General features: G+C 47.4%; 69 protein-coding genes. 49 read left to right on the top strand and 20 right to left on the bottom strand.

The window, feature by feature from the left end; genetic code table 11:
- A partial coding sequence (locus ACFS25_RS14190) for an RICIN domain-containing protein (RefSeq protein WP_381501923.1) occupies nucleotides 1-1,366 on the top strand: 1,366 nt, incomplete at its 5' end.
- Nucleotides 1,367-1,839: 473 nt separating this feature from the next.
- Here ACFS25_RS14190 and ACFS25_RS14195 read toward each other — a convergent pair.
- The 5 genes from ACFS25_RS14195 to ACFS25_RS14215 all read right to left on the bottom strand — a co-directional run bounded on the left by ACFS25_RS14195 (nucleotide 1,840) and on the right by ACFS25_RS14215 (nucleotide 9,520).
- Complete coding sequence (locus ACFS25_RS14195; protein WP_381501927.1) at nucleotides 1,840-3,930, bottom strand: M28 family peptidase; 2,091 nt, start codon at nucleotides 3,928-3,930, stop codon at nucleotides 1,840-1,842.
- Between the two features lie 217 nt (nucleotides 3,931-4,147).
- Nucleotides 4,148-5,566, bottom strand: coding sequence for a hypothetical protein (locus ACFS25_RS14200; RefSeq protein ID WP_381501929.1), 1,419 nt, complete (start codon nucleotides 5,564-5,566; stop codon nucleotides 4,148-4,150).
- 413 nt (nucleotides 5,567-5,979) lie between these two features.
- Nucleotides 5,980-6,852: a hypothetical protein gene (locus ACFS25_RS14205; RefSeq protein WP_381501932.1), complete on the bottom strand. Its 873-nt coding sequence runs from the start codon at nucleotides 6,850-6,852 to the stop codon at nucleotides 5,980-5,982.
- Between the two features lies 1 nt (nucleotide 6,853).
- A complete protein-coding gene (locus tag ACFS25_RS14210) occupies nucleotides 6,854-7,798 on the bottom strand; it encodes a ParA family protein (RefSeq protein ID WP_381501935.1) in 945 nt (314 codons plus the stop codon).
- A gap of 342 nt (nucleotides 7,799-8,140) precedes the next feature.
- The gene (locus tag ACFS25_RS14215) at nucleotides 8,141-9,520 is read right to left on the bottom strand and encodes a replication initiation protein (protein ID WP_381501938.1); all 1,380 of its coding nucleotides are present in this window, start codon (nucleotides 9,518-9,520) and stop codon (nucleotides 8,141-8,143) included.
- A gap of 964 nt (nucleotides 9,521-10,484) precedes the next feature.
- Between ACFS25_RS14215 and ACFS25_RS14220 the strand changes: the two genes are divergently transcribed.
- Nucleotides 10,485-10,901, top strand: a complete 417-nt coding sequence (locus ACFS25_RS14220; protein WP_456243000.1) for an EamA family transporter — start codon at nucleotides 10,485-10,487, stop codon at nucleotides 10,899-10,901.
- A gap of 77 nt (nucleotides 10,902-10,978) precedes the next feature.
- On the opposite strand, the gene ACFS25_RS14225 is transcribed toward ACFS25_RS14220, so the two are convergent.
- The 3 genes from ACFS25_RS14225 to ACFS25_RS14235 are packed head-to-tail and all read right to left on the bottom strand — an operon-like array spanning nucleotide 10,979 to nucleotide 13,445.
- Entirely contained in the window at nucleotides 10,979-12,238 is a 1,260-nt protein-coding gene (locus ACFS25_RS14225; RefSeq protein ID WP_381502114.1) for an outer membrane beta-barrel family protein, read from the bottom strand.
- Entirely contained in the window at nucleotides 12,202-12,768 is a 567-nt protein-coding gene (locus tag ACFS25_RS14230) for a hypothetical protein (RefSeq protein ID WP_381501941.1), read from the bottom strand. Before ACFS25_RS14230 ends, ACFS25_RS14225 begins: the two co-directional genes overlap by 37 nt.
- A complete protein-coding gene (locus ACFS25_RS14235) occupies nucleotides 12,765-13,445 on the bottom strand; it encodes a carboxypeptidase-like regulatory domain-containing protein (RefSeq protein ID WP_381501944.1) in 681 nt (226 codons plus the stop codon). The genes ACFS25_RS14230 and ACFS25_RS14235 overlap by 4 nt, the downstream gene beginning before the upstream one ends.
- Before the next feature lie 477 nt (nucleotides 13,446-13,922).
- Here ACFS25_RS14235 and yiaA point away from each other — a divergent pair, with 477 nt between their 5' ends.
- From yiaA to ACFS25_RS14270, 7 genes are all read left to right on the top strand, one after another.
- Entirely contained in the window at nucleotides 13,923-14,321 is a 399-nt protein-coding gene (gene yiaA / locus ACFS25_RS14240; RefSeq protein WP_381501946.1) for an inner membrane protein YiaA, read from the top strand.
- Nucleotides 14,322-14,830: 509 nt separating this feature from the next.
- Nucleotides 14,831-15,733 (top strand): sugar phosphate isomerase/epimerase family protein, encoded by a 903-nt coding sequence (locus tag ACFS25_RS14245; RefSeq protein ID WP_381501949.1) that lies wholly within the window; start codon nucleotides 14,831-14,833, stop codon nucleotides 15,731-15,733.
- A 77-nt stretch (nucleotides 15,734-15,810) separates the two neighbouring features.
- Nucleotides 15,811-16,692 (top strand): sugar phosphate isomerase/epimerase family protein, encoded by an 882-nt coding sequence (locus tag ACFS25_RS14250; RefSeq protein ID WP_381501951.1) that lies wholly within the window; start codon nucleotides 15,811-15,813, stop codon nucleotides 16,690-16,692.
- Nucleotides 16,693-18,036: 1,344 nt separating this feature from the next.
- Entirely contained in the window at nucleotides 18,037-18,435 is a 399-nt protein-coding gene (locus ACFS25_RS14255; RefSeq protein ID WP_381501954.1) for a LytR/AlgR family response regulator transcription factor, read from the top strand.
- Nucleotides 18,436-18,509: 74 nt separating this feature from the next.
- The gene (locus ACFS25_RS14260) at nucleotides 18,510-18,800 is read left to right on the top strand and encodes a PAAR domain-containing protein (protein ID WP_381501957.1); all 291 of its coding nucleotides are present in this window, start codon (nucleotides 18,510-18,512) and stop codon (nucleotides 18,798-18,800) included.
- 47 nt (nucleotides 18,801-18,847) lie between these two features.
- Nucleotides 18,848-19,726 (top strand): TssN family type VI secretion system protein, encoded by an 879-nt coding sequence (locus tag ACFS25_RS14265; protein WP_381501959.1) that lies wholly within the window; start codon nucleotides 18,848-18,850, stop codon nucleotides 19,724-19,726.
- Between the two features lie 51 nt (nucleotides 19,727-19,777).
- On the top strand, nucleotides 19,778-20,887 hold the full coding sequence (locus ACFS25_RS14270; RefSeq protein ID WP_381501962.1) for a hypothetical protein: 1,110 nt from the start codon (nucleotides 19,778-19,780) through the stop codon (nucleotides 20,885-20,887).
- On the opposite strand, the gene ACFS25_RS14275 is transcribed toward ACFS25_RS14270, so the two are convergent.
- From ACFS25_RS14275 to ACFS25_RS14285, 3 genes are read right to left on the bottom strand one after another with little or no spacing between them, the layout of a single operon-like run.
- Nucleotides 20,781-23,774, bottom strand: a complete 2,994-nt coding sequence (locus tag ACFS25_RS14275; RefSeq protein ID WP_381501964.1) for a DUF6531 domain-containing protein — start codon at nucleotides 23,772-23,774, stop codon at nucleotides 20,781-20,783. The two genes, ACFS25_RS14270 and ACFS25_RS14275, sit on opposite strands and share 107 nt — an antisense overlap.
- Before the next feature lie 37 nt (nucleotides 23,775-23,811).
- The gene (locus tag ACFS25_RS14280; RefSeq protein ID WP_381501967.1) at nucleotides 23,812-25,095 is read right to left on the bottom strand and encodes a tetratricopeptide repeat protein; all 1,284 of its coding nucleotides are present in this window, start codon (nucleotides 25,093-25,095) and stop codon (nucleotides 23,812-23,814) included.
- Between the two features lie 34 nt (nucleotides 25,096-25,129).
- On the bottom strand, nucleotides 25,130-26,860 hold the full coding sequence (locus ACFS25_RS14285) for a type VI secretion system Vgr family protein (protein WP_381501970.1): 1,731 nt from the start codon (nucleotides 26,858-26,860) through the stop codon (nucleotides 25,130-25,132).
- A gap of 186 nt (nucleotides 26,861-27,046) precedes the next feature.
- On the opposite strand from ACFS25_RS14285, the gene ACFS25_RS14290 reads away from it, so the two are divergent.
- Genes ACFS25_RS14290 through ACFS25_RS14300 form a run of 3 tightly spaced genes read left to right on the top strand, consistent with a single transcriptional unit; the run spans nucleotide 27,047 to nucleotide 31,075 of the window.
- The gene (locus tag ACFS25_RS14290; protein ID WP_381501973.1) at nucleotides 27,047-27,478 is read left to right on the top strand and encodes a GPW/gp25 family protein; all 432 of its coding nucleotides are present in this window, start codon (nucleotides 27,047-27,049) and stop codon (nucleotides 27,476-27,478) included.
- Nucleotides 27,479-27,522: 44 nt separating this feature from the next.
- Complete coding sequence (locus ACFS25_RS14295; protein ID WP_381501977.1) at nucleotides 27,523-29,418, top strand: hypothetical protein; 1,896 nt, start codon at nucleotides 27,523-27,525, stop codon at nucleotides 29,416-29,418.
- A gap of 22 nt (nucleotides 29,419-29,440) precedes the next feature.
- Nucleotides 29,441-31,075 (top strand): hypothetical protein, encoded by a 1,635-nt coding sequence (locus ACFS25_RS14300; protein ID WP_381501981.1) that lies wholly within the window; start codon nucleotides 29,441-29,443, stop codon nucleotides 31,073-31,075.
- 10 nt (nucleotides 31,076-31,085) lie between these two features.
- Here ACFS25_RS14300 and ACFS25_RS14305 read toward each other — a convergent pair whose 3' ends face one another.
- Entirely contained in the window at nucleotides 31,086-32,027 is a 942-nt protein-coding gene (locus ACFS25_RS14305) for a type VI secretion system baseplate subunit TssG (RefSeq protein WP_381501984.1), read from the bottom strand.
- 71 nt (nucleotides 32,028-32,098) lie between these two features.
- Between ACFS25_RS14305 and tssO (ACFS25_RS14310) the strand changes: the two genes are divergently transcribed.
- The 14 genes from tssO (ACFS25_RS14310) (at nucleotide 32,099) to ACFS25_RS14375 (ending at nucleotide 46,287) form a co-directional block, all read left to right on the top strand.
- Entirely contained in the window at nucleotides 32,099-32,608 is a 510-nt protein-coding gene (gene tssO, locus ACFS25_RS14310; protein ID WP_381501987.1) for a type VI secretion system TssO, read from the top strand.
- A 10-nt stretch (nucleotides 32,609-32,618) separates the two neighbouring features.
- Entirely contained in the window at nucleotides 32,619-33,137 is a 519-nt protein-coding gene (gene tssO / locus ACFS25_RS14315; RefSeq protein ID WP_381501990.1) for a type VI secretion system TssO, read from the top strand.
- Between the two features lie 5 nt (nucleotides 33,138-33,142).
- On the top strand, nucleotides 33,143-34,030 hold the full coding sequence (locus ACFS25_RS14320; protein ID WP_381501993.1) for a PKD domain-containing protein: 888 nt from the start codon (nucleotides 33,143-33,145) through the stop codon (nucleotides 34,028-34,030).
- Nucleotides 34,027-36,516 carry a type VI secretion system protein TssR domain-containing protein gene (gene tssR / locus ACFS25_RS14325; RefSeq protein WP_381501996.1) on the top strand — a complete coding sequence of 830 codons (2,490 nt, stop codon included), beginning with the start codon at nucleotides 34,027-34,029 and terminating at the stop codon, nucleotides 36,514-36,516. The genes ACFS25_RS14320 and tssR overlap by 4 nt, the downstream gene beginning before the upstream one ends.
- Nucleotides 36,517-36,541: 25 nt before the next feature.
- Nucleotides 36,542-39,028, top strand: coding sequence for an ATP-dependent Clp protease ATP-binding subunit (locus ACFS25_RS14330; RefSeq protein ID WP_381501999.1), 2,487 nt, complete (start codon nucleotides 36,542-36,544; stop codon nucleotides 39,026-39,028).
- 190 nt (nucleotides 39,029-39,218) lie between these two features.
- Entirely contained in the window at nucleotides 39,219-39,677 is a 459-nt protein-coding gene (locus tag ACFS25_RS14335) for a hypothetical protein (protein WP_381502003.1), read from the top strand.
- A 56-nt stretch (nucleotides 39,678-39,733) separates the two neighbouring features.
- Nucleotides 39,734-41,107: a type VI secretion system contractile sheath protein TssC gene (locus ACFS25_RS14340; protein WP_381502005.1), complete on the top strand. Its 1,374-nt coding sequence runs from the start codon at nucleotides 39,734-39,736 to the stop codon at nucleotides 41,105-41,107.
- A 60-nt stretch (nucleotides 41,108-41,167) separates the two neighbouring features.
- Entirely contained in the window at nucleotides 41,168-41,566 is a 399-nt protein-coding gene (tssD, locus tag ACFS25_RS14345) for a type VI secretion system tube protein TssD (RefSeq protein ID WP_381502008.1), read from the top strand.
- Between the two features lie 27 nt (nucleotides 41,567-41,593).
- The gene (gene tssD / locus ACFS25_RS14350; RefSeq protein ID WP_381502013.1) at nucleotides 41,594-42,010 is read left to right on the top strand and encodes a type VI secretion system tube protein TssD; all 417 of its coding nucleotides are present in this window, start codon (nucleotides 41,594-41,596) and stop codon (nucleotides 42,008-42,010) included.
- A 10-nt stretch (nucleotides 42,011-42,020) separates the two neighbouring features.
- Nucleotides 42,021-42,878 (top strand): OmpA family protein, encoded by an 858-nt coding sequence (locus tag ACFS25_RS14355; RefSeq protein WP_381502016.1) that lies wholly within the window; start codon nucleotides 42,021-42,023, stop codon nucleotides 42,876-42,878.
- Between the two features lies 1 nt (nucleotide 42,879).
- Nucleotides 42,880-43,374 (top strand): hypothetical protein, encoded by a 495-nt coding sequence (locus tag ACFS25_RS14360; protein WP_381502019.1) that lies wholly within the window; start codon nucleotides 42,880-42,882, stop codon nucleotides 43,372-43,374.
- The gene (locus ACFS25_RS14365; protein WP_381502021.1) at nucleotides 43,371-43,538 is read left to right on the top strand and encodes a hypothetical protein; all 168 of its coding nucleotides are present in this window, start codon (nucleotides 43,371-43,373) and stop codon (nucleotides 43,536-43,538) included. Before ACFS25_RS14360 ends, ACFS25_RS14365 begins: the two co-directional genes overlap by 4 nt.
- A gap of 4 nt (nucleotides 43,539-43,542) precedes the next feature.
- On the top strand, nucleotides 43,543-44,940 hold the full coding sequence (locus ACFS25_RS14370) for an ATP-binding protein (RefSeq protein ID WP_381502024.1): 1,398 nt from the start codon (nucleotides 43,543-43,545) through the stop codon (nucleotides 44,938-44,940).
- A 102-nt stretch (nucleotides 44,941-45,042) separates the two neighbouring features.
- On the top strand, nucleotides 45,043-46,287 hold the full coding sequence (locus tag ACFS25_RS14375; protein WP_381502027.1) for a hypothetical protein: 1,245 nt from the start codon (nucleotides 45,043-45,045) through the stop codon (nucleotides 46,285-46,287).
- A gap of 46 nt (nucleotides 46,288-46,333) precedes the next feature.
- Here ACFS25_RS14375 and ACFS25_RS14380 read toward each other — a convergent pair whose 3' ends face one another.
- On the bottom strand, nucleotides 46,334-47,677 hold the full coding sequence (locus ACFS25_RS14380; protein ID WP_381502030.1) for a hypothetical protein: 1,344 nt from the start codon (nucleotides 47,675-47,677) through the stop codon (nucleotides 46,334-46,336).
- A gap of 287 nt (nucleotides 47,678-47,964) precedes the next feature.
- Here ACFS25_RS14380 and ACFS25_RS14385 point away from each other — a divergent pair, with 287 nt between their 5' ends.
- Genes ACFS25_RS14385 through ACFS25_RS14400 form a run of 4 tightly spaced genes read left to right on the top strand, consistent with a single transcriptional unit; the run spans nucleotide 47,965 to nucleotide 51,448 of the window.
- Nucleotides 47,965-48,720 carry a J domain-containing protein gene (locus ACFS25_RS14385; RefSeq protein ID WP_381502032.1) on the top strand — a complete coding sequence of 252 codons (756 nt, stop codon included), beginning with the start codon at nucleotides 47,965-47,967 and terminating at the stop codon, nucleotides 48,718-48,720.
- A 16-nt stretch (nucleotides 48,721-48,736) separates the two neighbouring features.
- Nucleotides 48,737-49,729 (top strand): vWA domain-containing protein, encoded by a 993-nt coding sequence (locus tag ACFS25_RS14390; RefSeq protein WP_381502035.1) that lies wholly within the window; start codon nucleotides 48,737-48,739, stop codon nucleotides 49,727-49,729.
- Nucleotides 49,726-50,541 carry a hypothetical protein gene (locus tag ACFS25_RS14395; RefSeq protein ID WP_381502037.1) on the top strand — a complete coding sequence of 272 codons (816 nt, stop codon included), beginning with the start codon at nucleotides 49,726-49,728 and terminating at the stop codon, nucleotides 50,539-50,541. The genes ACFS25_RS14390 and ACFS25_RS14395 overlap by 4 nt, the downstream gene beginning before the upstream one ends.
- Nucleotides 50,542-50,551: 10 nt before the next feature.
- The gene (locus ACFS25_RS14400) at nucleotides 50,552-51,448 is read left to right on the top strand and encodes a protein kinase domain-containing protein (protein WP_381502040.1); all 897 of its coding nucleotides are present in this window, start codon (nucleotides 50,552-50,554) and stop codon (nucleotides 51,446-51,448) included.
- Between the two features lie 106 nt (nucleotides 51,449-51,554).
- On the opposite strand, the gene ACFS25_RS14405 is transcribed toward ACFS25_RS14400, so the two are convergent.
- The gene (locus tag ACFS25_RS14405) at nucleotides 51,555-59,621 is read right to left on the bottom strand and encodes an Ig-like domain-containing protein (RefSeq protein WP_381502042.1); all 8,067 of its coding nucleotides are present in this window, start codon (nucleotides 59,619-59,621) and stop codon (nucleotides 51,555-51,557) included.
- Nucleotides 59,622-60,219: 598 nt separating this feature from the next.
- Between ACFS25_RS14405 and ACFS25_RS14410 the strand changes: the two genes are divergently transcribed.
- The gene (locus tag ACFS25_RS14410; RefSeq protein ID WP_381502045.1) at nucleotides 60,220-61,803 is read left to right on the top strand and encodes a M61 family metallopeptidase; all 1,584 of its coding nucleotides are present in this window, start codon (nucleotides 60,220-60,222) and stop codon (nucleotides 61,801-61,803) included.
- A gap of 13 nt (nucleotides 61,804-61,816) precedes the next feature.
- On the opposite strand, the gene ACFS25_RS14415 is transcribed toward ACFS25_RS14410, so the two are convergent.
- The gene (locus tag ACFS25_RS14415; protein ID WP_381502049.1) at nucleotides 61,817-62,686 is read right to left on the bottom strand and encodes a tetratricopeptide repeat protein; all 870 of its coding nucleotides are present in this window, start codon (nucleotides 62,684-62,686) and stop codon (nucleotides 61,817-61,819) included.
- A 384-nt stretch (nucleotides 62,687-63,070) separates the two neighbouring features.
- On the opposite strand from ACFS25_RS14415, the gene ACFS25_RS14420 reads away from it, so the two are divergent.
- From ACFS25_RS14420 to ACFS25_RS14445, 6 genes are all read left to right on the top strand, one after another.
- The gene (locus tag ACFS25_RS14420; protein WP_381502052.1) at nucleotides 63,071-64,696 is read left to right on the top strand and encodes an amidase; all 1,626 of its coding nucleotides are present in this window, start codon (nucleotides 63,071-63,073) and stop codon (nucleotides 64,694-64,696) included.
- A 908-nt stretch (nucleotides 64,697-65,604) separates the two neighbouring features.
- Nucleotides 65,605-66,459, top strand: a complete 855-nt coding sequence (locus ACFS25_RS14425) for a bestrophin-like domain (protein ID WP_381502054.1) — start codon at nucleotides 65,605-65,607, stop codon at nucleotides 66,457-66,459.
- A gap of 888 nt (nucleotides 66,460-67,347) precedes the next feature.
- A complete protein-coding gene (gene opgC, locus ACFS25_RS14430; protein WP_381502057.1) occupies nucleotides 67,348-68,544 on the top strand; it encodes an OpgC domain-containing protein in 1,197 nt (398 codons plus the stop codon).
- Between the two features lie 298 nt (nucleotides 68,545-68,842).
- Complete coding sequence (locus ACFS25_RS14435; protein ID WP_381502059.1) at nucleotides 68,843-69,259, top strand: hypothetical protein; 417 nt, start codon at nucleotides 68,843-68,845, stop codon at nucleotides 69,257-69,259.
- 726 nt (nucleotides 69,260-69,985) lie between these two features.
- A complete protein-coding gene (locus ACFS25_RS14440; protein ID WP_381502061.1) occupies nucleotides 69,986-71,500 on the top strand; it encodes a DUF4832 domain-containing protein in 1,515 nt (504 codons plus the stop codon).
- Between the two features lie 327 nt (nucleotides 71,501-71,827).
- Nucleotides 71,828-72,040, top strand: a complete 213-nt coding sequence (locus ACFS25_RS14445; protein WP_381502064.1) for a hypothetical protein — start codon at nucleotides 71,828-71,830, stop codon at nucleotides 72,038-72,040.
- A 178-nt stretch (nucleotides 72,041-72,218) separates the two neighbouring features.
- Here the strand turns inward: ACFS25_RS14445 and ACFS25_RS14450 are convergent, their stop codons facing one another.
- Both ACFS25_RS14450 and ACFS25_RS14455 read right to left on the bottom strand, forming a co-directional pair.
- On the bottom strand, nucleotides 72,219-72,890 hold the full coding sequence (locus tag ACFS25_RS14450) for a TetR/AcrR family transcriptional regulator (protein ID WP_381502067.1): 672 nt from the start codon (nucleotides 72,888-72,890) through the stop codon (nucleotides 72,219-72,221).
- 299 nt (nucleotides 72,891-73,189) lie between these two features.
- Nucleotides 73,190-73,357: a hypothetical protein gene (locus ACFS25_RS14455; protein WP_381502070.1), complete on the bottom strand. Its 168-nt coding sequence runs from the start codon at nucleotides 73,355-73,357 to the stop codon at nucleotides 73,190-73,192.
- A gap of 245 nt (nucleotides 73,358-73,602) precedes the next feature.
- Here ACFS25_RS14455 and ACFS25_RS14460 point away from each other — a divergent pair, with 245 nt between their 5' ends.
- The 5 genes from ACFS25_RS14460 (at nucleotide 73,603) to ACFS25_RS14480 (ending at nucleotide 82,409) form a co-directional block, all read left to right on the top strand.
- Nucleotides 73,603-73,752: a hypothetical protein gene (locus ACFS25_RS14460; RefSeq protein ID WP_381502073.1), complete on the top strand. Its 150-nt coding sequence runs from the start codon at nucleotides 73,603-73,605 to the stop codon at nucleotides 73,750-73,752.
- Nucleotides 73,753-74,195: 443 nt separating this feature from the next.
- Nucleotides 74,196-76,154, top strand: a complete 1,959-nt coding sequence (locus tag ACFS25_RS14465) for a PAS domain-containing sensor histidine kinase (protein ID WP_381502075.1) — start codon at nucleotides 74,196-74,198, stop codon at nucleotides 76,152-76,154.
- A gap of 126 nt (nucleotides 76,155-76,280) precedes the next feature.
- Entirely contained in the window at nucleotides 76,281-76,877 is a 597-nt protein-coding gene (locus ACFS25_RS14470; RefSeq protein ID WP_381502078.1) for a DUF7010 family protein, read from the top strand.
- Between the two features lie 1,306 nt (nucleotides 76,878-78,183).
- Nucleotides 78,184-81,972: a PAS domain S-box protein gene (locus ACFS25_RS14475; protein ID WP_381502081.1), complete on the top strand. Its 3,789-nt coding sequence runs from the start codon at nucleotides 78,184-78,186 to the stop codon at nucleotides 81,970-81,972.
- Between the two features lie 2 nt (nucleotides 81,973-81,974).
- Nucleotides 81,975-82,409, top strand: a complete 435-nt coding sequence (locus tag ACFS25_RS14480) for a response regulator transcription factor (RefSeq protein WP_381502085.1) — start codon at nucleotides 81,975-81,977, stop codon at nucleotides 82,407-82,409.
- 150 nt (nucleotides 82,410-82,559) lie between these two features.
- Here the strand turns inward: ACFS25_RS14480 and ACFS25_RS14485 are convergent, their stop codons facing one another.
- From ACFS25_RS14485 to ACFS25_RS14495, 3 genes are all read right to left on the bottom strand, one after another.
- Complete coding sequence (locus tag ACFS25_RS14485) at nucleotides 82,560-83,141, bottom strand: hypothetical protein (RefSeq protein ID WP_381502088.1); 582 nt, start codon at nucleotides 83,139-83,141, stop codon at nucleotides 82,560-82,562.
- 304 nt (nucleotides 83,142-83,445) lie between these two features.
- Nucleotides 83,446-84,636, bottom strand: coding sequence for an MFS transporter (locus ACFS25_RS14490; protein ID WP_381502091.1), 1,191 nt, complete (start codon nucleotides 84,634-84,636; stop codon nucleotides 83,446-83,448).
- 388 nt (nucleotides 84,637-85,024) lie between these two features.
- The gene (locus ACFS25_RS14495) at nucleotides 85,025-86,014 is read right to left on the bottom strand and encodes an aldo/keto reductase (protein ID WP_381502094.1); all 990 of its coding nucleotides are present in this window, start codon (nucleotides 86,012-86,014) and stop codon (nucleotides 85,025-85,027) included.
- 565 nt (nucleotides 86,015-86,579) lie between these two features.
- On the opposite strand from ACFS25_RS14495, the gene ACFS25_RS14500 reads away from it, so the two are divergent.
- The 7 genes from ACFS25_RS14500 to ACFS25_RS14530 form a co-directional block, all read left to right on the top strand.
- Entirely contained in the window at nucleotides 86,580-87,221 is a 642-nt protein-coding gene (locus ACFS25_RS14500) for a response regulator (RefSeq protein WP_381502097.1), read from the top strand.
- Nucleotides 87,222-87,332: 111 nt separating this feature from the next.
- Entirely contained in the window at nucleotides 87,333-89,087 is a 1,755-nt protein-coding gene (locus ACFS25_RS14505; RefSeq protein ID WP_381502099.1) for a tetratricopeptide repeat-containing sensor histidine kinase, read from the top strand.
- Nucleotides 89,088-89,206: 119 nt separating this feature from the next.
- Nucleotides 89,207-92,446 (top strand): SusC/RagA family TonB-linked outer membrane protein, encoded by a 3,240-nt coding sequence (locus ACFS25_RS14510; RefSeq protein WP_381502102.1) that lies wholly within the window; start codon nucleotides 89,207-89,209, stop codon nucleotides 92,444-92,446.
- A gap of 15 nt (nucleotides 92,447-92,461) precedes the next feature.
- Nucleotides 92,462-94,057 carry a RagB/SusD family nutrient uptake outer membrane protein gene (locus ACFS25_RS14515; protein ID WP_381502104.1) on the top strand — a complete coding sequence of 532 codons (1,596 nt, stop codon included), beginning with the start codon at nucleotides 92,462-92,464 and terminating at the stop codon, nucleotides 94,055-94,057.
- Between the two features lie 14 nt (nucleotides 94,058-94,071).
- Nucleotides 94,072-95,178, top strand: a complete 1,107-nt coding sequence (locus ACFS25_RS14520) for an IPT/TIG domain-containing protein (RefSeq protein ID WP_381502107.1) — start codon at nucleotides 94,072-94,074, stop codon at nucleotides 95,176-95,178.
- A 135-nt stretch (nucleotides 95,179-95,313) separates the two neighbouring features.
- On the top strand, nucleotides 95,314-96,447 hold the full coding sequence (locus tag ACFS25_RS14525) for a glycoside hydrolase family 26 protein (RefSeq protein ID WP_381502117.1): 1,134 nt from the start codon (nucleotides 95,314-95,316) through the stop codon (nucleotides 96,445-96,447).
- A gap of 916 nt (nucleotides 96,448-97,363) precedes the next feature.
- Nucleotides 97,364-97,937, top strand: a 574-nt coding sequence (locus ACFS25_RS14530) for a hypothetical protein (RefSeq protein ID WP_381502109.1), incomplete at its 3' end; no start/stop codon positions are given.

Consider the following 97,937-nt stretch of genomic DNA (forward strand, 5'->3'; position numbering starts at 1 on the left):
GCGCAACTGGCTGGTGCAGGGCAATACCATGGAGGGCAACCGGCGGGGCATCACCCTGTATTATAACGCGACGACGCAGGTGGCCATCGTGGGCAACACGCTGACTAACAGCGGTTCGATCGATCTGACGCCGGTGCAGGGGATCCGCAGTGACCAGCTGCAGTTCATTCCCATGTACACCAACCAGATCGTGGGCAACACGGTTTCGAACACGGACCGCAGCAACGGGGTGTTCATCGGGGTGCACACGGTGCAGCACGGGCAGGCGCAGACGTTCGGCACCTCGGTGGTGGGGCTGGAGGTGCGGGGCAACACGGTGACGGCGGGTCGGCCCAACGTGCCGGCCATCGTGGACGCGGCCTTTCCCGAGGGCTACCTCAACTACCTGGAGTACCACCCGCTGGCGTACTACGTGGACGAGCAGGTGCCGGCCATTCTGGGGAGTGTGTTCGAGAACAACACGGCCGTCAACTGTGATAACGGGCTGTACCTGAACACGGGCTCGTACGGCACGGTCTCCTGCAGCTGGACGCTGGTCAACTCGGCCAACGGGGTGCTGGACACACGCTTCGACCGGGTGGCCCACGGCTCGGTGGGTACGGCCACCTGCAGCCCGGCGACGACGGCGGGGGTGGTGTCGGGGGCGACTTACAGCATCGTGGCCAAGCACAGCGGCAAAGCGCTGGATGTGACGGGGTCGGCCACCAACGACGGGGCCAAGGTGGTGCAGTGGCCTTTTCAGGGGAGCACCAACGAGAAATGGGTGCTGACGGCCCTGAGCAATGCCTACTACTCGATCAAGGCGGTGCACAGCGGCAAGGTGCTGAGTGTGTCGGGGGGGGCGACGTACAACGGGGTGCCCGTGGTGCAGTGGTCGAATGATGGCAGCGACAGCAAGCAGTTCAAGCTGGTGGATGCGGGGGAGGGGTACTACTACATTGTGGGCAAGCAGAGCCAGAAGTATCTGGACATCAGCGGCATATCGATGGAAACTGGCGCGCTGTTGCAGCAGTGGACGTACACGGGGGCCGACAACCAGAAGTTCCGCCTGAGTCCGCTGAGTGGGCCGGGGGGGCGGCTGGGCTCCGCCGAGGAGGGAGTGAGCGCTGAGATAGGTGAGGAGGTAGGCTATGAGGGGGGGCCGCTGGTGGTGTATCCCAATCCGGCCGTCAGTGAAGTGTCGATAGAGGGGGGTTCGGGGTCGGTAGTGACGGTGGTAGACATGCGGGGGCAAGAGCAGTCGCGCACGGTGAGCGGGAGCGCGTCGTTACGTTTGGATGTGTCATCGTTGGCGCCGGGTCAGTACATTGTGGTGGTCAAGCAGGGTCAGCAAGTCCGGCGCCGGACGTTGGTCATTAGCCACTAAAAACTTTCTATTGGCTTTCATCCAGGTGATTCAACCTATCCGAATAAAAACTAATCTTCAAACGGGTTGAATCACCTGTTACGCAAACAGTAATCCAAACAAGCACATAGTAAGTTTTATCAAAGAAAATTTTTAGTCGGAATAAATACTTCGGCTATACTATAGGATGCTATAAAACGAACAAAAAAAAGATTAATCTAGCTGGTGGTGTGTTAGACAAGATCCAATTACATAGTTATTTTGGCTATCTACAGTGCCTGATCCGCCAAGGCTACGTTTAAAAAGTGTTAGTTCATCGCCCATTCGTCGGTCCCAAATTTGAGGCAATGAAAAGAAGTGGATCTTGGCAAAAAGCTAAAACAGCGATTAATTCAACTTTAGGATAGAGCTGTGTTTCTTAATCAGTCGACGGAGATCTACTATCTCACAGCCTGACTAATTAAGAAACACAGCTAGTCTGTTAATGCCATTAACTATTTTAGTGGAGTAATAACATTAATGCTAGCCAAAGCTTGCAAATATTCGCTCACCAACTCAGTAGGGACGGGGCCTAATTCGGCAGATACCGCATTGCGAATATCGGTTACCGTCCGGTGGCCATCCACAAAATTTAGTACTTCGTAGGCATACTCCGAACCCGGCCCCCAACGACCTTGAAAATCCGGCAAACGTATGTTCTTCGCTTTGTCGCTCCCGTAATGATCAACAAAATAATCGTAGCTAAAAACCGACATTGGCCCTTTAACGCGTTCGTTCCGTCGATAAATTACATTGGCAGTTGTACCAGCAACGGGCATGGCGAGAGGGGTATTTATTGTTTTCCCCAAGCTTTCGTAAAAAATATCCGCTTCCTTTTTTAGCGGTGTAGGAATCGTAATGAAGTTGCTTAAGGAAGTAAAAACCCCACGCTCATGGCTCCAATGGAATGCCTGGGTGACAGCCGCGTCTTCCTGGCTCAAAAAAGCCAGTCGCTGAAGCATCTTTGCTGTTCGTCCAACCGATTGTTGTTTGACTAGATTCCAGAGGACAGGTGCCTGATTATCTGTCAAGTTAGCCAACATATAGCCGCTGGCGGCACCAACAAACCCGGCCCGTTTTAATTTAGTTGGGTCAATGTGGGCAGGTAAGTCGAAATTGGTATGGATGTACCGGTCCGGCCAGTCGTGCAGATAAATACTGGGAATACTAAAAGAGCCTTCGCTGTATACCTCATGATCGCTACCCAAACTAAACTCACCCAACACCGCCAGGAGAGCCTCTTTTCCGCCCTCTTGCGCCACAAATGGGTGCGTAGCCGGTTCGCCACTGGCGAAAGCCCGTGTTTCTTGGTTGAGATAAGCCCCAACTGCTTCCCCAACATCACCCACAAAGCTGGGCAGGCTTTGTGGAGTACGGGAAACATGAAAGACGGCTTTGGTTATAGGGGCTCCACCCACCATATCCATGTGAATAACAGCCTTAATGCGGGAAGCATAGGCCGGACGCTGGCTAAGTAATGCACTGGTTCCTTCAATTTCGGGCGACCAAATAAAGCGTAATGTGCGTTTGGGCCGAGCCATTTTCCCATCTTGAATCAGTTTGTTAAGCGCGCGGGCTATTTCCAGAATTGTAACACTGCCACTGGCATTGTCGTTGGCTCCGGGTCGCTGATGGTCCAGATGACAGGTGAAGGCAATCTCTTGCTCTTTCAACTTAGAATCGCTCCCTTCGATTACGGCTGTAACAAATTCATAAAAACCAGGGTGTTTACCCGCCTTTACCTGAGCGTGCAGCCTGATCGTTTCGCCCCGACTGAGCCGCTGTTGAAAACTTCGGGCCTGTTTGAGCGACACCATAAAGCAAAATATTTTCAAGGGCGAGAAACTATTCAGGTGCCCCCAGCGAATCAGGTTTTCATCTTCCTGCCACCAGGCAGTATGCTGATTTTGGGTAGAACTGATAATGCCAGCGGCTTTGTACTTTTCGATAGCTAACACGACCACGGCAGTCGGTGGCGACGACGTAAGCACTAATTTTCCGGCAATATTCTTCCCGGCATAATCGCTCTCCGAACTACCCGCGCCAATATCGACCAACTCAGCGGTCACATCTCCGCTTTCACTGTCTTCAGCCAGAGTAATTGGCATAGACTCCCAATCGGCAATTCGGTGACCAGGCATCCATGCAGACCCTTTTTTTTGCATTTCCCAAAGCTCAGCGAAGTCGGCTTCCCAAGCTAGTCGTGACTTCTGAGTACCATACATCGTTTTACCGTCGGCAGGAATTTGAATCGTTTCGATCCGCTGGAGACCGTAATCCCGAAGTTGAGTAGTGATGAACTCAACGGCTTTTTTATATTCAACTGAACCACGCATACGGTGCAACCGGCTGATATACTCCAGATTGCGCTTGGCTGATTCGCCGGACAATTCAGCGTCGAACATGCCAATAAGCGAATCTGGCAACAGGGGAATACCTTGGGCTAACAGCCCTCTAACGGGGAGTGTATTGAATACGACAAGTATGAACAACCAATGTCGTATGGAAAATTGTAGCCAGCGGCAGTGAGGGTAAACTTTTTTCATAAGTCAAATTCAGGTAGGGGAAAAAGCAATGCCTGATGGCAAACGGTCTAATTTAGCTCGTTTTTAGAGCCGATTGGCTATTTATATGTTTTTTTTACAGGATTTGGATCAGTCGGCTACCCACCCTACAGATAGTATTGCTCCAACCCTTGCTTACGAATAGACCCTGAAAAGAAGTAAACGCGTAAATTTATTTAGTAGGCTGATTTAGAGTGTTTTATTTCAATTTATAGACAGCAAACCTACCATCGAAGTAAGTAAGTTTGTAAAATGGTAGAGAAGACGTACCCGGTTTAGGGTAATAATACTCGGGCCTAAATTCATAATCCATCAAAATAAAATCAGCCTTCTTTTTATGAGCCCATTGGGCCATCTGTGTAGAAGGATCATTTGTCGGAGTAGCATGATAGGTGTAATTTTCACTACTTAGCAGATGACCATATCGCTCATATTCATTAAAGAAAAAGGTTAGCGGAACAAACCCACTTTTTTTAGCAGGGAGGTAAGGTCTCAGTTTTTCGTACGCTACAGGCAAATAAGGATTCGTAAAGTTTCTATATATAATTTCAACAATCCCATATAAACCAATGACAAAATAGACAGCTAAAACTAGCTTTAAAGAAATTTCTTTAAACGGATTAACTTTGTACAATTCGTAGACCATAGCAAACATAAAGGGCATGAAGATAGGCATATAGGTGCCGGAGCCATCCTTCGTAATTACCCAAAAGAACAGAAAAATAGATAGTGAATATATCTTTAAAGGTTTAGACAACTCTTTGATGAATTTACGCTGTTTAATAAGTAGATAAACTAATAATAACGTTAAAGCGGCTTGTTCAAGGGATTCAAAAAATAATTTCGGATAGCGTAAAAGGACCATCAATTTCGCTTGCCAGCTGAATGCATTTTGCGTAGCTAGATCGTGCCGAAATTGATAATACCATATGGCAAATCCATTATCTGCCAGTACAACATCGGTGAAATAAAATAGTCCCGTAATTCCTCCCGCTAGAGAAAACCAAAATGCTTGCTTGAAACGCTTTAGATAAAGAAGTATAAATAAGCCGGCCAACAAAAAAATAACGCCGTTAAGGTGACAAAGCATAGCCAGTCCTGCTAGAACACCAGCTAAAAGAATATTCACTATGTTGGGTCTTGCTCTCTGGAGGCATAAAAACGAACCAAATCCCAAAGCAGAAACCATTAATTCAGGTCGGTTTTCAAAACTCATTCTGATTAAAAGCACATTCGAAAAAACGAGTGTAAGAATAAACAGGAGATGCCAGGAGTAGAGCTTATGCTCTTTCTGATATATATAGAAACATAGTTCTCCGATTATGACACCGAAGAATATTAGGCCAACAAACTGAATAACAGGAAGATGATAACCAAATAAATCAATTAGCCATGAACCAAAAACTAGAAATAATTTATGGCTCACTAATAATTGTTTTTCCCAGCCCAATGTTCCTCTAAAAAATTCAGATCGAATAATCCCTTCTTTTTGAAACCAATATGATTGTTCAGCAAACCAAGCATCATCTCCTGTAGGATAGCGATGAAAATAACTAAGCCCTGCTAAAACAACTAAAATACCTAAAATAATTTGTAGCTGTCTTTCTGAAAATACCATCGATTAAACCGTTTTAAAATACATCACGTTTTCTTGCTTACATCATTTACCAAATAAATAATGTAAGCAAAATTGTTTAAAATTTATCTGTGTTTGCTTTTCAATCCGAGAGCTTCGGACAAAAATTATAACCAGCCCTTGCCTGATCCATAGAAATCGGTGCGGTATTCTAAACACCTTACTATATTAAGACAAAGACTGGATGCCAATAGCAACCTGTACGTAAGATTTCCCACACGGCTGGTCACTATACCTATACCCCTACGATTTATTTAGTTCTGGACAACCCCACCTGTAGTATGCCATCCAGTAAAAAGGGCCAAAGTGACAGCGTGTCACTTTGGCCCTTTTTACTGGATGGCATACAAAAAGAATAGGTTTATAAGATCTCCTACTTTCAAAGTGACAGCGTGTCACTTTGAAAGTAGGAGCGCAATCAATTCGTTTGTTTTTACGACAAGCTGCTCACATGTTTCACGGGTAAGCTTTCCAGCTGCTAACCCCTTAATCGTTGCCTGAAGGGTAAATCGTTGATCTTTCTTCGAGTTTTTGGTAGTTGTTAACGGTTTTTCGACAGGCTTCTCTGTTGCGGATATTGTAGCTGTCAGTTCATCAATGTTATGAATCGGTTCCGATTCTGTGATAGCGCTGATGGACAATTTTGAAATTTTTTTCTGCCCCGAAAGTATTTCCTTTTTTAGATTCGGTGCTAGTTTTTCTAAACCAGCAGCAAATTCGCCATCTCGTTTAATTGTCCGACTGCTCACGCCATACTCTTTCCCTAAGGCAACAGACACATCGGCTTGTGAGTTATTGGAGGATTTATTACCTCCCCGCATCGACTTTTGTTGTAAGTAACGTAGTCCCCGGAGGTATGACGTTTGTTCGGCTGTCAAATTTCGACGGCCCAACTGATAGTCAATCATGTAATCTTTCACCTCATCCAGCGTAGAAAACCGTATCAGATTAAGGCGGTAATCTAATTTGTACTTCAGACATATTTTGTACCGATTATGGCCATCAATAAGAACAAAAGCAGGTTGATCGGTATCATCGATCTGTGCCACAGCCGATGTCGTTTCCCATACGGTGAGGGGATCTTTTACACCGTGTTTAAGAATATTTTGTTGTAACTGGTCATACTCATCGTCCGTTAGGGGAGGAATCAAGTCCCGTAACTTGTCGAGCACCAGAATCTGGCTTTTGATGTTCTCTTCGGTTGATAAAAGAGAGGGCTGCAATGTTGACGTCTTCTCTTTCATTGTACTCATAAAGTCTTTTCTCATGTCAGATCGTCATTATTTCAGTAGCGAGATGGTAATACTGCTGCCAGGAAGGGGACTTGGCTGAATAGGTATGCAAATCTTCTTTGGCAACCTGAGATTGTTTGATAACTGTAGACACCTCAATGATTGCTTCGTAAATATGAAAGTTCCGAAATGTGTCACGAATATGGGCCATCATACTTTTGTGAACGCTTTGGTTCTTGTGCACCATAGTAAACACAATACCTTTTACTGTCAGTGTTGGATTAATATACCTTCGCACCTCCGCAATCCGATTAAACAGGCTCTCTACTCCGTGATAGGCACTGGCTTCTGGCTGAATCGGTACAACGCAATAATTGGAAGCGACCAAAGAACAGGTTGTACAAATACCCAGGCTGGGGGGACAATCAATAAGAATATAGTCGAAAGTGTCTTTGGCTTCCTCCAACTTTAGCGCTAAGCGACGATCTGCGCCGATGGCATTAGCCAACTCCGATTCCCGGTATGCCATACGGATATCGGATGGGCTTAGAAACAGGTTACTGGAAATTTCGACCATTGGCAGTGTCGAGCCACTTAGCAACGAGTCGATAACTTGCTCAGCAGGTACGTGAATACCAAAGCATTGCGATAAGTTGCCCTGTGAGTCCATGTCTACCAGTAACACTTTGTTACCCAGCAAGCTTAGTGCCTTACCTACGTTGATAGTTGTTGTCGTTTTGCCAACTCCACCTTTGTGATTCACAATAGAAATAACTTTTGCTTTGTCAAACAGGGCTTCGGAGTATCCGTATTTTCGAACTGCTTCGTCTAAAGCGGGCAAGTGTTTAACAGGAATATCCTTTTGGTCAGAAAGTGCTTTATGCAGTGTCTTTGATGGAATTCCGGCTTCTTTTTCGATCTGCGACAGGTTTAAAGCTGGTTTGGCGCGTAGAAACCGCACTAATTTTTCTTGGGTGATCATAGTGCTTACGGATAAAAAATTATCTTTTGTAAAAGTATAAAGAACTTTTTTTATCTAAAACAAAGCAAACTAAAATTAATGATTATCTGCAACCAGTTGGTTGTATTTTATTATGTTTTCTATCAGGTAGTTATAAATATCAGTAACGTATGATATCGTTCTACGAATTGCTGGCTTGTTAATAGTTGATATCAGCCTATTCAATCATGGAGGCTGGCCCTACCCCACTATCGAGAATGTAAAGCGCACAGAATAGATTGCCAGAGCGAATAAAGAAGCTTTAGAAAGTGCTCCACTAAATCTTACTTTTCCCGTGAAGACGTCTAATTAAAATTTGTCGTTTTACTCCATACCTGTAAATACATCAGGTTTAAGTCGCTCAACTATTTGGAAGAATGGCCCATACATGGCAGGGTTTTTGAGATTCTCAAACAAGCTTAGATTCTCTTTATAAAACTTACCGAATAAACCCGACTGCATATGCTGTCTAACCGCTTCATGCCATTCTGGATAATTTGTCAAGACCTGCAAGGCTGCCTGATACTTATTTTCCGTTAACGCTTTTAACCGTGCATCGTCAAGAACCTGGCGTTCCTGATTAGCTTTTATCAGTTCTTTAGTTTGCCGGTTAGGGCTTTCTTTTGCCGGTTCAGGTTCATCGAACGATAATGGTAATGAAGTTTTAACCATTTTTTGCAGATAACCCCCAACATTTTTGATGGCAGCTCCCTGCTTAATTTGTTTTAGGGTATAGTCAATTGCCGTACGCACTTGTTCCTCCGAAGATTGGTGCAGCCAGCTGCGTACAGCCTCACGCCCTATATACTGCGCAATTAATGTATGTAGCTGATCCACTAACAATTCGGTCGCCGGATCATCAACTTCAATGACTGTTTTTTGCTTTTTGCTGATTGGAGGTTCTGCGACAGTTGCATTGACTGTCACCGTCATACTATCCAGTAAAGAAAGGGGTAACTCTTGGGAAGACATGTGAAAGACAACGGCAACAACTTTCCGATTACTACGCTCCTCCTCCATCTGATCGATTCGGATATTGGTCGTCGTATTTAAATCGGTACAGGCTCGCACTAACACTTTCTGCTTGAAATTACCATAAAGCGGATAATCCTTGTCGCCAATTTCGAAAACTTCCCTCAATCGTTCCACCGTGTAGCGAACTGATACCTTTTTCAGATTCATCTGATGGCGCAGCATCATGTACAAGCGAATCGAATACTGGCTTTGTACCCGAGCGAGATTGCGAACGTCAAATTCTAAATATTCTGTGCGTAGCTGAAGAAGGAAAGGTTTTAGTTCAGGGTGAAATGTAACCCGAATAGATTCCATCTTAGTATCACCAATCAGGGAACTGGCACTGGTCAGAAAGGGTATAACCGTTCGATACCGATTACCATCTTCCTTAGTATGATAAATGACCATCGTTTTGTTAACCAGTCGTTCGGCAGCTTCTTTTATCGTTTCATAACTGCGACCATCCCTGCTTAAGCTGAATAACCGGATAATGTCAGCGACCCGAAGCTCATACTCACAAAACATGACGTCGTCTGGACTAATCATTGTGAGCATGGTAAAGAAAACCCGGAATTCAGCTACATCCATCCGATAGGTAGCTTCTACAATGCCATTACGACCCGCTTTCATACGGGCAATCGTTCGTTCACCAATATCCGAGCGTTTCCGAACTTTAGTCTCTTTCGCCATCCTTTCCGAATAAAGGTCAACTTACAAAAACCCAGTCGTATAACAAAAAAACACTCCTTAACGGGTTTATCCAACTTGAGCAACTTGGCTGTTTTTCGCTTACGTGTTAGGAGTTATAGTTACGTGTTTGAAGTTATAGTACAGTCATCCGTACAGGCTAAAAGTCTATTTAACTGACCATAAATTTCCTCCTGTACTACCTGGTATAATGCAAATCAGCCTTCAAACGCTAACGAATGAAGCGCTAACAGGACGGAAAAGATTATTAATAGGTATTTATGGTTTGAAATAGGCTAAAATGCACGTCATCGTTCAGTTGATGTAGCTACGTGTTATAAGTTATACACGTACGTGTTACAGGTTATACACGTACGTGTTACAGGTTATACTCATACGTGTTACAGGTTATACATACGTGTTATAGGTTATACTCATACGTGTTACAGGTTATACGTAGACGTGTTATAGGTTATACATAAACGTGTTATAGGTTATACATAAACGTGTTATAGGTTATACGTAGACGTGTTATAGGTTATACATAAGCTCATAATAGACTTATAATCACATAGTTACAGAGACCTAAAAAGAAACTGTTTAAAACTAAAGAAAAGAAACACACACAAAGGGATTTTTGTGTGTGTTTCCTCTTTATTTAAAAATAGGTAAACCACAAATTGCAAGTATTTACCGCATAAGATAATTTGGGAAAGAAAATGAAACTGTACAGCAAATACGTGTTATAGGTTATAGTTCAACGTGTTCTACGTTATGTTTACACGTGTTATAGGTTATAGTTATAATTCTGAGGTAGTCTATCTAATCGGACACTTCACGTCTGAGGTTTGATAGAAACAGATTCACTCATTGATTTTTTAAATCAATGAGTGAACGATAGGGGCTTCAATGCTATCAGAATACGGAACAAATTGATGCATTAAACAGTCATTACTAAAACTTTGGAATGATGTGGTGGATTTATGCCTTGCTCTCCGCCTTATTTGCGGCTTTAACGGCCATATTGGCAAAGATTGGTATCAAAGGAGTTAATACAGATTTGGCAACCGCCATTCGCACCGTTGTCATTCTGTTTGTGGCTTGGGGAATCGTGTTCTCGCGTGGCGGCATCGAATCTTTACCCGCTTTAACACGGCAGAACTGGCTATTTCTGATTTTGTCAGGGATCGCCACGGGACTTTCGTGGATTTTTTATTTCAAAGCGCTACAACTTGGTAAAGTCTCGCAAGTGGCTCCGGTAGATAAACTTAGCGTAGCCATTGCTATTCTCTTTTCTGTTATCTTCCTGGGTGAAGTCTTAACGTGGAAAGCCGCAATTGGAGCCATTTTGATTATAGGCGGAACGCTGGTACTGATTTTGTGACAATAGTCTAAAAAGCAGTACCTTAGCTATTCTCCTTCATAAACGGGCCGAAAGGTTATAATTTTTGGTACGTTTGGCTAGTTACTAAATTCTACGTCTGGTCGGTCCATTTTTCGTTGGTTGCGCTTGGTTATGTCCTTTCCCAAAGGAAGTTGCAGCGATAGTTTATAAAACCGTACCTCGCGCCGATTCATCGACACCTGATAAGCACCCGGCTGGTCGTAAATGCTGATAAATCGCCGGGAGTTGAACATGTCATTGACGGTGAAGGTCAGGCTGGCACGGTTTTGCCAAAAGCCTTTTCGGACAGCAAAGTCAGCACCCCGAACGGCCTGCCGGTAGCCTTGCAACTGTGGTGCTTTCCCGTCGTTGGTACCACTTAGCTGCGCCGATATATTGGATGGAAATCGATACGTTAAATTCAGTTTGGCATTATACGACACCAACTGATTGTGCAAAGTAGTCGATTGCAAAATGACATTAAATACATTTAGGTTAGCCATAGCACTCAGATTCGGCCCCAAATTGAACTTAAGTGTATTGTCGAATCCATAGCGAATGTCAGCTTTGACATTAACAAAGGTCGTGACCAGAACGGATGAATCCGTCGCTAGGGGTTGGGTCAATGGATTGATGGTATGATCTTCGTAGATGTAATAAGCTGTTGCCAGCCAACTTGTATTCCCCCATGACTTGTTGTAGTTGACCTCCGCCGTATTGATGAATTCCGGCCTAACTTGCGGATTTCCAATTGTTATATTCTGACGGTCGTTGGCCTGAATGCCCACGAACAAGTGCCGAAAACTGGGCCGACCCACTTTGCGGCTCAGACTTACGCCAATTTCATCGGTTTCATTCAATTTCTTAGCAATCGAAAGGGAGGGGAAGAACGACTGAAACAGATTCTGACCATTGGCCGACGGATAATTATAACCGAATGTGGTCGTATCGAGCCGGGAAACGCCGTGCATGCTGGACTGTTCGAGCCGCAATCCCGCCTGAATGCTGATATTTCGCCGAAATTGACGACTATACAGTAAGTATACAGCGTTGACAGTTTCTGTAATTCGGGCATCCTGCGAATAATTACGCAGCAGACTATACTGTTGTGTATCGTTATCCAGCTTAGTAAAATAATATTGCTGATCCCGAACGTAGGTGTAACTGCGCAGGCCCATTTCCAACTTGGCTGAATCACCGAGCGGGTGGGTATAGTCGAGCTGCGCAATGATTTGATCGCCGATGGTTCGCCCGGTAATCTTGTCCCGTTCAGGGTAGCCAGTCTGGGAAGAAGCCGGAATTACCCCGACTCCGCCTTTAACGCTGTCGTCAGCCAGTCAGCCGCGTTCGACAGATGATTACGAGTGTAGGAGGTTACCAGGCTTAGTTCCTGCCCTTTGCGGGCAAACTGATGCTTCCAGTCAAACTCAAGCCCGGTATTGGTGTAGGTATTATGGGGCACCGTGGTACGCTGACCGGAACTGGTAAGCGTCTGATTTAGATCACGATAGTCATAGGGATGCGTACTAACCGTATTAAATTCACCGGCCACAATCGTTGCTGCCAGAGACAACACATTATGATCGTTCAGCGTATAATCAGCTGCAACTCGACCACTCTGGAAGGTATTATTCAGGCTAATGCTGGTATTTTGATTAAAGTAACTCGACGGACTGCCATTATCATTACGATTGGTACGATAAACGTAGCCGGTAAGTGGATTTTTGGTAGCATTAAGGGAATAAAACGTCGTTAAATTCCACTTGCCCCGACGCCAGTCCAGGTTCAGAGTCCCATCAAAACGAGAGTTGTTACCAATGCCCACGCTCGCTAACCCATTGTAGCCCGGTAACCGATTTTTCTTCAATACCAAGTTGACAATTCCCCCGATGTGGAGGCATCATAGCGGGCTGATAGGTTCGAGATAACCTCTACGGACTCAATCTGGTTGGCTGGAATCTGAGCCAGGGTCAACTGCGTAGGCTTCCCATTGACGTAAATGGTGATAGCCATATTTCGCAGACTCGGATTGCCGCTTTCGTCGAGTGTGATGAACGGCACGTTTTTTAGAACCGATTCTGCCGTGCCCCCTGTTGTGGTCAGGTTTTTACCCACGTTGAAGGTGCGCTTTTCCATTGTCATTGAAATGGCACTTTTCTCCGCGACTACCTTTACTTCTTTTAATGTACTCGCATCTGGTTTCAGCGATAGTGGGCCGAGGGAAGTCTCGGATTGACTAACTTTTATGGGTTGGTTGAGCGTCTGATACCCAACAAAGGTGACCTGTACGTTCAGGTTTCCTGTGGGCAAATTTGATATTGTAAAAAGACCCTGCTCATTGGTTTGGCTTCCCGTAAGCAGACTATCTTTGCCATTCACTCGTAGCCAGACTGCAACCGTTGCAAAGGATAAGGGTTGACGCAGAGTAGCATCCAGTATTGTTCCTGATAGGCGGTTGCCGTTGCTAATTGCCTGTTGAGCAGCCGCAGAAAAAGTCAGACAGAAGACAAATCCGACGAGTGAAGAAAAAAACTTCCATCTCATAATGAGAGCAAAATTGCTCGTCAATAATGGAGTAAATCTGAAGCTTAGGTAGAATTGACTATACTCTATAAACAATACAATCTAAAGTTTTATAATTTATAAAGTCATCCTTCCAGATACCGCCTACTGTTACTATCTGATACTACATGTGCGGCTGTACTTGAGTTGTTATGCCCATAAAGCTGGACAGGAAGCTCAACGTTGTTGATATACTTCACTGTTACCCTTTTATTTACACGCTGCGGCAATATTTCCTTACTAATGCCTTGAGACAACCACGCACAGTTAAGTGTCTCTATGCAGTCTTACTCAAACTCAGCCAGGTGGACTGACTAGCTTTAGGTTTGGTACATTCAACCACCAATTAATGCCTTAAAGAAACCTATTGTAGCCTCAAATAACCTCACTAGAAGTTCTCGATAGTCGATGATTTATCACGCTACTATTTTTGTGACATCATAAACAGCAAAAATTAGTATGAATCAAAAAACATCAGCCGCCTTTGTGGGCGCATCCTGGGTTGCTCTTGGAGCCGGTATGTTCGGTTATTTAATTGGACTATGGCGATCCCAGATGTTATTAAATGAAAAAGGGTTCTACTTCACCGTCTTATTATTTGGCCTTTTCGCCGTGGTATCATTACAAAAAAGCGTCAGAGATCGAATCGAGGGCTTCCCGGTAACTGATATTTGTTACGGAATCTGTTGGTTTTCAGCAATCCTGTCCATTGTGCTTTTGACAATTGGCCTATGGAACGCGACGCTTTTGCCCAGTGAAAAAGGGTTTTATGCGTTTGCCTTTTTGCTTGGTTTATTCGGCGCAATCGCGGTCCAGAAAAATACCAGAGATAGTCAGGAACCCACTAAGAAAGTATGATCTGTTCATTTTTTGAGAGGGGAGCAATTAAACGTTTTGAATCCATCTAGCCGGGGTATACTCAACGGGGCTGGAGATGTTTTACACCAGATACAATGAATGTAGCTATCCACACACGTAGGTTGAACCGAAGTGGGCCCGCAAACAGCCCTATAGCCGCCACTTCAGGAGAACTTAGTCATCTGTATAATTATTGGTATGTGAGTAGGTTTGTAGATATAGATCTTTGGCTGGTAGGACAACATCAAACCACCTGCTTACGAACTGTTCCAAAAGCTCTTACGCGCTTAGTAAAGTCTGACTGGCAGAAAACCTGATGATCACCACTTGTGAAACGTAGGGTTTTGACGAAAGCACCCTGTTGGATGGTAACCGGATAGCATCGAAAGTGGGCTGGTCGAGCGGCTGTATTAAGTTCGGCACCGGGTCAGACGGGACTCAGCAAGAACAAGGGGAGGCTTTACGAACTGATCTCTTGATTTCATTCAATTATACTGCTTAGCTAGCCTATGAATCAAATCGAGCCGTCGAGAAGACAATTTGTGAAGCAAGCGATTAGTGTTCTCGCCGGAATAACCGTAGCGAATACGCTGGCCCAAGCCGCCATGTTTGACGAATACCGTGCCGGATTTTCCCTGCCGTTGGGCGTTTGTACCTCCTACGACAAGGCAGGTCTGTTGAAAAGTCTGGAATATTCGTTTGTGGAAGAAAGTGTCGGTACATTTCTGATACCTGATGGAGGAGACGGGCAGTACGAGAAAAACCAACTCGCACTCAAAGTAGAGAAGTTTCCGGTTCGGTCGTACATCTATTTTTTTCCGGGCAACTTAAAATCCGTAGGGCCCGACACGCAGCATGAGGCTATTTTACCGCGGGCTGATCTGGCACTCAAGCGGGCGAAAGAATGCGGCTCAAAAAATATCGTGTTTGGCAGTGGCGGTTCGCGGGCTATTCCCGACGGTTTTGACCGAGCCAAAGCCAAAGCCCAGCACATTGAGCTGTGCCAAAAGATGGCACCTTTAGCCGAAAAGCACCGCGTTACGCTGGCGGTGGAACCCCTCAACCGGAGCGAGACGAACTTCATTAACAACCTGGCCGAAGGGGTAGAAATCATCCAGGCCGTCAACAATCCCTGGTTCAAGCTGCAATGTGACATCTACCATATGCTAAAAGACGATGAAAGTCCGGATGAAATCGTTAAGTACGGCCAATATATTACGCATTGCCACTTGGCGGAGAAACAAAACCGGACAGCACCGGGCGTGGCGGGCGACGATTTTAGACCATATTTTCGCGCGTTGAAAAAAATAAAGTATCAGGGCGGATTAGCTCTGGAATGTCGCTGGAAGGATTTTGACAGTGAAATCGCGCGTGGCCTGGACGTTGTAAAGAAACAACTTGCTGAAGTTTGAGAACAAAGATTTTCTGGCCGGATTACAGGACTTATATCATGTTCTCTGGCTGTTTATAACTTGTTAGTCCAACCAACATGGCTCTTATTGATAGAAAAGCATTTCTGAAAAAAATATCTCTGCTGGCTGGAACATCCATTATCGCTGGATCTGCCTTCGCTACCGGACCGTTGTGGCAGAAATCCACGATCAAACTGGGTTTTGTTACCTATTTGTGGGGGAAAGACTGGGACCTATCTACTCTGATTAAAAATTGTACGGATACAAAAATACATGGCGTGGAGTTGCGGGTGGATCACGCCCATAAAGTGATGCCTGAACTTAGTGCGGTACAAAGGCAGGAAGTCAAAAAGAAATTTGCTGATAGCCCGGTTCAACTAATTGGTCTTGGTACAAATCAGCAATTTGATTTTATGGATCAAGGTCAGCTGAAAGCATCCATTGACCGGACAAAAGAGTTCATTCGATTGAGTGCTGATGTGGGTGGTTCGGGGGTAAAAGTGAAACCCAATGCCCTTCACAAAGAAGTTTCTACCGAAAAAACGCTTGCCCAAATAGGGGAATCTCTAAACGAGCTTGCCCGGTATGGCGCAGATTTTGGGCAACAAATCAGACTTGAAGTACACGGTGAAGAAACGCAGGAACTGCCCATTACGAAAAAGATTATGGATATAGCCGTCCACCCTAATGCCACCATTTGCTGGAATTGCAACCCGCAAGACCTGAATGGCAACGGTTTCACCTATAACTTTAACTTAGTAAAAGATCGTTTTGGCGCCACCTGCCACGTCCGCGAGTTGGACAGGACCGACTATCCTTACCAGGAACTTCTAACCGAACTGGTAAAAATGAATTATAAAGGCTGGATACTACTCGAATGCCACACCAATCCGGACGATAAAGTAAAGTCAATGAAGGCACAACGGGCGGTCTTTGATCGGATGATTGCCGCCGTTTGATTTATCTTATACTGAATCAAAAAGTAGGATGGCTTTGTGAATGATCTTACCGGCAATTGATGCTGATTTAAGCTGCTTGATTACAGTATATTACAGGGTAGATCAATGTCGGAAATACCCTTCTATTAAGCCAATTCGTCTGTACCAAGATAGGGTAGGCCCCCGAGAAAAAACAGGTTACCCTAACCGCGAAAATAGGTATCGTCTCAAAAGGACTTGTAAATCCGTTGCTCACCTAAACGGCTCCAATCAATTAGTTTTTTGCGAACGAGACTGCCCTTGGACATGAGAAAAAGGGTTGAGGTAGACTCGTATATACCATGACGGTCGCCTTACTAGCTAAGTTCGGTCCGGTTCACCTATCATAATCGATGGGCAAAAAAAGCGCCCTGAACAACGTCCTTTCCTCGATGAATCATCGACGACCCTTACCTGACAAACTGCTTCAACTCACATTTCGGACTAGTCCGACTGTTTGGAGAATATATAAGACGCTCACAATGAGATATTAGCTATATTGGCGGGGTCGCCAGAGTGAGGCAATTATACTATTCAACGTCTACATTTCCCAGTAGGCTATCAGTCAGTAATGAACTTTGGGAAACCCAACGGTCACTAAGGCTCTAAGTCAAAAAGTATCCGGCTAACGGGACCACCTCAATCGTGTCACGTTAGAGCGCTTAAACATGAAAGAGATTCATTGATATACTCTCTTATGTCATTGACAGCCTAATTCTCGGCATTCACAACATTTATCGTTTAGGACACTACCGCTCTAATAACTTTACCACGTATTTGTACATGGCAAGAGTAGATTATAAAGCTTAATTGCTATAAAAAGATACAATAGTTTCAACATACTTATTGCACTCATTAGCTTCGATATGCTGGTTTTCGTGCAAAACATTTTTGTGATATGTGTAAAACGTAATTACTGATATAGGCTAAAAACTTATGATTTAAGTAAAACTGTTTTTGCATATTTATAATACAAAAATTGTATGCTACGTAAGGTAACTTTTATCTATCATCCCTTCGTGATGTAGATAGCTGGATTATTAAAAATTTGGCAAAAGCGTCATTATCTAAGCTAATCTAATTTAGGATTTGATCATAAACTACTATCTATTAACCATGGTATGCATTTACCTTATGAATCGTGTTCGTTCTTTTTATGTCACTGATTACTAGTGTACTACTTTAAATAAGACTATCTATTGGAGTTAGGAATTTAGCTTTAGTTGATCGTTTTAAAGGTAATCGGTCATGTCGTAACATTATTATTTTCTTTATCAAAGCTACTAATCACATTGTCTGATTTGTAACATCTTTATCTATAAAATAATGAACCAAAGTTTTATCATCTCTGCTCCTGAAAAGGCTTCAGTTTTAGGGATTATTTTATCCGTGCGGGTAAATGATCTTAAAATTGGTTGGCAAACTAAACCAATAAGTGATTTGATTATGATAAAAGGTGTAAGGGGTTACAGTTGTTTATACTGGAGTGATGGTAGTAAGCAAATGATGGCGTATACTATTAAACATTATGCCGATCAGTTACCAACAAATGACTTTCTACGGGTTCACCAAAATTGCGTTATCAATCGAAAGTTCGTGCAAAAGGCCCAACTAACGCACCGGGGACCTTTGCTACGCTTAGCTACAGGCACTGAAATAATTATCTCCCGACGTCGCTGGACTATGGTAAAAAAAGAACTACAGCATCTTTATGTAGGAGGATAATTGACAAGAGAATAGCTGATCTTACTTGCGGGCTCTTTAAATTACGCTCTTTTTCACGTCTATAACCTGCTTTTATGCCTCCTGCTGCTCGCCTAACCGATATGCATACGTGCCCTCAAGTAACGGGCGTCGTTCCGCACGTTGGCGGTCCTATAGTTGGCCCTGGCTGTCCTACAGTTCTAATTGGTAATTTGCCAGCCGCTCGCGTTGGCGATACGCTTGTTTGCGTTGGCCCACCCGATACCATTGCCAAGGGTTCTGCAACGGTACTCATTGGTGGTGCCCCGGCTGCCCGCTTAGGTGATCTTACAGCTCACGGAGGTACGATTATACTTGGTTTCCCAACGGTGATGATCGGCGGCTGACGACCGACAGGAATCCATATGATGAAACAGGAACTAATCAGGTATTTATGAACGACGTATCCCCTTTTTTTATAGATTATTTTCTATTGCTCCTGGTTGCTCTAGGAATGGCAGTCGCATCTGTGTGGCTTAACCGCAAGAATGAGCTGATGAGTGAGCGTCGGTTGCTGCTGATCATACTGATTAGCGCGTTGATTCTTGCCATTCCGGGTTTTTTTGGCTTGATTGGGTTACAATTTATTCCAGTGTATTATGTAGTTGTACAGGTGTTTAGCTTATTGATGGGTATTCTTTTTCTACGCCGAATGCTAACCGATATGGGACCGGCCTTTACAACGAAACCTACCTTTGTCATCTTGTTGACCGGAAGCATAGTGTGTTTCGGAGCTGCGTTGTTTATACCTTTGTTTAACTATTTGAGCAGTATTCGGTATGGCATCCTTCCATATGATCTATGGGCTGGAACCTGCTTGTTGCCTTTCGTTCTTCCCCTTGTATTTGCCTACACGTTCAGCGCTTTGGTGGTAGTGCCAAACGAGATATATAAACTGTGGTATTATCCCCGGCATGCTGAGGAAGTAGTAATGGAAGGGTCTGATTATTACCATCTGATGTTATTGGAAATTCAAATAAATAAAGATCCAAGCCGAAAAGCCCCCCCCGTCAAAGTAAAAGCCCGAACGACTGGAGACGTTGCTTTTGGTACGTGGTTTCAAAAATTTATTGATGACTACAATCATAAATTCCCGAACGACCCGATTCAGATTTTCGATGATACAGCCCATGAATACGGGTGGTTATTTTACAGCCTTAAGCCGTCGCTTTTCCGTCTGCGGTTGTATATTGATTTTGAACAGACAATAGCCCAAAACAACCTGCGTGAAAATCACCTGATTGTCGCCAAGCGAGTGGAAGAAATTAGTTAACTGCCTATGTTATTTCCTAAAAACCACCTGCCGGTAAACTGGGTCGACGGTATGAAACTGTCGCAGCAGCATTTCGTAGAAACGGACCATCAAGTTCAGGACTTGGTACGCGATTCTATTTCCTTATTTCTCACCAGTTATAATTATGGCTTGTTGCCTCCGGTCAAAGGCACTTCGGTGGCTCATGAGTTTGATTTACTGGAAAAAAATAGCGACCACGTCGAGGTTCGATTATACCGATGTAATGCCATCACTCAGGGAGGGTGCCGCATTGCGATTAATCCGGACGTGCTAAAGTTTACGGTTCTAACGGCCTCGTTTGAGATTACAATGACTGGAGATGATCAATACCGTCCCGGTTACGATATTGTCCTGGTGGTGAATCCTTTCGAGAAGGTGCCCGTTGGCAACCCAGATCCGGAAGAGTCACCGTTGCGGCATCCTTACACGGAATACGGGTATCAACTCATGGTGGTTTCTTCTCAGCAAGTCAACGCCGACGAACTGGGCCATCATCATTTAATTATCGGGAAAGCGATTTACCAAGAGGGCCACTATATTATTGATAGCCAGTACATTCCACCCTGCGCTTCTGTTGGCAGTCACCCCCGGCTGATTCAGTATTACAAAAATTTCGGTTGGGGCCTGAATGAAATTCAGGTTAGTTCGTTCAAGATTATCCGCAAGGTATTCGACCAGCCGCATCCGTCAGATATTGCCCGCCATGTACAAGGTCTCTGCAACCGGATACTGGACTACTTGGCTACGGTTTTTTTCCATTACCGAAACATGGACCATCAGCACCCTCCGGTGGTCTTGGTTGGGTATTTCGCTAACCTGACCAGCATTATTTACACGGCTATATACTGTTTACCGAGTCGGCAGAAAGAAGAACTGTTGCATTATTTTTACGAGTGGACAGATGTAACGCCGGGACAGTTTGAAGAGTTACTCTTGCAATTACTCGAACACGATTACAACCATCATCAAATCGGCGTTTCGATGCATGCGATCGAGCAGTTTTTAGGCGTCTTTACTAAACTCTGGAACAAACTTAGTACGCTCGAATATATCGGGCAGCGGAAAGATACGATTCTGGTGCGTGAGGAGGCTCCCATCCAGATCGCGCCCACCCGGCGGGGCTGGAATATTCTGGACTGATTGGCAGGCCGGTGTCAGCGTCGAAGTATCGAAAATTGTCGTAAATCAGTCCGGCTTCGCTATCCTCAAATTGACCGATTCCCAAGAAAGTATGCTTATGAGCGGGGCCAGTCAGATTGCGCTTTTTGCCAAATAGACACCATTGCCATTCCCAGACACGATCGCCCTGCTCATTATGCAGCGACAGAGGCTGACCTGCGTAATTGCAAACCAAACTGTACATGTTCTTACCAATCTGAAGCATTGTCGGCTCTGCTGTATCTGCTGTGTACCAGGTTAATTGAACCGGCTCGCTGTCGGGTGTCTGGTGCCATTCATGCAACAGGCGCTTCCCATCCCAGGCCCATTCCACTTTATGGTCGGCGCTGGTCTTCCCGATACGTCGTCCGAGGGCATCATAGGCGAACGTAATAGGCTGGTTATCGGGTCGAATAACCCGCTGTAAGGTGCCCGATTCGTGCCACTGGAACTGCCATACCTGCCCGGCGACCCGTTTTTCCCGCAGGTAACCTTCTGCATCGTAATAAAAACGGATTGCGCCGACGGTTATCACCTGCCATCCCCGCTCAACGGTTTCAGGGGCCGGTTTCAGCAACTGCTGTTGATAATAAGCCCGTTCAGCTACCCAGCGATCCGTCCACCCAGTGGAATAAATGGCTTCTATTGGCTCATTGACCCGATCATATCGAATATTTACTGTCCCGAAACGGGCATCCTGTAGCCGGACAAGTTGTTGGCCATTCCATCCATACGTTTGGGTCCGGGCAGCTTGGAGACTACTTCCCCAGAAAAGCTGGTGGCTGGTTGGCAAAGGCCCTGAACTGTACTGCCAGCGACTCCGCAATCCACCCGGCATTTGGCGCTCGGTTGGGCGACTCAACTGGTCATACGCAAACAGAATTCTCGACTGAGGATGTTGCTGGCTGTTCAGACGACCCAAGTCATCATAGTCGTAGGCGACTACAGCCTGTGCGGATGACTGCAAACTTATCCGGCTACCCACGTTATTATACGCCGACTGAATGACGGTTGGGCCTGAAGTCTCGGTCACGATTCGCCCTAGTGGGTCACGCTCGAACTGAACCAGTGTGGTGGGTGTAGCGGCTTCGATAAGCCACCCATCCGGGCGGTACGTGTAGTGATGCCAACTACCGTCGTTAAACAAGACTTCCGTTAGGCGTCCGGCCGCATCATAATGAAAATGGGTTGAACTGCCGTCGGATCGGGTGTATTCACGTACTCGTCCGGCAGCATCCCGGATAAATTGCCAGTTGAGCCGGTCTGTGCGCCGGAGCCGAATGAGTTGACCGTCGGCGTCATACGTTGGGTGAAATTGCTTAATAGCTTGACTGTCGGTTAAAGAAACAACTTCCGAATGCCCATCCGTTTTGGCGAGTGGTTCCACCGTAGTTTTGTCTGACTGGCTGACGATGATTAGTTGACCCAAAGAGTCGTACTCCCAACTAATCCAGCTGCCTGTTGCCGATGTTTGTGCTTTCCGATTTCCGTAATGATCATACTCCCACTGAATCCAAAGCCCGTTTGCCTGCATCATTTCCTCAAGCAGACCGTCTTCCTGATACGTAAATCTGGTTTCTGCTCCAACCGGATCGGAGTAGGAGAGGAGCCGCCCCGCTTCGTCGTATGTCCACAGCCAGGCCCCATCGGCGCGATCGATCAACGCAATTAATTGCTCGTTGTCGTTATACTGCATCTGCATTTTTCCGCCGTCGGGCCAAACCGTCTGCGTCATATTGCCCCGTTCATCGTACGTAAAGAAAGACGTGTTGCCAAGGGCATCCTGCTCGCTTAGCAGTTCGCCAAATTCACTAAAAAACCAAACCCGTTGACGACCACCCGCGCTGATAAACCGTTGAACGACACCGGCTTCATGTACGTATTGCCTGACCCCGCCCGCCCCATTGGTGACCTGTGTCCGTCCTTCGGCAGATAGGTAGCGAAAGTGTAGCGAAACAGCACTACTTTCCCTTTTTACCTCGGTACACTGGTACTCATTTCCAGACTTTTCATACGTAAAAAAAACGCTTTGGCGAAATGCATCCGTCAGGCGGATAAGCCGATTCTGGCGGTAATTATACTGGGCAGTGCGCTGGCCTTGAACAAGTACCTCTTTCAGATTTTGATCTTCATCATAGTGGTAAGCTACCAATGTCAACCGCTTTAATGATTGGTCAGGTAGTGTAGTCTCCAACCGGTTGATGCGGCCCTGCGGATCGGTTACGACGTCTATCACGCGTTGAAAATCATCGCTTATACGCCGGAGGTGGCCTACAGGGGTATAACTCAACCGGATACGATAGGCTGTGCCAGCCTGTTCAATAGCGGACAACCGGCAAATGCTTCCACTCGGGTTCAAGGCAAAGCGGTATATCAGGCGCTCTGGTGTCTGAAGCCAATAACCATACTCGTCGCGGCTAAGCCGGAGTTTTTCTTTGCGATTCAGAAAATGCTCTCCTTCGGCTAAAAGGGGAAAAATCAGGCCCCGGTTATCAGGCAACCGAACCACCACCCGACGACTACGCCGGTCTTCCAGCAGGGCAAAGTCGTAAGAATGACGCCAGCCGTATCCCAGAGGTCCAGCTGTCAACTGATTATACCGCCAAAAACGGCCCCATTGGAAGGGTACGGGTCCTGGAATTTCCAGATCTATCTGGTCAATCACTATCTCCCCGGACGCAACATCGACAAAGCGCCCGTCGAACGTTCGTTGCACTCCTGGTAAAGCCTGGCAATCATTGGGTTGTAGATCCAATCGTTTCAGGATTTCAGCTAACTGCTCGCTGCTTTCTTCTTCAACAGGTAAGGTGTGGCTAGTTGCCGGGTAAAGCAATCGGCGCAAACCTGAACGAAACACGGGTGATTCCATAACGGACAATTGGTAAATTCTACGCGGTTGATTCTGTTTACATTTGGCCTTTTCGCCATCCTGAACCGAGCAACTGGCTGAGCAATTCATCCGCTTTTCGCCTTTTTTCAGGCGTCTGCTGTTGCTGCCAAAAGGCCCAGCCTATTTCGGGCAGGCGAGCCACCTGGTGTTGTTCAGGGGGTAAGTGCTCTCCTAATTTAAATAACCGAAGATAGTGTGTTTCTGCCAGCTGAGTCCGGCTTTCCCGAGTCTGGGCTACGCCCAATCGGCGGTGGCTCTCCATAGCCAGCAACCATTCCTGTAGGGCTTCGGCTCGCTGACTGGCCAGTTCATACACATCGATGGCGCGTTGCCGCTGGCGCAGTTCCCAATAGACACTACCCGCTCCCAACCAGGCCATGATACTGATTTGGCCCGCAGCCTTGTCGCCCTTGCTGAACAATCCCTCCATCTGATCAATAACCCGATTATAACGGTCGAGCGCTTCTTCGTACTGATGATGATCAACGTAAGCTTGAGCAACGGATAAATGTACACTCCCTTCGAGACCACTCCAGTGTTCCTGTTGGCAAATCAGCAGACAGTTATTGGCAAAATATAGGACATCCCGCAGGTTCCGCTGGGTTATAGCAGCTGACAGTTCGGCATGCCACTGCCGGAACTTCACATCCGGCGCAATGGGCGAACCAAGAGCGGCTAACTGGCGGATTACTTTCTGAAGTTGGAGGTCAATGGGATGTGAATAAACGTCAGCCCCAAAGCGACCGGGTAAGGTTGCGAGTCGTTCCTCGCCAATGGTATCCGCTACCATAATCCGAACATCGGGTGATAAACCACCCAGCAATAAGGCTGTCAGCATCTGGTCCAGAACGATAGTACTTGCGTATGCCTGAGGCAGCAGACACAGTACCAATACGCCGTCGGTATGGACACGAAGCCCTTTCACAAAACGATTTAGAAATCCCACGAACTGGGTCAGATGATCTTCTTTCGACTTACCCGTCTCAGATGACCAATGTATGATCAAGTCACGTTCAGCCAGTAAAGCCACATCGTGGCCGATCAGGTCAGATAGGTCTTCTAATGCCTGCTCAAAATATGACTGCCAGTGCTGAACGGGCGTACGGAGAGTCACGAAAATATCGTTAGAAACGGCATCCGGCCCGGCCTGATCTTGCAGGAAAATATCCAGAAACCAGTCTTCGCCAGGGGCAAACAGCCACCGGCATAGGCGGGCATTGGGCATCCGCCGGAATTCCTGCCATAGCCTTTCCAGAACCGCTAATCGTTGGCTCAGCGGATTCGTTGCAACAAATGGCATAGTCTGATTGAATACATTACAAGGGTAGCTTCATTTAATTGATCATGACTATGGATCCTTTGACCGCCGTCATGCCTGAACTTTTCAGGTTCAAGGTGCCGGTTCCCTCTACATCGGTCATGCTGCCTTTCACACTCATCTGCCCCGTTGCTTCTATTTTTACCTGGGCTCCCTTGATATTTACAGCTTGCTTACCTTCTATTGTAATGGTCGTGCCGGACAGCAATATTTCCGGGGCTTCGACCGTAACTTTGGCCGTGGCCTTAACCAGAATATCTTTTGACGACTGGACGGTTATGGTGCCGTTTCCACTGGGCACGGAGATCAGCACGAAATTTTTCTCGTCTACTTGCAGGTGTATTTCTTTGAGCGTTGGTTTTTCTATAAAGGTCAATGTGCTACCGCTACCAACACTGATGTGCTTCTCTTCTTCGGGTTTGCTGGTGTCAATGGCGCTGTTTTTGCCGTGGGGCAAGGCACCGATGACAAAGGGTCGTTCCGGATCATTGTATTCAAAACCAACCATCACCTGATCGCCAATGGTCGGGACAAACTGGAAACCGCGCGTTTTTTTGTTGTCCTTATGAAGACCAAAGTGGGGGAGGGTCATGCGGATAAATGGAGTAGTCTGCGGACTCTGCATCCAAAGCATCTGAACCTTGACCCGGCCCATTCCTTTGGGGTCCTTGTTGTCAGTAACTTCGCCGATCTGCGTTTGAGCCATTGGGCGGATTAATTTACGCACGGGCATCGCCACGACATTGGCCGGAATAGCCCGGAACCGGTTGTGGTATTGCCCGACACCACTTACGTAATGAACAACATCGGTGACGAGGTAAGCGGCTGATTGACCGCCTTTGCCGGTCGAGGCATCCTTAACAACAATCTTACATCCCGGAAATAAACCGGGGACCTTTGCCTGCCCTTCCATGTATTTTTCTTCGGCGGCCAGGGCTGCTTTTCGATTGTCTCGGTAAGGTGTCATGTCGGCAACGGCCTGTGCCGGATGCGGATTAACGACCCCGCTATCTTCGGGTTTACCGTAGGGCAGCAAGTCCTGTCCCGTCTCGGTTTCCAATCGACGGTTATCTTCCGGCAGATAATCGTAGTGTTTGAAATAGGTTGGCACCGCCCGCACGCCTGTGCGAAACTGAACCAGATTGGCCCCAAACGTTAGCGTCAATGCCGATGCCGTACCAGGACTGGTTGTAAACTGTAATTGACTGCCGTCGTAGTAAAACCACGCCCCGAAATCATAGGCTAGCCGCTTGAGGAAATCCCAGACCGATTCGTGGTAACGAACGCAGAATGGCAATTTGGCCGGTCCGAGCGGAGCCGTTACTTTTTTTGGTTTTGAATATGAACTAAGGCAGGCCGTCACCACATCGGAAATCGATTTGTCGATAAATGTCTGGGTGCCGGGCACTGTCCGTAGGGATTCACAATGGCCGTGACCAGTTAGGGTCATGCGGCCCCAATACCCGTCGTCCTGCTGTCGTAATTCGGTTTGTGTGATGACTCCCTTGAACTCTAGGGGCGATCCAGAGGCATCTCCTTTAATGGTGATGTCGATGGACTTGCGGTGCAACTGATCAAATTGATCCGAGAATAACGTCACTAATTCTTCAATGGCATCGTGTTCAAAAAGTAATCGAAATTCATGTGTCGTATGGATGGACTGTTGCAGGGTCAGGGAGTGGAAGGTCGAGATGCGTTTTCCCTCAATGAGCAACGTAGTTTCAGTAACAATGGAGTAAACGGACATGGCAAAGGGAAGCGAATAGAAGTAAGACTACCCGGCCAGGTTTGCACCTGCGGGAGTAAGTATGGTTGAATTCCAGCCCCGGAATTAACCGCACCGAATGTAAGAAAAGGCTTGTCGATTACCAACCAAATTTGTTTATTGGTTGATATTTGTTGGAGCACGCCGTTATTGAGTTCGTAAATTTCTATGAATCAAGTGTTTTACCGTCTTCCTATCCGTTTTGGTCCATTGATGGCCGGGAAAGAAATGCCGACCTGTGGCGTGGGAGCTTCGATTGCTCAGGTGCTGTATTTGTTACTCCATACCCACTACGGAGAGCTGCGAAGTGACCGTTCGTTCGGCTGCAAAATATGGGATATTGAGTTCGACCGTACGATTAGCAATGGCCGTTGGATTAATTACTTGTGCGACTCTCTCGAAGTTGCCATCTTGCAGCACGAACGCCGTCTGAAAAATCCACGTGTTACGGTACAATTTCAATCCGTTGATCACCGAACTGACGCGCTTCCGGAGGAATACCAACGACTGGCGACCGTGACAATAAACGCTATTCTGGCTGAAACGGAAGAGCCTTTCCGGTTTTCGACCCAATTACACCTGGGTCAGCTTTCGAGCTGATAAAATGTATTTTCTGGTACTCCCACCTAACTTAATGATCATCCATGCCACTGAGTGACCAGCGGTCTTATTTTTCAAAAGAGGCTATCCGACAGCGTTTGTTTTTGCACATCATGCAAATGTGGGGTGTTCAGGATCTGAATCACCTCGACTCGTTCGTTCGGATGCTGATTGATACGCTGGCTAATGAAGTTTATAAAGTCAGTAATGAATTTATGGGCTCAGAGGTGCGCGTGCTGGAGAAGCTGGCCGACCTATTGACGCCGGACCTGCTGACCATTCCCCGCCCGGCCCACGCCATTGTACAGGCTTACCCCGCCGAACCCGTAGTTGAATTACGGCCGGAACAAAGTTTCCTCTTTCAGCAGAAATACGCGTCGCAACTGCTGGGCGAACTAGACAGTTTGCAGGACCTGTTTTTTTCTCCCGTTGAGTCCGTAAAGCTTATCGATGGTCGGGTTGCTTACCTGGCTTCTGGCTCCCAGTTGTATTCAATTCATCCGCAATTGGGGAAACGTCTGGTGGCCCAAACACTGCCGCTACAAAAACTTGCTCCCAAAACGCTCTGGATCGGTTTAGAGCTTAATCCGGCTATCGAATCGCTCGACCGGGTTAATTTCTTCTTTGACTGGCCCAGCGACGTGGATCACCAGACTTTATTTCCACTGCTTCCGTTAAGCAGTTGGCATCTCAACGGCCAGTCCATTTCGACAGATATCGGTCCGGCTTATGAGGAAACCAATCGACGCGTGGTCGACGGTCCGGCCCAACTAATGTCTGAATACGAAATTAGTTACCAGCTCGAAAACGACATCCGTCTGACGTACCATCCCCGCTTTATCCATATTGAGAAAACGAAAGTCGATCATCTGGAGGCTTCTAAGTTGCCTTACCCGCTCGCCTTCGTTGAGGCTTTCGGTCCGGCAAAACTCGAACCCCTGAAAAGCGGTTCGCTGCTTTGGCTACAGGTTACCTTTCCGGCTCGCTTTGATGAAACGGTTCTCGAAAAAATATCGGTCGAGCTCAATGCCTTCCCGGTGTTGAACCGGAAAGCCAACCGGATTCTTTACCGGACGACGGCAAATTACAATCTCCTGCCACTACGAACGGGTCCTTTCGAAACGCTGCTGTTGGTCAGGAATGTTATGGATAGCAAGGAACGGATTTTTTCCCCTTTCCCCTTCCACAAGGCAGACCACATTAGCGAGGGAGGGTATGCTGTTCGTCGGGGTGGAGTCGAGCGATTTGACGTTCGCAATGCCCGCGAACAGCTAACATTTCTGTTAGAATTATTGCGGGATGAGTCGGTCGCCTTTGCGGTCTATGGGCAGGATACTGTGCGGTTATTGCTGACCCAACTTCAGGACCAGATCGAGCAGCTTGAGCGTAAGATTCAGAACACCTCTACCACACCGATAGCCCTTAGTCAGTATGTGCTTTTCAAGCCTTTCGACGAAGGAGATACCATGCAGGTTGACTTCTGGACAACCAATTGTGAATCGGCAAACCGCATTCCGGCTGGCTCGCACTTACAGGCATACAGCACCAGTAGTTTGCAAAACGATAGCATCAAATTGTTGACCACCACTAATGGCGGCCGTAGTCGCCCTTCTGCCCTCCATCGCGTACAGACGTATAGGTACGCGCTCATGACCCATCAGCGTGTTGTAACGCTGGAAGACATCAGGTCCTTTTTTCACCATGAACTGGGGCCTTTGCTGGAATCGGTGGCCATTCGAAAAGGCGTTGCTACGGGCAGCACCCTGAAAGAAGGGTTAATGCGTACAGTCGATATTACCGTGTATCCGGCTGAAGATTGCACCCTGACTCAAACCGAGTGGGGCGTTGTGCTGGACGGTCTTCTCCAGAAATTAATTCAGCGTTCGGGGCAGGTTACTCCGTACCGATTATTTCTAGCTGAAGTGACGCCACATGTTTAGATTTTATCCACGTATATTGTTTATGCGTATCTTTTTCTGGTTTTTAGTTGGAACTGCTATTCTCGCACTGGTTAATCAGGCTGGGGCTCAGGATTCACTAAACTACAGTACGAACTCTTTAACATTAACTCAATCAACTACCATTGATACCTCCCCCGGTAAATGGCGGCTGAGCGGCTTTGTCGGCTATCATCAACAATACCAGAAAGGGTATTTGAATGAAAACCTCTATTTAACGAATGGGCTTACCGCTGGTCTGGCGACCGATTATTTTGTTGGCCCTAATTGGGGAATAGGTATCATGATCGGTTACCAAAATCTAGCGGTCAGCGACCTATATAGGCAAGACCCGTCGATCCCAAAATACCCATTCCCCCGCATCTTACCGCTGACGTCCCTGCACAGCTTTATGCTGACCATTGGCCCTGCTTTTTCGTTTCCCCTTGCCCGGCGATTATCACTCGATATAAACCTGCGGGGTGGTCTGTTCTACAATGATGCGCCCATTTTGGGCGCTTACTTACTTAACTCTACCCAGGATAATTTGCTGACTGGCACGTTACTGGGAACTACAGTTATTCCTAGTAGTCAACGCGTTAGGTTGGGGTTCAATGGCTCTGTTGGGGTTAAGTACCAGTTTACACAGCAACTTAGTCTGGGTTTAGCCGCTAATGATTCGTACAGTTCAGTTGGGTATACTCAGGTGAATGTTAATAATAACTTTTTTCAAAAACGCGTGGATTTGAAGATGTATGGCGTGCAGGCTGAGATTTCTTACCGGTTTTCGCCCTCATCTCAACGGACTAAAACAGCCCCTCCGGTGCCACCAACACCAGTCTGTTATCCCCCCTTGCTGGATACGGCGCAACCCAACCTATACGAAGTGGGTACAGCCGAACTGCCGGTATTTAAATGGCGCAGCAGTGCCCCCGTTTACACCGAAGGCGAACGGTATACATTTCGGCTGTATACATTGCCGGGGAATAAAGTAGTGTACGAAAAAGTGGTTCAGGAGCCGCAGCTCGTCTGGCCCGCGCAGGTGCCTTTACCCGATACCGCCAGTTATTATTTTTATACGGTTCACACGAGCCGGAGCGATGAATTCGAACAATCGTGTCGTAGTGAACCCGTTGTTGGAACGCTTGGCTTCTTAAAAAACCGACCAGTGGCTCAGTCTCAAGTAGTGACGCCACGAGAACCCGTCAATTTATTCAGGCTCAGACTGTATGTGCTCGATTCGGTCGTGGTTACCCAGGTTAAGCGCCAGCCTATCGAAGTCGCAAAACGGTCCAAAACGAGAACCCGGCGACCAGATACCAGTCAAACACAGCCTACCAGTGAGACTAGTGCGCCAGCCGATTCACTGCAATCTGTTACGAAAATAATGCCCAGGCTTATTTATGAAGGGCCAATGCAGCAACCAAATTTTGTCTGGCCTAACGCTATAACCCTGCCTGCCCGGCCAGCCGTGTATCAATATGTTATCAATCGGATCAGCAACCGTGAGATGTTGCAAAGTTATTATCTGATGGTTGAACCGGATGGATGTAGCATAATTATAAACGAAGCGACAAAGAACAAGTATTTACAAAATAATATGGTACCAACTGAACCGCCGAAACCAGATTCATCGCCGACTAATAAAGGACAACCATGAGCATGACCATCTAAAGAAAGGAGTTGTAACCCAGGTAGGTGACTGTCGATTGAGGAGTATTTGGGGTGGTTGGCTGCGTTTTAACAGAAACCGATATTTCGCTTGAGATTGGAAGAAAATAATCAATAAGGTTATGCAACAAGTCAATCGTTTTAGTATGCGGCAAAAAATTCGCTATTAGCGCATCCGGGACTGGTCCAACGACGATCTGTACTCCGTTTCGGCCATCGTCGAAGCGGTCACCAATTACGGAATCGATGCCCAGTCGGCAGTTATCCAGCCTTGGTAAGTTGTCGGCCCGCGTCGATTCGCGCAGTCGACGACCCGTTTGGATGTGTACCGGAACACCTAAGAAAAGCTGTAAAAATCGGCTAAACCAGGGTAGATTGCTACGGAGCAGGTGAAGCCAGGGTAATATTTGCAGAAATAGCCCGGCTTGTACCCGGCTCATGGCCTTCAAAATGGGCCAATGTTCGGCGAATTGATCGATGATGGCAGTGGCGCCGTCCAGGTGGTCAACGGAACTGTCGTAATGCACCGACAACGTCCGCAGATAGTTTAGTTCGGCGTCGAATGGCAGGAAAAACAGTCGGCCCTGCCGTTCTTCGTCGCGGTCTTTGCGTATATCGTCGAGAATTTGGTCGGCGTTTCCAGATCGAAGTGAGTCACTGGGCGTAAAGAATAGGTGTTGAGGCAGCATATCGAACAAGCCCTCGCGGGGCGTGTCAATGCGGTTGTAGATGAACGTGGAGCCATCCAGCAGCCAGTCACTTACGTCTTCAATGTCTTTAGAATAAGCCCGGCTATAAAGTCCGGTAGGATTGATGATAATTCGTTCGGGAGACACCTGTCGATCAGCGAAGGAAGCCGCCAGAATTTCGGCTTTAAAATCAACATCAAGCAGATCAAGAAAATAGGGCGGTAAGACTGCTGATTGACCAGGGATTGACATGAACGTAGAACGGAGTTGAGGGATTTGATGAACAAGTTACCAGTTTTCCGCAAAAGAACTTTTTTGAACGAATGAAATCATTAAATCATAAAGAGATTAGTCAGGCATTCAACCGGTTTATGGCCTGGTTTGCCAGTTTATTGCTGGTAACTATAACCTGCGTGTATTCTTATGTCAAAACCAGTTCCAACCAATTAAGCCGGTTAAGTCAGCAGAAGGAAGCGTTCGATCAAATCTTTTTAAGGGACGCTATGCTGACAGACAAAGTGGATTCTCTCTACAACTACATGAGTTTATTAAATACAGATCGCATTCGGGATGATCGGCAAATGCAGCGCCTGATTACTAAAAAGAAAGAAGAATTTACCAAACTGGTTACGCAGCAGCAAAAAACGCAGCGGTATTTTGTCGTCTACAACCGATTATTCAGCCACATCAATGAGATGCTCCTGATGAAAGATTCGCTTAATAAAGCGATGGTTGAAGAAGGAGATCTTCGGGACGAACTAAAGGACTGTCTACGGCGGGCGGTTGAAGAGCATCGGCAGCGTAAACGGAGTGGGGGAGCTGGCGCCTTTTAACCAATCGGATATGGAAACTTTTTTTCGACTTACGACGCGTGAACGGCGGCTTCAGTTTATTTACCTATTATCAGCAATTAGTATTTTATCCATCATGATTAGTTGGATTGCCTTTCGTAATGACACCTATTCACAGGCTGAATCGAAACGCCTGTCGGACAAAATCAAGAAACAAGAGCAAATCCTGAGAAATCAACTGGAAAATATGCCCCTGCTCGACTCGGCCTATCGGTCTATCATTGCATACCAGCCCCAGGTCAACGCCATTTTCGTAGAGGTCGAAATTGAAGATCACCTGAACGAGATTCGGCGGCTATCCGGGCAGCAGGCGGAGGGTATCCAGTTCAGGTCTTTTGGGCAGATTGCGGATTTTTATAAGATGATGTACGTCGATAAGAAGGTGGTCTGGAGCAAACAATCCAATATTAATTTATTCCGTAAACAGTTGGATGATTGCAGCGTCGGTCTGTTTCCCGGCTCTAGTCCGTCTACTGCTGCGGCAACGCCGTCTGTTACCAGTTCCCGATAAATGCTATGAACAGCAAAATGACTTTATCGGCCAGAGCACTGCTGCTAACTGTAGGGGTACTTTTTGTCTTGTATCACTATACTGCCGAACCCGAGATCCGGGCTAAAGTGGAACCCTATCAGCAAGTGGCCGGGCAACCGATTCGCTACGTTGACAGCACCAGTGAGGCCAGCAGGTGGCGCTGGGAATTCGGTAACGGGCAAGAGGTCCGGGGAGCGCAGGGTCTGTTTTATTACTATCAGCCGGGTACATATTTGATTCGCCTGACGGTCGATAAGAAAATAGTCAAAACCTTTTCGGTTGTCATTACACCAAAAGCAGTTGTTGATGAGCAGGATTCTATCGTAAAGATACAGGGTCCTACGTCGGGCTTTGAGCGGGAGAAACTAGTGTTTACCGCCGTTGGGGGACGGGCCCGTCAGTTTGCCTGGCGTTTTGGATCAAGCGGTCAAGTTGATTCACGCGATCAAACGGCTATTTACAGTTTTCCAACGTTGGAAAACTACACTCGTCCCCAGCAATACACCGTCGAACTCATGACCGATGTAACCAAGTATCCAATCAGGAAGCAGGTCACGATTATCCGGGGCTTCAACAAATTCGCCCCTACAGTTGATTCGCTGGATATCACCGAAAGTGATTTTCGAAGACGGTTACAGTCGATTGCTAACGGTCAGGCCTTTAATACTCATTATGATTATCTGTTAAGGAAATACTTATGCCGTCAGAATGATGTAACTGTACGCATTAACGATGCGAAAGCCAACGATTTTTATTCGTACTGTATGGGATTGCAATTCGATCGGGGCGTTCGTATCGATGCCATATCAGTGGTAGCCGATTCGGTTACATCCTGCGTTACGCGCTTAAATGTGACTCAGCATAAACCATGAAGCGTCTGTCGATTTGCTGTTCGTTCCGTTTGCTTGATCTGCCCCGCTGGGTAGACCTTTTCCGTTATTGTTTCCTTTTTGTGGTGCTTTGGTTGGGTTGTCCTGAATTGGCGACGGCCCAATTGCCTTTTTTCCTGCGAGTGGCCCGTCAGCCCGAAAATCTGGTGCCTGTTTCGGGCAACGCCAGCCCGTCTAAAACAGGGTTAGCGGTTTCTAAAGAAGGCGCTAATTTTAGTTCTCAACCCCCCGGTGTCGCGCCGTGGGTTGTTTTTTCGGATCGAAACAACAACAACACCTTCCGCAATTCGAATGGCACCATTCCTTTTCGAAAACTGGGTTTTATGGAAGCATTTTATGTGTTGAAAGAGCGAAACGGTTATTTGAAACTCATCAAGTATGACCCGGCGCTACCCATCGGCAATAAGTTTTCGCGACGAGTTATCACCGATCGCAAGTCGGTAGTTTATTACGGGTGGGCTCCCAAGAGCCGCTTCCTCTTAGCGAACCAAAGCATTCGATCGGACGACCAACGCCGGGCACAGGTATTCAGTGCCGTACTGGCTCAGCCTGCCCTGCTTGCCAATCCTGAACGGTATTTTTCGAATGATTCGGTGCGGCTTTTTGCGGACCCAAGCCAGCAAACCTCAGCTAAACCCAAAATGCGGCTTTATGAGCTGGCTTATGTGTACAAAGTTTCCGAAACCCGTCGGCAGGTTTTGATCGGTCGGGCATCCTGGTTTCCAATCGACAGCGTCAAACAGATCCTTTTGGGTTGGGCACCCATTGAGGTTTTGCAGACCGTTGGTCAGCGATTATTTATAGAAACCGACACTGTAAATAAACAGCCTCAACCCATCCCTCTTTACCGATCGCTCACAGCAGCCACTCAGGGGAGGAAAGACTCAACTGTTTTGAGCAGCTCTTTTTCGGCGGTTTCCTGGAATCAGCTGGGAACTAAATATCCCGTACTCAGCCAACATAAAAGCCCCAAAGATAGCCAGATGGTTGTGCAGACGAATGCACTAACACCTCTGCTAATAAAAAGGCAGGTACCTGTCCTCAATGTCAATGGTCAGCCAATCGCTGGTCAGTTGCTGACGAATATCCTGGCTCGTAATAGCCGCTATAACCTGATTTACGTAATCGAAGGCAGTTCTGACATGCAACCTTATTGGGGTGAGCTACTGAATACTATTCAGTTTACACTTACTCAATTGTCGCAGGATACGGCTCGGGCTATTAATTTACAGGTAGGAGCCGTTATCTATAATGACTACCAAAAAACAGATGATAATAAGGTTAGAGGTAATGTTGGACTAACCCCATTGACGTCTAACTATACAACTTTACTGAATGAACTAAGAAAAGGTAGCCCACCCGCCAAAGCCCGGTCAGATCCAGAGGCTAAAAGCGTTCGATTTGGTGTTGGAAAAGCGTTGGAGCAGTTTGCTGCCCATCCCAATGAGAACAATATTTTAGTGCTGGTAGGCATCAATGGTGACATACAATCAATAGTCGATGGAATTTTAGTGCCGTCGGCGTTGAAAAGTGTAGAATGTCGGCTGCTGGCATTTCAGGTTTACGCTGCTTCAGGAGACATCGCCAATAATTTCGTGCTTCACTCCCGTGAACTTGTGCTGGAAATCGCCGATAAGGGGAGCATTCTTAAGAAAAACCGACTTGTTCGGCCAGATATGGTTACGCCCACCAATGAGTTTAATCACCGGCTGGGCGACCGTAACGAATATCAACTGGCTTACCCTGAGCGGAGTATGGTGCCCGGATGGGTTCTTTTTCCCCGAAAAAATCAGTCGCTACCCTTCAAAGAATTATACGCAATTACCGACAGCCTGTTTCAGCAGGTCGCCCATGAATCTCAAACCGTTATTGCGGCCCTGGAAAGTACGTTTCAGCGTCTGGAACCTCTGGGTGATCGGGTCAATCCAAAGTTAACGCCCGTTTATGCCTCTACGGGATTGAATTTGCCCGCCAATGCCTCTACGCTGACGCGTCTGGACGCCTATCCGTACATGACGCGTGCGTACACGCCGACGGTTCTCAAAGGCGGCCCCCGGTGGAAATATATTGCTTTACTGCCGCTCGATGAATACGACGGTATTGGCCGGTGGCTGGATCAGTTGTGTGGCGATGACATCGACCCTGCCGTCTATTTCGACCGGATGCGGCTCCATCACCGGTATCGCCAAACCCTGAGTGAAGTTGGCTTGTCAAGTGCTACGACGACGACGCTCGACCAGTTACTAAATGGATTTCTGGATTTGCCTGTTGCCAATCCATTGTTTAAACGTATTGTAATCAGTCAGTTGAACAATCGTAAACAAGTATCCGACGCGTTGTTAACTCAGGTCTTGTATTTGATGCGGGAACGGCGCGACTATTTCCGCCGGATACCGACCTTCCGAAATAGCCGTTTCATGTCCAACGGACGGACCTATTACTGGATTAGCGAAGACTTATTTAAGTGAAACCTCCCTTAACCATCAATACTATATGCGCCAATTACCTTTACACGAATCGGTTGAAAAAGCTCTGCATATTGCCCGCGCTCTGGCCCGCGAATACCATAACGAAAAATTTTCGGCAGCCCACCTGCTACGGGCCATGCTCCACGACGACGTGGGTGGTAGTGCACTTTTGAATGCGCTGGGTCAGGATGTTGCTTATACCTTCGATTGGGCCGAAGTCTGGATGGAAGAATCACCCCGGTCTGCTCTTGTAGTGACCGAACCGGAACACGACGAGTCTGTGGACCGGGTGATGAACGAAGCGGATTTCCTGCGGATCAAGCTGGGGCTGGATTACATTGAAACCATCTGCGTACTGGCGGCTATTGTCAAGCCCGGCATTGGCTTTTCGGCTGAACAACTTCGCTCCTTACCGTTGCAGGAACGCGATCTGCTCGAGCGTTTTCTGCGCGACTTATCCGCTTCTCCGGCTGCCAGTCAGCCAGGAGCAGGCACAAAAAGTAACGGTCAGGCCAGTAATTTGACGAATAATGAACAGCCCAAATACTGCATTGACAAAACGGCCCAGGCTCGCGCTGGCAAACTGGACCCTGTGGTCGGGCGTAACCAGGAGGTGCGTACCATGCTCGAAATTCTGGGTCGGCGCAGCAAGCCTAACGTGATGGTTGTGGGTGACCCCGGCGTTGGTAAAACCGCGCTGATCGACGGGCTGGCGCAGCAGATTGTTGCTGGTCTGGTGCCCGCCCGAATGAAGAATGCTATTCTGCTGGAACTGGACCCTGGTGCTTTACTGGCCGGAGCTTCTTACAAAGGTGAGGTTGAAGATCGGCTCAAGACAGTCATCAAAGATGTAAAGCAATACGAAAAATGCATTCTTTTTATTGATGAAATTCACATGCTGCTCGACCCCAAAGGGTCTGCCGGAAACGGCGTGGCAAATCTGCTGAAGCCAGAATTAGCCAGGGGTGAGCTGACAGTAATAGGCGCTACTACCCCCGAAGAATACCGCAAGCTTATCGAACCTGATCAGGCCCTGAGTCGCCGGTTTGAACTTCTGACAGTAGCTGAACCTACCGAAAAAGTGGCCGAACGAATGATGATCGGTCTGGTTCCGGCGTATGAGCAGCACCACCAGTTGAAAATTCAGCCGGACGTAATTCCAACCTGCATTCGATTGGCCCGCCGGTACAGCAAAGAACGTCGGTTGCCTGACTCCGCCCTCGATTTGCTCGACCGGACAATGTCGGCTATCCGCATGGCTATTGAAACATCCGGCACTGAACTGACCCGGTTTGAAGAGGCCGTTCGTGAATTAAGCCAGCGAGACTTATCGCCGGAAGAATCCCTGGAGGAATACCGATGGTTGGACACACTGTTGCATCATCAGGTCAGCCCGGTTTTGCTGGGCCAATGGGAAGATGAGGTTGACCCAACCGAACTGGAAACCGCAGCGGCCTATCATGATTATATCAATGCCAAGTTAACGCGCTTTCAGACGCTGGCCGGTCAACAGGAGCCAACCGTTACGACCAATGATCTGGCTGCCGTGGTCGCGCACAAGACAGGCATTCCGATGGGCAAAGTACAGACCCAGGAAAAAGAGAGACTGCTGTCGATGGAGAGTTTTCTGCAACGCCGGGTTGTGGGACAAGACCACGCCTTGCATGCGTTATCCGACGCCATTCTGGAATCACGCAGTGGCTTGCAGCGCGCGGCTCAGCCCATTGGCTCGTTCTTTTTGTTAGGCCCGACTGGTACGGGAAAAACTGAACTGTCGAAGTCGCTGGCAGAATTTTTGTTCAATGACGAACGGGCACTGATTCGTTTTGATATGTCGGAGTTTAAGGAGGAACATTCAGCCGCGTTGCTCTACGGCGCTCCTCCGGGCTATGTAGGTTACGAAGAAGGCGGTTTGCTGGTTAATAAAATTCGAAAACAGCCTTACTCGGTGGTGCTGTTCGACGAAATTGAGAAGGCGCACGGGTCCGTTTTCGATGTGTTTCTGCAAATTATGGATGAAGGTCGGCTCAACGATAAACTGGGTAAAGAGGGCGACTTCACTAATGCGTTGCTCATTTTCACGTCCAACATTAGTAGTGAGTGGATTACCAATGAGTTTCAGGCGGGGCGAATGCCAACATCTCAGCAATTGATGACGCGTATGACAGGCCAGTTTCGACCGGAATTTCTGGCCCGGATTACGGAGATTATTCCATTCTCACCGATTCAGGAGGAAAATGTAGTCCGGATTTTTGAAATACAACTGGCGCATCTGCATAAAAGCCTTCTGCAACAGGGAATTGAGCTAACGATAACCGACGAGGCTAAACGGCAATTGGCCTTGCAGGGCTTTACCCCCCAGTACGGCGCCCGACCACTGGCCGGTATTATTCGCAATCAACTACGTCGGCCAATTTCTCGCCTGATTATTGCCGGTCAATTGCAAAAAGGCCAGATGCTGAACGTGGGCTTGAATAACGAAACCAGTGAATTGATCTGGCAGATAGACTAAATAGACTAATAGGAACTTCTTTTTGCTGGCTTTGATACAATTCAAATAGGGGCTGAAAATCAGGCAATCTTGATCGGTAACAGAAAAAGATACCGTTTGTTTGAAATTGCCCCTTTGCCTGGATTACAGGCCTTGCCACCTCTTTTCTTATTAATAGATTTGGTAAACTAAAATTCAGCCAAAATAAGACATGTTTGACTTCGAAATAGGTGGTAACGAGATCAAGCCCGACTCAGCCGAGGGCATCGCTAATATCCCCTTTAACCGTACGTTACTGGCGCAAAAACTTACGCAGCAGGCTCCTGTCAACCCGGAGGTTGCTTATGGCCTGAAAACCGTTGAGGCCGTGTTCGACCACTTCAAGCCGGAGGTTGAGGTTGAAATGGAATCGATCGACGGAATGCCAACAAAAGAAACCATGCAATTTCGGAGTGTTGCCGATTTCCGGGTCAAGGAAATGGTAGCCCAAAGTCCGTTTCTGCGCTCGCTGGATGCTCAATACCAGGAATATACGCAGATAAGCCGTCGCCTGAAAGGACACCGGATTCTGCAAACGTCTCTGGGCAATCCCGCCACCAAAGCCGCGCTGATTGAAACCTTGCAAGCGCTGATTGCAGAACTCGACGCAAACGAAAAGGTAGACGCTTAACCACATTGTTCAACTAATTTCCTCTATTCTATCTATTATTCAAGTATTACGTTTATATGGAAAGCGAACCAGTAGTATCCCAGTCACAACCCGATGCAAGGCCGACAGTTAGCCGTGGTGCCGGTGCTCCTCTACCCGGCCTGGCCGCTCTGTCAGCATTTGGTGGTTATGCCTTTGTCGAAAGCTTCTTAGACGGTTCACAAAATCTAAATCCAGACCGTAAAGCCCGCAAGAAAATCTACCTGGGCGATCCTACCAAGGCTAGTGAACGGGCTGTTTTGAAAGAAAAACTCAAACTATGGGTTGAGGTGTTGAGTTCGTCTGACAACCAGAACGAAATGCTCGACACAGCTAATGATAAGGCGGCTGCGGTAGAAGAAAATCTGCGTAAAAACCTGCTCACCACACTGGAGACCACGCGTGAGCTGGAAACAAGCTATCGGGCGTTATCTCTTTTCTATAAGAATGCAGAAGCTGAAAAACTCTCTAACGTCACGATTGTCAACGCTGGTTTCGACCAATTGACCGACTTAGACAACTCCCGGTTCATTGATTACATTGCCGATGAGCTGAAACAAAGTTACGACCGGCTCGACCTTCGGCAGAACTATTCCCTCCTGGTGGTTCCCGGCTTTATGGGGTCCAACGCAGTATTGGAAAAATGGGCTAAGATTGCCCATGCTAACAAAGTTACTTTATTCACTGATTTCGCCGATCTGGAAAGCTCCGAAGACGTTATTGACCTCTTCAGTACGGCCAATATGACGGGAGCTGAATTGTTTCGCTCCAGCGTAGTCATGACCTGCAACTGGGTAGTGGGTCGTAGCAAAGTGGCTGAGGTAGGTGAAACAGAAAACCTGTATGTACCACCATCCGCTGCCCTGGCCGGTAAAATTTACTATACACTCATGTCGCAGGTAACCGCCGGTAAAAAACACGGTGGCATGAACGAAGTATCGGGCGTTCGGTTCCCGCTTCGGAAAAGCGAACTGTCGGCTGTTGAACGGCTGAACTTAGTGCCGATGATCGACGAGTACGGTCGGGTAATGGCATTCGGTAGCAAAACGCTTTTTAACGGTGACAATATCGGGCTGCAAACGTACTCTGTCGTACGGGTATTTGATTACATCACGAAAGTGCTGTTCGACTTCCTGAACCGCCGGGCCTTCGAAAACTGGAACTCGCTCATCGAAGCAGATTTACGTCGGCAAATCGCTGGCTTCCTGGATAGCGTTAAGGGGCCTGATAAACTGATCGACCAGTTCCGTATTGTCCGGCTTGAGCGCGACAGCAAAGAGAAAGACCGTATCTACTTAGATATTCGGTTGACTCCGTACTTCCCCGCCAAGAGCTTTGTCATTCGACTTGATGGCCGCCGGGGTGATGATGTTGAAAGTCCAGAATGGGTATCTGATTATGGTCAGATCTAACCGCACGTTTAATCTGGCTATTTCTAAAAATTTATCCCTTTAACCTTTTCAACTTATACTATGCCTTATTCAAGTAAAATTACATTAGGAGCAGACGTTTTCGATATTCTGGGAGGAGATATTGGCTTCTCCAGAAGCATTGACATAAAAGGACGCCCCTCCAGCCACGTTATGGGCGGCCAGTTTTCGTTTACTGTTGAGGTTACTGACAAGTCAGCGTTGGTAGAGCACATGGTCAATTCGCAAAACAAACCTTTTGATACAGGTAAGCTGGAATTTACGGACGCTGGTGACGATGCCGTAACCCGCAAGATTGCGTTTTCAAATGCCTACATCGTTAACTACAGTGAGTCCTTCTCTGTGGCTGGTAATGCCTACACATGTTCACTCACGCTTTCAGCCGAAAAAATAACGATTCAAACAGCAGTACTGGATCAGCGCTGGCCCGTAAAAAAATAATAGTCCAACCCTCTAACTAAAAAAACTATGCCAGCAGATGCAGCAGTAGGTTTTACAGCAACCCTCACAATTGGAGCCGATAAATTTGACGTGCTCAGTTTTGGCACGTCCTTCTCCCGGGATTATGATCAGAAAGGTCGCCCTTCGTCGGCCGTTCGGGCGGGCGATCTGGCGCTCACAATCGAAATAACCCAGAACGAAAAACTGATCGATGCAATGATTAACTCCCAGAATAAGGCTGTTGATGGAAAGATCGAATTCTGGCAATCCGGTAAAGATGGTATCTTCCGATCCGTTGTTTTTACGAATGGCTATATTACCAGCTACAAAGAAGGGTTTCAACCGGCTGGTTCCAGCAACTTCAGCGCGGATATATCTATTTCAGCCGAAAAGGTAGATATCGGCTTAGCCAAATATGATGCTGGCTGGCCGCTTAATAGTTAGTTGATCCCGCATGAGTAAACTATGGGTATGGTGGGTGGCTCTGGGCATATGGGTGATCGTTTCCGTTTGGGTACATATTTTCTACATCAAACGTATTCGATTATCAGAAGAACCGGTTCTATCCCCTGTGCGCATCATTGATGGAACTCAGTTGCGGGTTCAGTTACCAGGCAGTCTGTTTCATCAGGCAGGGTCAGAAATGAAATCACTGGGTGATCGGTCAGCACTGGATACGCTGGCCGATTATCTGATGGCTAATCCCCGCCGATTGCTCACCATAACAGGTTATAACACGCCTGCCGAAAGTAAACTGACGCTGATTCAGAATCTGGGGGCTGTTCGGGCGCTTGGCGTTCTGCAGTACCTGTTGGCGGCTGGCGTGCCCGAAGACCAGGTACAGAGTTGGGGAAAGGCATCTGAATCGCTGCCCTTTGTTCAGGATTCAACCAGTGCCCTGTCGTTTTCCTTTCAGTCGATACTCATTGATGCCGACTGGTTAGCTCGGCACCAGAAATATATTGATCTGTTCCATTCGCTCCAGTTGTATTTCCCAACAGGCAGCACGGAATATATCCACACGCCTGACAACGAACGGTTTGCCAGCGAAGCTATTGCCTTCCTGCGCGACCATCGACGGGAACGGCTGGTTATTACAGGTCATACAGATAGTGTAGGAACGGCAGTGCGGAACCTACAATTGTCAAAACTTCGGGCTATGGCAGTCCGGGATAAATTAATGCAACAGGGCGCTTCTAAAAAGTGGTTCCGAATTGTTGCTCAGGGCGCTAAGGCGCCTATTGCTTCTAATGCGCTGCCGGAAGGCCGCGAAGCCAACCGGCGGGTAACATTGCTTGTAGAACGACGGTAGCATGTTTGAACTGAATCCGTTTCACCTCGAAGAGGCCAGTCTGCTGCACTTCCTGATGCTTCAGGGAACGGCCGTGCTGGCTTATTTTATTTTCCGGGAACGCTTCAAACGTCAGTTAACCCAGTTGACCGATAAGGTGCGGGTTTTGCAGGATGCCCTTGATATTGAGCAGATTGTAGAGCTGGAGGCCGAAGAAGTATTTGCCACGATGCCCGGTCGAGATGATCTGAAGGAAATTGCCGGAATTAACTCAAAGTCCGAAGCCATTCTGAATAGCATCGGTGTTTTTCGATTTACGCAACTGGCCGAAACACCTGTGACTACCGTTCGGCGGGTACTGGCCGAACATGGTCCGTTACTCCATACATATGATCCGGCTACCTGGCCAAATCAAGCCTATCTAGCTGCGGAAGGACGTTGGGACGAACTGCGTATCTGGCAGGAACAGATGCGCCGGGGTGAATCCAGAGACATTAATCATCAGCTCTTGCCATGAATCCATTAAACCCCTGGGTAGCGCTAATTGAAATCCTGCTTCTGCTGGGAATGGCGTTCGGCCTGGGCTGGGGCATTGCCAGAGTGCAATACCGCCACCGGATACAAGCACAGACACAGGCTATCCAGAAGCTTCAGAACGAGTTGAAAAATTTACCGAAATGAAAAAATGAGCGATGTAACAATTGCCGAGTTCTTTGCCATTACGGCCAATGCTACTGCCCTGCAAGGCGAATTAGACTGGTTGGAAACGGTCATTGGGGCTCGTTTGCAGCTCTATTTTGAACAGGAAGGACCCTACAGTACTGTTGAGGAAATTGATGAGCCTGATTTAACCGAGGGTGATTCTGCCTACGCCCGACTAGTTCGAGAACATGGCTTAGATAATTACGAGCGACTGATGTTGATTATGACGCTTGCTCCGCACATCCGTCCTCAGGTACTCGATTTTTTTTATACCCGCAACAGCACATACGACCGGGCATTTACCGAGTTTGGTGGTATTCGGGACAACAATCGGGGTGGTTTTCTGCCAACCGTAGAAACTCTTTTATTTTTGGTAGCCGGGGGTGATCTGATACGCCGTATCCGGTTGCAGACGCACCTATTCCATGAGTCGCTGCTTACGCAGTTAAATATTGTTCTGGTTGGTCCTGCCGGCCCCAACGAACCCGAGACCTGCGGGTCTATAACCATATCGGACGAATACCGGGCGCTGCTTACTACGGGCGAAAGCAACCGACCGGATTATAGTACTGATTTTCCGGCCAGTCGAGTAACAACCTCTTTAGACTGGGATGACCTGATAATAGACTTTCAGATTATGGAAGAGGTGCAGGAGATTAAAACCTGGATTGACAACTCTGACTCTATTTTAAAAAACCCTCAGTTAAAAAAGTACCTGAAACCGGGTTATCGCGCCCTGTTTTATGGTCCTCCGGGCACGGGTAAAACCCTGACAGCGGGCTTGTTAGGAAAATCGACGGGCCTGGATGTGTATCGAATCGACTTGTCCATGATTGTCTCCAAGTACATTGGTGAAACCGAAAAAAACCTGGGCCGGGTATTCGATTTAGCCGAACGCCGACGCTGGATTCTGTTTTTCGACGAAGCCGACGCTCTGTTTGGTAAGCGAACCGAAACCACGTCGTCCAACGACCGGCACGCCAATCAGGAAGTGGCTTTCCTGCTGCAACGGATGGAGAATTTTCCGGGGGTCATTGTGCTGGCTACCAACCTGAAAGACAATATTGATGAAGCCTTTGCCCGCCGGTTTCAATCCATGATTTATTTCCCCGCGCCCAATGTCTCCAAACGGGCGCAACTGTGGCGACAGGCCTTCACCGGATCGGTGGAGATTGATGCTAAAGTTGATTTCGACAAGCTGGCCGAACGATTCGCCATCACCGGGGCCATCATCATGAACGTTTTACGCTCCTGCGTCATGATTGCCGTGAAGCGCCAACGCCCCATTAGCCAAGATGACATTATAACCAGCCTCAAGCGTGAGTTTCATAAAGAAGGGAAAACGCTGGAGGAAATTGAAAAGCAAACTCAACGAAGGTAAATCTCAAAATAGATGAATAGAAACCAGGCTATTGCCAAAATAGTATTCTGGGGCTAAGTGATACCTAAAGCACAAACCAAATTTTAACTGGACAGAAATCACATGATGTTAGATAAGAATAAAAAGCCTCAGAAAAAACTGGGTCAGAACAGAGGTTTGCATCATGTCAATTCTACATTAGCGGTAACACCTTTTACTTCTGGAAAAGAGAAGAAGTTTAGCGCCGTATCAAAAATTAAAATATTCAAGGATAATGAGCTTGCAGAAGGAAAAGTAAAATACAAAATTGTTCAACTACAAGAAAGAGAAAAGACAACAGCCAGCGATACGTTTGTAGTTAATTTGCAGAAAGGCATTGGTTCAGGGAGCGCTAAAACAAGTACGGGCATTGCAAAAAAAAGAGCGGATTTAGATAATGTCAGTGCATCTAATTTAGGCTTGAATTTGAAAAAGGGTAACCCACGCATGTTAGCGCGTCAGATTGCTTCCTGGAAAGTGGCTCGTAATTTAAACATGCGTGTGCTTTCTAATGAAAAATACGCACTCGACGAAGATGGTGAGATACATGGTATCTCATCTATGTTACCCGCTACATCGATGAGCATAAAAGACCTATTGAGCGATCATCAAAAAATAATGACTGATGCTAAATTAGACGATAACACAAAGCAAAATTATTTGGGTAATGTCATTTTTAGTGGAAAAATTCAGAAGGAATTATCAGATCTACAACTACTCGATGCCTTAACTGGTCAAACAGATCGCCACCATGGTAATATCTTTATTGATTTAATCAATCAGTCAGTCCATGGAATTGATAATGATCAGGCGTTTGGCACCAAGCCTATGAAATTTAATGATCAAAACGCTGTCGGAAGCTTCAAAATATACACGAATGACCCTAAAAAAGGAGCTCCTACACGTACGTATGATACGAGTCGTGGATTAGAGTTTACACAGACACAAATAGATATTAACACGGCTGAAAAAATGCTGGCCATGAGCGAAATGGGCTTAGAAAAATTATTAATCGATCGTAGTGGTGCACAGCATGGTGAATTCTTGACGAAGGAGGAAGTAGATATGGCCAAGGTGAGACTCAATGCCATCAAAATACAAATTCAAAAATTGAAAGAAGCGGGCAGTCTTATTAAATCGTGGGATGAAACAACCTACAACGACGCCGTTGGCGGGGGACTAGCCGTGCTATATGAAGGCCTTAAAATGGATATAGTGGACTCTTCGCAGCAGAAGTATCAAAGCTATGTAGCTCGTGAGGTGAATAAAATCGCTCATAATAAGAATCAGTACGGAATTACGTACCCCAAAGGTTATATTCATCACTAGAGTAAATCCAGAAACAGCCTCAACTCTGGTACATATTTCGGCCCGGTTAGTTGATTTTCACAGCACGAACCCATGTGCGGAAAAATGTGCGCTTGCCCGGCACTGCCTTCGGTGCCGTATCAGTTAATAACGCTCGGCTCATCTGCCTCTGCAACGGTAATTGGCCTGGCCGCTTAACAGGCACCTTCGTTGCCTTCGCAAAATAGAAACTGGCCTCACCAAAATCATGGGATCCGCCTTGCTCAACTAATTCTTCAATCAATGTGTCGATATCGAGAGAATCAGCTTTTGGAAGAATATCTTTGAGTTCTTTCCGATTGAATTTTGCGTTTGAATCATCAAGCTTGGTCAAGAGAGCGAACCAGACATCGGCATTCTTATGATACTTTTTATCAATATAGCCGGTGAATTCCCACAACTCAGTCCATCTTTTTTTGTATTTTTCATAGCCTTCCTTCACATTCTTATATTCCACAGGACATTTTTTTGACAGTGCCATGCTGATCGCCCCGCTGTTAGCCGTACGATGCCCTAGCGTTGGCGTCTTATGGTGCATGGTCTCATCAACAAATGCCACAACGCCTTTCACCGGAATGACGGTCATTCCGATCTCTGTTGGCGTACCATGCGCCAGCTTTGCCTTTTGTACGTCTTCAACAAAGACTGGCGGCATGTGTTCCGAAATATATTTATCATATCTTTCATTGCTACCTGGATTGATGATGAATTCGGGACCTGGAACCGGCTCATCATTCACGAAATTGAGATTAACAAACAGGGTTTGCCCATTGGTATCCTTGTGGAACTTAGTCTGGCCCTTGTCTCTGTCCCGGTAGTAATGCACCTCAACGATCACCTTCCAGTCTTCTCCAATTAACCCACTCTTCCGCAAATAGTCGAGCTGGCCAGCCGCTTCCATGGTAGCCAGTGTATTGGTAATTATTTGCTTTTCAACTCCGGCTGCCTTGGCTAAATTAAAGGAACTCTTGCCTATACAATTCCCATCTAGATCGATCAGTTTAGCACCAGTGATTAGATCTTTCAGGTCACTATATGGGGATGTCGTAAATTCAATTCCACCCACGCAAGTATTAGCCGCGTATAGTTTCTGCTCTTCCACTCCAAGCATATTAATTTGCGTTTCCAAGCCTCTAACGATCTCATCCTGAATCTTGACTTCAGGCCCCTTAAACACTCGTGGCTTCGCTAGTAGGGTCAACACCTCTCCAGAGTTCAGCGGATTCAATTTGCTTTTCAAATCTTCCTCCTCTTCTTCCTCCTTTTTAAGGGAGTGCAGATGGCCGTGCATAGCAGGTAACTCTGCACTCCCTCTTCGTCCCTTCTTTTCAGGGTTGCTCTTTGTAGAATGGCTACTTTGTTGACTTTGCATACAGAATGCAGCTTTTAGTGGATATCGTCATTATAAGTAAGGCATCAGGCCCTGCAATAAGGCCACCCATTAAGCTGTGAGTCGGACTGCAGCAGCCTGTTTATGGGCCGATTGGTAAGCGTTAGGATCGTAACGAATAGCTGGACAGCAATTCGATTGAAAATGTACTCTAAGCTACTAAATACTACGAATCAGGCAATTGAAGTGAGTTTATTTCAAACAAACGGTAGGCTTTTTTTTAATCGCTTGTCAGACGATAGGCTAAGCCAAAAATCGGCTTATATTTGATGCTGATGAACGTTCAGCCGTCCCAGCTTACCATCCATCCTGCCAAAGCTACCCTATTGGCCCACATTCGGGTGCTTGAGCCCCAGATTGCGCAGCTTGAGGAAGAAAAGGCGGCCTGTCAATACCAGATCGACCAGTACTACCGGCTTTTTCGGCTCTACCTCGGCGACCTACTGACGCAGACGATTGATCTACAAATGCAATTGGCACTCAATAAGGCTCAAAAAACGGGTCGGCGGAGCGACGCCGAAGAAGCCCAGAACTGGCGGGATCATTTTGAGCAAACCAATCAGGCTGTTCGGGAAGCCATTGCCCATCAACCCACTAACCTGGGCGAAACGGACGAGCATGAACTCCGGCGACTTTATCGGCAAGCCGTTACGGTGGCCCACCCCGACCGCCATATCAACGACCCCGACCGCACAGCCCAAGCTACGGCCTATATGATGCGACTCAACGACGCGTATAAATGCCGGGATCTGGTCGCTATCCGTCGGCTGGTACAGGAACTGGATGATGGGCGGTTGTTCGCGGCCCAACCCGAGACGATTTATGATCTGGAAGAACTTCGACAATGGCACCGGCGGCTTACAAATCGCCAAACTGGTCTGCAAACGGAGATTGATCAACTAAAAGCCGACGATGCTTACCGACTGATGACTGCCAATACGGACTTAATTGCCCATTTTTCGACCCTACGAGACAGTATGCTCCAACAAATTGACCACTTGAAACACCACCTCCAATCGTTGTAAGGCCAACTCCACCGCTATGTCCGACCTCCAGTCCTTACCAACGTATACTCTCCCGATTACTGATCTGCAAAGAGTAGTGCAGGGCGCATTGCAACAGCCCATAAAAGCCCATCCTTATTCAGCCCAGATCATGCGGCAGGCACCCACGGCGTTTCTCTTCCTGATTGACCAGTCGGGGTCAATGGATGAGCGAACGACGTACCGGGGGCAATCGCTTTCCAAAGCTGCAGCCGTGGCTCAGATTATCAATCAGATCCTGCTGGAACTGGTCCTGCGCTGCCAGAAAGGCGACGAGATTCGGCATTATTACGACATTGCACTCATTGGCTACGGCGGTTTCAGCGACGATAAGGCCAACCTGCTTTGGTCAGGGGCGATGGCAGGTAAGACCTTTCTCACACCCGCCGAACTGGCCGGAGCCGCCGTTCGGGTAGACGAAATAGCCACCGAACGTACTATCCGGGGGCGGGTTATCAGAGTTATGGAAAAACGCCCTGTCTGGTTGAATGCGGTCCACCGGCACCGGACGCCCATGAAAAGCGCTATCTGTCTGGCCGAATCGCTGGTGCAACAATGGCTGGACACGCAGGCAGGCAAAGACGTATATCCGCCGACGGTCATCAACATTACGGACGGGGTGGCCACCGATGCAACCACCGAGGAACTGCTGGCCTGCTGCAACCGGCTGAAAAGTCTGCATACAGTAGACGGCCATGTGCTGCTGATGAATATTCATGTGTCCGACGAACACGGCAAAACCATTCTTTTCCCCTACAAAGCAAGCGAACTGGGCAACGATCCTTACGCACGTCTACTCTACGACATGTCGAGCGAGATGCCCGCTTCCTACCACGCCGATATTGCCAATCTATTTGGCCTCGATCAACGGACGACGTATGTGGGCATGTGCAGCAATGCTGACATGGATGCGTTAGTCAAGTTTATGAACATCGGCACACCCACCCAGCACAACCAGAGTTTCACTGCTAACCTGCAAACTGACTCATGAGAAGCCATCGGCAGTCGGTTGGGAAAGAAGCCCCCGCTTACGCGGACAATGAAGACGCCTGGCGTGCCGCCGATGAAGCGGGCATTTGGGCGGTGGCTGACGGAGCTGGTGGCACGGGTATTTACGCCGGAGAATGGGCGCAACACCTGGTACAACAGGTTCCTGCCGTGCCTTTCAGTGGACTGACTGACATGGCAAACTGGTTAGATGGTCATTGGGAAGACTTTTTCAACGTGCATCAAGCTCAGGCAGAAACCGATTATTTCATCGAGCACAAGTTTATGAACGAAGGCTCCTGCGCTACCCTGACCACGCTACATTACAGGGCAGACGAGCTGCACTGGACAGTATATGGTGATGCCGTGGCCCTGTATTTTCATCCAATTACAGACAAATTAGGGGCGGCTAATCCGGATTTACGGCAGTTTGAGTCTGCTCCCTACTTGATAAATTGGCTGGCACCGCCCAGCCCTCCTGGTTTTCGAAGTGGAATTTGGCCGCACCAACCCGGCCAGCAGTATGCGCTACTGTCGGATACATTGGGCCAATACCTGCTTATGGCCTATGCGTCGTTGCATGGGGATGCTGAATCATTGCGAATGCTGGCACAACAACCAACCGCTTTGGGAAATCGGGCACAAGCTCATCTGGGTTATTGGTCAGACAAGGGAGGCCGTTTCGGAGAATCTGTCTGGAATCCGTTTCGAATGGCATTGGCATCGCCCGAAACGTTCTTACCTTATACCCAACAACTTCGAGCCCAAAATCTGTTGGGTGCGGATGATTACACCTGTATTTTAATCGAGGATTGATGTCCCGCCCATGTACCCATCTATCAGCGAATACCTCCAGGCCATTGAGTTGTCGACACTAACTCTCCAGACGCTCAACCATCTGGTCCCCCTGCGCAAACCCGACGGTCAGCTTTTTTTTAGCAGCGGTAACTTTGCGGTTGTTTTTCGGATGCAGGATAACCGGACAGGGCAGTTGGTGGCCTTACGGTGTTTTTTGCGGGAGGTTCCCCAGCGACAGCTCCGCTTACCACTCATTTCGCGCTACTTAGTCGAAAACTCGTCTCGTTACCTGCTCCCATTTACGTATCATACCGACGAGATATGGGTGGATACGCGCTTCGGGACATCTGCCGAATTTGACCTGATTACCATGCCTTGGGTTGATGGACAGCCACTTGCCACCTATGTAGCCGAACGATGCCGCCAACGGGATCAGGAAGCCTTGCAGCAATTAGCCAATCAGTTTGATGAAATGACTCACTGGCTGCTCAACCAGCCTTTTGCCCACGGCGACCTAAAGCCGGATAATATTATGGTAAGCGGAAGTGGCCGGTTGACGTTGATTGATTACGATGGGTTTTACGTACCGGCTCTGGATGGATTAAATGCCTCTGAAACAGGCACGTTACCGTATCGTCATCCCCAACGCACACCAGTTGACTACAGCCGCCATCTGGATGACTTTAGCCTGCTGGCACTTTCGCTGGAACTTCATACGTTGAGCTTGAAACCCGATTTATACAGTGAAACGGAGAGCCTTTTGTTGCATACTCAAACCATAGAGCAGCCTTTTCATTCCGCTCTATGGGAGCAGTTGCGTGGCTTGCAATCCAGGGAGGTTTCTGCTCGGGCGAGTTTGCTGGAATACGCGTTGCATAGCGATGCCGGGCCTATTGCCTCATTGAAACGATTGATGTCGGGCTGAAACGAATTACGTCGGATAGACTGATTTCACACGAAAAAGACCTCAACCCGTAGCGCCAAATTAGTGCTACTTGTTGAGGTCTTTTCCTGTTTACAAAAACGATTTTCTATCGTTTAATAATTTTACGTACCGTCGACTGATTCCCGATTTTGATATAGAGCAGGTATGTTCCAGCCAACTCCTTGTCTAAATATAAGGTTGTCTGTCGTTGGCGGGTGGTTAATTGCTCGCGAATGTGGCCATCAAAACTGATCAATTGTAGTTGTGCCGGTTCTTTTTGAAGGGGCACATCAATATCGATAGTTACGGTACCATCCGTGGGAACCGGATATACCTTCACCGAATTGATGAACGGATCGGCTTCGGCCAGTAGAATATCGACGCGAATCGTTGTCGTATCAGCACCTTCAATTTTACCCAAACCGCAAATATTAGCGACGGATGTTAACTTATAGGTCGTTGTCGTAGCTGGTGTAACGGTCGCCGAATATAGATTCGTTGTGGAGGCAATAGACCTGGTTTCCAAACCGGCCGCGTAGGTTACGGTCCACGGCGAATCGCCGGATAAAGTAAAGAATAGTTCAGCAGGTTCGCCTTTGTAAATATTTTTCTTACTGGCAATAAAAGCAGCCGTTGGTGCTGCCCGCACGGTCAACAGAGTTGGACTTCGCGTTCCCGAAATCGGGAAAGACGTGTTCGATGCGCTTACCCGGATATAATACTGACCAGAAGCAATCGTACCTGGAATAGCTGTTACAATAGTTGGTCCCTGAATAACGCCGTTCGAAATTGGAATATATTTTCGGGCCGCTGAATCCACGTCAGCACTGGCAATTTCGACGGTGAATGCGTTCCCCAGTGTAAATTCTCCGCTGGTCGTAAACGGCACCGTAAGTGATGCACCCGTGCAAACCGTTGACGTTGACAGTGCGGCAGTAGCAATGGTGGGGACTTTGACGGATACAACAGCGGCCCCGGTTGCAATACCAGCACCACAGGCGTTCGAGATAGCCGTTACTGTGTAGGTCGTTGATGCACCCGGCGTAACGGTAATTTTCTTGACGGTTGTCTCCGAATTCGCCGTTGATTCCGCCGTTCCCGTTGTTCCATCCGACAGGGTATAGGTGTAAGGTCCCGTCCCGGTGAGTGTCAGGCTGAGGACGGCTGAACTACCAAGACTAATAGCGGCAGTACCTTCTAGCTTAGCTACTGACAGGGCATTGACCACCACCTTAATCTCCGCTTTCCGGCTTTCGCAACCGAGTAGACTCGTCTGAGTAACCGAATAGCTGGCTCCAGCTGTCACAATTGTCGTGTTTGGAGTAGGAGCCACAGTCGTTATGGCACCGGCTGGATCGATCCATTGTAAATTAGTACCCGTAGCTTGTAAGGGTTTAGCCGTTTCATTCTGGCAGTAAGCAGCCAGTGAGACGACCGTGGGTGGAGGAGTAACATTGACGATATACGTCAACGCAGCTTTAAGACTCGTACACTCGTTAAGCGTCTGGGTCACTTTGTAGGAATATGTTTGAGTAACGTCTACTTTGGTTACCGGCGTTGGGGGCGAAATCAGGTTGTCGTTGGCATCGTACCATTGCAACGCCGTACCAATAGCCGTAAGAGGCTGGGCCAACGCATCCTGGCAACTATTTTGAACCGCAACAACCGTTGGAGCGGCAGGCAGCGCGTTGACAACAATCTGAGCCAGCGCTCGTGGGCTTTCACATAAATTGACGGTTTGACTGACATAATAAGCAAACGTTCCGGCCTGAGTCGTGGGCTGTATAATCGAACTACCTAACGAGGCCGTAGACGTTGCATCAGTATACCACTTTAGGCTTTGTCCGGCGGCCGCCAGAACGATAGGTGTGCTATTCTGACAGACAGGAGCTATTGCTGCAACAGCCGGTGCGGCTGGAAGTGGCGTAATGGTAACTAAAAGCAGACTTCGGTTACTCTCGCATCCATTGACATCGTTCTGACTCACATAGTACGTGAGTACTCCGGCAGTGGTCGTTACGGGGACAGGGGCCACCGAAGAAGGTGTTCCGCCCGTTTGAGCGGTATACCAGTTCAGACTACCCGTTGCCGAAACGGCTGATGCTAACAGAGGAGAAGCTGCATTTTGGCAAACACTAACGGGTGTCGTAGTAGGAGCGTCAGGAAGTGGATTTACCTTGACAGATATGGACGTTCGGGTGCTCTCACAACCAGTGGCATCAGTCTGACTCACGTAATACAGAATTGTTCCGGCGGTAGTGGTCGGGGGAATGGGTGCCACCGAGGAAGCACTACCCCCCGTTGGATTTGCATACCAATTCAATGTGCCACCCCCTGCCGGTGTGGCAGTTAAAGGGATGGCGGGATACCCCAGGCAATAGGCAAGAGTAGGGATGACAGCAGGCGCTCCAGGAGCGGCTCTGATGGTTGCTGTCAGGCTAACCCGTGGTCCTTCACAGTTGTTAACACTCTGGCTGACGTAGTACGTAATGGTACCGGAGGTAGTGACTGGAGGAACTGGGGGTGTTGACGATGCAATTCCGCCGACTTGAACCGTGTACCAGTTCAGACTGCCGCCCGGTGAGGCAATGGCCGAGAGGGCGGTAGCTGTACCGCCTTGACAGTATATTGGTGTTGCGCCTACAGTTGGGTCGGCTGGTGTGGCCTGAATAAGGACTACGATAGCAGCCTGTGGGCCTTCGCAACCATTCACGGTTTGACTTACGTAATACGTAGATACACCTGGGGTGGTCGTTGAGGGAACAGGAGCCACTGGAGAAGGAATGCCTCCCGGATTAGTGCCATACCAGTTCAAAATACCGCCACTGGTCTGTGTCGCAGTTAACGCACCAGCTGTAATTCCCTGGCAATATGTCAATGGAGCTGTGCTGACTGTGGGCGCCGTTGGTAGTGGCTTGATCGTGACCGTAATGGTCGTTCGTGGTCCTTCACAACCATTCACACTCTGACTCACATAGTACGTAAGCGTAGTTACCGTAGACGTAGGCGGGATGGGCTCAACTGATGTTGGTGTTCCACCGGTTGGGACGGTGTACCAGTTGAGCGTGCCGCCCGGTAAGACAGTAGCTGTTAGCGTGATGGGATCCGAGTTCTGACAAATACTAACTGTATTCGTACTAACCACAGGCGCTGCCGGTAAAGGAAGAATGTTGACCGTCATGGTTGTACGTGGTCCTTCACAACCATTGACACTCTGACTGACGTAATACGTAGTAGCGCCGACTGTAGACGTAGGCGGGGTTGGCGCGATAGAACTCGCTGTTCCACCAGTCGAAACTGTATACCAGTTGAGCGTGCCGCCCGGTGAAACGGTAGCCGTCAGAGCAGTGGGAGTCGAGTTTTGACAGAGATTGATTGCACTTATGCCGGGAACTACCGGAAGAGGGGTGATGGTGACCGTAATGGACGTTCGTGGCCCTTCACAACCATTCAATGTCTGACTAACATAGTAGGTTGTCGTGTTTGCCGCTGACGTTGAGGGCGTTGGTGCTATGGCCGTAGACACTCCACCAGTCGAAACTGTATACCAGTTCAGCGTGCCGCCCACTGAAGCCGTGGCCGTTAGAGCGGTCGGTACGCTGTTCTGACACAGACTGATTGTATTCAGACTGACCGTCGGAGAGGTTGGAAGGGGAGCAATGATAACCGAAATAGCCGTTCGTGGCCCTTCACAACCATTGACTGACTGACTAACATAGTAAGTAAAGGTACCCACAGTAGAGGTAGACGGGATGGGCGCGACGGAAGTGGGTGTTCCCCCGCTTGTTGTATACCAGTTCAGCGTGCCACTCGCTGAGGCCGTTAGGGCGGTGGGTGTGCTATTCTGACACAAACTGAATGACGTAATACTTACTATAGGGGCCGTTGGCAGAGGAATAATGGTAACCACTATACTGTCTCTTGGTCCTTCACAGCCATTGATACTCTGGCTCACGAAGTACTTAATTGTACCAGTAGTAGACGTTGGGGGCGTTGGCGCTACGGCCGTAGACACTCCACCAGTTCGAGCCGTGTACCACTTCAGGATTCCTCCGGTAGTAGGCGTAGCTGTTAATACGACAACTGAATTCTGGCAAACGCTAATAGGTGCAGTAGTAGGCGCAACCGGCGTGGCTATAACCGTAACCGTGATTGTGGCCCGGTAACTCTCGCAACCCTTACCGTCGGTTTGGCTGACGTAGTAGGTAGTAACGCCAGGTATGTTTGTTACGGGTGTTGGGGTTGGAATAACTGTGGTGCTGGTCGTATCTGTATACCATTTCAACGTGCCTGGTGCGGTGGCTGAAAGGATAGTCGCCGTTGTGTTCTGACAATACGTAAATGAAGATACAACCGTTGGCTTGGCGGGTTTGGGGTTAATCGTAACGGCAATCGACGCTCGCGGCCCTTCGCAACCATTAACTGTCTGGCTGACATAATAATAAGTTGTTGGGGGGATACTAACCGTCGTTTGCGGTATCGGGGCATTAGCAGAAGCAGCTCCACCTGTTTGAGTCGCGTACCAGCTCAAACTGCCCGTTGCCGTCGCCGACAACGCTGTCGCTGTTATTCCCTGGCAATACACCACTGGATCAGAACTGACGGTAGGGGCTACCGGGAGAGCCTTAATCGTAACGGCAATCGACGCCTTTTCGCTCTCACAACCTTCCAGGGTCTGGCTAACAAAGTAATTCACCGCTGCCCCAATTACGTTAGTTGCGGGAGTAGGTGCAGTTGAGGTTGAAGTTGCATTTGTTCCATACCAGTTTGGACTAGTGCCCACAGCAAACGTAGCTGTTAGTGCTGTAACCTGGTTAGAGCAGACACTAATAGCCGCCGTTCCCGGTGCCGCAGGCTTTGGCTTGACACGAACTGAAATGGATGCACGGTCACTTTCGCAACCATTGGCATCGGTCTGGGTGACATAGTAAACAGTCGTACCCGAAGCCGATGTTGGTGGCGTTGGCGCGGTTGCTAACAGCGCACCTCCTGTATCATACCATTTCAGGTTCTGTCCCGTAGCGGTTAGGGTAGTTGGAGTTGATAGCTGGCAGACAGCAATCGACCCAACTACAGTTGGCATAACCGGTTTTGGGATGACCACTACAGTCAACGTAGCTTTTGGTCCTTCACAGCCATCGACAGTCTGGCTAACCGAATAGGAGGTTGGCCCAACCGCATTAGTCGACGGCGTTATCGACGTATAGGTTTGACTGGCAGTATCATACCATTTTAACGTCCCCGTCGCGATGGCCGTCAATGCGGTGGGGACTGAACTCTGACACAGATTCTGGGTGTTGAAAGTTATGGTCGGCGCCACAGGCAACGATTTGACCGTCACCAAAACAGCACTTCGGTCACTCTCACACCCATCGACACTAGTCTGGCTGACGTAGTAGGTAGTCGGCCCCACAGCGGAAGTGGAAAGTACAGGCGTCACAGCGTACATAGTGCCGCCTGTTTGTGCAGTATACCATTTGAGGTTACTTCCTGACGTAACCGCTGTGGCTAACGAAACAGTACTGGCATTCAGGCAAAGCGTAAGGGAAGTTGTGTTGGGCACAGCGGGCTTGGCATTCACCTTTACAGTAATAAATGCCCGAGTGCTGCTCTCACACCCATTACCATCGGTTTGGCTGACGTAATAGCGAGTAGAGCCGGGCGGATCGGTTGTTGGGACAGTGAAACCTGAACCTGTTGAGGCTGTACCACCGGTTTCGCTCGTACCGTACCAGCTTAGGGCATTGCCCGTAATAGCCGTGGCTGATAAAGAAACAGGCGTATCGAACTGGCAATAAACGACCGGTGTGGCACTAACCGTTGGGGCAACGGGTCTTGACACGGTCGTTACCGTGACGCTGGCCCGTGGGCTTTCGCATCCGTTGGCGTTGGTCTGGCTCACGTAGTAGGTAATAGGGGTCGCCTGGGAAGTCGACGGCGTTAGCGGAGTGGCCAATGGAGTTCCACCACTCAAAACTGAGTACCATTTTAAATTTTGGCCAGTCGCGGTTAAGGGTTGGGCCGTTGCATTCTGGCAATAGAGTAGCGTTGTCGGTGTCGGCACAGGAGCCGCCGGGAGTGGATTAACGGTGAACGTGATCGGCGCCCGGTCGCTTTCGCACCCGCTTATATTCGTCTGACTAACGTAGTATGTGATTGGTGATCCCACGGCAGAGGTTGACAGTGTAGGCGCAACCGTTGAGCCGATGCCCCCGGTCGAAGCCGTATACCATTTCAGGGTACCGGTAGCCGTGACTGATTGCGCCAGCGGGGCGGGTACGCTGTTCAGACAGGCGCTGGGCTGGACTGGTATGGTAGGGGCCGAGGGTTTGGGATAGATCGTCACACTGATTTGCGCCCGTGGGCTCTCACAACCAAACGGATCTTTCTGGCTGACATAATAGGGAAACGCGCCATCTGTGGTCGTTGGCGGAGTCGGAACGACTGTCGAGGCTGTTCCGCCCGTGGCAGCTGTGCCATACCAATTGAGTGTATTGTTCGTGGAAGCAGTGGCACTCAAGGGAGCGGCAACGGTAAGTTGACAATAGGCAACGGGCGTGGTAACGGCGGGACTGGCAGGCAGCGCATTAATGACGACGCCGATGGTTGCTCTTTGTTGACTTTCGCAACCGTTGAGCGTCTGGCTGACGTAGTAGTTGTTGCTCTGACTGGTCGAAGGAGTCAGCGTCAAGGAAGATGTTCCACCCGTAGCAACGGTATAATAGTTTAGAGTGGCATTGGGCACACCCGTAGCCGTCAACGGCACTGCCGGCGAACTTTGACAGTATGTTAATGAGGTTGGACTCACCGTTGGAGCCGATGGATAGGCGTATACAGTATACGTGATAACCGCCCGGCCACTCTCACAGCCATTGCTATTGACCTGACTAACGTAATACGGTGTTGATCCGGTGCCGCCAGTCGAGGGTGTTGGCGCTACTGTAGAGGCCGTTCCATTCGTTGGAACTGTGTACCAGCGCAGATTTGTCCCTGATGTAACGCCCGTTGCCAGTGAAACAGGAGCCGTGTTCTGACAAACGCCCACGGGCTTTGTCGTTGGAGCTGGCGGTTTTGCATTGACAGTAACCGTAATGGGAGCTGCCGTACTCGTACAGCCACCAACCGTTTGGCTAACCGAATAGAAGGTAGTACCCGGTGCGTTTGTTGGGGGCGTTGGCGCCGTACTACCCAGCGAATTATTGGATGGGCCAAACCAGTTTAAGGTACCGCCGGAAACGGATGTAGCCGAGAGCGGGGTCGCCGTTTGATCCTGACAATAAGTAACGGGAGTCGTTACTGTTGGTGGCGCTGGAGTGGCTTTAATAGTTACTGTAATGGCGGCCCGATCACTTTCACAACCATTGCTATTGGTTTGAGTAACGTAATACGTAGTCGTGGTTACGGTCGATGTTTGTGGAGTTGGTGCTACGCTGGAACCTACGCCACCAGATACGGAGGCATACCATTTTAAGTTACTGCCTGAAGTGACCGATGCGGCTAACGAAGGAGGGTTGGTGCTCTGGCAATAAGAAAGCGAAGAGACTACCGTGGGCTTGTCGGGTAAGGGTCTTATTGTCACTGCAAGCGTAGCCCGAGGCCCTTCGCAGCCATTGGTATTGGTCTGGCTCACATAATTATTGGTCGTACCGGTAACCGAAGTTGGGGGCGTTGGTGCCGTGGTGCTACCAGTGCCCCCCGTACTAACGGTATACCATTTCAGATTTTGGCCGGTAGCCGTCAAGGGGGGGACACCCGTCGTGCCCAGGCAGTAAGCTAAGGGGGACACCACCGGTGCAGCAGGCTGCGCATTGACGGTGAAGGCACTACTGGCAGGACTGTTTATGGGATTCGGTAAGATGTTGGAGGTCCTGCGAATGAAAACGGTATAGGAGCCCGTGGCCCGATCAGCGGGAATGGTTCCGGAAACGGACCCATTATTGCCATTCGTCGCTGCCGCACCGATTGGCAAATTAGTGGTATTGGGTCCGTTCAGATACAATACGACGGTACCAGGGTCAGGCAGCGTATACGAGTAAGTTGCCGTGATAGTTGCTCCGGCACAGATAGGATTAGGTGTAACAGACGTAACGTTAACTTGTTGTGCCTGCGCCGTTCCGCAATACGCCAGCAATACAACTAGTACCCACATAAGGGAACGTACATGTAAAGTCATAAAGGGGTGGGTTAATGATCGAAGAGTATTGGGATACACAATGGAAAATATGGTCAGTCTATTATATAATTTGCATATTTATCCACAGAAGGACACAAAAGTCAAGCAGTTTCAAACAGACGGTAGTGATAATTTCATCAAGGCTGGCTTCACCTAAATTTTTGCAGGCATTTCTTGTATAGAAAGTCAGGTATGGATACCAGCGTACCGGCAGTCGGAGCGCCGACTCCAAGTTAACCATTGGCCACCCGGCAACATTTGAGACTTCGCTTACATTGATGCATTTACGTCTGAATTGTTCAAGGATGCGGTGAGTCCTCCAGTATGCAAGAAGGTTACAATCCTTGTTTGCCTACTATTTTTGATGAATCAGTCGAGGGGAGGGTGCGCAGGTAGGACAAGGTTGTGACGTGATGGCTTACCTTTACATCGCTTGTGGATGATACGGGCCCGTTTGCGACGACGGTATTCGTACTGGTTCCGGGAGCCTATTGTAGAAAGGGGTATAATATGGATTGGTGATTAGCTGCCCTTACTCATACACCAGTTGTTTTTCAACTTAAATGGTCACTTTTAAGGCACGACCGTAACTTGACTTATGCGTAACCTGAAAAAAATAGGTCTTTCTCTGGCGTTACTGGGAATGGCATTGGCGTCCTGCACTACAGCCAAACTAACCCGGACAGCATCGGGCGTGACTACGAGCTATCACTATGCCGTGAACCTTCGCCAGTTGGAGCAGCACCGGCTACGGGTAAGTGTACAGCTGCCCCCTACACGGAATAAGCAAGCGGTATTCGTGTTGCCCAAAGTGGTGCCCGGTATCTATGGAACGATGAATTTTGGGCAGTATGTGGCCGACTTCGCAGCTTTTGACCTCCAGGATAAGCCGCTGGCCGTGGTGCGACAAGACACAAATAGCTGGGCAATTGCCGAAGCCAGCCGCCTGCACCATCTTACCTATACCGTATCGCAAACATGGGAGGAGTTTAGCACCACAAAAGGCCGTGTACCCGCTTTTTACCGCTCAGCTGGTAGCTCCTACCATCCCGACAGTGCCTTTGTGCTCAACTACAGCACCTTCATTGGCTACCTGGACGGTCAGTCGGCTCTACCTTATCAGGTACGTTTTACCAAGCCGACCGGCTTTTATGGGGCTTCATATCTAACGCCCCAGCCGCTAAATGATACGACGGATGTAGTGCAGGCACCTACCTATCGGGAGTTAGTGGATGCGCCCGTACTATACGCCCGACCCGACACCGCCTGGATTCAACTCGGGTCAACCAGGGTGCTGGTGGCTCTGTACGACGCGGCTGGCAAGCAACCCTATGCGCCGGTACTGGCTCGCTCGTTGAAAACGATGCTCGAAGCCCAGCGTGCCTATCTGGGTGGCACGTTGCCGGTAGAAAAATATACGTTTCTCATCTATTATAATCAGCACCAGGGAGCTGGTAGGCTGGTTGGTGATGGATTGGAGCACAACCATTCGACGCTGTGCCTGCTGGAATCGCCCGACCGGGATAATCTCGCCAACTACGTTCGGGGCATTGCGTCCCATGAGTTTTTTCATGTGGTGACTCCCCTCAATATTCACGCCCGTCAAATTGAGGATTACGACTTTCGCCGGCCCATCTTCTCCGAGCATCTATGGCTCTACGAGGGTCTGACGGAGTATGAGACGATTCACATGCCCATCCGGGAGAAGCTGGAAACCTTACCCGAGTTTCTGGCGACGCTGAAAAGCAAAGCCAAAGCGATGAGCCAGTATGACGACACGCTATCCCTGACGCAGTTGAGTCGGCAGGTATCGACCCGTCAGGACCAATTTTACAACTTCTATCTTAAGGGCACTTTGTTCAACCTTTGCCTGGACATCAAACTCCGGGAATTATCGGGCGGAAAACTGGGTACACAGGAGTTGATTCAGTTGCTATTGCGTCGCTACGGGCCGCACAAGCCCTTTGTCGACGATCAATTGTTTGACAGCCTGACCCAACTGACGTTCCCTCAGATGCGGGATTTCTTTCGTGACTATCTGGAGTCGGGCAAGCCCCTTCCTCTGGCTGAAACACTGGCTAAAGTCGGCATGGCGTACGATGCGAAAGACTACACAATCAGCCTGGTGGACCACCCAACTCCAACCCAGCTTGCCCTGCGTCGGGCATGGATTGGCCAGTAGACACGGTGAGTTGTTACGTTGAATATGCCTTTCGCAGCACACTTCCAATCAGACTCCCGGCGAATGTTAGGCCAATCGAACCATATAAGCTGAACACTTCAACCTCCCGACGGGTGCTGAGCAGATCTGGTCCGACCAGTACATAATAACCGAGAACAAGTAGAAGAGCTTGAATCAGTGCCAAGACCCACCCTTTGCGCGGTTCGAGGAAGCCGAGTCCCACGGCTGAGGCAGCAGCCCATAAATACGGCCCGTGAATAACCTGACTCTTTTTGATAATATACAATAGAATCAGCCCACTGAGTGCGGTTAAAACGGCATTCAATAGCAATCGTCGATCAAAGAACGCTTGTTTGCCTGGCGGCTGAAGTGGTATCTGCTCACGCAGGCGCTGGTCAATTTGGGTGGCTTTGGCTAGGTCCTGATCCGCTTCCATATCCTGATGGAGCTGCTGGCGGGTTAGACCACGCCAGCGATAGGGCTCGGCCGTGTCGCCATGGGCGTGAAAAATCGCTTTGTCAAAATCCTGAAAGGCTGTTGGATACTCCTGGGCTTCGTAGTGAATCTGTCCGCTTTGCAGGTGCAACTCGGCAATAGTATCGTCGTAGCTTTTGCCTCGGTTTAACTCGACGAGTGCTGCCTGCGGATCGCCTAATGCCCTATAGATGCGGGCCCGGTAAAGATAAGCAACAGCCGACGTGGGCCGAGTGTTGATCACGTCATTGAAATACGTCAGCGCTTTAGCATATTGATCCGTTTCGTAGAGTGTAATCCCCTCGCGCAGTCGATCGGCTTCTATTTCGGCTTTTGACCGTTGATCGGCGTAATACCGCAGGTAGACTACATAGCCAATAAATACAGTCAGTATCGTGAGTTCGAGCATAAAAGGTAGCGCAAGTAATGTATGAAAGTGGTAGAAATCTTACACTTAAACACGTCAGACTATAACTAGTAAACGATGCGCTCTGTCATTCATTTCGCCCAAGTATTTGTTGAGGGGTCTGAAATTTCGATTCCCGGAAAAAGTAAAACCTGTTAAACAAGGAGGGTAGTTTTCGTGGCTCAATGATTAAAAGGTACAGATTCCCGCTAGTACGCACGTTTAAGGGTATCAATAAAAATTTCAATTAATTTAATCTATTAACTTTAAAAGTTGATGTTGCCAACGACTTCCTGATGAATATCAACTAGCTGTCACTAACCCCAGGGGCTACGACCATAGCCCAAAAACAACCATGCTTTTACCTATACTTACCGAATCACATTCATGAACAGACGACGTTTTATTAAGAATAGCTCAGTCGTCAGTATTACGGCTACTTCGCTTGTTGGGGCAGCCTGCACGACCACCCCTAAAGAGACAAGTCCGGCAAACGATTCCGAAGCCTTCACCGACGATTTTTTACTGAATGAATTGACTATTAGCGACTTGCAGAAAAAAATGCAGTCAGGTCAGTACACATCAGCGGCTATCACCCAACTGTATTTGGACCGCATTCAGGCAATCGACAAAAAAGGCCCTAACCTGAATGCGGTAATTGAAGTCAACCCTGACGCTCTAACGATTGCCAATGCGATGGATAAAGAGCGCAAAGCGGGTAAAGTTCGGGGGCCGATGCATGGCATACCGATTCTGATAAAGGATAACATTGACACCGGCGATCAACTGATGACAACTGCCGGTGCTTTAGCCCTGGAAGGTCACAAAGCGGCTAAAGATGCTTTTGTCGTCACTAAGTTACGGGATGCAGGGGCGGTAATACTAGGCAAAACAAATCTCAGCGAGTGGGCCAATTTTAGATCAACCCGGTCGAGCAGTGGATGGAGTAGCCGGGGTGGCCAAACTCGAAACCCCTTTGTGCTGGACCGTAGCCCGTGTGGTTCCAGTTCAGGGTCAGGGTCGGCTGTATCGGCTAATCTGTGTGCTGTTGCAGTGGGCACCGAAACCGATGGGTCAGTAATTGCCCCCTCGTCTTTTTGTGGCGTTGTCGGTATCAAGCCGACGGTGGGTCTGGTTAGCCGCAGTGGAATTATTCCCATATCTAAAACACAGGATACCGCCGGACCGATGGCCCGAACGGTAACTGATGCGGCCATTTTGCTGGGGGCAATGGTAGGTGTCGATTCGGCTGATGCCGTCACCGGCGAAAGCACTGGCAAAGGAACAGAAGACTACACTACGTTTTTAAACGCAGCTGGTTTGTCAGGAAAGCGCATCGGGGTTGAGAAATCATTTCTAAAAGGGCATGAAGGTGTAGTCGGGTTGTACAAACAGGCCATTGAGGTACTGAAAAAACAGGGCGCGACTGTTGTTGAGGTTGATCTACTCAAAAGCCTTCATGATGTTGGTGGAGCAGAGTTTACGGTGCTACAATACGAGTTCAAAGACGGCGTAAATCGGTACTTGTCGACGGCCAATGCAGGGGTTAAGTCATTGGCCGATGTGATTGCCTTTAATAGACAAAATGAGGCCAAAGCCATGCCTTTCTTCAAACAGGAAACGCTCGAAAGCAGTGAGGCCAAAGCGGGATTGACCAGTAAGGAGTACACCGATGCACTGACTAAAACGCAGAGTTCGCGCCAGTATATTGATAAACTGATGGCCGACAACAAGCTGGATGCAATCTGCGGTACCAGCATCGGTTTTGCGGGCTGCATTGACCTGGTTAACGGCGACTATGACACTGGATTTTATTTTTGTCCACCGGCGGCTATGGCGGGTTATCCGCACATAACCATTCCGATGGGCAACGTTCATGGGTTACCCGTCGGGTTTTCACTCATCGCCGGTGCGTATCAGGAAGGCGCGTTACTCACTATAGGCTATGCTTATGAACAGGCTTCTAAAAAGCGGATACGGCCCACTTTTGTTAAATCATTGATTCCAAGTTGATTAGATTTAGTCAGTCTGGAATTGTACGGGTAACCTTCAGGTAAATGCTAAAAACAACTGATTCTGAAAAGGTCTATGAATGAATTAAAGCCGGATACGCGCTGGTTTTATCCAAAAAAACACCATTCCCGTATATTGATTTTCAGAACATATTCTCTGTCATCTGGTTCTTCGTAATGACTTTAAACAAAAGGAATATGCCAGATTCAGAAGAAACTAACACGAGCACGCAGGACACTACTAAAAAGGAAACGGATACAACTGTAACGAAGACTGAGTCCAAAGAAAATGGAAAGGATGTTCCTGGTAGTGAAGTGACAACAACCAAGACTGAGCAGCATGATGATACGGCAAAGTAGCGTATCGATATAAGAACAATGAATTTATTCGTCATTCAGGCTCTCCTGAATATGAACAAACGCCTGGCTTAATCGCTGGGCGTTTTCATTGCGAGCAGATGCCGCAACTTTTGTTACGGGTTAAAAATAATGGGTTACTGTTCGGGCTATCTACAACGATTAAGCCCTTGGTTTCATTTATTAACCAACTTTTAATAAATGAAAACGCACATTACCGTTGGTATAACAGCTTTCTGAAACGAATTAAAACCTAAGTTAATTCTACGAGGGTCCGGTCCCGGCTGATAGGTCTTATCTGGGCTTCTTGACCTTGTTTGTCACGGTATTACCCCGATACTATGCTGATCAACTAATTGTTTGGAGCCCTTCCGCTTGAAAGGCCAGCAGAATGCTCCCTGGTTAAACCTGGAACTACTACACCCGGAATCTGCCATAGTAACCGGCCACTCAACGAAACGCTAGTCGCTTACTGGCAAACATTTCTTCGCTCCGGCGAGTATCTACCCGGAGTGCTATCAGCCCATTGGGCCTAAGCCGCTTGCTTACCCAATGCAACAACCAACGAACCTGCCGGATCAGATCCATTCGGTCAACGATAGCGGACTCTTTATGATCTGGCTTTATAATGTGCCTACCTGGCTATTTGCTTTTTTGACGATTGCTTTTTTTGTCGTTTTGGCTTTAACAGGCTTATTTTTTATTCACCGACGCATCAATCAGGGCACGTTTGCCACCCTGGTTGATAACGGCACAGTAGGTTGGTTCTTTTCCGGTGTGACGGTGTTATATGGCTTACTGCTGGGCTTGCTCACCGTAGCAACCTGGAGTAATTACACCCAGGCCACGGGGCTAGCATCTCAGGAAGCCGCCAGTATTGCGGTGCTCTACCGGAATCTGGCGGGGTATCCATTACCCCAGCGAGTTATCCTGCAAACTCAGTTGCAGGTGTATACGCAGTTCATTGTACAAAAGTCCTGGCCCCTCCAACAGCGGGGTTTCATCCATGACGGGGAGTCGGAAGTGCTGGTTCGACTGCAACGCCAGCTTATGAGTTTCGAACCGACAACTGAAACGACTAAGATTATCCATCAGGAAGCCATTCGGACCTTTAACTCACTGGTGGAACTGCGTCGCTTACGGGCCGAGTCGATCAGTGGGAGTGTACCGGGGGTGATCTGGTATGCGGTGATATTGGGGGCACTGTTGACGCTGGCTTTTTCGTATCTTTTTTTAGTCAAGGATTTCTGGTTTCATGGGCTACTGGTCAGTCTGTTAGCCGCAGTGATCGGGCTCTTGATTTTTCTAATTGCGGCTCTGGATCACCCCTATTGGGGAGAGGTAAGCGTTTCCGCAGCAGCTTATCAGCTGGTATTGGACAAGGTCATGCACGCAGCCTTAAAGTAGAAACGGTTGGCGTAAGGCGTTATCAGCTAGTATGATCGACAATCGACAGCTCCAAAACAGGGAATTCACCTATCCGTGTGGGCTATCATAGCCTCAAGCCAAGCGAGGCATTTTTGTCGCTCACTGTCACTGGCTGGCGTTTCTAGTCAAACAAAGTAGAAAGGAAAAGATAGTGATGTTACTGGTATTAGTTATGAGTAACATTACTATCTTTGTTGTGCTACCGTTTCTATCGTGTTTAGTTAACGGACTTCTATTGGATGAGTAAAATGCGTACCCTTTCTCTATAATCTGCAGAGAAAAGTAAGCCAAAACATCCCTCTGCTTTTCGTGTACAGGTGAGAATAAGCCTTCTGCCTACCAACAGCGTCCCTGACTTCCCACGGAATAGGGTTAACCCCTTAAGCAACATGCACTTTACGCTACAGCGCGATTGTCCTCATTGCGGAACGGCTCCCGGGCAACTAGACAGAATCAGACGGCCAATAGTACTTAGATTAATCCCCTTTTTAACGCGGGCTTATCGGTGTCATCATTGTCAAAAGAAATTCGTTCAATTGGGCGGTAAAGAAGTAAAATAAATGGCAACCCCATTTTCTGCAAATCTACTATTTCCTGATAGTGCCTGATGAATTCGCCATTTATTAGTAAACCAAAAAGCTGTTCGGGACTGTATTTGTATTTCTTAAGATTCCTGTATTTTCTCTTAGCTGAACCTCACCCGTCGGGTTACAAATTTTTTTCGCAATGCCAATCCAAATAAATGGCCTTTAAGAGAGTATCCTTCTTTTTTGTCAACTACACTGTTGATTTTACACTGGAAGCCATATACAAACTGGCTTCTGTTGCCGTCATCCCAGCATCACTCGTTGACCGTAAAGAGCTATAGTGAAAAACCAGAGAAAGCAATTCGAGCCCGTTGTAAGCCAGGAGCGAAATGAACAGATAGACTTTTTTAGAGGGTTTTTACTGGTATTGATGACAATCAATCATTTTATATCGGGAAATAATTTTCTCATTCGTATAACCAGAGAAGCTATTGGTTGGGTAGAAGGAGCCGCTGGGTTTGTGTTTTTATCGGGGTTCACCGTAGGTCTGATCTATACTAATAAATATTTAAAGAAAGGCGAATACTATATTCGTAGAACTGCCTTTAATAGATCCTGGCTTATCTACAAATTCCATATCAGTGCCTTCATTCTTAGCTTACTGGCTGTTTTATCATTAGAGGTAATTAAAAACCATTGGGGTCTCTACTATTCTACAATGCTGGAACATCCTTTTGTAGCTTCAATATTAGCTACGGGCTTTCTTTACCAACCCAAGAATCTGGATATTCTGCCCATGTATGCCCTGTTTTTACTCCCTGTCCCCTGGATTATTACCTATCTACATAAAAATATCAAGGGACATTTTTTGGTTTTAGGGATTTCATTTCTGGTATATTTAATCGGTACATTTCAACAAATTCAGCTCAATTATACTTGGTTAAGCTGGGGTCGGTGGATTGATACAGGGGCGTTCGATATTCTTAGCTGGCAATTTTTATTTGTCATGGGCCTTTTTCTGGGCTATAAGTCTTTCAAGCATGAGTTAGCTTTTATTTTCGATCGCCCTCCGGTACTTTATAGTGCACTCATTTTGGCAGGTTGCTTATGTATTTTACGAAACGCAATCTCACTTCATCTTATTGAATCTACTGATTTTGACATACATTTTTGGGCAGATAAAAAATATCTCCGTCCCCTAAGAGGCATTAATATTGCCGTTATTTTTATCCTTATTCGCTATTTGATGGTGAAATTTAAAGATTGGTTTCGCTATAAACCGCTTATTTACCTTGGAAAAAATTCCATAGAAGTTTTTTTCTTTCACCTCCTTTTGGTCTTGTTCTTGTCTCCCTTTAATTCCTGCCTAAATCACCTTAGCTCATTCCATTTGTTTAAGCAGTATTATTTTTTCCCATTAGAGACATTATTGACATTTGCAGTCGTAGCTGCCCTCTTTCTGGCCCCTATTCTGTGGAGTAAATCTTCACTTTACTATCAGGACGTAAAATCTTTTTTTTATAAACCAGTAAATTAATTTTTGCAATTTTCACATACCATTTCTTCCCGTAAATAATGAACATCAATAGCCTTTAAGTTCTCTTTATATGCTGATTTGTTGACTGAAGAGCGAAAAGGTAAGGATGCTGATGCTAGTGGCTAATTTTAAGCTTGCTCTTCATGAGGGTGTACCGACCTTGCTTCACTCTACTAGTATTCCAGATAGTAAAGTCAGGACCATATCCTAAAAAGACTACATAGTTTTATCTATTATTCCTTATTCAAAGTTATTCTGTTAGGTAGCTTAATTAACTACGCTCAGAAAACTCAAGGTTATGAAAAAGGCAATATTAATGGGGACAATGCTATTCGTAGCCGTCTTCAGTGCACAGGCGCAAACAACACCCACTAGTAAAGGTGGTATGGCTAAAGGAACCAATGGCTCAACCGTAGGAGCAGCAACGACTAGCGGTTCAGGCTCAATGGGGAGCGGTCGTGGAAAATCCGGTGGCCGCTCCACTATGGGGTCTAACTCGGCAAATGGCAGTTCTACAACAGATGGCTCTATGAGTGGTAGTGCCACTAATGACGGAGCCAGCGGTCAGAGTGGTAGTCCTGTCACTACCCAATCAGGGACAGTAAGTAAAGTGTCATTCAAAAGTAAGGGGCGAAGCAGCCGAAAAATGAAAAGTACGGGGGGTAATCAGAACACTAATTCGTCTTCAACTAGCGCAACTCCTCCCCGTCCATAAATAACTTTTCTTAATGGTATCTGGTGGGAGTGAAGTGTCCGAAATGTGTTTACTAGCTACCTTATCCTGTCAAGTACAAGTATATTTGGTGTAGTGTACAAGTGTATAAAAAAGTCGGCTTTTGAATGTAGCCGACTTTTTTATGGGCCACTGGTCAGGTTGGGGTCAGTGGCTTAATAAGCGTCCAGCCACTTTTGGCGTTTACGTTCATTAAGCGGCAGCCGGACCTAATCCTGTGGATTGTCAACTTCTGATTAAAGGATAGTACACGTAGATATGACCGGAATATCGCAGCTACTTATAAAAAAAAACAGACCAACATTGCTAGCCTGCTTTCCGGTTCTATCCACACCATATGGCCTACTAAAGAATCAGTTAAGCCATATAATAGATAACGACTTCTGCTTAATAATGTTTATTTCTCTACTGCTGGAGTGCGTTCCCACAGGCTTGGATCCAACACTAGTTAGGCAGCGGAATGACGTGATGAACCAATATCATCAGGGTAGTACAAAAAAACAGACCACTTACAATAGTGTAGAGGGCAGCGGCTTCATATGAACGGTTTATATAAACGTTGTTGCTGCTTAAAAAGCTGTAACTAAATTTACCCTAAAATTAGAGAATAGAACACGTTGAATGAGGCCATTCCTGTGTTATTTAGAGAATCGTCAATCTCCGGGCCAGTTGTGTTTAGCTAACTAAGTCCGCTATTTATTTGTACGCATGAACTACCTTTTACGCCTGCTATTTGTCTTAGTGATCTACCTCTTTATTGGTCAGACTACCCTCAAAGCACAAACTCAGAAGCTGACCTATCGAGAGAGTCAGCAGGATTTTCCTAACCCCGAACGGGGATTTTACATTCCAATAGCCACTTCTTCGGCCAAATTTGTTCCTCTTAATGCCGCTACTCTGGCTACCTTCCGAACGCAACCCCAGCGCATGACGAAGGCGACCTATTCCATTTTCTGTTCATTGGTGTATCGGAGTTATCGGCTGGAAACCTTTAAGGCCACTCCATTAAGTGAGAGCTTTCTGGAAAATGTCAGGGCTGATTTTGCCATTGCCCGCTCAGCGGGGATCAAACTCATTCTCCGCTTTGCCTACACCGACCAAACCACAACGGGTAACTGCCCAGATCAATACAAGATATGTCCACCTTATGGTGATGCTCCCAAGGCCATTGTATTAAATCATATTAGCCAACTGATGCCTTTACTTCAGGAGAATGCTGATGTAATCGCCGTTCTGCAGATGGGTTTTATTGGGATTTGGGGAGAAAACTACTTTACAGATTATTTTGGGGATGCCTCTACTAATAGCTTGGGCGTGGTTCCTGATAGTAGCTGGCAGGATCGCAACCAAGTGCTGGCGGCCCTGTTGAAAGCCCTACCCACCGACCGGATGGTGCAAGTACGTACTCCGCAGATTAAGCAACGATTTATCTACGGACCCAAGGCCCCGGTCACATCAGCGGCTATGGCTCAGACAGATGGCTTAAGTCGCTTACCCATCGCGCGGCTGGGTTTCCATAACGACTGCTTTTTGGCTAGTGCAGATGACTACGGTACCTTTTATGATGTGGGTAATTCCTCGGCAAAACGAGGCCCCGCCACCGAACCACTACGCCGATACATGGCGCAGGATAGCCGGTATACAGCCGTGGGTGGCGAGACCTGCGATGATGCCTTTAGCCCTCAAAATGACTGCGCTCCGCTGGGTCGCGCCGAGCAGGAGATGGCCCTGATGCATTATAGTTATCTCAACGCCAGTTATAATAACGAGGTAAATAATGATTGGCAAACCAACGGTTGTCTTGCCAGTATCCGTCGTCGTCTTGGGTACCGATTCGTACTACGCAAAGCCGAGTTACCTAAAACGGTCGGAGTTGGGCAGCCGTTGAGCTTTGGGCTGAGCATCGATAATGTGGGCTATGCTGCCCCCTATAACCCACGTCCCCTTCAGCTTATTCTACGGAATACCACTACGGGAGCCATTCATGCCTTTGTATTACCAGCCGATGTTCGTCGATGGTTGCCCGGACACCATCGAATCCGGCATTCAATTAACCTTCCCAATAATTTAAAGAGGGGTCGCTATGAGGTACTTCTTAATTTACCCGATGGGTATTCCTCCCTGGAAAAAAATCCTGCTTATAGCGTACAGCTGGCTAATGAGGGTGTTTGGGAAAATCATACTGGGTTCAATCAACTAAACTATGTTCTCACCGTTCGTTAATACACGGAGCTACTTGTAGTTGAACAGGATGTATTTAGCCTACTATCTTTATGGTTGGTCCGGTTCCATAGGCCATCACAATGTCCGATCTTTAATTGGTAGGAGGGGTCAGTGAAAGGGTAAAAGCCACTAGTAAAGACTAGTTAAGAATAGATTTATCCCATTGCGGGGAATATAAACACGTAGTAAGGCGCTCGGTTCGTAATGGGATTAGTGTAATTTGCTGCCATGAGAAATTTTGTCAATTGTCTTTTATTGACTGTCATTTTATTGCCTCTGCTTGGTTGTGGCAGTGCCCCGTTGGACAAAAAATATCACAGTAAAACTATGTGGTACGATATACGGGTGGGGTCAAGCGCAAAAAATGATTCTATCAACCACTTCCTTTGTGGGCTGGCTGTAACTGATAACGCCAGTCACGGGGTGAAGAATGAGGATTTTACCTATCAGGAATTGATTGATCAGGGGTATGGCCTGTTAGGTAAAACGTACCCAAACAGTTACGTTGATAGCTTACGGGAGGTGCATAGTAAGCGGTAAATGGTATGGCAGGAAAGAATTTGATCTATCTGTAAAAGAACCTGGCATACACCATTCAATGAGTAGCCAAAGGGTCACTTAAAGTTAATTGGTTAATGTGTAAACGCAGACAACCGGAACGTACTACGTTCCGGTTGTCTTGGTTTCAGTACAGAAGTTCGTGTTTTAGCTAAAAAAATTACCAGGTACCCACCGCCACGCTTACCGGTTTGGTGGCAACATGGGTAGTTGGAGAATCAATAGCGAGCCGACTCAAGCCTTTATAGATCACCTTAACGGCTTCTTCAATTCGTTGCCAGCCCGCTTCGCTGCGCAGGTCAAGGCCAATCACAGACCGGTTGTTTTGAGCCTGTATAGTTAGATAAGATAAGGCTCCCAGCAGCACGGCTGAAGTTGCCTGATGATCACCCCCCCCTTCAATAAAAGACAGCTGATTGACCATAGTGGTTAATTCAGCGTCCTGGGCTTTACTAACCACATCGGCTAACGAATTATTCTCCATAACTGTGGCCTTAAGTACCTCACGAGCAGCTCGTGAGACGCGGAATCTGCGAAAGAGTTGCAGGGTCTGACTCGACCAAAGGGGGGCAAGATCTCCAGGCTTAGCTGGCTGCATCTGTTCCAGCCAGGCTGGCGTAAAATGGGGGACGAAACGACCCATCCCAACATAATATTCGAACAAACCCTCTAATCCTCCGAAATACCGGTAAATAAGCACTTTACTCACAGCCGCTCTTTCCGCGATTAGATTGACCGTAACGCCCACTAATCCATCTTCATCTAATATCTGCTCCAGGGCATCAATAATTCGCTGAGTGGTGACCGTTCGGTTACGTTTATTTTTCTCCATGATTAGTTTTCAATACGTTGATGCTGCTATACAAAGTGTATATACCTTATATACTATGTTAACTCATATGAAGCCATCTTGTTCGATTGTTTTTCGGGAAATAGCCAAAATAGCTGAGCCAAGAAAGCGTATAGCAGTCTTATATCTGTTTTGAGTCCCTAATTCACCCTGTAAAACTGAGTACTGAAGCGATTGAACATAGTAAGTAAGGTTAGTTTATTCAAATTTGATAACTATGGCTCAACTAAGTTGGAATTGTGACGCCTTAATTACTGGTTATGTCGTCACTAAGTTACTTACTATAATGCCTGAGCAGGCATGGATTTTTCTTTAGCTAAATTGGCCAGCACCTGCCTGGCAAATGCAACTTTATCCGATTTACGGAACTGTTGCTGAGCCAGTTTACCGGAGGGGGCTTTAAAATCCTGGCTGACCTGCTGGCACATTTCCCATAGTTTGGGATTCATTTTGATTTTGTATTGGTGGATTGGGGTATCCTCACTAAACCAGAGAATGATGACATTCTTTACTGTTAACTTCATTATGGCACTCATACGCGGCAAAGAATTAAAAAAATCTAAATGAGTAAACAGTAGCTTATGGCATTATGTTATGATTAAATTGACTAAAATTTGGCTCCTACACGTAAATAGATAAATCAATGGAAACTCAGCAGACACAAGAAAGGGTCCATTTCGACTCGGATATGACAATGACATCGCTTACAGAACGGCACCTGAGCGAGTGGCTTCACTTATTGGATACGTTGCGAGATGAACACGCTCCCACCGATCAGTTGGCTTACTGTCGGTATCAGGTTACACGTCTCCAGCGGGACCTTTACCAGCTTCGGAATAATTAGGTTATCGTCCGAATGCCAGCAAGGGGTACGTTTAACTAATTTTGTAGGTTAAGAAACTTAAAGAATTTGATAGTCAGAATCAGAGCAGCACGAATAAATACGAACACTGATTTGGCCGCAGATGAATAGCAGGTAATAGAGTAGTGCTAATCAGGTGCCCAGCGAGTTGTTAGGCCGTCGACTTACCAACTCACTGTATAATCACTGATGTAATGGACGTGGAAAGCGTTGTGAACACCTTGTAAATGCGATTAACAAAACAGACGGAGAGTCCTGTTTGTTGGCCTTATCAATCAATGGACTAGTAACGTTGCCACGCAGTGTAAGTATACCTTGGGCATCCCAACACATGATTTAAGCATTCAGGTTATAATAGTGGGTATCTTTCTGAAAAAAGCAGCTATTACCTGCCGACCTATTCTTAGGATTTTTCAGCTCTAGCCATGTTTACCGATTCCCATTTACTCCTTCAGAGCATAAGTGAGGCCATTTTTATGCTGGACAAGGGCGGCTATATCACTTATGCCAATCCGGCAGCAACTGTGATCACCGGGTATTCTGCCACTGAATTATTGACGAAGCATTTATCCCTGCTTTATACTCATCAGGATGACATGATTAAAGCAGACTATGAATTAGGTCTGGCTTTTAAAAATGGAAGATTTAGTGCTCAAGTCTTGAAAACAAAAAAAGATGCGACCACATTTTGGGCAGACATGATTGTGTCTCCTGTGTATGATCAACAAAACACATGGACGGGCTATAGCTGCATTCTTCATGATATTTCTAAAAAAAAGAAACATGAACTGGAGCTCCGTAAGAATGAAGAAAATTACCGGTTAATGGTGGAGGGTATAAAAGACTACTCCATTTTTTTGTTAGATACCACAGGACATATTTTAACCTGGAATGACGGGGCCAAACGCCTTGTAGGGTATTTTTCCGATGAAATCATTGGTAAACATTTTTCCATCTTTTATACTGCGCAGGACCTTCAAAATAAGAAGCCTGAACAAGAATTAGCGATTGCCATTGAAACAGGAAGATACGAAGAAGAAGGGTGGAGGGTAAAAAAGAATGGCTCTGCTTTCTGGGCTACTATTGTCCTGACTCCTTTGTATAACAAGCGAAATAGACTTATTGGGTTTTCGAAAATTACTCGTGACCTGACCGAACGCAAACAAAGTGAAGACACTCTTCACGAGAGTGAAGAACGGTATCGGTCATTGGTCGAGCAGGTAAGCGACTACGGAATCTTTATGCTTGATGAAAATGGAAAGATAATTAGTTGGAACAAAGGGGCTAAGCGAATTAAAGGCTATACTGAAGAAGAAATTATAGGAAAGAACTTTGCTATTTTTTACTCCGAAGAAGATAATCTTAATGGTAAGCCCCCGTATGAACTAAAAATAGCCAGAGCGGAAGGTAAATATGAAGAAGAAGGATGGCGAGTGCGAAAAGATGGAAGCCAGTTTTGGGCTAATGTGGTTATTACGGCGGTTTACAATACCAACGGAACACTCATTGGTTTCTCGAAGGTTACCCGCGATTTGACCGAAAGGAAACTAGGAGAAAAATCATTAAAAGAAAGTCACGAACGCTACCGCCTGCTGGCCGATCAACTGACCACTATGAACGAAGCGCTCTCTTATACCAATCAGGAGTTGCAGCGGTCGAATGAGAGCCTGCAACAATTCGCCTATATAGCCTCTCATGACTTGCAGGAGCCCCTGCGTAAAGTTCAATCTTTTGGCGATATTCTCAAGTCCCAGTATGGGGTTCAGTTGGGCGAAGGTATTGACTACCTGGAGCGAATGCAGTCGGCTGCCAACCGTATGTCGGTCTTAATACGGGATTTGCTTCTCTACGCTCGTATCACGACGCGGCCAAAGGCTCTCTCTCAGGTTTCCCTATCCGAAGTTGTTGAATCGGTGATGAGTGATCTGGAGGTACTCATTGCCGAGACGGGTGCTCAGGTAGCCATTGATCCACTGCCGATGGTGAGGGGCGATAAGTCACAACTGGGTCAGCTGGTTCAAAATCTGCTTAGCAATGCGCTTAAGTTCCGAAGGCAGGGAGTAATACCAGTTATCTGTATTCGTGCCAAATGGGTATCGGCGGCTGATCTGCCGCCCTCCATTAAGCCTGCTCATAAGGCAGACACTTTCCTATGCATGGAGGTTGTTGACAATGGAATCGGCTTCGAGGAAAAATATCTGGATCGGATGTTCCAAATTTTTCAGCGACTTCATGGTAAGAATCAGTATGGCGGCACGGGCATTGGTCTGGCCATATGCGAAAAAATAGTGCTTGATTATGGGGGAGCTATGACTGCGTATAGTCAACCTGGTCAGGGAGCCACGTTCTGCGTATACTTACCCGGTAGTGTTAATAATGGCTAAAATCGTTGACGTAATCTTACTAACACGGCACTAAACAGCCTATATCGACAAACTGACCATTCATCATTAATGACTTTAGAAAGTGGGCGCTTAGGTTAACCTTTAAACAACCTAATCGAAAAAACTATGCCCTCTTTTACTCAGGCTGACATTGATCTACTTCGTCTTGATTTGTCTATCAAAGCGAAAAATGGTCTCAATTTCATCCTCTCTGCTACGCTCGTCTGGCTCCTGATTACCTACGTTTGGATGCTTCCTTATGGAGTAGCCACTAAGGGTACCCTAACCTTTTATGTCGGGGGAATCATGCTACCTCTGGCGTGGCTCATCTCCAAACTCATACGAACTAGCTGGAACATACCCGGTAATCCACTTCAGCCCTTGGGCCTTTGGTTGAATGTTGCCCAACTAGCCTACTTTCCCATTTTGCTAGTCGTTTATCTGAAACATACCGAGCACTTTATTATGGTCTATGTTATCATTACAGGGGCTCATTTTTTACCGTATGCCTGGTTTTATAATACCAAATCATTTGTGGTCATGTCCGTTTTAATCAGTATTGGAGCGATGTGGCTAGGGCTTATACTTCCAGTACAAGAACTGTATTTGATTCCTCTTTTTATGAGCGTTTCACTTTTTATACTGGCTATTTGGTTGGTGATTGATTACCAGATCAAAAAAAAGTCATTCAGCCCTGATCTAAACCGGCAACTGACTTCTTAATTGACCTTTCAGGTCCGTACGATAGCAAATCGGCTGTTTGTGGCCGGTTAACGGGCAGTAATGGCCCCCGATGTAAAAATATACAGGCTCACAGGTAGCCGGTTGTTCCCGGTTTAAGTTATCTACTAATTCAAGTTTTAATCTACACCAAGATGGCTCAACTATCACCCTTTTATTGCCTTCAACAATTAGTCTATCACACCACCGACAACTGCCTTCAAGCGCAGGGAATCTCACCACTTAACCAACACGTCGGCAGGGGCGGCAAAGTTGAATGTCTAGAGTGCCGTCATCGAACCAAAAGTCAGCTTAAAGCGAGCCGTAAACATGCTAGTGTGCAACAAGTTTTTTCTTAAAATAGTCTATTTACTCAGGGCTGTACAAGTGAGTACAGGCCCGAGGCCACTGAGTGACTTATGTTGCTAACACCTGCGGTTTGCCTACAACAGGATTCTCTATTAGTCTTATACATCCCTGCCGGGACACGGCCTGCAGGGGGATACGTTCATTCTGGAAAAGCTTTTTTCTGACCGTTAAAAGGTACATTTTAGTGTATCTCCCTCTTATTCGGTCACCATTTTAGTAAAAAGGCTATTTCTTCTCCAAATAAGATATTAGACAGAATTACTAAATTTAGTTTACGGAATTAATTATAAGATAACTATTCGTTTTTATAGATATTATAATTGTAAATTTACGCTCTACTTTAATAGTATACGACTCAATAAGTTAGTTGTTGTAAAAGTTGATTTAAATCTCATCAATCTTCTAATGGCTTTTTCTTTCACCTTGCCGAGCGAGGTGTAAAGTAGTCTCCTAAGACTAACAGCTTTCGGCCTACTCGCGATTGTTACTCAACAAGAATAGTATCAGCTAATTTAAGATTCTACTTTGTCTTTTGTCTGCGTTGTAGCCTTTGCCAAACAAAGGTCGCTTAAGCGGCCATAAAAGCTTACCACTTTATCGCGTTTACTACACCTGGAACTGGAACTGGGTCATTAACAGTGGCACACCGTTTCGGGAAAACGTAGTCGAATAAGTAACGATCAATGGGTGTGAAGGGAGAATAGTCAGGTTATGCGAAAGAGACTATCCAATCAGATTTGGGGGATAATAGGTTGGTTCCTTCGGACTAGTTGAGACTAACCTCTACTTCGGGCTCACTCTATGGGCAATACCGTTCCAACCGTATCCCAACTTCATGGACAGCGATTGTCTTTTGTGGTATGTGTGGTCAATTGAGCATCGTACAAGCCTGACAAGCATTTACTTACTATACGATAGGGTTCGGCTAGACTAGTCAAACATGAAGAAAAATTTGCAGGTTTGGTTTAATACGTCTTTATCAGGAGTTGCCTTCGTAGAGCCAATTTTTTCCCCTCAAGGAATAATTACCGTTTTTCGCTATAAACAGGTCAATACTGCTTTTGCTAAAATGCTTGGGCGAACTCAGGACGAATTGATTGGACAACCCATTCGTGGGTTTTTCCCGTCGGTACCGGAAACCGAGTTGGTTCACCAATTACTGACCGTCAGTCAGACGGGAGAGCCACAACAACTGCACCAGCACGATCGAGGTTTATGGCTTACGATTACGTTAACCCGAGCAGAGGGTCAAATAATAGTCAATGTTCAGGATGTAAGTGAGCAGAAAGAAACGGAACAGAAATTACGTCGCCGGTTAGCGATGGAATCCATCATTTCGAGTGTGGCGAGCCGGCTACTCACCCTGGATGCCAGGGAAATGGATTCGTATTGTGTCGAAGCTTTAGAACAGATCAGCACACATATTGGCGCCGACCGGGCATTGGTTTTCCTATATTCGGACGACTATCTACGGGGTAGCTGTATCCACGAATGGTATGCCCCAGATATTTCATCTCGGAAGGATGAAATTCAAAATGTGTTACTTACCCAGTATGGCTGGATACATCAGCAATTGCAACATGGGCAACTCATTCTTGTTGGAGCGGATACATTACCTCCGGAAGCCATCCGGGAGAAAGCCCACCTGGCCACATTGGTCCTTCATTCAGTGATCCTTGTTCCACTAATTCAGCAGGATAAAACGCAGGGTTTTGTTGGATTTTACACCACTAATAAATCCCAATCATGGGATCATAATGACATCTCACTACTGAAGACATTCAGTACGCTGATTGCTAACGTACTTCATCGCTTTCTGCAGGAAACCGCCCTCCGGCGGGCCAATCAGCGTCTTGAGGGGTTACACGCGATTGATCGGGCCTTATTAAGTTACCGATCAATCGATCAGTCGCCTTTATTGACCGCCATGAAGTATGTGCATTTGATGGTTCCCTGCGACCGGATAACGGTATTCCAATTCGATAAGGCGACTGGACTGGCGGTAGCTAAATGCCGGGTAGTAGAGGGAGAGTTGAATATGAATCCTGCTGTTGCCGTGTCGGCGCGGTATTTTTATGAGCAGTTTCCACCGAATCAGGGGGCAGATCAGTTTATTTACAATCCTGATCTGCCCCCTGATTCAGCGGGTATAATACCTGAACTAAACATTTACGGACAAGGCTTTCGCTCATTACTTATTGTACCCTTATATAGTCGGAATGAATGTATTGGGGCGTTTGTGCTGGGGTCGTTTAGTACATACTTCTTTACTGAGGAGCACCGGCAGATTGCCCAGGAGTTGGCTAGCTCATTAGCAATTGTATTGTATCAGCAGCAACTGAATGAACAGCTTAAAGAGTATACCGAACAACTTGAGCAACGGGTAGAAGAACGCACAAGCGAGATCAGGCAGTTGTCGACCTTACATCAGGCTATACTACGAAATGCCGGTCAGGCCATTATTTCCACAAACATTGATGGCGTCATTCAGACGGCTAATCAGGCTTGTGAAGGACTATTAGGCTATACGACAGATGAGCTTATTGGCCGGGTAGTCAGGTTGGAGCAAGAATCACCGGAAAAGCCGATCAGATTAAACTCTTACAAATCTCTCGATTTAGCCGGTCCTCCTTCAGCCTTGTTTCTCAGCTTGCTGAAAACTAAGGGTTATCTTGATTGTGAATGTTTGACCAGTAGTAAAAAAGGGCAACTGATGCCCCTTCTGTTAGCGGCCAGTGTCTTACTGGACGAAGACGAAACAGTTATTGGGTACGTGGCTATTGCCACTGATATCTCAGCACTTAAAATAGCCGAAGAAAAGCTAAAGAAAACCAACAAGGAACTAAACACATTCTTCGAAGGAGCCATTGATTTACACGCTATAATCGGCCTTGAAGGAAATATTTTGACTGTTAACCGGGCTTGTGAGCGAACGCTGGGCTACGTGAAGGAAGAGTTGACAGCGATGACCTTTTGGGAATTGATACATCCCGACGAACGGGAACCTATTCGACAACTTTTTAAGGAAGTACTTAACAACCAGCCGCTGCGTAATCAGATTAGCCAGTTCCAGAAAAAAGATGGTGCCTATGGCATCATGGAATGGAACGCCGTAAGGATTGACCAACTCATTTATGCGTCCGCCAGGGATATTACCGAACAACAAAAAGCTGAAATTCAGTTGCGAAGCCTAAATCAACGGCTTCAGTTAGCTACCAAGGCCGCTGGGCAGGGTGTATGGGAAGTTGATGTGGAAAATGACCGTCTTATCTTGGACGAGCGTGTGCGGGAAATTTATGGGTTACCATCTGGCCGGACTGATTTTAGTTTTCAGGATTTCTTGACAATAGTTCATCCGGATGATCTCTCCGCTTTTCTGGAACGCTACAATCAACACTTGTCAGGAGATACGATTTCAAATGTAACTCGTGTCGTACGGTCAGATGGAGAAGTCTGTTATATTAAAATCAGCGGTATAATAATCAGGAACGAACAAGGTAATGCTATTCGGCATGTTGGCGTGGTTTGGGATGTAACAGAACAAAATCTGTCTGAAAAATCCCTGCGGGAAAGTGAACAGCGGTTTCGGGAAATTGCCGATAATGTCGATGAGGTCTTTTGGATTCATTCGGTCGAGCCCTTCGATTTGTTGTACATTAACTCGGCTTACGAACGCATGTTTGGCATTGCCTCCCCTCACACCGATGACATGAATTCTTTTCTGGAGACTGTTTTAGTTGAAGATCAGGCGATGTTGATGACCGAATTTAACAAATACCGGCAAGGGCAGGAAGTGACGGTTCAGTTTCGCATACAGGGTACCCATACGGAAGTTCGATGGCTTCAGATTCAAACGTTCGTTATGAAAGATAGTCAGGAGGTGCCGGTACGCCACATTGGCATCGTCAATGATATTACCCTTCAAAAAGAAAAAGAACTGGTTTTGCAGCAAGCCCTGCATCGGGAGCAGGAACTGAATCAGCTCAAGTCGCAATTTGTGGCAACGGCCTCGCACGAGTTTCGCACTCCATTGGCAACGATGCAATCCAGTGTCGATTTGATCAAGCTATACATGGATTTACCCGCAGCCAGCGCCCGAGTGTCCGTTGAAAAACATTTGGTTGTGATCGAAAAAGAAATTAACCACTTTAGCGGACTCCTAACCGACATTCTAACCATTGGCACCATCGAGTCGGGAAAAGTAAGTTTTAACCCACGGCGGGTCAATATTGTCTCGATTTGCGAAGAAATTATTGCCACTCATTTCAGCCAGCAGCATAAACATCGCAGCGTTCGCCTGTTATTGGAAGGAACTCCCTGCCCGGTTTATCTTGACGATAAATTAATTAGCCATGTAATCGTTAACCTGCTAACGAATGCATTCAAGTTTTCGACAAATGCGCCCTGTTTGCGCATCATATTTGAGGATGATCACCTTCTCTTACAAATTATTGATGAGGGCATTGGCATTCCAGCCAGAGAATTATCAACGCTTTTTCAGGCTTTTTTTCGGGCCAGTAACACATCCGGCATTCCCGGTACAGGCCTGGGTTTGGTCATTGCCCGGCAATTCGTAGAACTCCACGGCGGCCATCTCACCATTGCCAGTGAAGAAGGGCAAGGAACCACGTGTACAGTTACTGTGCCGACTGACTGTGTCGATGAAGAACGGCTATTGCCGGTCACGGATTTTTTGTCAAGTCCATATATTCCAATGATTACTACCTAAAAATGGCTACTCAAATTCTCGTCGTTGAGGACGATACCCAGATCCGGGAAAATTTAAAAGAAATGCTGATGTTGCACGGCTTTGACGTGGAAACGTCGGTCAATGGTCAGGAAGGCATCAATCAGGCTTTATTGCAACCACCTGACCTGATTTTGTGTGATATCATGATGCCGGAAGTCGATGGATATCAGGTGCTGGCTGTGGTCCGAAATAATCGGTCGATTGCTAATGTGCCATTTATCTTTCTGACGGCAAAAACGGAACCAGCGGATCTGCGCCGGGGTATGGATCAGGGGGCGGATGACTACCTGATCAAACCCTTTACGTTACAGAAGTTACTGCTCGCCATCGAAAAGGGCGTTGCGAAGGGCCAATCCAAAGGCGCAATTCGACAATTACCACCACAATCTGGACTGGGGAGCGGTTCACAAGCGTAACATCACTTGGCTAGATATACCTGTATTTCATCCCTGCTGATCGCGCTCTATCGAGAATTTTATAGAACAGAAGCCGTGTCGATGAGTAAACTCATTCGGGTATGCCCACCCCTGTGGATGCGATATCTTCACCTTTTGTGCCAATGTTAGTTACTCCCCAAATAAACCAAGTATTAACCCAAGGGCACCTACCAGCGCGACAATCAGGCCAATGAAGGCGCCTGTGCCAGTTCCGGCTATCAGGAGAACTAAACCTGCAATTAACAGAACAATACCCCCAATAAGATGAACTCGGTTACCCATTGCTTTTTCCGGGTTGCTGGATACCCGTTGCTGACCGATTTTTTTGTTCATTTTCTTTAACACCAACCTTTCCATCACGTTCATTTTTCGGAGAGCGTAGTTCGCCGTCGGCTCTAGGTTTCCATGAGTTGAGGCCAGTAACTTTTTCATCCGATCCATACGCTTACTCAACGTTTTATTTAGCACCAGTTTACTGTCATTGCGGACGTAGGCGTCAAGATGGGTACTAGTTGTATTGGCCTGCATAAGCGGCTCTGTCGGTGCAGCACTAACTTGGGCTGGCGTAGGTATGTCCCCAGATTGAGTATTGAGTGTGGCAGAGAGATCAACGGATCCACGCTGAAAATAAGCAACAGGACGGCTGCAAGAGGTAAGGACAGCGATCCCTATCAGAGCCGCGCACAGGTGTTGAGTAAAGGGAGTAGTCATTAATCAGCCTTGTTTTGAGATAAGATGTTGCATTAGCTATATCACAACCAAGGCACTAAACGATTGTTCAGAGAAGATCTTCAGTGACAGATGAACCTGGTTGTTTGGCATATGAATCTATCCGTTGAGAGAAGAATCTATTTTATCAGCTTAATGCCCTCTAAACATTATCACCTGATTGATGCAGGAGACTATTTTTAGAAAAACAGCCAGGAAAGATTTCAGAGTTTTGATCTTGTTACCAGTTGTGTTTTCAAAAGTGATACGATGCTTTGCTTTCAATCCCACAACACATTCTAAAGCATTACCCGATACGGGAAATGTGACGATTACGGCTCATCGCCCAAAGTCCGAGTATGGGACCGGGAAGCAGACTATAAAATAACCAGCCTGAGACACCAACGTGAGCGACCAGCCAGGCCATCAATTGGATAGACAGCACCGTCAATAAAAAGCCAAAACAGGTAACCAGCGTTAAAATGCTTCCCCGATTGTCAACTGCGGTATGGCTGGCAACCAGCGTTGAAAACTGCGGGGAATCGCCAGCAGCGCTAGCGCCCCATACCAGTAGAAACAAACCAAACAGAAAGGGCGGTGCAGCCAGCATTACTGGCGTAAGCATAATACATAAACCGGAAGTCAGCAGTAAATACCGAGCCACACGGGGGCTACCAATCCGTAGAGCGAGATAGCCTCCACCAACACATCCAAGGGCTCCCGCAGCTATGGCCCCAAAAGCCCAGAGCGAATTCATAATGTATATGGCAGGGTGTTGCTGCTGGTAGTAACTTAGTAAGGTTGGCAAAAAAGCCCAAAATGTGTATAGCTCCCACATGTGGCCAAAATACCCGAGCATAGCGGGTCGGAAGGCCGAAGGTTTCCCCAGCGAAAGCAGCGCCTGAACGTTAAACAAATGGCCTCTGGTTAGTATGGGTTTCGTCGGCACAACGGCGGTCAGTAAAACGCCCCCACTGATGGCTAATAGACTAACGGAGAGCAGTAAGGTGCGAAATGGTACACTTGCCCCCAACCCCCGTATCAGGTAGGGAAATGCAGTGCCTAGCACTAAAGCCCCAACCAGAAATCCCATTGCCTGTCCTAGTCCGGTTTTAAACCGGTCGGCGGCAATCTTCATTCCAACAGGATAAACGCCTGCCAGAAAGAAACCGGTCATGAATCGACTGGCTAAAAGTGTTCCTGCTTGCAGTGGCAGCACTAGCCAGGCCAGATTAACCAGGGCTGCCAATACCACGGATACCAGAAAGACATGGGTTGATCGAAAGCGGTCTGGTATGGCAAAAAGAGCATACAGCAGCGTTCCAGCGATAAAACCAATTTGAACCGACGAGGTAATCCAACTAGTAAGCCCCGTAGTCTTTAACAGAGATTGCAGTTCAGGCAGGATAGCGTTACCGGCAAACCACAGAGAGGTACCGGCAAATTGAGCAAAGACAATGACCAGCAGTTGAACCTTGCTACCAGAAGAAACCAGCATCCCCAAAGGTAAACATTCTAGCCTATCCAGCGACTCCCCTATGCCTTTTCGGGCCGATGAATTTGAGTAGCACTTGCAAGAAATTCTTGGCAGGTATAATTATCACGGAGCTAAAAAGATCATCGCCTGAGCCATCCCAAAGGTGGTACTAGTCGTGTTGATATGCCCAACCTGTATTAGGGTAATTATTGCAAAAAAATCAAGTAGTTTTTTTCTTATTCTAGGTGACCGTTTGGCTAACTTCTTTGTCTAACTATGTAATACTGTTGAATAATACTGTTATTAAGTTTGCAAAGGGGCTTCGGATTCCGAAGCCCCTTTTGTTAAACAGATATAGCTTTACCTGGTGTTCTCGTAGCACAGACCTAAAAGTATAGGATTTTGAGTCCTAGGCATTTACCAACTTCATCATCGGCTCAGGATAGCGTGTTCCAGCAGCCGCTCCATGTGGAGCAATCTCGTCGATGGTGCGTAGGTCTTCCGGGGTTAGTTTCAGGTCGAGGGCACCCAGATTCTCCGCTAGGTAGGTCCGGCGTTTGGTCCCTACGATGGGTATCACGAAGTCGCCCTGCGCCAGTAACCAGGCCAGGGCTAGTTGCGATGCTTTTGCCCCCTTCTGAATGGCTAGTTCTTCGATCCGACCGACCAAAGCCAGATTTTTATCGAAATTCTCGCCCTGAAATCGAGGTGAATTTCGTCGATAATCGTCCGATTCCAGATCATCAAATTTCTTGATCTGTCCCGTCAGAAAGCCCCGTCCGAGTGGACTGTAGGCCACCAGGGTAATGCCAAGTTCTTTTAAGGTGGGAATTACGTCATCTTCAATGTCGCGGCTCCAAAGCGAATATTCCGATTGTACGGCGGCCACCGGATGCACGGCATTGGCCCGGCGAATGGTGTCGGCACCCGCTTCAGACAGGCCGATAAACCGAACTTTCCCTTCCTCAACTAATCGACTCATCTCGCCAATTGTTTCTTCGATCGGTGTATTGGGGTCAACACGATGCTGGTAATATAAATCGATGACCTCGACGCCAAGCCGCTTCAAACTGCCTTCGCACGAAGCCCGAACATACTCTGGCCGGCCATTAATGCCGCGTTTTGTTGGATCGCTGGGGTCGCGGACAATGCCAAACTTAGTAGCCAGAAAGACCTCATCGCGTCGTGTTGAGATAGCTCGTCCAACAAGTTCTTCGTTGGTGTATGGTCCGTACATATCGGCTGTATCCAGCAGATTAACCCCCGCATCCAGAGCAGCATGAATAGTAGCAATGGATTCATCATCATTGCGATTGCCGTAAAAATCGGACATGCCCATACAGCCTAGACCGAGGGCCGAAAGGTTGATGTCTGTGTTAGCTAATGTTCTGAACTTCATCCTGTTTATTGATTGACTTAGTTGATTACCCTGATTTTGGTTGAAAATACACGCAGTCTCAAAATTAAATGAATGGCTTTTGGACAACTTTAAAACGTATGTCAGGGAAATAGGTTTACAATTATTCGTTTCGCTTACTGTTGAAAACGTCTTGAATTAAGTGCAATGACCGACTGAAAAGAATTACCTGATGAGCTTGCTCATCAGGCACCATCACTTGCTGGTTAACCAACCATTCAACTCTACGCAACGTCGGCTTACGACTTTATTAGCAGCTTGCTTGTTTTTTGCCACCATGAGCAAAATAAAGTCGGCTATTGATGCCCTTTACCCCAATTTCAAGGACCATCCGGTCGCATTCGGCCTATATAGGGTTTTCCCTAAATTTCTACAAAGTTGGGTTTTCACTATTCTATAACTAGTTCTATAAGTCCTATTTTTGCTAAACAAAAGTCTATTTATTGATGAAGAAAATGAGCGATCAGTGGCGTTTTCATTAGGTCAGTTGTTAGTAGTAAGAGACATTTGCCTATTTCTTCTGAATCTATTTACAGAAAACGCTTAAATGATACGTGTATTAATAGCAGATGACCACAATGTTTTTGTCGAAGGCATTGAGTCACTTATTTCGGGAGCGCCGGATATTGAAGTCACCGAGCGATGTTATACCGTTCAATCGGTTTTGGAGCAGTTGAATCAGACGGTAGTTGATGTGATTTTACTGGATATTTCGTTTCCCCAAATTGGTGACGGCCTTGGCCTTTGTGAGCATATCACCCGTACTTATCCGAAGATAAACGTGATTGCGCTGACGATGCACGACGATGCCAGCTTGATCAAGCGGGTTGTGAAGAAAGGAGCCAAGGGATATTTATTGAAAAATACGACCAAAACGGAGTTGCTGCAGGCCATACAAACGGTTCATCATGGAAAGCAGTATTTTAATGAGACTATCACGCAGATTCTGCTCAACGACGGACCAAGGACCAAGAAGTCGACGGTAGGAGTGAGGCCAAACCTGACACCCCGCGAATCGGAAGTGCTGATACTTATTGCGCAGGGACTAACGACCCAACAGATGGCTACACAATTGTTTGTGAGCGCTAAAGCAGTTGAATTTCACCGGAGTAGCTTGCTGATGAAATTCAGTGTTCCGAATACGGCCTTACTGATTAAGACGGCTATGGAAATGCAATATATTAACTAATCCTGATCCCGTAGCTTCTGTAAATACTATTTGTCTATTGCTCATTTAGTTCTAAACAATAGCTTTCTATAGAACTTATAGAGCCAATAGAAATCTACGTTTCTCCAACTCATGACGCGCACTTTTACATTCTTTCTGCTTCGAAAAACAGGCATGGGAGCTCTACTGCTTCTAGGAATGAGTGTATGGTGTCAGCAGGAGTGGGCCGTGGCTCAGACAGCAACCATTGACAGCCTCAAGAAAGAGATAAAGATCTTGGTTCTGAACAACAAACAGAGTCAGGCGGCAAAAGCCTATGAACAGTTAGGCGGCCTTTATCATCAGTTGTATGGCTACAACAAATACACGATGGACTCCTATTTCAATAGCCTGAAATACTATAGTCTATTGGGCGATTCTGTGGGGTATTATAATGAGCACATAGTGATTGGTGATTATTACACGCACGATTATTTCATGCAGGTATATGCCGAAAAATACCTGATAAAAGCACGTCAGTTTTTCGAGCGGACACATAACATGCCCAAAGTTATTGAGTGCCGATTGGGGTTGGCAAACATTGCTCAGAAAAGAGATCCTATACCTGGAAATTTAGTAAAGGAGTTGCGCGAAACTGAACGCATGAGTGCCTTTTATAAGCAGGCGTTTTCGCAGGCGTATGCCCTGAATTTATTGGCCAATACCTATTCACGGTTTAAGAAGCCTGATTCGGCGCAGTATTTCGCCACTAGAAGTCTGGTTATTGCTAGGAGGCTTAATGTCAGTTGGTTAATTGGGCTGAATTACTTTTATCTGGGTATTGTCGAGCAATTCAGGGATCACTCAATAGCCGCTATCGAAGCGTACCAAAAAAGCTACAAACTGGCTGAATCCGAAAAAAACGTGGCTATGCTGCGAGAGTTATCCAAGCATTCTGCTGATAGCTATTCCCGCATGGGTGATTATGAGCAAGCGTATAAGTGGTCGTTAAAAACGCTTGATTTCGCCAATCAATTCTATGAGTCCGAACAGACAAAGAGTATTCGGTTGCAGGAGTTGGATAGTCAAATTAAAACGCTGGCAGTTGAAAAACAACTGGCTGAAGAACAAAGCCAGAGTCAACGCTTTTTGAACTCGATGTTGGTGGGTATTCTGATTATCAGCATCGTAGGAGTAGCCGCTCTGGTATTCCTGCGACGGCAGCAAAAACTGATTGCCCGTCAGCAGGCCGTTATTGCTCAGCAACAGATTCGGCAATTAGAATTGAAGTCGCTACGGGCCATGATTGAGGGGCAGGAAGGTGAACGGAGTCGTATTGCCCGCGATCTGCACGATGGCCTGGGTATTCAGCTATCCCGAATCAAACTGTTTGTAGAAGCGCATCAGGAGCAGTTACCCTTATCGGTAAAGGAACCGTTAAACCAGTTCCTGGATGAAGCCTGTACGGAGACACGACTAATTGCCAGCAACTTACGACCCTACGCACTGTCTACGTTTGGGCTTATTCCAGCGGTGGAAGATCTGGTGCAGAAGTTAAATCTGGTCAACCAGACGAAGTTGATTCTGGAGCATTACGGCGAAGTGCCGGCCTTGGGTGATGAAGCCTCCGTTATGATTTACAGAGTAGTGCAGGAGCTGCTAAATAATGCACTTAAACATGCTGATGCTCATAAAGTTACCGTACAGATTATGGCCAGCGACGAAACCACACTAATCAGTGTCGATGATGACGGGCGCGGAGGTGATTTTGAGAATACCGTGCCAAAAGGAAACGGCATTGCTAACATCAAGTCACGCATTTCGTACCTAGGTGGGCAGGTTATGTGGCAGAGCGAAGCCGAAAAGGGTACGTCCGTTATGATTTCTCTGCCAATGCTAAATTACTGAAAACTCCATCACTCACCGTCTAATACCTATTGTCCCCAGCTGACAGTTAGCCAGCAGAGATACTATCCTCAAGATTGTCTATTAAGTCTATTGTTTAAGTTAACCATTAATTTTTTCTTATGATTAAGCATATGCTTTCGGGATATTTTGTCCTGAGCAGTTGGGTAAGTCTCTATGCTCAGAACCGAACCAATATAAGCAAAGCCCCAGAGAATAGTCGACTTGTGCTGGCTATGTCTACAGAAGCTAAACCCCACCTTAACAATGCTCAGTCGGATGTAAAAGCGCTGATTAGAGGGGTCGTTTACGACGATAAAGGCGGCACACTTCCGGGTGCAACAGTGGCCGTGAAGGGAACGCAGGTCGGAACGACAACGGACGCCGATGGGAAGTTCTCACTGAATATACCGGCAGGAGGGAGGATACTGGTCGTTTCTTTTGTGGGAATGGAAACGCAGGAAGTCATCATTGGCAACCGGCAAACCTTCGATGTACGGCTGAAAACTACAAACAGCGTCCTCAATGAAGTTGTCGTTATTGGCTACGGTACCCAACGGAGACAGGACGTTAATGGAGCTGTTTCTAGTGTTAAAGCGTCCGATATTGCCAACATACCGCAGACCAGCGTCGACCAGTTATTGCAGGGCAAAGCGGCTGGTTTAACCGTGACTAATAACTCCGGCCAGCCGGGTAGTTCCACATCGGTTCGAATCCGGGGAATTACCTCATTGACGGGTAGTAGTGAACCGTTGTACGTGATTGACGGTGTGCCCATTTCGGGCGATGCCAATAACCAGAGTACCAGCGGACAGTCGCCTTTGCAAAGCTTTAATGGCAGTGGGCAGAGTGGCGTTAGTCCCCTGTCGCTGATTAACCCCAATGATATCGAATCCATTGATGTGCTGAAAGATGCTTCTGCAACGGCTATTTATGGTAACCGGGCTGCCAATGGGGTTATCATTATTACCACCAAACGGGGTAAGAGTGGAAGCGCCAAAATTGGGTATGATGGGTATATTGGGGTGCAGACACCATCGAAATACCTCAAACTGATGGATTTGCCTCAATACGCGAAGCTTCAGAACGATCTGGCCGACCTGTACGGTGTGCAGCGACGGGTCGAGTTTTCGGACCCCAGCCTGTTGGGTAAAGGAACGGATTGGCAGCGGGAAGTATTCCATCAGGCGATGATGCAAAATCATCAGATATCTATTTCGGGTGGAAATAATGGCGTTAATTACTACGTTTCGGGTGGTTACCTGGGCCAGAACGGTACAGTAATAGGGTCTAAATTCGACCGGTTTACGTTCCGCAGTAATATTGATGGTCAGGTTAAAGACTGGTTCAAAATCGGTTTGACGCTAACCGGAAGTCGTACAAACGAAAATGTTACGCTGAATGACAATGCCAGTGGAATTATTTACCTGTCTATGCTCCAGGCACCAGACGTAGCGGTTCGTAATGCCGACGGTTCCTTTGCGGGGCCTCCCGCTGATCCCAATGCTGTTTCGGGCGTAATCAACCCGGTTGCGCAGGCGCTGAGTCTGACCAACCACCTCACCCGAACGAACATAAATGGGAATATTTACAATGATATTAAGTTCTCGAAAGACCTCACATTACGTTCCGAATTTGGGGGTGATTTAGGGAGTTCGCAGAATACCTATTTTGTGCCGACCTACTCCTGGGGCCGCTTTATTAATCCAACGGCCACCCTCAATGAACGCTGGCAGCAAAACCAGTTCTGGATTGTGAAAAATTACCTGACTTACACGCATACGTTTGGTCAGAATCACCACCTTACCGCTTTGCTGGGGCATGAAGTGCAGGGTTCCAGTTGGAGTGGTCTTTCTGGCTACCGTTCCGGTTTTTACAGCAACACGCTCCAGACGCTGAATCTGGGCGAAGCGGCTACTGCTACCAATGATGAGTTTAAAGGAAGCCAGTCGCTGGAGTCCGTTTACGGGCGGGCAATTTATTCGTACAAGGATAAGTACAGCCTGACGGCTACGATCCGGGCCGACCGTTCGTCGAAGTTTACGCCGGGACAGCAGGTTGGGTATTTCCCTTCTTTCGCGGCTTCTTGGCGTCTGACCGAAGAACAGTTTCTTAAAAACATACCGACTATTAGCGATCTTAAACTACGGGTCGGCTATGGTGCCGTTGGTAACCAACAGATTTCTAATTACTTGTACGGGTCGTCGTTATCGGCTTCCACAACGGGACTGGGTACGGGTTTCCTGACCGACCGGATTGCTAACCCAAACCTGAAATGGGAAAGTAATACGCAGGTTAATGCCGGGATTGATGTGGGCGTACTGAACAACCGGATCACGGCGACGCTCGACGTGTATAACAAGGTATCGAAAAACTTCCTGTATCAACTGCCATTGCCTGCGTACCTGGTTGGCGATTTCAATTATCTGGGTGGTATTTCGTCACCGTATGTCAACTTGGGTCAGATGCAAAACCGGGGTGTTGACCTGACCATCAACTCACGAAACATTGTGAAGAAAGATTTCAAGTGGAGTACGACGCTGATTTTCTCGCACTACAAAAATACGGTGAAGGAACTGTCGGAAAATTTCACCGAAATCATCAATAATGTCTATACGGGTTTCCTGAACGTGCCCGTAACGCGCACGGTTGTGGGTCAGCCTATTGGGCAATTTTATGGCTACAAAGTGAAAGGTCTATTCCATACGGTTGAGCAACTGGCGTCAGCACCCGTTCAGTTTGGTCGTCCTGTCCTGAATTCCAGTGCCGGAACCTGGCTGGGCGATGTACAGTATGAAGATGTCAACGGCGATGGTGTTATCAACGAGAGAGACCGGACGGTGATCGGCAATCCGAACCCTAAGTTTACGTTTGGCTTTACCAACACGTTCTCCTACAAGGCCTTTGACGTGAGCCTTTTTCTTCAGGGATCGTACGGCGCTAAAATTCTGAACCTGACCCGCCGTACCGTGGGGGGGCTGTCGAATCTATACAATAACCAGTTTGCATCGGCGGCTAATTACTGGACCCCGACCAATACGAATACTGATATTCCCGCTCCAAAAAGCGGCTCGGATAACCCGAACCTCTTTATTTCGGACCGCTTCGTTGAAGATGGCTCTTACTTACGGGTTCAGAATATCAACGTGGGATACAACGTACCAGCGGCATTCATCAAACGGGCCAAACTCAATCGCTTGAAAGTGTATGGCAGCATTCAGAACCTGTACACGTTCACCAAATACTCCGGCTATGACCCGGAAGTGGGCGCATTCAATCAGAACTCGCTACAAATGAATGTGGAAAATGGCCGGTATCCGCTGTCCCGCACCTTTACGTTTGGCGTCAACGCTGAATTTTAACTTCATTGACAACTCATGAAAACGACGCATAATAAATACCTTATAACCCTGGTTGCGGCAGCGTGCATAACGCTTTCCGGCTGTAATGATTCATTCTTTGATCGGGCTCCACAGGATGCGCTGACACTGGACAGTTACTACCAGACAGCCGAGCAGGTAAAAGCCAGCCCGAACGCGCTCTATAATGTGCCCTGGTTCAACTTCAATAACAAGGCATTCTGGGCCATTACCGAGCTATCGGGCGGTAATGCCCGCACCTATTCGGGTGATGTAATTAACTTCTCGAACTTCTCTGTAACAGCGGATAATAACGAGCTAACCAACGCCTGGAAATCCTTGTTTTCGGTTGTTGCCCAGAGCAATGCCATCATCAATAACCTGCCTACCCACGTTCCGGCCACCGTAGATAAAGCTGTGGTAACCAATGCATTGGGTGAAGCGCATTTTATGCGGGCAATGGCTTATTTCTATCTGGTGAGGTTGTGGGGCAATATACCTATCATCGAAAACACGCTCGATTATGTGTATACCCCTAAAATTAATACGAATCCCGTAACGGATGTATATACGCTGATAATCAGGGATTTTACTTTTGCGGAAGCTAATTGTACGGCCAAAATAAGAAACGGTAATTCTGTCGATAACGGGCATGTTTCCAGCGGTTCGGCGTCGGCCATGCTGGCAAAAGTGTATCTGTATATGCAGAATTATGAGCAGGCTCGCACACACGCCGAAAAGGTAATCAACAGCGGTGAGTTCAAACTTTACGGCACTCAGGTAGCGGGCAAAAGCTTTGGTGATTTGTTCAGAACGGCGAATAATAACAACGAAGAATCTATTGCGGCTTTGCAGTGGGTGGGCGGCAGCGCATACGGTCACGGCAATTCTATGCAGGCCTCGTTTGCCATTAGCTCGCAGATTACGGGTACGGGTGATGGCTACGGTGTAATCGGACCCACGATTGACCTGCAAAGTGAATTTGCCAAAGAACCGGGTGACGTACGTCGGAAAGCTACCATTATGCTGGCCGGTGATGTTTACCCTGAACTCCGGTCGGATGCGGGCGGCTATACGGTACCCGCCGATGTAAACGCTCAGAACACAAAAGCAGGTATCAAAAAATACGTAGTGGGTGGTCGGGCCGACAACGGTGGTTTGGGCGCGGCTCAATCGACGGGCAATAATACGTACCTGATGCGGTATGCTGACGTATTGCTCATCGAAGCAGAAGCCGTTTTGGCTGGCGCAGCTACTACAAGCAGTGCCGCTGCCTTAACGCCCTTTAATATGATTCGAAGCCGGGCCGGACTGTCGCCTAAAACGTCGATTACACAAGCTGACATTTTGCGGGAACGACGGCTGGAATTTGCCATTGAAGGCGATTACTGGTTTGACCTGACTCGGATTGATGGGTTCAATGTTTCTGCACACCCCAAAGCCACCGCAATTATCAGTCAGCAGGAGCGGGGCACCTACAGCGACGACAAAACCGCTGTTTACTCGACCAAGTTCACACCCGGAACCGACAAGTTTCTGTTTCCGTATCCATCGACAGAAACAGCTATCAACCCGTTACTGACTGAGGCACCGGTTCCTTATACATTCAAATAATAGCGCATTGAAACATGAAAAATAAACTTAACTATAGTATTGTCTTTTTCTGGTTGGTGGGACTGGCCGGTGGATTGACATCCTGTAAAAAAGAGGACGATGTCACGCCAGCACCAGTTATTACCCGCGTCCGGACTGTTAGCAAAGACTCCATATATACGTACACGGCGCAGTACAATGCTGATTCCAGCTATATGGCTACCCGAACCGTGCCGGTTGCGTTTGACTCGACAACCATATTAGGCAGGCCGGGGCGTATCTATGCCATCATCGGAGAAAACCTGGGATCGGCATCCGCCATTTATTTCAACGATGTAAGTGTTTATTTCAACCCGGTACTGGTAACGAATAATACAATAATTGTTACCATTCCGACCACGACTCCATTTGCGGGCAGCAACAAGCTACGGGTTGTAACGGCTGGTGGTTCGGTGGAATTTGGATTTTCCATTCAGCAGCCCGCTCCGGTTATTACTAAAGTTGATCAGTTGGCGGGGCAATCAGGAGATGTCATTACCATCACTGGAACAATTTTCGACAACGTTACCGCTGTCCGGTTTGGGACCGTCAACGCCGAGATTACGGGCAAGTCCGCAACACAGCTAACGGTCAAAGTACCCGCATCGCTCTCGACAGCGGCAATTTCGGTCACAACGCCGGGAGGGACGGCTGCATACAGTATTCCGTTTGGTTTTAAGACCGCCATCTTCGACGATGCCTTAGCGACTGGCTGGTATTCGGGCGGCTGGAACGGAACTCCGACAGTACCGTCCAAGGGAGTTATTAAACGGGGTGCGGGTTCCCTGCAATACGACTATACAGGGGGTTTTGGTGGTTTCCAGCTTGGTAACGATGCGAGTCCTGTTCCCCTGACGGGTGCTACTGGTATTAAATTATCTCTGTATGGTGGTAGTGGAACGGAAGGTAAAATTGTTAAACTGGTCGTGAATGGTAACTACGACGGGGGTGTACAACTAGTCTTACATGCGGGTGTCTGGACCGATTACGCCGTTCCGTTAAGTTCGTTAGGCGCTACGGGTACGCTATCGCAGATTGTGTTTCAGGAGTTCAGCGGCAACGCTCCTGAAACGATCTACGTAGATGATTTGGGATTGTATTAATAGTGGCGGTAAAACACAAACGTCTCCCACATTGGGAGACGTTTGTGTTTTGCTGTTACCAATAGGGGATACTAATTGCTTGATTTTACTATCAAATAAGTTTTTATGAATACCTTTTTTTCATTTGTTGTGTCAATGGGTCTTCTTGTTAGTTTAGCCACTATTCAGGTCGGATACGCGGCTCCCGGACTAAAATTAATTGACTCAAAAGCCACTCAGGAAACCAAAGCGCTGTATCATAATCTACACAAACTTGCCCGAAAGCATATTCTGTTTGGACACCAGCATGCAACCGAATATGGTCATGGTTGGAGTGGCGAAGCGGGCCGTTCGGACGTTAAATCGGTAACGGGATCGCACCCGGCAGTCATTGGTGTGGATTTTAGTGGTTTATCAGGCCGCTCGCCTGAGGCTATCGAAAGAACAAAGTTGTCGCTTCGCAAACAGATCGCTGATACGTATGACCGGGGCGGGGTGGTCACTGTTGCCTGGCATTTTTCTAATCCGGTAACTCCGCAGACGGGTTTCAACTGGAAAGATTCCGTTTCGGCTCCGGCAGTAGCCAGCATCATACCGGGCGGCTCGCACCACGAGCAATACAAAGCGATTCTGCAAACACTGGGTAGTCTGGCCAACTCGGTGAAGGGGAAAGATGGTAAACTGGTCCCCATGTTTTTCCGTCCGTATCACGAGTTTGACGGCGGCTGGTTTTGGTGGGGGAAGCCTCATTGCAAGCGAGACGATTTTATCGCACTCTGGCGCTTCACCGTTTCCTATCTGCGGGATAGTTTGCAGGTACATAACTTCATTTACACCTTCTCGCCGGATTGTTTATTTAAAACCGAAGAGGAGTATCTGGACCGCTATCCTGGCGACGCATGGGTTGATGTACTAGGCGTAGATAATTACGCGGACTTTGGTCGTAATGGCCGGTATAACCTTCAGGCCGGTATTGCTAAACTCAAGATTGTATCGGACCATGCCGAAAAAGCCGGTAAGCTGGCGGCCTTTACCGAAACGGGTCTTGAGTCAATTCCTGATACAACCTGGTGGACGAATACGTTATTAAAATCTCTGAAGGCAGAAAAATTAAAACTGGCCTACGTGTTGGTTTGGCGAAACGATGAGCGAAGTCCTACGCATTTTTACGCACCCTATCCGGGGCAAGCCAGCGCACCAGACTTTCTGCGATTTTACAAGGATCCTTATACCCTGTTTGAAACCGATTTGCCCAACTTGTACCGTTGGAAGAAATGGCTCATTTTCTAAGTAGACCGACCCATACCGCTAAGTAAAAATGTAGCATAAAGATTGACCAGCGTGAAAGATTAACAGAAAATAGGTGGATAAGCGAAGGATGCTCAATCGTTAAACTATACCGTTGTGGGTAAACCAGTAACAACCTCGCTAAACTCACTGGACTAAACCATTATCTAAAACGGGTTGAGAGGTAGAGCAAGAAGATTAGGTGAAAATCAAAAGTGTTAGGCCACCTAAATGGTTGTGACAATTCGTCTGTATATAGTATATGGGTACGTCTGAGGGTCGAAATTTGTTCTCCAACACATTTCTCAATGTATCAGCCATCCAGTTCGATATAGCTCTTCAGTAGGACTTTTAGCTAAATATATCTCCGCTATTCCGTTGCTTTTGATAAGCGTCTGATCTGACGCATAGCACCCGATTTAGATTCATCTCACTTATCTTGACAATGCCAGCGACGTCTTTAAACGTATAGTTTTCATCTCTTAGACGCATCGATTGGCAGTTCATAGGTACAGCCTGATTCTTAGCCGATCATATTCGCTATTCAGTTTTTACTGGATTGTTCAGTGATAATGTATTTATTCGTTCTATCAGATGAAATTAAAATATTCATAATTCATTCATGTACTATTTACTAATTAAAACTAAATCTTGAAATAGTATTAGAAAAGGTGTGTATATCTCCAGAATTATAACTTTTTTAACAATTGAGGAAAAAAAATTTATTTATTAAGCGGTAGCTTATTTATATTTGCCTTAGGGTTTTATCAAAAAGTGTCAATCTGTACATAAAAACGCCCATAAATAGAGACACAGCTATGGGCGTTTTTTTATTGAAGTGAAGTCTGAAATAGACTTTATCTAAGGTAACCCTACTTGTCAATTTAAGTAGTGTATCAGTGTACCAACAATTCAATTTATGACCTACCGTCTATTTTACGTAGTACTTAGCCTGCTTTTGGCTGGCGCCGGCCGGCCCACCGCCCTGGCCCAACCCCGCATCTTCAACGCCCCCCCCGCCACCCTGCCCGGACAGGCCATCAGCCTGCAGGGCAACTTCACCGCCAACGCCAACGCCTTCCTGCTGGCCGGTACCAGCACCACCCCCGTCCCCCTGCCCATCCTCACCCAGACCCTCAACCACCTCACCGCCCGCATCCCCACCACCCTCAGCCAGGACCTCTTCCAGGTCTGGATCGAGGATGCCGGCCAGCGCAGCCCCCCCAGCCTGATCAACCAGGCCACCGGCTTCCACCTGGACTCCCCCCAGGCACCCCCCGGCGGCACCCTGCGCGTCTTCGGCCGCAACCTGCTCCTGAGCGGGGCCACCCCCCTGGTCCAACTCGTGCCCCAGGGGGGCGGGCCCACCCTGCAGGCCACCATCAACCTGCCCGCCAGCGATGCCTACCAGCTCAGCCTCCAGCTGCCCGCGACCCTGCAGCCCGGCACCACCTACTCCCTGTGGCTGTCCAACGGACGCGGGGGGGCTGCCG

This window comes from Spirosoma flavum, assembly GCF_042686045.1.
GTDB classification, from domain to species: domain Bacteria; phylum Bacteroidota; class Bacteroidia; order Cytophagales; family Spirosomataceae; genus Spirosoma; species Spirosoma flavum.

Excerpts from the sequence above, each read along its gene's own strand:
- ACFS25_RS14195 (WP_381501927.1), bottom strand. The coding sequence starts at position 3,930 with ATGAAAAAAGTTTACCCTCACTGCCGCTGGCTACAATTTTCCATACGA.
- ACFS25_RS14200 (WP_381501929.1), bottom strand. The coding sequence starts at position 5,566 with ATGGTATTTTCAGAAAGACAGCTACAAATTATTTTAGGTATTTTAGTT.
- ACFS25_RS14205 (WP_381501932.1), bottom strand. The coding sequence starts at position 6,852 with ATGAGAAAAGACTTTATGAGTACAATGAAAGAGAAGACGTCAACATTG.
- ACFS25_RS14210 (WP_381501935.1), bottom strand. The coding sequence starts at position 7,798 with ATGATCACCCAAGAAAAATTAGTGCGGTTTCTACGCGCCAAACCAGCT.
- ACFS25_RS14215 (WP_381501938.1), bottom strand. The coding sequence starts at position 9,520 with ATGGCGAAAGAGACTAAAGTTCGGAAACGCTCGGATATTGGTGAACGA.
- ACFS25_RS14220 (WP_456243000.1), top strand. The coding sequence starts at position 10,485 with ATGATGTGGTGGATTTATGCCTTGCTCTCCGCCTTATTTGCGGCTTTA.
- ACFS25_RS14235 (WP_381501944.1), bottom strand. The coding sequence starts at position 13,445 with ATGAGATGGAAGTTTTTTTCTTCACTCGTCGGATTTGTCTTCTGTCTG.
- yiaA (WP_381501946.1), top strand. The coding sequence starts at position 13,923 with ATGAATCAAAAAACATCAGCCGCCTTTGTGGGCGCATCCTGGGTTGCT.
- ACFS25_RS14245 (WP_381501949.1), top strand. The coding sequence starts at position 14,831 with ATGAATCAAATCGAGCCGTCGAGAAGACAATTTGTGAAGCAAGCGATT.
- ACFS25_RS14250 (WP_381501951.1), top strand. The coding sequence starts at position 15,811 with ATGGCTCTTATTGATAGAAAAGCATTTCTGAAAAAAATATCTCTGCTG.
- ACFS25_RS14255 (WP_381501954.1), top strand. The coding sequence starts at position 18,037 with ATGAACCAAAGTTTTATCATCTCTGCTCCTGAAAAGGCTTCAGTTTTA.
- ACFS25_RS14260 (WP_381501957.1), top strand. The coding sequence starts at position 18,510 with ATGCCTCCTGCTGCTCGCCTAACCGATATGCATACGTGCCCTCAAGTA.
- ACFS25_RS14265 (WP_381501959.1), top strand. The coding sequence starts at position 18,848 with ATGAACGACGTATCCCCTTTTTTTATAGATTATTTTCTATTGCTCCTG.
- ACFS25_RS14270 (WP_381501962.1), top strand. The coding sequence starts at position 19,778 with ATGAAACTGTCGCAGCAGCATTTCGTAGAAACGGACCATCAAGTTCAG.
- ACFS25_RS14275 (WP_381501964.1), bottom strand. The coding sequence starts at position 23,774 with ATGGAATCACCCGTGTTTCGTTCAGGTTTGCGCCGATTGCTTTACCCG.
- ACFS25_RS14280 (WP_381501967.1), bottom strand. The coding sequence starts at position 25,095 with ATGCCATTTGTTGCAACGAATCCGCTGAGCCAACGATTAGCGGTTCTG.
- ACFS25_RS14285 (WP_381501970.1), bottom strand. The coding sequence starts at position 26,860 with ATGTCCGTTTACTCCATTGTTACTGAAACTACGTTGCTCATTGAGGGA.
- ACFS25_RS14290 (WP_381501973.1), top strand. The coding sequence starts at position 27,047 with ATGAATCAAGTGTTTTACCGTCTTCCTATCCGTTTTGGTCCATTGATG.
- ACFS25_RS14295 (WP_381501977.1), top strand. The coding sequence starts at position 27,523 with ATGCCACTGAGTGACCAGCGGTCTTATTTTTCAAAAGAGGCTATCCGA.
- ACFS25_RS14300 (WP_381501981.1), top strand. The coding sequence starts at position 29,441 with ATGCGTATCTTTTTCTGGTTTTTAGTTGGAACTGCTATTCTCGCACTG.
- ACFS25_RS14305 (WP_381501984.1), bottom strand. The coding sequence starts at position 32,027 with ATGTCAATCCCTGGTCAATCAGCAGTCTTACCGCCCTATTTTCTTGAT.
- tssO (WP_381501987.1), top strand. The coding sequence starts at position 32,099 with ATGAAATCATTAAATCATAAAGAGATTAGTCAGGCATTCAACCGGTTT.
- tssO (WP_381501990.1), top strand. The coding sequence starts at position 32,619 with ATGGAAACTTTTTTTCGACTTACGACGCGTGAACGGCGGCTTCAGTTT.
- ACFS25_RS14320 (WP_381501993.1), top strand. The coding sequence starts at position 33,143 with ATGAACAGCAAAATGACTTTATCGGCCAGAGCACTGCTGCTAACTGTA.
- tssR (WP_381501996.1), top strand. The coding sequence starts at position 34,027 with ATGAAGCGTCTGTCGATTTGCTGTTCGTTCCGTTTGCTTGATCTGCCC.
- ACFS25_RS14330 (WP_381501999.1), top strand. The coding sequence starts at position 36,542 with ATGCGCCAATTACCTTTACACGAATCGGTTGAAAAAGCTCTGCATATT.
- ACFS25_RS14335 (WP_381502003.1), top strand. The coding sequence starts at position 39,219 with ATGTTTGACTTCGAAATAGGTGGTAACGAGATCAAGCCCGACTCAGCC.
- ACFS25_RS14340 (WP_381502005.1), top strand. The coding sequence starts at position 39,734 with ATGGAAAGCGAACCAGTAGTATCCCAGTCACAACCCGATGCAAGGCCG.
- tssD (WP_381502008.1), top strand. The coding sequence starts at position 41,168 with ATGCCTTATTCAAGTAAAATTACATTAGGAGCAGACGTTTTCGATATT.
- tssD (WP_381502013.1), top strand. The coding sequence starts at position 41,594 with ATGCCAGCAGATGCAGCAGTAGGTTTTACAGCAACCCTCACAATTGGA.
- ACFS25_RS14355 (WP_381502016.1), top strand. The coding sequence starts at position 42,021 with ATGAGTAAACTATGGGTATGGTGGGTGGCTCTGGGCATATGGGTGATC.
- ACFS25_RS14360 (WP_381502019.1), top strand. The coding sequence starts at position 42,880 with ATGTTTGAACTGAATCCGTTTCACCTCGAAGAGGCCAGTCTGCTGCAC.
- ACFS25_RS14365 (WP_381502021.1), top strand. The coding sequence starts at position 43,371 with ATGAATCCATTAAACCCCTGGGTAGCGCTAATTGAAATCCTGCTTCTG.
- ACFS25_RS14370 (WP_381502024.1), top strand. The coding sequence starts at position 43,543 with ATGAGCGATGTAACAATTGCCGAGTTCTTTGCCATTACGGCCAATGCT.
- ACFS25_RS14375 (WP_381502027.1), top strand. The coding sequence starts at position 45,043 with ATGATGTTAGATAAGAATAAAAAGCCTCAGAAAAAACTGGGTCAGAAC.
- ACFS25_RS14380 (WP_381502030.1), bottom strand. The coding sequence starts at position 47,677 with ATGCAAAGTCAACAAAGTAGCCATTCTACAAAGAGCAACCCTGAAAAG.
- ACFS25_RS14385 (WP_381502032.1), top strand. The coding sequence starts at position 47,965 with ATGCTGATGAACGTTCAGCCGTCCCAGCTTACCATCCATCCTGCCAAA.
- ACFS25_RS14390 (WP_381502035.1), top strand. The coding sequence starts at position 48,737 with ATGTCCGACCTCCAGTCCTTACCAACGTATACTCTCCCGATTACTGAT.
- ACFS25_RS14395 (WP_381502037.1), top strand. The coding sequence starts at position 49,726 with ATGAGAAGCCATCGGCAGTCGGTTGGGAAAGAAGCCCCCGCTTACGCG.
- ACFS25_RS14400 (WP_381502040.1), top strand. The coding sequence starts at position 50,552 with ATGTACCCATCTATCAGCGAATACCTCCAGGCCATTGAGTTGTCGACA.
- ACFS25_RS14405 (WP_381502042.1), bottom strand. The coding sequence starts at position 59,621 with ATGACTTTACATGTACGTTCCCTTATGTGGGTACTAGTTGTATTGCTG.
- ACFS25_RS14410 (WP_381502045.1), top strand. The coding sequence starts at position 60,220 with ATGCGTAACCTGAAAAAAATAGGTCTTTCTCTGGCGTTACTGGGAATG.
- ACFS25_RS14415 (WP_381502049.1), bottom strand. The coding sequence starts at position 62,686 with ATGCTCGAACTCACGATACTGACTGTATTTATTGGCTATGTAGTCTAC.
- ACFS25_RS14420 (WP_381502052.1), top strand. The coding sequence starts at position 63,071 with ATGAACAGACGACGTTTTATTAAGAATAGCTCAGTCGTCAGTATTACG.
- ACFS25_RS14425 (WP_381502054.1), top strand. The coding sequence starts at position 65,605 with ATGCAACAACCAACGAACCTGCCGGATCAGATCCATTCGGTCAACGAT.
- ACFS25_RS14435 (WP_381502059.1), top strand. The coding sequence starts at position 68,843 with ATGAAAAAGGCAATATTAATGGGGACAATGCTATTCGTAGCCGTCTTC.
- ACFS25_RS14440 (WP_381502061.1), top strand. The coding sequence starts at position 69,986 with ATGAACTACCTTTTACGCCTGCTATTTGTCTTAGTGATCTACCTCTTT.
- ACFS25_RS14445 (WP_381502064.1), top strand. The coding sequence starts at position 71,828 with ATGTGGTACGATATACGGGTGGGGTCAAGCGCAAAAAATGATTCTATC.
- ACFS25_RS14450 (WP_381502067.1), bottom strand. The coding sequence starts at position 72,890 with ATGGAGAAAAATAAACGTAACCGAACGGTCACCACTCAGCGAATTATT.
- ACFS25_RS14455 (WP_381502070.1), bottom strand. The coding sequence starts at position 73,357 with ATGAATCCCAAACTATGGGAAATGTGCCAGCAGGTCAGCCAGGATTTT.
- ACFS25_RS14460 (WP_381502073.1), top strand. The coding sequence starts at position 73,603 with ATGACATCGCTTACAGAACGGCACCTGAGCGAGTGGCTTCACTTATTG.
- ACFS25_RS14465 (WP_381502075.1), top strand. The coding sequence starts at position 74,196 with ATGTTTACCGATTCCCATTTACTCCTTCAGAGCATAAGTGAGGCCATT.
- ACFS25_RS14470 (WP_381502078.1), top strand. The coding sequence starts at position 76,281 with ATGCCCTCTTTTACTCAGGCTGACATTGATCTACTTCGTCTTGATTTG.
- ACFS25_RS14475 (WP_381502081.1), top strand. The coding sequence starts at position 78,184 with ATGAAGAAAAATTTGCAGGTTTGGTTTAATACGTCTTTATCAGGAGTT.
- ACFS25_RS14480 (WP_381502085.1), top strand. The coding sequence starts at position 81,975 with ATGGCTACTCAAATTCTCGTCGTTGAGGACGATACCCAGATCCGGGAA.
- ACFS25_RS14485 (WP_381502088.1), bottom strand. The coding sequence starts at position 83,141 with ATGACTACTCCCTTTACTCAACACCTGTGCGCGGCTCTGATAGGGATC.
- ACFS25_RS14490 (WP_381502091.1), bottom strand. The coding sequence starts at position 84,636 with ATGCTGGTTTCTTCTGGTAGCAAGGTTCAACTGCTGGTCATTGTCTTT.
- ACFS25_RS14495 (WP_381502094.1), bottom strand. The coding sequence starts at position 86,014 with ATGAAGTTCAGAACATTAGCTAACACAGACATCAACCTTTCGGCCCTC.
- ACFS25_RS14500 (WP_381502097.1), top strand. The coding sequence starts at position 86,580 with ATGATACGTGTATTAATAGCAGATGACCACAATGTTTTTGTCGAAGGC.
- ACFS25_RS14505 (WP_381502099.1), top strand. The coding sequence starts at position 87,333 with ATGACGCGCACTTTTACATTCTTTCTGCTTCGAAAAACAGGCATGGGA.
- ACFS25_RS14510 (WP_381502102.1), top strand. The coding sequence starts at position 89,207 with ATGATTAAGCATATGCTTTCGGGATATTTTGTCCTGAGCAGTTGGGTA.
- ACFS25_RS14515 (WP_381502104.1), top strand. The coding sequence starts at position 92,462 with ATGAAAACGACGCATAATAAATACCTTATAACCCTGGTTGCGGCAGCG.
- ACFS25_RS14520 (WP_381502107.1), top strand. The coding sequence starts at position 94,072 with ATGAAAAATAAACTTAACTATAGTATTGTCTTTTTCTGGTTGGTGGGA.
- ACFS25_RS14525 (WP_381502117.1), top strand. The coding sequence starts at position 95,314 with ATGGGTCTTCTTGTTAGTTTAGCCACTATTCAGGTCGGATACGCGGCT.